Consider the following 115,343-nt stretch of genomic DNA (forward strand, 5'->3'; position numbering starts at 1 on the left):
CGACCGCCGTCGCGCCAGCGCAGGCCAACGAGACGGCGCTGCTGCTTTCGGCCGCCTTCGGCACGCACGGCTCGCTGTATCAGGCGATGGCGGGTACGGCCTCGGCATGGCACGCGATGTTTGCCGGTGCGCTGGGCACCTCCGGGGCGAGTTACGCGGCGACTGAGGCGTTCAACGCTGCAGCGGCGCTGTAGCGCGACGGAAAACCCGACTTCCTCGTGGATGCGTCTTTGGTCGGTGAACGCCGAGCTGAGCCCTCAGGGCTGATCTCTGGGCGGACGGTCATGGGCGTCCTCCATGACCTGCTCGGTCGGAGCCGTGCACGCGGCGAAAGGACCTTGTTCTTCCATGGTTGAGTACGGAGCATTGCCCCCGGAGATCAACTCCGCACGGGCCTATGCCGGGCCCCAGTCGGCTCCGCTGACCATGGCGGCAGGAGCCTGGCAGGCACTGGCGGCCAATCTGGAGAGCAACGCCGTTGCCTTGAATCAGGCGATCATGTCTCTGCTGGGCGGCGGCTGGCAAGGCCCGTCCTCGGCGATGATGGCGACCGGCGGGGCAGAGAACGTGCGCTGGCTCTTTCAGGCCGCGACTCAGGCCCAGCAGACGGCAGTGGCGGCAGAGCAAGCCGCGCTGGCGGTCGAGGCCGCGCACGCCGGAGTGGTACCGCCCCCGGTCATCGAGGCCAACCGCAACCTGCTCCAAGCACTCATCGGCTCGAACTTCATGGGCGTGAACTCCGGTGCGATCGCGGCCTGTGTCGCCGCCTACGACGAGATGTGGACCCAGGACGCGACGACGATGTACGGGTTCAGTGCCGACGCCGCCGGCATCACCGGCATGTTGGTCCCGTTCATGCCCCCGGCGCCGACGGTCAACCCCGGTGGTGTCGCCAGCCAGGCCGCCGCGGTGGCGCAGGCCGGCGGCACAGCGGCCGGGCAGGCGGGCCAGAACGCGGCGACGGCCGGGCAGTCGGTGTCCAGCATGGGTGGCGACTCGACCTCCTCGATCATGACGATGGCGCCGCAGTTCATGAGCGCCGTACCCCAAGCCCTCCAAGGCTTGGCTCAGCCACTCATGGGCGGCATGGGCATTCCGCTCCAAGGCCTCGGCGGTTTCCAGTCGCTGATGAGTCCGTTCATGAGCATGTTCAGCAACCCCGCGATGGGGGGAGTCGGCGGCACGGGCGCACTGACCTCGGCGGCGTCTTCGCTGACCGGCGCCGGGGGATTGGGCGGCGGAGGCTTCGGCGGTGGGGCAGGGGCGCTGTCGGCGGGCTTGGGCCGCGGCGGCAGCCTCGGCGGGCTGTCGGTCCCGGCCACCTGGGCGGCCAGCGCCCAATCCGGGGGCTCCGGCGCCGCCCCGATCTCCGCCACCGGCGGTGGGGGTGCCAGCGGCGCTGCGCCCGCAGCGGCCAGCGTCGGCGGCGGTGCAGCCCCCATGGCGGCCATGGGAGGCCGGGAGAACTCGTCAGGCAATGGAGCGTCCTACGGCGCGCCGGTGCGCGTGCTGCCGAGACCACGCTGACCGGGTGCGGCGGAAACCGAAGGGGGTCGGGAATTCAATTTCACGAAACTTTCTAGGCGCGTTGCTATACATCGCGCCCGCGGGACACGATTAACCAGTCCGGCAAATGGCCAGCATTTCAACCGAGAAATCAGGAGCAAACCGATGTCCTTTATGACCGACCCGGCCGCGATGCGCGATTATTCCGGCCGTTTCGCCAACCACGCCACCAATATCCACGCCGACGCCCAGAAGGCTTACGCCTCGGCCGAGAACATCTCGGGCGCCGGCTGGAAGGGCGATGCCAACATGACATCGCTGGGCACCATGGAGGAGATGATGCGGGCGTTCCGCAACATCGAGAACCAGATGACGTTCGTCAGTGACAACCTGCGCACCTCGGCGGACACCTACGAGCAGCAGGAACAGGCCAACGCCGCCGCGCTGAAGTCCTGACCGAACCCCATTCCCGAATCATCTCCAGAAAAGGAACCGCACAGCATGAGCATCAATTATCAGTACGCGGATGTCGAGGCCCACGGTGGCCTGCTCGAGGCTCAGGCCGGACAGCTTGAGGCTGAGCACCAGGCCATCCTCAAGCACCTGAACGAGGCCTCGGAGTTCTGGGGCGGCGTCGGTAGCTCCGGTTTCCAAGAGTTCGTCACTGAACTGAACCGCAACTTCGCCGTCATCTTCCAGGAGCTGCACAGCCATGGCGGCAAGGTAAAGACCGTCAGTGGCAACACCGCCCACACCGACAGCGGTGTCGGCGGCACCTGGTCGGTCTGAGCAGGACCGACGAGGGGGTGCGCTCCCGCCGCTGAACGTCGGGGCGGGCGCACTGCCCACGACACCCAGGGCGGCGCAGCTCGTCTCGATCGGCACCGCTTGAGCATTCGCGGCGGCACCCTCGGCGAGGGTGCCGCCGCTTTCAATTCCGGCCCCGACACGACCCCGGTCCCTTGACGAGAAGGACACGCGCACAATGATTCCTGCGAGAAGCAGCACTCCAGTCGCCGACGTGACAGTCAACCTCCACGGCATGTGGATGCTTCAGGCCATGCTCGACATCGCCACTGTCGCGCCGGAACTGAGCACCGTGCCCTACGGGGCGCCGCGCGACAGCACGTGGTTCTCAGGGGATCCCCGCATCGAGCAGCTGCAAAGCGCGGGTGTGGTGGGCCAGGACGGACACGTGATCCCCGAGGTCGCCGCGCGGATGCGTGTGCTGGGCGCCCCTGACGTGGAAGTCGCCATCCTCATTGCGCGCGGCGCACTTTCATGGAAGGGACGCATCGACGTCACCGACCCACAGACATGGCGGCGCGACATCCCAGAGAACCAACTCCAAGTCGTGCTGGCCCGGCGTGACGGCAAGTGGGTCTCCGCGGCGCGGGCCGGCGACGACATCACGATCGACGACGTGTCCTTCGACGGTAAGTCAGCAGCGTGGCTGTCTGAGGTCATCGTGGATCAACTCAACGCCCTGCATCCGGTCAATCCCTCACGTATCGAGGCGATGAACCTTCCCTACGAAGACATCTTGACCGCGGCCTCGCAGCGCGCGGCCGCTCCGGCGGGGCCTGAACGCGACATTCCGCTGCGCTCGCTGGGCATCCCGCCGGCTGCGTTGGCCGAGTTGGGCGCTCTCCTGGACGAACCGGTCACCGAAGCCGTGATGTATGCACGGGCGCACAGCGATGCGCGCCAGATCAATGGCGCCACCTCGATCAACATCCGCGACACCGACGCCGGCCGGGTGGCGCTGTATCAGATGCTGGCCCCGCGCGGTTCCACCCAGGACTGGATGGTCATTGCTCCTGGCTCTGCCAGTCAAATTTTGCAGGGCATTCACACCGTACTGAGCAGAGTAAATGTGCGGGACTGGGAGAGCCACCAACGGTTCCTGTGATAGCGGGAGGCGCCCGGCAACAGGTGTACCGAACTTTCTCGCTTGGGCGTAGTTAACAGGTAATTCGCGGCCCTACGATTGCATCATCACGTCTTATCGAGCCATTGGGGTGGTTGTATGAGCATGGACCCGGAGTTCGCCGCGCGGTACCTGAGCGAGCAGGATCCTGACGAGGGTCCTCCCGGTCGAAGCCTCGACCAGGAGGCCGATATCGGCGCGGAACCGCAAGCACCGGCCCTCCCGTCGATGTCCGAGCCGCAGACTCCGCCCTATCAGCCGGTGCCCGACTGGGAGACCACACCGACAACGGCGGTCGTGCAGCCTGTGCCCGGCACTGCGCCCCCGACCCCGCGGCCAGCCGAGGAACGACGGCCGCCAGTGGGCATGCCCCAGGCCGGGCCCCAGGCCACGGGCGTGGATTATCGCGATCCCAATCCGCGTGATCTGCGTGGTGGGACCGGTTCTGGCGGGGAAGCCGCCGCCACCAACTACGCCGAAGACCCGCGCCAGCAAAATCCCGCCCCGGCTCGGCCGTTCGCTGGGCCTGCTGACTTCCAGGCGCTGTCCGGGCCGATGGCAGCCGTTCCAGCCGAGGCACAGGACTTCTCTCGCGGTCCTGCGCAGGCGCACCGGCCCACGTCGCAACCCGTCGCAGCGCAGCCCTTCGCTGCACAGCAGCCTCCGTGGCCGCAGTCCGCGCAAGGCTACGCGGTGGCGCGAGGCGAACTTCAAACGACATGGGATGCCAGTGGGTCCAGCTTCGACGACTCGTCGAACGCTCCGGCGCTGCGCGTGGAGGACGTCGTTGCGGCGCGCAAGTTGCCGCCTGAGATGGGTTGGCGCAAGACCGTTTATGTCGGCTCGGGCAAGACGATCAATCTTGGGGCCGGACCCGCAGAACAGCGCCTGCGTGACCAGATCGACCTGATCACCACCAACATCCCCGGCAACTACTTGATCGGGGTGGTGTGCGTGCGCGGGGGAGTCGGCAAGACCCGCATCGCCGCAGGCGTCGGAACCGCCTTCGCCAAGTACCGCACCGAACCCGTCATCGCGATCGACGCCAATCCCACCTACGGGGCGCTGGGACGTGTCATCGACCCCACCGCCACGGCCTCCATCCGAGATTTCCTGGCGGACAACAACCTTCAGACGTACCCGATGGCGCGCCACTACACCGGCAAGAGCAAGCCCGGCCTGGAAGTGCTGGGCGCCAATCAGAACGTGGCCAATCCGTTCGACCTGACCCCTCAAGCCTTCGGCGCGTTACTCAACCGGGTGCGGCGGTTCTACCAGCTGGCCATCATCGACTGCGGCCCCGAAATCGAGCATCCGGTCATGCAGGAGGTTCTTTCCAGCGTCGACTCACTGGTGATCGTGGGCACGATGAACTACGACGGTGCCGCCGCCGCCGAGACCACCATCAAGTGGCTTGCCGCCCGCAGCGAGTACCAGTCCCTGCTGCGCCGCTCGGCGCTGGTGCTCAACGACGTATACAACTGCGCCGACAAGGATTTCATGGCCAAGGTGCGTGAAACGATCGGTCAGCGCGTAGGCGGGGTGACCGCCGTCCCGTGGGACGAGCACCTGCGTGACAGCCCGCAGCTGGATTTCGATGCGCTGCGCCGCAGCACCCAGTACGCCTATCTTGACCTGGCCGCGTGGCTGGCGCAGGGCTTCCGCAGCGGACGGACGGCGCTGCGGTGACCTCGGTTCGTGATGCCACGGCGGCGACCGGGGTGGGTGAAGAACAGGAGCAGCTGCGCCAGGTACTGGTGGCCGTCATGGTCAGTGACGTGCAGATCGGTGTGCGTCTCGACGCCGCGGCCGCGATCGGTGTGCAGACACCGGCGCTGGTCGACCTGCTCAACAGCCATCTCAACGAGATTGGCAAACCACGACTTTCGACCCGTTCCGGGGACGCTGGCTCGACCCGCGGCCGGTGGGCGCTGTGCTGGGTCGACGGGACACCGCTTAAGCCCAAACGCTCCCTGAGCGAGCAGGGAGTGCTCGACGGCGCCACGTTGTGGCTGCGCTTCATCGACGACACCGAGACCCGGATCCCGGTCATCGAGCACGTGACGAGCGCCATTCCCGCCGAGCTGCGCAAGCGCTGGCCCTCGGTGACCCCGGCGTGGGCGGCACGCGTCGGAGTGGTTCTGCTGGCGATCGCCATGGCACTGGTCGCCGCCCTGCTGCTGCGGTGGCGCTACGGCCACGATGACTGGATCGCCAGCGAGGCGGGCGGCGTGTGCGCCCTGGTGCTCATCGTCGCCGCTGCTGTCACGGGACTACGGTCGGCTCGCAGCCGGCGTGCGGCCGGTGATCCGCGCAATGCCGAGCCTGATCGCGCGGAGACCTTGCGGGCCGAGCTGTTCGTCGCCGACACCTTCCTGCTGCTGGCTGCCGCGACGACCGCACTCGCGGCGGCGCTGGCCATTCCCGGCCCCCTGGGCGCTGTTCACACCGGATTGGGAGCGGCCATCACGCTCGCCGCCGCGATACTCATCGTGCGGTTCGCGGGCCGCCATATCGCGCTGTGCACGGCGGTGGTCGTCATCAGCGCGGCCACTCTCGCGGTAGGGGTCGCCCGCATGCTGCTGGTGACTTCTGCGGTGACCCTGCTTGGCACCGTGCTGCTGGTGGCCATCATCTGCGTCAAACTCACGCCCGGGTTTGCGCGCATGCTGGCGAACCTGCGGCTGCCGGTGTTCCCGTCGGCCAGCGGACGCTGGATCTTTGAGACCCGGGCCGATCTGCCCAGTGCCGTCGTGGTGCCCAGCGGGAACGCTCCGACGCTGGAGGGTCCGGAGTCGGTGCGCAACGTCATCATCTCGGTGGACCGCGCGCACAGCTTTCTGACGGGTCTGCTTGCCGGATTCGCGATCCTGCTGGTGGTGTGCGCGACCGGGCTCTGCGATCCGCACACCGACCGGCGTTGGCTGCCCGTGGTGGTGGCGGCCGCCAGCGCCGGGGCGATGCTTCTTCACGCTCGCTCCTACACCGACCGGCGGCAGTCGACGCTGTTGGCGGTCATGTCAGTCGCCATCGGACTGACGGTCCCGATCCGCTACGCGGTGGCCGTGTGGTCACCGGCAGCCCTGCTCATCGCCTGCGCCGCGATGCTGGTGCTGACCGCCGGCGGGCTTGCCCTGGCCTCGATCATCCCTTCGCACTTCTACAGCCCGATGTTCAAGCAGATCGTGGAGTGGGTGGGCTATCTGCTGCTCAGTGCGCCGTTCCCCCTGACGTTCTGGCTGATGAACGTGTTCTCGGCTATCCGGTACCGCTCGTGAACCGCGCGGCGGCTGTTGTGGTTCGCACCACCACGGGCGCGCTGGCGGCGGTGCTCCTTGCCTTCGCGCCGGCATTGGCCACCGCCCCCACGGTGGGAGCCGTGGAACGGCCGACGATCGATCCCGGGGCCGTGCCGCCTGATGGCCCGCCCACCCCGCCTGAGTCGATGAAACAGGGTGCCTACTGCCCCCGCGTGGGCACGCTGCCCGATACCGATTACCGCGTGCAGCCGCGCTACATGGACATGCTCAATCTCGCCGATGCGTGGCAGTTTGGCCGCGGGGCCGGCATCACGGTCGCGGTCATCGACACCGGGGTCAACCCCCATCCGCGCCTGCCCAACCTTGTCGGTGGCGGCGATTACGTCGTCGACGACGGCGACGGACTCCAAGACTGCGATGCGCACGGAACGATGGTGGCGTCGATCATCGGGGCCGCTCCGGCCGACGGCAAGACACCTCTACCGCCGCCGCGAGAAACGCGCCGCCCCGACACCGTTCCGACCTCGGAAGCCCCGCCACCGCCGCCACCGCCACCACCACCGCAGACGGTGATCGTTCAGGTGCCGCCACCACCGCCACCGCCACCACCGCCGGACGCTCCGCCGGCAGCCTGGCAGCACAGCGGCGGCGGCGTGCTGCAGGTCCAACCGGTCGACTTTCCCGGGCCTCTGCCGGTTGACGATCCGCCGCCACCATCTGCGCCGGCAGCGGTGATTCCGCCACCGGACGCCTACAGCGGGATCGCACCGGACGTTCAGATCCTCTCGATCCGGCAGTCCTCTCAGGCGTTTAGCCCGGAGAACTCCTTCGGCAACCAGGATCCGGTCACTCGACGCAAAGCTGGGGACATCGAATCGATGGCCCGTGCCATCGTTCATGCCGCCAACTTGGGCGCCAAGGTCATCAACATCTCCGAGGTGTCCTGCATGAGCGCCCTGGACGTGATCGACCAGCGCGCCTTGGGTGCGGCGATCCGCTACGCAGCGGTCGACAAGGATGCGGTGATCGTCACCGCTGCAGGCAATACGAGCAACAACGACTGCAAACAGAACCCGATCTACAACCCGTTGCACCCCAACGATCCACGCGACTGGGATGGTGTGAACACGGTCGTCACCCCGGCGTGGTTCTCCGACTACGTCCTGACCGTGGGAGCCGTCGACGCGGACGGCAATCCATTGACCGACCTCAGCATGGCCGGGCCGTGGGTGTCGATCGCGGCACCGGGGACCAATATCGAGAGCCTGTCCGCGCGCGACGATGGTCTGATGAACGCGGTCGAGGGCACCGACAAACAGTTGGTTTCCCCTGCCGGAACGTCCTTTTCGGCCGCGGTCGTCTCCGGTGTCGCCGCCCTGGTACGTCAGAAGTATCCGTCGCTCACCTCACATCAGATCATCAACCGACTCATCCGCACCGCGCGGCCTCCGGCCCGCGGCGTCGACAACCAGGTGGGCTACGGGATCGTCGATCCGGTCGCCGCCCTGACCTACGACTTGCCCGACGGTGATCCGCGGCCGCCGGACCGCATCGCCGAGCCGCTAGTGCTTCCGCCGCCGCATCCGGAGCGCGACATGTCGCCGGTGTGGATCGCGCTCGGCGGAATCGGCGCGGTGGCATTGCTCGCGGTCGGCGCCATCGGGGTCGCGGCGATCGTTCGGAACAGGGGGACACAGTGAAATCGGCTTTCCCATTGGGGCTCAGGGTGACCTGGTGGCGCGTGATCGTCGCCTTCGTCGTCACAATCGCGCTGTTGTCGCTGGGCACTCACCTGTGGCACGGGCCGGTTGCGTTGGCGGTGCCGATCGCGGTGGCGGTTCTCGTCGACCTCGCGCTGCTGGTGACGTGGCGTCAAGAAACGTTGGGCGCGTTGGGACTTCTCCGAATCACCAAGCGGCGCGCCACAGCGTCGGTGGTGGCCCCGGTATCCTCGCATCGGCCGCGCTGGACCACCGAGGAGGCGGCCATCCGCGGTGACGAGTTCGAGGCGCTCGCGGTCGTCGCCGTCGACGGCCCGTCTCACACCCCGTCGGTCCTGGATCATCATCAGGTCCAGTCCGGGGTGATGCTTCCCGTGGGTGTCGTCGCTCGCGCCGTGCAGCAGTTCGACGTCGCCCTCGCCGGAATCGACATTCATAGCGTCGGTCGGCGCCGGGCCAGTGACGACCACCATCACTACGCCGCCACCTACTCGGGAATCGTCGCCGACTACGGAGCGGTAGGTGAGCGCAGCACCTGGTGCGTGCTGCGGATCCGCAGCCGCGATAACGCCGGCGCGATCGCTGCCCGCGACTCGGTGGCGGCGACACTGCTGGCGTGTGCGCGGCGGCTAGCTGTCGAGCTGGGTGCCCACGGCTGCCCCTCCCGACTGGTCGAACCCGCCGAACTGGCCGAACTCGATGCAGCCATAGCGGGACCGCTCGCCCATGGGGCTGTCGCGCAGTGGTCAACCCTCGTTCATCCCGCCGGCGCGGTGACCAGTTACTGGATTTCGCCGCCGGACATCACGACCGCCACCCTGGACCGACTGTGGGCACCGGACACCGATGCCACGATGACGACGATCCAGCTGCGTCCGGGCGAGGACGGATCGGTGTCGGTGGGAGCGCTGGTGCGCTACTCGACGGCGGGCAAGCTCACCGAGCCACCGTTGCGGGGGCTCAACCCGCTGTCCGGTCAGCAGGAGCTGGCACTGCGGGCGACACTGCTGGAGCCGGCCGTGCCGGCCCTGCAGCTGTCCCACCGTGAGCTTGGCGACGGCGAGAAGCTGCGCGCCCCCATCGGTGCAACCGGGATCCTGATCGGCACCACGGCCAAGCACCACCCAATGCTGGTTCCCCTCGGAGACGCTCGACCGGGCAAGCGCGCGTCGGTGACCGTCGCCGGGGAGCTGGCTCTGCTGGTGCAGATCGCTCAGCGTGCGGCGGCGACCGGTTATCGGGTCGCCGTCGTCACGGGCCGCCCGGAGCGGTGGCGCAGCGCTCTGGCCCCTGGCCTCCGGGTGGTCAGGGAAGTGCCCGCCGAGCTGCCCGACAATGGGCGCGCGATGATGGTGGTCTATGACCACGTCGGCACTCCAGGCAACCACCCCAGCGCCGCGGTTACCGTGCGGGCCGTCGAGAGGGGAACAGCGAGCGTGGCCGATGTGCACCTAGAGCAGGACTCCAACAGCACCGCCGTCATTCGGACGGCCGAGTTCCGCTACCGGCTTCACATCAACGTCCAAAGTGAGCGCAATGACATCGCCGCCGCTGCCCGGCGCGTGGCCTGATCGCGAGCTGACACCACAACCTTCGGAAGGGACACCGCGGCGATGACGAGCATTCAAGCCACCGATGCGGCTCGCACGGCGATGACTAGAGGTCTGTTGGCCTCGGGGATCAATGTCGACGGCGTGATGGCCGGCCACAACCCGGCCGTGGCGGCTGAGCAGTTCAAGAAGGCCACCGCCATGGACCCCGGTTTCTGCGACGCGTGGTTGGCACGGATCGTGGCCGGCGACGACAGTGTCGGGGTCGTCCAGGCAGCATGGGATGCGCGCGAATCGTACGGGTGGGAGATTCACCGGCTCAACCTGCGCGGAACGGCCTTTCGTCCGATGGTCTCCGATGGGCTGTTCCTGCGACTGGAGGTCACCTCACGCGATGCGCTGCGGGCGGCACTGGCGGTTGCACTCATCCGCGAGAAGCGCTTCCCGGAGGCAGATGCGGTGCTGTCCGAGCCCGCCCCCACCGATCCGTTCGATGCCGACTCGTACGCCTACGCCCGCGGGCTGCTGCACTTCCAGGCCAAGCGCTGGCCCGACGTGCTGGCAGCCTTCTCCGACGACCGGGTGTGGCGGCTGCCGATCTATGGTGTGGCGGCTGCGGCGATGGCATCCACCGCTCTGGCCTCCCTCGGGGTCTTCGAAGACGCCTACCGCCGCGCCCAAGAAGCCGCCAACAGCGACCTGGCGCCAGCCGCCACCACCGTGGCGCTGTACACCCAGGCCATGTGCCTGCGCCACCTCGACAAGGCCGATGACGCCAATCAGCTTCTCCGGCGCGCCTATTCACGCGACCCGCAATTCGCGCCGGCCCGCGAAGCCCTCGACGATCAGACCATCCGTCTCGTTCTGACGAGCCCCGAGGCCATCGAGACGCGCACCAACCCCTGGGATCCCGACAGCGCGCCCTCAAAAGAAGCAGCGGAGGCGGCCAAACACTCCGCCGAAGCAAGCAAGCTGCTCGCCGAAGGTGACGCCGAGCTCGACGCGATGCTCGGGATGGAGGCCGCCAAACGCGAGGTCAAGCGGATCCGCTCCACCACGAAGGTCAACCAGCTGCGCGTCAAGGCCGGCTTACCGGTGCCGGTCAGCTCCCGCCACACGCTACTTCTGGGCCCCCCTGGAACCGGCAAGACCACGGTGGCGCGCTCACTGACCAAACAGCTCTGCGGACTGGGCGTCCTTCGCCGGCCAACCGTCGTCGAGACCCGACGCTCCAAGCTGCTCGGCCGGCACATGGGTGACGCGGAAAAGAACACCGAGGCCACCGTCGAAGGGGCGATGGGCGGGGCGCTGTTCATCGACGAGATGCACAACCTCTACGAGACCGGTTACTCCGGCGGCGACGCCTACGGCACAGCGATTTTGGAGACACTGCTGCCGTACCTCGAGAACGATCGCGCCGAGCTGGTGGTCTTCGGCGCAGGCTACCCCAACGCGATGGACCGCATGCTCACCGCCAACCAGGGCCTACGGCGTCGGTTCCCGACCGTGATCCGCTTCGAGTCCTACACACCCGAGGAGCTGTGGCAGCTCACCCAGCTGATGGCCGCCGAATACCAGGATGTCCTCGCCGGAGACGTCGAGGCGACGCTGCGGCCGCTGTATGAACGGTATTACCTGCAGGAGAACAGATCTCCCGACGGAGACGTGATCCGTGGAACGGACTGGCTCGGCAATGCGGGGTTCGTCCGCAACATCGTCGAGAAGGCGCGCGACCACCGCAACAACCGCGTCGACAACGCCGACCTTGACGCCCTCCTGGCTCAGGACGACCTGCTGACCGAAGCGCAGCTACTGCCCTTCCAAGAGCTCATCGCCGAAGACGTCGCCGAAGGCGTCGCTGCGGCAGTGTCGGACGCCCAATCCGACCAGACACCCCCCTCATAAGGGATCAGTTCAACGCATGAACGTCGTCGTCGTGTCGAGTGTCGAGGCGAACCGGAACGACTCAACGCCGGAAACTAGCCACGCCAGTGCCATCTGATATAGCACCGCAACGCCGCGATCACCATGAGGAACCATGAACTTTAGACGACGCAACTGCCTCGACCTGGGCGACCTGGTCTGCGGCAACCTCGGCTCCGACACCCCCGGGCCCGACCAACAACCCAGATACTTCCCCTACCGCTCCAGCTACTACCTGACCGAATTCTTCGAAGAGCTCGGCACCGACTGGACTCACGACGGAACCACCCGCAACTGGTGGGTCGCCGACATCATCGAAAAGATGCTCGCCCAACCCCACGAAGGCCCCGCCCACCCACCAGAGTTGTTCTGCCGGTTCATCGACCAACTAATGGACCCCGGCGACGCCCTCAACGAAAGCGCCGACCGCACGAACGCCCTCGGCCAACTCAACGACGTACTGCGCAAGGAAGGTTTCGAGGCCTTCCGCGGCGAAGACGGCCACTGTTACCTGCGCCACGTCGGCTCGGACACCGTGACCGTGTTGCAGGTGAACCCGCATCGGCCTCTCACAGCCGTAGAAAACCAGCGCCGCACAGCTCTGATCGCCTACCTCGACACCTGTAGCGAGGACCAACTCATCGAGGACGTCCTGCTGCCATTGTTCCGCCAGTTAGGATTTCATCGCATCACCGCCGCCGGCCATAAGGACAAGGCACTCGAATACGGCAAAGACATCTGGATGCGCTACACCTTGCCGACCCAGCACCGGCTCTACTTAGGCATTCAGGTCAAGAAGGGCAAACTCGACGCCTCCGGGGTCACCAAGGCAGGCAACGCCAACATCGCCGAGATCCACAACCAAGCCCTCATGATGCTGGCACACGAAATCTTTGACCCCGAACACAACAAACGCGTCCTCGTCGACCACGCTTTCATCGTCGCCGGAGGCGAAATCACCAAAGCCGCCCGCAATTGGCTCGGCAACGCACTGGATGCCTCCAAACGCAGCCAAATCATGTTCATCGACCGCGACGACATCCTCAACCTCTACGTCGTTACCAACCTGCCGCTCCCAGACGACGCAATGACCAAGACCGACCACCCCTGGACCACAGGCTCCGACGAACCACCCTTCTAATCTGAGAGACGCTTCACTACAACATCTTCGGCGATAGACGCCGTCGACCGCCTCACCTTCGGGGGCACCATCATCGAAACCGGCACCAACTCCTACCGCCTCGCTCACACCCGCAACCAGAACGCCGGCTGATCGCGTGGATCAGGCCACGTCCGTCATGGCACCGTTTACCTAATACGGTCATCGCCGAATCATGCGCGAATCTGCCCAGAAACAAACGACGCCGACTACTGCAACTGGCTCATCTAGGATGCAGCTTGAGATCTGATCAACGACCATTTTCGAACAATGGCGTGCGCTTGAGCGAAGTAGAACCCCGCGTAGTCGCGTTCGAGCGGCGAGCAGGCAGGCTCGAGTAAGACGCTGGCTGCGCCGTCACGAGCGGATAGGGCGTATTGAGTGCGGTGGTGGGCGTCGGTGGCCGCCACTGCGTGGTGAAGATCGGCCCGGGCTTTGGCCAGCTCGACGTTGGTAGACATCGCTGCAGCGTGCACCACGGATCTGGCGTCTGATGCCAATGTGTTGTCGGTCATGAGCGGTTCCTTCCGGGCACGGGATCGGGGGCGGGGTGAGACCGCATCGGTGAACGCGCAGGCCGGTCCTGAGGTCGGTGACCGCCCTGCGCAGGTGCTGCGGGAAGTTGCGGCCGTGGACTGACACCCCCTGATTGGAGCGGCAACGGCCGTGCCGGGCTCGGTGGTGAGCCGGGCGCGCCACGGTGGGCGTTTGAGTCGACGCTCGGAGGCTGGTGAGGATCCTTCGCGTTGTTGCTGTGCCCCTTGACTTTCGAGGCGACTCCGGCCGCGGCGATGGCCGGGAGGACCACCTCGGGGGCCAGGACGGCCGCGCCGGCTTCTGCGGCACCGGCCGCGGCACCCCCGGACGCTCCGCCTGCGGCGCTGGCGCGTCCCGCCGATGCCGCGGCTGATCCCGTGGGAGTGGTGGAGGGTGGGGTGAGTTTCGTGGTGGCCCGGCCGGGTTGTCCGGCGGCTGGGCGTCCGGTGACGGGCGCGCGCGTGAACGAGTCGCCGCTGGCGGTGTCACCGGAGTTTGACGAACGCGAGAACCGTTCGCGGGCTTTGTCGGCCAGGTCGCGTCCCTGCGCCACTTTGGCTTCGCCACGCTGATATCCGGTGTTGCCCAGGTGGATCGCCTGTCGGACGGAGTGGACGAGGTCCTGGCGGGCGCGGTCGTGCAGGATCTCGCGCTTGAGGTACCAGAAGACGCCGGTGGCCACCGCCGACCACAGGGCCACCAGGACGAGCATGGCGACGGGGCTGGTCATGCCGACCTGTGACGCCAGGCCGCCGGGGGCAACGGTTTTGAGGATCAACAGGGCTGCGATGCAGGTGTAGAGCACGTAGACGAACACCAAGAAGGCGTGGCGGAAGAACTGTTCGAGACGGCGGCGTGCGCGCCGGCGCGGCGCGCCGTGAATCATGGCCGGCCCCACGGCGAAGACGGCCATGACGGCGTTGAGCAGCGCGGCCCCGCAGACCATGATGTAGCTGTAGGTGATGTAGAGGACGAAGACGGCGAAAAACAGCCCCAGCAAGCAGAATCCGACGCCGAGCGCGAAGACGCTGCCGTCGATGCTTTGCGCGTAGTGCAGGGCCTGGGGTGCGCCGCAGGACTGCATGGCGTGCGCGGGGGCGTCGCGCACGCCGCTCATGATCGCGGCCGACCAGTCGTGGCCACAGTTGCCGATGGAATCGACCGTGGTACCGAAGTTCCAGAGTTGTAGCGGGGCGCGCAGCAGCGCGTCGGCCAGGACGCTGGTCAGGTGGCTGAGCTGCCCGGTGGCGCCGCCGGTGGCGATCGGGCCGTTGTTGGTGGCTGCCTGGGCGACGCTGAAACCGAGTGTCCTGGCTTGGTTGAGCACGCCGTCGTCGCCGGTCAGTTCACCGAGCGGGTCGCGGGTGAGCCAGAGCCCAAGCATGCCGATCGCGAAGGCACTCAGGATGATCGCGGCTCCGTGGCCGCGCCGACCGTGCCACAGGATGTGGAAGGCACCGACGCCGATTCCGAGGATGAGGCAGATCGGGAACACGTGGAGGTCGACGAGCAGCTGGCGCAGTGCCTCGAGGATGGGTTTGAACCAGGTGGCCAGCCAGTACAGCCAGGTGCTCGACATGGCGAACTTGAGCAGCCACAGCACGCCGGCGAGCAGGAAGATGTACACCGACGCTTGGGCTTGGACCCAGCTGGCGACGGTCTCGTGGGTGAGACCGGTGGTGATCGCGTGCGCGCCCCAGCGCATCCAGGAGCCGGGGTCGACCACGCTGACGTCCGGGCCGCCTTCGGTGAGGGCTTCCATGGTGTCGACGGTGGACAGGAAGTAGGCCCCCACCGGAACGCCGTAGCTGTCGGTGATGCCGGTCCAGTTCAGCGCGGCGGCCATGGTGGCGGCCGTTGCCCGCGGCGCGGTGATCAGCGCCCACACCGCCAATGAGTGGGTGGCCAGCCAGACGACGAAGACGCGGCGCTGCTGGGGGTGAACGGCCAGTTCGTAGCCGATCCGCTCGGCCACCACGTCCCGCAGTGGCGGGCGTATCGGCACTACCGCGGTGGTCATCACGCTGCTCCTTGGTCTGGTGTGGTGTCGAAGAGCCGGTGCAGGGCTTCGTCGGGTTCACGCGCGACGCGGATCGAGCCGAGCCGGCGGAATTCGTCGATGAAGAACGCGCGGCCCTCCAGGTCGCCGCGGCCCCGGGCGGTGGTTCCCGCCTCGTCGACGGCGTCCTCGTCGAAGGCGGTGGGGTCGCGCATTTGGTCGGCGGCCGGTTTGGCGAGGAAGAAGTCTTGGAACTCCGGGTACTCGTCCAACGGCAGTCCCACGGTCGCGGCGACGGACCGGGCGATGGTCTCCTTCTCGAAGGGCACGATGATCTGCTGGGTGATGAATTCGTCGCCCATGAGCGCGAGGTCCTTCAGCGGGTTCTGGGTGATGATGATCATCCCGGTGTAGTGCTTGCGAGCGCGCCGGCTGATCAGGTGGGCATCGCGGGCCCCGGTGCGCGAGTTGAGCAGCGGGCCTGCCTCTTCCAGCACGATCAGACCGAACCGGTTGGTGTTGTTGAAGAAGCTCACCCGCGCCAGGCGGACCAGCATGCCGTAGACGGCGATGGAGGCACGCTGGCGGTCACTGAGTGCTTGGTAGAGGTGCGGGTTGGCCATTTCTTCGGCGTCGGGCAGGTCGAGGCTGCCGGTCTGCCAAATGGTCACATCAAGCGTTTTGAGGTCGGGGATGGGCAGGGTGTCGTCGAAGATCGCTTGGGTGAATTCGTAAGTGGCCCAGGAGGCGAGCGCCAGCAGCACCGGACGCAGGTCGTCGGCGAGCTGCACGACCTGCGTCGGCCGGGTGTCGGCTTCGCCGACTGGGGTCTGGATTCCTCGGATATAGCTCATGAGTGTTGCGGTGCTGGTGATTCCGAGAGTTCGACGTGCTTGCGGCGTCAGGAGGGTGCGCAGTCGGCCAACGGCGACGCTGCGCACATCGAGGCCCAGCATGGGAATCATGTAGTCGAGCCAATAGGAGCCTGCGACGCGATCGGGGAAGATCCGCAGGGCGTCGCAACCGAATTCACCGCCGGCCATGTCGATGACGGCCTTGTTGGGTACGTCGGCCAATGCGGTGGCCCACTCGCCGTATTCGTCGGGTTCGACGATGAAGGCTTGCGCTCCGCGCTGCAGTTCAGCTTTGACAATCCTTTTGGCGGTGTAAGACTTTCCGTAACCGGGGGCACCCGCACAGATGAGGCAGGGGTTGTGATTGCGGCGGGCGGTGCCGGGCAGGTCCAACAGCACGGCGCTGTTGTTGGCGTTGCTCTTGTTGAAGCCGAGCAGCATGCCGGTGGAGCTGCCCAGCTGCGCGGAGATCAGCGGGACAAACCGTGACCACTTGGTGGCGGTGGTGGCGTGGCTGAATTGATTTGCACCGCTCTTGTGTTGGGCGACACCGGGGTTGAAGATGACCACAGGTGGGTGTGTACTCCGCGGTAATGGCGCACGACGATATGCCCGGATTGGGTCAGGTCCTCACGCAGGCGCTTGATGCTGTGGTCGAGGGTGCGAGCGTCGGGGGCGCCGACGTGGACGAAGAACGAGGCCGTCATGGGCTGTTCGTCGATGTTGGCCGACAGCAGCCGGTTGTATTCCGCGATCTTGCGTTCGGTGGACTGCAGCTCGGCGTACCCGTTGCGGACGTCGCCGCGGTGGTCGTACTGGTCGTCGATGTTGCCACGTGCGCGGTCGTTGCGGCGGAACTCCATTTCCCGCGGCAGGGCGGTGAGGTTGATGGCGAAGTCGAACACCGCACCGGTGTCGAGATCGTCCAGGGCAGAGAGGAATTCCGAGCCCGGGAACACGATGCCACCTTCGGGCGCGTCGACGACCGGCAAAATTGCCTGATAGCTGTCAGGGCTCGACGGGCCGGGTTCTGCGGCCGAGACGCGCATGTACTTCTTCCAGGACGGCAGGGCGTTGAAGATGCCGGGCCGGCGCGGCCGGTTCATCTGGTCGCCTTCGTCGAACGCGGCGGCGGGCAGCTGGTCGGCGTGGATGTTCGCGGTGCCGACATGGCGGCGGCGTGGCAGCGGATCGAAGTAGGTGCCCAGCCAGGCGTTGTGCCGCCAGAACCACCCCGACATGGCCGGCGTGACCGGTACGGGCGAGAATTCGGGCGGCAGCGAGTTGGCGATGTCATAGGCCAGGTCGGTGTAGGCGCGCAGGGACGAGTCGGAGTCCTTGTCCCTGCCCGCTACCCAGTCTTTGAGCTTGGTGGCCTGCCCGACGACGTTGTGACCGGCACGGCCGGCGTCCACGGGCACCATCAGCCAGTACAGGCGCGTCTTGGGCGCCTCCTCGGCCAGATGGTCGGCCACCTGGGCGCAGCTGAGGACCCAGTCGGTGCGGTCGCGGTAGCCGTGCACCATGGCGCGTAGCAGCTGATGCTGGTCCTGCGCGACACCGAGGCCGTAAAGCCAGCTGTCGGCGGGTAGTTCACGCCCGAGCAGCATGTGCAGGTCGGCCACGCCCGTCTTGCGCCGGATGGATTGCAGGTGGTACGGCAGTCCCGCGAGCAGAAAGCCCGCATACACCGATCCATCGACGCCGAACCAGAGGTTGTCGACCAGGTGGGGGCGCGCCAGGATTCCGGTGTCCGCGCTGGTGTGCACGACCGGGCGCGCGACCGCTTTCAGCGCTCGCAGGCGGAACGCCATGCTGGGACGTGCGCGCGGCACCATCGCCCCGAGCCCGGTGAGGACCGCGGTGAGGACCGCGCCGGCGAGCAGGATGCCTAGCGCATGACCCGAGCCGAGGTTGAGGACGGACAGCAGCAGCGTGGTGACCGTGCCCACGATGGCGGGCACGGCCACCCACACGCGCAGCGGCTTGTCGAACAGGACGTTGGTGTAGACCGGGGTGTCGTGGACGCCGGTGAACAGCTGTGCGGTGTCGCCCATGATCAGCCGAACTGCCCGGAGGTGACGCCGGTGCGGTTGTCGACGGTCTGCTTCGTGGAGGTGTAGATGGCGTAGGCGCTGCCGGTGATGACGGCGCAGATGATGCCGGCGGCGACCCACCCGATCGCCGACCCGATGCGTCCGCCGCCGAAGGCCGCCAAGCCGCGGGCTCCTCCGGCGAGCAGGAACAGGAGGGCGAGGATGACGACGCCGAAGGTGTAGAGCCCTTGGGTGCCTTGAACGAGGTCGGCCACCGCCAGGATGCGGGTGTCGGAGAGCTGAGTCATGTCGTGTTCCTTTTCGTGAGTGGTGGTGGGTTATCGGGCGGGTTGCCCGAGGCTGGGTGCCACGGGGGTGAGCTGTGCGGTCCCGTTGAGCAGGGGCCCTGGATCAATGCGGGTGACGCTCCAACTTCCGGACTGAAGGGTCAGGGTCAGCGGGTACTGCTCGGTTTGTGGTGCATACCGATTGGTGAGTTCGGTGACGGTGGCCAGCACCTCGACGGTGCTGCCGTCCGGGGGTGCCTGCTGGCCGGTGTCGACCATGCGGGTGGCGATCAATCCGGTCATCAGGACGCGTTGGCAGGTGCTGACGGCGCTCATGCCTGATCCGGCGGCGACGTAGCGTTCCAGTCCACCCACCGGAGTCAGGTAGCTGTTGAGGAAGCCGGCCACGGTGTCGGAGACGGGATTTCCGGTGGCACGGTTGCGGCCCTTGTCGTCGGGTGCGCCGACGGGTAGCGAGGCCGAGTAGTTAAGGGGAAGGGTGGCGCCGCCGCCGCCCTCGTTGACGGTGGCCAGCAGCCCGGACGTGCGCAGGCCGTACTTGCTGAACAAGACATTCACTTGGCGCAGCGTGGTTTCCGGTGTGGCGCTGTCGTAGGCGCGCTGGTTGACCCGCACGACAACTTGCCACTGTTCGACGTCGCTGTAGGTCGCGGTGAGTGCGATCTTGGCGATGACGGTGGAATCGACCACCACCGGCGGTGTCGTCGGCAGTGACCGCAGTTCATCCGGTGCCCAGCAGGTGTTGAGCGCCGACCGTTGCGCCTCGGTGACGGTGAGCAGGAGCCGCACGCAGTTCATGGCGTAGCCGCCGACGTAGTCCGTGCGGTTGACCGCAGCGCGGGCGGGGGCGTCGACGTCGAGGGGTTCGTCGGTGATCCAGCCCCATATGGTGCTCAGAGCGACGATGGTGCACGCGGCAAACGCGATGGCGGCCAGAGTCTTTCGGATCGTGGAGCCGCCGGTGTCGAGGCGCCTGCGCCAGGTGTTGGTCAGCATGCTTGGTGGCGTGGACATGATGAGTAAGGCCTTTCTCACAGTGGGGGGTGGCCGAGGATCTTGATGGAGGACACCGCCACGGTGTTGTCGACGGGATCGGAGTTGCTGGTGTCGGTTGTCCCGAAGGTGGGGTCTTGGCTGGGCGCGGTGCTGGGCTCCGGGCCGGCCACGGGGGCACCGAGGACACCGTCGAGTAGGCCACCGCCAGGCGAAGGATCCGTTGTGAGCCCCGCTGTGGGGGCCGGGCTGTCAGCCGGCGGGCGTGAGGTCTGCAGCACGATCATCTGGATCTGCGAAGCCAGGACGCCCTGGTCGGGGCCGTTGGACGGCATGGGTTGCACGACCGGGCCGTGGGCATTCTTGGTGTCCTGGGTGACAACCGTGCGGTCAGCGCCGTTGATCAGGATCCACTGGACGCGCGTGACGACACGGTGAGCCATCCATTGGTCGGCGCCGCTGGCGTCGGTGCCGACCCATCCAGGCGTGATCGAGATGGCGGTGACCTTCATCGGTTTGCCGAGGTCCATGGTTAGGACCTGTCCGTCGGAGTCGCGCATGCACACCCACGCCCGTGTGGGGTCGTCACTGGCGACGTCCTGCGCCGAGGCGGACCCGGCCTGGGGGCAGGGCGAGGACGCCTGGAAGGGGATCGGCACGTCCTGGGTGGGGTCGTTGACCGGCAGCGCAGCGGGAGCGGGCGGTGGCGCGACCGCGACCGTGGCCGACGGTTCAGTCGGCGAGGTGGCCACCGCGGGGCTGGACTGCATGCCGACCATGGCCGCAGCCACTCCGATCGTGACTACGGCGACCGCGCCGGCGAAGCCGATGACGAGGGGCTTGCTGAATCGCGGTGGTGGCGCGCCCATTTCAGCGTCGCGGTTCGGTTCGTCGTCTACGCCACCGTCGGGGTCGACGGGTAGTGCAGGGCCGTCATCATGGCGGCCGCCGTCGAGGTCGACAGCGTAGTCGTCGCCGTAGTCCATGCCGGCCTCGTCGCCATCGCCGGACTTGCGGTCGAACCCGGCGTCGGGGTCGTACCCCGCGTCAGGATCGTCGGTTCTGATCGGTTGCGTGCCGAAGACCGGCGCCTCGACCTCCTGACCCATATGGGGCGCCTCAACGTCGGGCGCCCCGGTATCGCTCCATGCAGCAGACCCGTCGCCGGTCCCCTCCGCGTACCACGGATCAGCGGCGGGCCCGTCGTCCAGGTCGAGGGATCGGAAGTCCTCCTCCTCACCGGCGATCGGGGCGACCTCTTCTTCGTCGATGTTGGCCAGAAAGCGCTCCGTGCTGCCGTAGCGGCCGGATCCGGTGCTCGTCACCGCGTCACCTCCACGGGTATGTAGCAAATGCAACGGATAGCCGAATGGGAGTGGCGTGGCGGCGTCCTCCTATGGAGGACGCGTCCGCTGTGCCGGCCTGAGGTCGCGATAGTCATGAAAGCTCCTTCGATGTACTCGAGATGAGCGTAAAGGCGGCCAATACTCGCTTTCTACGTCCATAGCTAAAAGGTTTCGGTGATTGTTAGCGTCTGTTTTGTGAGCGCGATACCGAGGGACGGGACAGGTCGTCTTCTGTATTTCCTGGAGCAGCGTCTGGCGCAACTGCGCTGGACGCGGGAGGATTTGGCCACCCAAGGCGGCCCATCGCCGTCAACGGTGTACAAAGCCATCGCCGGGGGTCGGCAGCCAACGGAGCGCACGTTGGCCCGACTCGAGTTGGCGTTGGGCTGGAAAGCCGGCTCGGCGCACCAGATCATGGCGGGCGGCGCGCCCGCGATCTCGATAACACAGGAGGTCGCGACCGTCGCGGCCCGAATCGACCAAGAGTTGGCGCGCGGGGAATCCTCGGGTGTCGGCCGGACCGCCAAAGAGCTGCGTGAGTTTCTTTTGGGCGTCGCTCAAGGCCTGGAGCGCTTCTACTCTGGAACTGAGCACGCGGCCAGGGAGATGCGCGATGTCAGCGCCAGCTGACCGGTTCGACGAAATTCGCCGTAAGTGGATCGCCCGACATCAACACACCTTCATATTTCAAAAACGGCGGGCCGAAAGTTTGGCCCGACAAATTCGCGACCGCGCGCAAGAATTGAGCGGAGCGCGAGTCGACGCTGCCGACGACGACATTATTCATCCCCTTTTAATGCGCCCCGTGAAAACGCCGTACGCCGGGCTGGATGCCGTGATCGTTGTAGTCGCCGCGGTCCTGGCACCCCTGGGCTGGATTGCCGGGCGCGCGGCCTACAACATCGTCATCCAGCTAATCCCGGATGCGCTGCGCTCGTACCCGGTCGCGGCCTTCATGTGGGCTTCTGTCATCACCGGGCTTCCGCTGGTCTTGCTCTATGACCCGGACGCCACGCTGAACCAGACCGTGCTCGTCCCGTGGCTGTTGGGCCAGCTGCCGGCTGCGGCACTGGCGGCCGGCATCTACGGCATCCTCGAAGGCTGGTTGGCCGTAGATGGTGCCCGAGACTGGTGGCCGATGCGGCCACCGCCTGCGGTCGAGAGCGTCGACTTTGGCTTCGAGGTCGACGGCTTTGCGATGCCGGAGATCTTCAACACCCATCCCGCGCCGCCGGTCGGCGAGCGCACCCCCTTCACGCGCGAGCGCATCACACGGGAGGACCGATGACCTACAAGCCCCCGCCCACACCGTTCTGCGGCTTCGTCCGTGACAAGGACACCAACGCCCGCACGGTCGCCGAATCCGGGCCGATGGTCCTGGTTTCGGCACCGACCGGGGCCGGCAAGACGCGAAGCGTTCTGGCGCCGGCGGCGGTGTTGTGGACCGGCCCAGTGGTCGTCGTGAGCTCGAAAGACGACTTGTTTCAGCTTGTGGCACAACGCCGTTTTGGTCCCCAGGCACTCATCGACCTGCGCCCTGACTATGACGCGACCTATCCCGGGATCACGGCCATGTCGTTCGATCCCACGAAGATGATCACCACTCCGGATCAGGCCGTGACGGCAGCCAACACGATGATGCAGATGTCGGCCGTCGGCATGGGGTCAGGCGTGGACTCGGTCTCTGACGCCGGAATTTGGGAATCCAACACCGAAGGCCCCTTGGCCGCGATGCTGTTCGCCGCTTCCCGCAACGGCGAAGGGATGGACTGGGTACTGCTGGCCGTCGACAACATGGAGTGGGATGAGGACAAGCTACCCACCGAGCCGGGCTGGCAGATGGCGGCGATGGCGGTACAGAAGTATCCGCTGTTCTACAACGCGCTGCGCCGAACCCTCGACATGGATCCCAAACAGCGCGACAGCATCGCGTTGACGATGCGCAAGGCCGTGATGCCCTGGATGCGACTGTCCCTGCGCGGGAATCAACCCGAGGCGTTCACCGCCGACTTTCTCGATGATCCGAGCGCCACGCTCTACGTACTGTCCTCGCCTGAGGGTGCGATCGCCGGCGCCGCGGTCACCCTGCTGGAGAATCTGGTGAAGTTGTGGCGGGCCAAGACGGCGCGCAAGGAGATGACGCACCGGCTGCTCATCGTGATCGACGAGGCCGCCAACGTCGCGCCGATGCCCGCGCTCCGCCGCCATGTAGGTGAGGGCCGCGGTCTCGGGGTGAATCTTCTCCTGGCGGTGCAGGCGTCCAGCCAGTTCGACACCGTGTACGGCAGTGCGTACGCCAACGAGCTGCGCGACATCTTTCCGGCCGTGCTGATCCTGTTCGGAGCCCCGGAGATGGAGATCCTGCGACGCGCCGAAGAGTGGAGCCTGCTCTCCACGCGCAGGCAGGAATCGTTCGATCAGGCCAGCGGATCGAAGACGTTGTCCTCCAACACCGACAGCACGCTGGACTACCGACGTCTGCTTCCCACCAACAGGAACCGGGCCAGGTTAATCCTGCGCGGCACACCCGGAATCGAAACGGAGCTGGAGGACTGGGGGGCCTTCACGGCGCTGCTCGACGATCAGGTCCGACGGCTTGCTCAGCACCGACAACGCAAGAATGGCTTTTCCCCCGACCCGGCTAATCGAATCTCGTTGTGGGGGCGAGTTACTGAACGCCGCCATCAGGCTGCCGAGGCAAGCAGGGGACCGCGATGACCGCGGCACCAAGGGCACAGTCATGGCCATCGGTGTCGCCCGAGGCCCAGCGTCCTGCTGAAAGGGCGGCGCTGCAGGCTCGCGTCCTGGAGGTTCTCGCCTGCAACGACGCATCATCGACGGCCGCGGTGCGCTACGCACTCAACCACCCCGATGCCGAACAGCACGTCGTCATCGAACAGGTCTACGCGTCCTTGGTGGCGTTGGAGCACAAAGGGTTGGTGTGCCGCAGCACCAATGCCGCCGGGACCCGTCCGCTCTGGGAGCTGCGGTCTTCAGATTTCCCGCCCGAAACGGCGAGGTCACACATCATGGCCCGCACTGCCCCCGCTCCCGTGTCCGCATCATCCCCCGCGCCGACGCCGACGACGATCGCGGACCATATCGCCCGGATCGACTCTGTGGCACAAGCACACTGCCTTGCAGAGGTCATCCTCGAGAAGTGGGACACCGGTGTTTGGCAACGGTGGAGATCGTTGGCCGTAGCACCGCTGGCCGGGTGGCGCTACACCGCGAGCCGCCACGATGTCAGCGGACGGATCGACTGGATTCTGCGCGGGCTGGCCCACCGGGCGCAATGGGTGCGCGCGGCGCAACACGTGCGCCATGATCAACAGCTCCACGAGTGCCTGCGGTCGGTCGCCAGACTCGACGGCCGCCGGTTCGGCGACGTGGGCTGGATGCTGGTGCTGGCGCTGCTCCCGTGGTCGTCCTGCGCTGGGGCGCACGCCGTAGCACCGATCACGGCGGCACGGTGAAGCAGCGGCGGGGCCCGTGGCTCACCGGGCTGATCGTGGCCCTGGGCGTCACGATCTGGATGGTGGGTCAGGTCATGGGCGGCGTGCTCGCCATGACCGGCTACGTCTTGTCCCCGTTCCCGGCTGGTCCCACTCCCGACAGTGGCGTGGTCGGGTTCAACGCACCGCCGAGCCAGTGAGGCACCCGTGATGAAGATCGGCATGCCATCCGCAGCACCTGCTGCAGCACAACGCCTTTTCCCGCACCTGCAGCGTGAGAACGCGCACCACCCCTGGACATCGACGGCCCCCTGCGCTGCCCGGACGACACGATGAGGACAATATGGCCCGCGGACGTAAAGACGCTGAGCAGCCGGATTTGTTCAGCCTCTTCGACGAGGAGGGTGGCGGTGACCAGTCCAGAGATCGCCCAGATCGTGGCCGAGGTCTACCGCCAGCATTTGACACTGCCAGCGGAGTGGACGACGGCGCAACGGCAGTCCTTCCTGGACAAGACGGCGGCCACGCTGAGCCGCCAGGTCGCGGAGTTGGCGGCGGAGCTGGGGGAACAGACCGTGCAGGAGTGGATGGCCGAGCACGGCGACCATCCGGATTACCTCACGAAGGTCGGACTGCTCAACACCGCGACGGCATCGGCGAAGGAAATCGTGTTGTCCCAGCAGCTCTACGAGTTGATCCCGCCGGAGCCGGAGTCGCCGGACGAGGACCGCGACCCGCCGAGTCCCACCGAGACGCCGCCGTGGACGCAGCGCTGGACACACACGCGGTACCGCACCGAGCCGAACGAGGAACTGGAAGACCTGGTGGCCAGTCTGTGGCCGGCCCCGGAGTTCTCGGCGGTGTTCCGGATCAAGGCGGGCTACCTGCTGGCCGCGCGCGCCGAGGACCAGCTGCCGCTGCCCCGGCAGGCTCACGACCCGCTGACGGCCGAACTGGCACAGATGGTGTTGCAGGATTTGCGCGACGACGGGCTGCCCGCCCGCTAGAGGCCCAGGGCTCGTTGTTCGATGAGCCCGACCAGCCCACCAATCCCCGCACGATCGATCCCGGCGGCGCGGACTTGCCCGCCCCGGTCCCAACGGCCCTCACCGCGCCGGCCGCCAGCGACGTGGAGACGGACCTGGGCAGTGCGGCGGATTTCCCGGCCAGCACCGAGGTCCTGGTGCCCTCGGGGTCCAAGTCGCGCGCGAGGGCCAATCTTGCCGCTCTGGAGCTGGTGCAGCGCCTTCGGGCGGCCGAACGACCCGCCACACGTGCCGAGCAGCGCGTGCTGGCGGCATGGTCAGGCTGGGGTGCCGTCCCGGAGGTCTTCGACGTCCGCAACGAGGGCTACGCACCCGAACGTGAACGCCTACGCGAGCTGCTAACCCGCGACCAGTACCGGCAGGCCGAGGCGTCGATCCTCAACGCCCACTACACCGACCCTGCTGTGGTGGCGGCGATCTGGGAAGCGTTGGGTCGCGCCGGTTTCACCGGAGGGCGGGTTCTTGAGCCGGGCTGCGGAAGTGGACACTTCATCGGGCATGCGCCAGCAGGGGCGGTCATGGTCGGCGTCGAGAACGATCCGATCACGGCCGCGATCACCGCGGCGCTCTACCCGTCGGCGCAGATCCGCAATGAAGGCTTCGAGACCACGCGCGTGCCGGAAAACAGCTTCGCCGCCACCGTTGGCAATGTGCCGTTCGGCCGGTTCGTGGTCCACGACCCCGCGCACAACGCGGCCCGACATAGCATTCACAACCACTTCATCAACAAGTCGCTCGCGTTGACCGCACCGGGGGGCTACGTCGCGGTCCTCACCAGCCGCTACACGATGGATTCTGCCTCCGATGCGGCACGGCGCGCCATCGCCGAGCGCGGTGAGCTGATTGGCGCCCTGCGGCTGCCGTCGCGCGCGTTCAGCCGCGTGGCCGGCACCGAGGTGGTGACCGACCTGCTGGTGTTGCGCCGGCGCACCGAACCGGTCGACCTGCGCGCCGAGCGCCCGATCTGGCTAGACACCGCGCCCATCTTCCTCGACGCGGACACCGCCGGCGCCGCGGCGACCCCGATCGCCATCAACGCGTACTTACACGAACACCCTCACCACGTCCTGGGCACGATGGAGGTGGGTCACGGCCTGCACGGCAGCCCAAACCTCGCCGTGGCGGGCAGCACCGGCCTCGCGCTCGCCGCCCAGGTGTCCGCCCGCCTCGGCGAGATGGTCGACACGGCGCTCTCACGCGGCGCGGGCCTGACCGCCACGGCCGCGGACTTGACCGTGGTGTCACTGCGGAGCTTCGATCCCGGCTTGCTTACCGCCGCAGACCTTGGCGAGCAGACCGGACTGTTCACGCTGCGCTACAGCGCCGAAAGCCGCCGCATCGAATACTGGTCGGGCCACGCATGGGAGACCCATGACACGGCGAAGACGCTGATCGCCGAGACGCGGGAGCTGATCGCGCTGCGCGATGCCGCCAACAGTCTCATCGTGTCCCAGCGCGACGGGCGCCCCGCCGCTGAACGCGATCAGCTGCGCGCACACCTGAACCATCGCTACGACTCCTACGTGCGCCGCCACGGCCCGATCAACCGTTTCAGTTGGGTTCGCCCCAAGGACGTCACTCAGGGGCGTCACGATCAGAAGGTCGCTGCGGCAGAGGCGAAGTGGCGTGCGAAGGAAGGCGAGCCCGGACTGCCCTACAACGGGTCGGTTCCGGCCGAGCTGCTCGACAAGTGGGACACCGAGGCCTGGCGCGCTCCCGCGCCGTACAAGAAGCGCCGCCATCTCGACGGCGGGATGCGCCACGACCCCGGCTGGGCGGTGGTGTCCTCGCTGGAGATCTTCGACGAGGCCACCGGACAGGCCCGCAAGGCCGAGATCTTCTCCACGGATCTGGTGTCCAAGCGCACCGAAGTGCTCAGCGCTGCAGGGCCGGAAGAGGCGTTGGCGGTGAGCCTGGACCGGACCCGGCGCGTCGACCTGGACCTGATTGCCGGCTTGCTCGACGTCGACAGCGCCACGGCGCGTCATCTGCTGCAGGGTCTGGTCTATCCCGACCTCGACGACCCCGACGAGCTGGTGCCGGCCACCACGGCGCTGTCGGGCAATGTCCGACAGAAGTTGGCCGCGGCGAGCGCCGCGGCACACGCCAACCCGGTCTATCAGGGCTACGTGGCGGCTTTGCGCGAGGTCATGCCCGTCGACCGCACGGCCGAGGAGATCCGGGTCCGCCCGGGCGCGCCCTGGATCCCCGCTGAGGTCGTCGCGCAGTTCGCGAAGGAGACGTTCCAGCTGACGTCGGTGACCGTGGAGCACATCGCCGGGCGATGGGTGGTCGACGTGCCTTCTCATCACCGCTTCGGTCGACTGATGACCGAGACGTGGGGAATGCCCCGCAAGGGCTCTGACGCCGTGAGTCTGTTTGAGGCGCTGTGCAACTCGCGCAGCGTCGTCATCAACGACGATAAGGGTGTCCTCGACGTGGAGGCCACCTTCGCTGCGCAGGCGAAGGCCACCAAGATCAGCGAGGAATTCAGCCGGTGGGTCTTCGCCGAAGAGGCTCGCCGCGAACCCCTGGTGGGGGAATACAACCGCCGCTTCAACTCGCTGCGGGCGCCGCGCTATGACGGGTCGCGACTCTCGATGCCCGGCTTGTCCGACCGGTTCGTGCCGCACTTCTATCAGCGCAATGCTGTAGCGCGGATCATCGCAGAGCCCACAGTTCTCCTGGATCACGTTGTGGGCGCTGGGAAATCTGGCACCATCTTCATGAGCGCGATGGAACTCAAGCGCCTGGGTCTTGTGCGCCAGCCGTGGATCGTGGTGCCGAATTCGATCATCGACCAGATTGGGCGTGAGGCCAAGCAGTGGTACCCGGCGGCCAACGTTCTTCTGGGCTCGGCGGCGACCACCGCGGAGGGACGGCGGCGGCTGATCGCCCAGTCGGCGGCCAGCGACTGGGACATGGTGATCATCCCGGAATCCGCCTTCACCGCAATCGGCGTCTCGGATCGAATCCGCGCCGACTACATCGACGAGCAACTCGACACCCTGCGTATCCAGCTGGAGCAGGCCGGAAGTGACCGGTCGAAGAAGGCCATCGAGCGCTCACTGAAATCCACCAAGGAACGCCTGGAGCGACTGACCGCTCAGGACACCAAAGACACCGGTCTGAATTTCGAAAACAGCGGTGCCGATTACCTTTTCGTGGACGAGGCGCACTATTACAAGAATTTGCAAAGGGTCTGCAACATCACCGAGTTGAACTGTACCAACTCCTCTGAGCGGGCCGAGGACCTGGCACTGAAGCTGCGCGTGTTGCGCGACCGCCGGCGGGAGGAGGCCAAGGCAGCCGGCATTCCGGCGCACCGCGTCGTCGAACGGGTGGCCACCTTCGCGACCGGAACCCCGATCGCGAACTCGCTAGGCGAATTGTGGGTGATGCAAACGTACTTGCGCCCTGACTTGCTGGAGGCCGCCGGCGTGGCAGACCTTGGCGACTGGGGGGCGGCGTTCACCGCCACGCATACGACTGTGGAGGTCAACGCGACCGGCACGAAGCTGCGTCCGGTCACCCGGGTCGGAAAGTTCACCAACCTGCCCGAGCTGTTGGCATTGTCGTCGGTCTACTCCGACGTCGTGACCCGCGATCAAGTTCCGGTCGAGCTGCCACCGCTGATCGGCGGGCAACGCCAGGCCATCGTGCTCCAACCCGACATCGAGGTCGTCGACTTCATCGCCGATCTCGGCTATCGCGCCGATCATCTCGATACCAAAGCGCCGCACCGCGACAACATCCTCAAGATTGCCAATGACGGCCGTAACGCTTCGCTGGATCCGCGGCTGGCCCATCTGGACGCGCCCACCGCCAGTAGGGCGGCTGCGGTCGCCGACGCCATGATGCGGACCTACCGGGCTACCCAGGACCGGGAATACCGGCACCCGCAGACCGGTGAGCTGATGCCGCTGCGGGGGAGTCTGCAGGTGGCGTTCTGCGACCGGGGGACGCCGTCGAAAGACCTGGAGCAGTTCACCATCTATGCCGCGATCAAAGACGAGCTGGTCGCGCGCGGTATGCCGGCGGAGAAGATCCGGTTCGTCCACGAGGCGCGCAAGCCCCATGAGGTGGGCCTGCTACGTGAGCAGTGCATCAACGGCGAGGTGGCGGTGCTCATCGGAAGCACCGAGAAGATGGGTACGGGGTGGAATATTCAGGTCCGCTTGGCAGCCCTCGATCACGTCGATGTTCCTTGGCGCCCAGCCGATCTGGAGCAGCGCGAGGGCCGCATTTTGCGCCAGGGCAACCAGAATCTCGACGGAGTCGAGATACGCACCTACGTCACCGAGGGCACCTACGACACGGTGATGTGGCAGAAGGTGCAAGCCAAGTCGTTGTTCATCGAACAGGTGCGCCGCAACGAGGTCGCCGACACCGAAATCGAGGACCTCTCCGGCGGCGACATCGGTGCCGCCGCGGCCGAGACGAAGGCGTTGGCCACCGGCGACCCCCGATATCTGAGGCAGGTCGAGCTCGACGAACAGGTCCGACGACTCCTGGCCCTGGAGCGTGCGCACCAGGAATCGATGCGCCGCCGCGATTGGCGCGTCGCCGCCCATGAGCGGACCATCCCACACAAGGAAACTCAGCTCGCCGAGTTGGCGCCGGTGGCTGGTCGGGCGGCGACGCATGTGTCCGGCAAGACGCCGCCGGCGATCGTCGTCGGCGGCGTGGCCGCCGGGGACAAGGCGGTCACCGCGGAGCGGTTGGCCGGGGCCTGCCGCCGGGCGTTCCTCGACGGCCGTGACCGGGGGGCTTCGCAGTACAGCCATGTCGGGGTGACGGTGGACGGGGTGGATCTGCTGGCGGCGCGCGATCTGACCCATGACTCCCTGCTGCTGAGGTTGGCGACGCCCTCGCGCATAGTGGAGGTGAAGAAGGACGATCTGCTGACCCTCGGTGCCGACGGCTCCGGAGCCAAGACGCGCGGGTTGTTGACCCGGGTGGAGAATTTGTACCTGGACTTGCCGCGTCTGCAGGCCACGATGATCAGCGAGCTAGATCAGGACCGCGCGGAGCTAGCCGACCTGCTCGATCACCCGCCGGGCCCGTTTGAGTTCACTGGTGAACTCACCGACCGGCAAGCCGAGCTGGCGACCCTGACGCTGGAACTGCGGCTGGCTGCCGAGAGCCGGGAAGCGATGGCCAAAGCCGAAGCGGCTCAGGCACGAATGGCTCAGCGGGGACGCGAGCCAGGGTGGTCACTGCTCCACAATCCGACGCCCTATGTGGTAGAGCAGTCAGGTTTTCGCACTGCACGCGAGCTGCGGGAGGCTCTGCGCGAAAGCGACCTTCGCGCGGTGCTGGCCGATGCCGAACTGCCAGAACCACGGTCGTCAACCAGCAAGGAGGATCTTATGGTGTTGCGTGCTGAGGTGGATTTCGTGGAGGCGGCCGGGGCGATCAGCCCGGCCACGGTGTACCCGCCCCCGCCGCAGGGCTGGCAGGACCTCGACGACCCGGCCCGCGCCGCGGTGTCGACGATCACCGCGAGCATGCAGGCCGTCCAGGTGCTCACCGTGGCCCCCGACGCCGACAAGCACGCCACCCTGACCGCGATCACCGACGCGGTGCACGGTAAGGGCAAGCACGTCCTGGCGATGCCAGCCACCGACACCGCGACCGCATTCGCCGACACCCACCGCTACGCCGAACGACTCACCGACCCGGCCACCACCCGCCGCCGCCTCGACAACGGCGAATGGACCATCCCACCAGGCAACCTGCTCGTCATCGATGACGCCGATCACCTCGACGCTAATCAGTTGCGCTACTTCACCGAACACGCCGCCCGTAGCAACACCAAACTGCTGCTGGTGCACACCCCGACCGAAGGACGAGACCCCGCGCACAGCCTCGTCGACGCCCTGGCCGACAACCTGCCCTGGGCCCAACACGTCGGCACCCCCACCCGGCGTGACACCGCCCTCGACCGCGCCGCCACCCATCTCGCCGAACGCGAGCCGGTCACCGCCGAGGACCGCGACGCCGCCGAACTACTCGCCCGCCGCGACACCATGCAGAGCACCTACCAAACCCGACGCCACCCCAACCGCACCCCACGTACCCGCGACCACGGCATCGACCTCTGACAACGAGCACCTGGACTTTGACCGCTAATCCGGGAGTCGTCTGATCGCGAATTAGGAGTCCGTGATGCCGCGGCGAAGTCGTCGACTGTGGATTTGGGAGTCACTTATGGTCCCGTCACGCGGGTTAGATATCGGCGTGTGCCGAGCGCTACCTAAACCCGCCAGGCCCAGCGGTCCCGACCGTCTAGAAGAGAAGGTCTTTCGGACTGCCGGCGGCGTGGTGAACGACCCGAATGCTGTTAATCGGCTGTACGCGTTGTGTATGTGTATGTGTATGGATTTACGGATTAAAGTCCGACGGTCTGGAGCAGGCTCTCCAGCTTTGGGTCCCGGCTTTGATCCGTTGGCCGCGGAGATCTTGAGCCGACGGGGATCGACAGCAGCTCGTCACCCGTCGAGCTTCCAATCACAGTTGATCACCTTCACGACCTGCCCCTCTGACAGGGTCATATAACTCGGGCCGAACGAAGTGTCGCCTCCCGTGGCCTCGGTGAGGGAGGCGTCCTTACGTGGAAGGAACGTAACGTGTAGTTGCACGCTGTGACCGAGGATCGTGGCCCAGTCGTCAAATAGCTGCCAACAGCCACGTCGGTCCCGCCGACGAACGTCCCATCACCGAACGATCGCGCTGGGCCAGGCGGAGGTGGTGGGGGTGGCACAACAGCCGGGGCAGCCGTCACCGTGCTCGTCTGTGCCGGGGCCGTGACGGTCGTCGTGATGGTGTGTGCAAGTGGAGTTGGGCCGCCCCCGCACGCTGTCAAAATAGCTGCTAGGTAGAGCAACTGGGAGACTGGGGTGTGCGAGCTGCATCCGGCGACAGTGATCGACGACCCAGCCGACGAGTGCGTCGCTCCCATCGCGGCGACGGTTGTTGTCCTAGTGCGAATGCGAACCAAACTCGAAGATCACCACGTCGCCGACTACGCCACAGCTTCAAAACCTCACGCAGCCGGCACTGTCGAGGCTGATCCTTGTTCCGATAACGAAGGTTTTTGGGACAGCCCGGTCTTATGCAACTCGGCGGGAGCGGACGTCGACCCGGCGGGTATGGCTGACGGCGCTGATTGCCATGAGGGCACGGGTGTCCACATGCGACATCGCAGGTGTGCTCTGTGCGCGACGATTGATCCGCTCGGCGAGATCGAGCCCATCGTCGACAACACCCGCCAGATGTTGCCAGCGCCAGACGGGGCGCTCGATACGAGCGACCTCATCGAGGTTCCTGGCCCGCTGAACGATCGCGTGCGCTCGAGCATCACCTAGTAGTGCCGCACCCCCTGGAGGGCAGCATTCGGCGTCGACGCAGATGATTCGCATCCACAGGTCGCGGTGTTCGCGGATCGTCTCCAAGGAGCGCTTGGGGATGCTGCGGAACAGCTGTGGGATGTACACCGGGCGGGCAGATCTCGGCCCCGACGATTGAGGCTTTCGATGAGCGTTGGCCCTAGTACCCAGATCACAGCTCTCACGCCATCCGATGCCACATTCGTAGCCAGCCGCACCTGCTGCGACGCAAACCTCGCCGAGATGCCCTTGCTGCCAGGCGATTACGGGGTAGTCACGGCGTAGTCGCTCAACCATCAAAACCACGTCCATCACGCGGTCGTGTGTCCGTACGCCTTGATCGGTCTTCGATGCTGCGAGTGCGACCTCGCTGGGCGCCAATGCAGAGAGGGCTCCCAAGACGGGGGCCAGTGCGGCGGGTCCATGGACGGGATGCAGTGCACGCCACCCGAGGGCGAGCAGCGCGGTCGTGGACAGGGCGATGTTCTTTCGGTCCAGGTATCGGCGAGTGCGATACCACAGTCCCGCTTGCACATCGATCCACCCGTCGTCGAGTCGGTCGAGGTGGACATAGGGCGGAATGATCGCGGTGGCACCGTGTGAAACCTGGTATTCAACGACCTCGGCGACCAGTTCTTCTTGAGCGAAGACGTCGACGTCGCTGGGAGCAAGCTTGGCTGAACGGCCAAAGGGCAGCAGCGCCCATGGGTCATCTGCGTGTTGTACGCCTTGGAGGTAGAAGGTCTGGGGATCTATCAGGAAGGGCACGCCGGCTCGGCGCGCGGCTGTGAGAACGCCATCCCCACGGCTCGAGGCGGGGACATGCGCGTCGACCACGATCCTGGTTGGCCGGGCGGAGGCTTCGCGACCCCCGTCGAGTCCATAAATGCGTCTGAGCAGGGCAGCATCCATCGTGGACGCCCTGACCAATAGTTCCGCCATGTCCGTCACTCCCTCCACTTAAAGGATAGCACGCCAACACGCAACTAAATACGCAACTTGAAAAGCAACAAAATTGCAGCATAATAAGCATGTGACACTGAGAGCGGACACATGAGAGACACTCCAACGCCCATGAGGAAGAAGCGGGACGCCGCCGCTGGACAGGTTCACGAACCCGCAGAACCTGCGTCAGTCACTTACATGCGCGTCGTCGAAGAGGTGACCAAGGCCGGCTTTACACAAGCAGAGCTTGCCAAAGCAGTAGGTTCCGGACCCCGCGCGGTTCAGAACTGGGCCAGCGGCCAGAACACACCACGCGGCGAGGCGGTCAAACGGCTCCTGGACGTCCGCACGGTGGTGGAGCTACTTGGCGACTCCTATACCGACGAAGGTATCGATATTTGGCTGCATGCTCGCAACCGCAACCTCGACATGCGTCGACCCATGGACCTCATCGTCGAGGGTCAGATAGAGAAGGTCATCGACGAAGCCAAATGGGTGGCAGGTGGAATGTAGGCGATGGACTCTCTTCCTGCGCGCCTGTCTCAAGCCACCCCAGCAGAGGTGGATGGCACCTGGCAACGTCATGTTGCGGCGCGGTTCGCCGACACTGCGCTCATGGGACGATCGGCAAACGGACGATGGGGAGCAGAGGGAGGCTTCCCGGTTCTCTATCTGGGCAGACCGACCGACTCAGTTACCGTGGAGGCGTATCGACATTTGATCGATCCATTGATTGCAGACGACGACGTACCCCTGCCGCCGATTCGACCGCGCGCCTTGATCACATGCGAGGTGTCGGTCAAGGAAATTCTCGACCTCAGATCATCGACGAACCGCGCACTAGCCGGAATCACACCCGCTCAATTGGAATCCGAGACATCGGACAGGGCCGCTTACGCGGCCTGCCAGAATGTCTCCGCAGCGGCTCACCAACTCGGCTTCCACGGCATCGTTACCCCCGCCGCGACCAAGCTGGGCCAAACTCTTGTGCTGTTCACCGACCTGTTGCCGACCGAAGAACAACCCGTCCGAACGGCAATGGAGATGTGGGTTCAACTACCGCCTGATCCGCGAAAGACTAAGCAGCGCAGTACATTACGAGTGGTCAAGTAATAGCGAGATAACGATCGGCGGTAGCCCCCCGTCGGCGAACGGCATGGCCGAAGCTTGCCCATCAAGGCTTTGGGCACGATCCCTCGAACCACGCCCCGCGACTCCTAATTCGCGATCAGACGACTCCCGGATTAGCGGTCAAAGTCCAGGTGCTCGTTGTCAGAGGTCGATGCCGTGGTCGCGGGTACGTGGGGTGCGGTTGGGGTGGCGTCGGGTTTGGTAGGTGCTCTGCATGGTGTCGCGGCGGGCGAGTAGTTCGGCGGCGTCGCGGTCCTCGGCGGTGACCGGCTCGCGTTCGGCGAGATGGGTGGCGGCGCGGTCGAGGGCGGTGTCACGCCGGGTGGGGGTGCCGACGTGTTGGGCCCAGGGCAGGTTGTCGGCCAGGGCGTCGACGAGGCTGTGCGCGGGGTCTCGTCCTTCGGTCGGGGTGTGCACCAGCAGCAGTTTGGTGTTGCTACGGGCGGCGTGTTCGGTGAAGTAGCGCAACTGATTAGCGTCGAGGTGATCGGCGTCATCGATGACGAGCAGGTTGCCTGGTGGGATGGTCCATTCGCCGTTGTCGAGGCGGCGGCGGGTGGTGGCCGGGTCGGTGAGTCGTTCGGCGTAGCGGTGGGTGTCGGCGAATGCGGTCGCGGTGTCGGTGGCCGGCATCGCCAGGACGTGCTTGCCCTTACCGTGCACCGCGTCGGTGATCGCGGTCAGGGTGGCGTGCTTGTCGGCGTCGGGGGCCACGGTGAGCACCTGGACGGCCTGCATGCTCGCGGTGATCGTCGACACCGCGGCGCGGGCCGGCTCGTCGAGGTCCTGCCAGCCCTGCGGCGGGGGCGGGTACACCGTGGCCGGGCTGATCGCCCCGGCCGCCTCCACGAAATCCACCTCAGCACGCAACACCATCAGATCGCGTTCGGTGGTGACAGAAGCCAGTCGGGCCTGTTCGGTTTCGCGGGCGGGATGGTCGGCGAAGGTGCGGGCGGTGCGGGCCTCGGCGCGGCTGAGCTGGTTGTCCAACGCGCGCGCGTGCTCGCGGGCGGCGTTGAGTGCGGCGATGTCGGCGTGCACCGCGATCGTGCGGCGCGCTTCGATGTCGTCGGCGGTCACCACCCGCTGGGGTCCGCCGGCGACGGTGTAGAGCTGTTCGCGCGCGGCGTGGCGTTCGGTGCGGGTCCGCACGACCGCCGCGGCGAGGTCGGCGGCGTCGGCGGTGAGGTCCCCGCGGCGCTCGCGGTAGGCCTGGGCCAGGGCCCGGTCTCCTTCGTGTACGGCGCGGGCCATGAGTTGCTCCAACTGGCTCATCCGGTACTGCTGGGCCTCGTAGGCGTTCTCGGCGCTGATCCAGTCGGCGTGGGCGTGGGCCAGCTCGTGCTGGTACGGGCGCTGCTCCACATGGCGGCGGTGCAGCGCGACCAGCTCGGCGCCAGCGGCCTGCTCGGCGGGCCCGCCGCGGGCGGAGAGCACCGCCTCGGCCAGGGTGCGGGCGCGAATTTTGGCGGCGTCGCACCGCGCCCGCAGTTCGGTGATGTCGATGTCCAGGTCGGGAGTGTTGGACGGGCGCTCGGTGAGCAGCGAGTAGAAGTCCAGATCACCGAGGCTGTCTTCAAATTCGGGGACGTAACCGAAGTGGTCGTCGTCGCCGGGTTCGGCGTGGTCCCCGAGTCCGACGGGGTGGTGCGGAGCTTCGTGCAGGGATTGGCCGAGTCCTTCGGCGGGGTGCGGGATGTCGCGGTCGATGTCGGCGGCGTAGTGGGTGAGCAGTTCGACGCGGTAGGTCAGCACGCGGGCGTATTCGTCGAGGCGGATCGCGTCGTCGTCGAGCGCATCGAGGAGGTATTCGGCGGCGGCGGAGAGCAGGTCTGCCGGCGGCCAATCCGAGGCGTTGACCGCGGCCACCAGGGCGGGCCAGGCCGGGTCGGCGGTGATGGTTTCCGCCGCGGTACTGCCCAGGATGCGGTGCAATCCGGTGGTCCAGGCCGGGCGCAGGTGCGCGTTGGAGGCGTCCAGGGTGGCCGGGGCCAGCGTGCCGGCCAGCCGCCACCACAGGGCTGCTGCGGGCAGTTCGTCGGGCAGCGCGCCGTGGCGTGCCATGGCGTCTTCGACCAGGGCGGTGACGTCGGCTCCAGCCCTGGCGGCTTGGTCGAGGTGGGTGGCCAAGCGCGGCCAGAACGGGTCGGCGGTGATGTGCGAATCGATGCCCTCGGCCAGCGTGCGCCAGCGTTGCGCGCCGCGGCCGCCGCTGACGAGCGCGGCGTCCAGGCGCTGGTGCAGCAGGGCCTGGAAGTTGGCGGCACGGTTGGCGTGCTGCTGGGGTCCGGTGATGCGGGTATCGGCCGGGTCGACGTCGTGGGCGGCACGGAACACCGCGATCTCGGCGAGCAAGTTGCGGCGCTGCCCTGCCAGCGGTCGGGCCCAGACCGGGGCCGTGGCCGGGGTCCAGGACCGGGCGTGTTCGCGGATCTGTTCGGCGAGCTCTTCGACCAGTGCGGCGCGGGCACCCAGGTAACGCGCCCATGCGGAGTCGTCGTGCAGCGCGGTGGGGATCGAGGGCAGCCAACGCAGCGGCCCGACGATGTCCAGGGCGGTGTTCTCGGGGGTGGGAAGGCGCCAGTCCAGCACGGCGGCGGGGTCGTTGGCGTTGCCGAGAGGACGCTGCGCGGCGTGGGCCAGGGCCTGCTGGGGGTCGTGGCCGTCGAGGGCGAGCAGGGCGAGGTTGCGCCGCAGCACCGGCCACGCTTCGGCGATGGTGAGGTCGGCGCGCAACGCCGCCGCGGCGGCGTCGATGCGGGCCATGGTGTCGGTGCCGGCGAGCTGTTCGGCGGCACTGGACAGGGCGTCGGTGTACATGTCGGCGGCGCGCGCCAACCGGGTGAAGGGATCGCGGTCGGCGCGTTGGGCGCTGTGGGCGGACACTTGCGCGCCGTCGCGGCGCAGGATGCCCGACAGGATGTCCACCGCCGTCGGCGGGTGGGTGGCCTTGGGGGTCAGGATGGCGTGCGGGTCGGCTTCGCTGGTGGAGAAGTAGATGTGGTTTTCGGCCTTGCCGCGGGTGAGGGCGACGTAGAGCTGTTCACGGGTCAAGGTGTCGGATCCGACGACGTGGCATTCGTGGCGGACGGTCGATCCTTGGGCGCCGTTGATGGTGCGCGCATACCCCAGGGTGGTGTTCGTTTCGACGTAGCGTGCGGGCAGGCGTACCACCGATTCGGTGTCGGATCCGGTCAGCCGGGACACCGTGATGGTGCCGCGTTCGTCGATGTCATTGATGACCCAGCGATGCCCGTTTTTGACCCAGCCGCCGCCGGGGATGCGCAGCCAGCGGGCGTTGCTTCGGGTCAGGATCCAGTCCCCGACACTGGCGGTCAACCCATCCGAGAGGATGACGGTGCGGGTGTTGTCCGGGTGCGGGGCGCGGTGCAACCGATCCAGTCGGGCGCGTTCGTTGAGTTCGGCCACCAGCTCGTTGGTGGGGGCGATCAGCAGCGCGTCGCGGCCGGCGCCAATGGCATCCGACCATGCCTGGTACGCCATGTCGGCGGCGACGTGTTCGGCACCGACATGGACGCGGCCGTGGTCGAGATAGAACGCGATACCGGTGGGGTCACCGTCGCGCAGGGCCAGGCTGGCCGCGCCTTCGGCGGCACCGATGACGGGGTCGCTGAACCGCACCACATCCGACAAGGTGAGGGCCCCGTGCTCGGCCACGATGTCACGCAACACACCCCCGGCGGCCACCGAGGCGAGCTGCTTGTCATCACCGATCAGGCGCACGCTGGCGCCGTGGGCCAAGGCGTGCGCGATGACCGCATCCAGGCCCGCCGTGGAGGCCATGCCGGCCTCGTCGACCACGATCAACGTATCCGGCCCGATGCGGTCGAACCATGCTCCAGCGGGATCGTCCGCGGCCGGTGGGAGGCCGCCGCCGCGCCCGGAAAGCTGCACCAGTTTGTCGATGGTGTCCGTCGGTGCGCCCAGATCGGCGGCGAGCACTTCGGCGGCCGCGGCAGTGGGAGCGAGGCCGATGACGTTGCCTCCGCTGTTGGCCCACGCGGCGGCCAACGGGGCCATGGCGGTGGTCTTGCCAGTGCCGGCGGGGGCGAGCGCGAGCTGTACGCGCGCGCCTGAGGTGGCCATGTCGCGCAGCAGTGTTTGTTGCCCGTCGTTGAGCTCCACGCCGTGCTGGGCGTGGGCTTCCAGCAGGGCCAAGCCAATGCTGTCGTCATCGACGACATGTCCGCCGGAAAGCCCTGCGGCGGAGAGGATTCGACGCTCCGCGGCGAGGATGTCGGCGCTGGTGTAGACGGCGGTGTCGTGGCGGGTGTAGACGCTGGCGCCGTCGCGTCGGCGCAACACCTGGGGCTCTTCGAGTTCCGTGTCGGCAGTGCTCGTCAACGCGATGCTGTGCTGGCCCAACGCGGAGTCGATGATGCGCTCCGCCAGCTGTGGCGTGTCGTGGCAGTCGGTGTAGCGCAGCACCCGCGACACCTCGGCGCGGACGTGGTTGATCTGCCATGTGGACCGCGACGCGGAGACGGTGGTGATGACCTTTGCGGCCTGCTCGGCGATCCACTCGTCGGTGACGGTGACGCGCTCGCGCGAGGGGGTCCTGGCGGTGATAGCGGCGACCATCGCGTCGAGGTCGCGGCGGCTTCCCAAGGCACCGACGGCCTCGGTCCGCCACACGTGGCGCTGCTCTGCCAACGACCGGGGTTCGTGCTTGGCCTGGCGTGTTTCCAGGGTCGCCTGCTGTGACAGCGCGAGCATCTCGACTGCGGTCGGCTCGCGGCCCTGCACGCTTTGAAAGTCCTTGGCGAGCTGGCCGACACGGTGCTCGATCGCGGCCCGGCGTGAGGACCACATGTCGAGCAGTTCGGGTGACATGCCGACGATTTCGCGGACCGGGCGCTTGCCCGGTGCGGGGGTGTCGTTGGCGAACCTGACGCCCAGTGCGGCGATGAGATTGGCCTCGCACAGGGTGTTGTACAACTCCGATGCCGAGACCTTGGCTTTGTAGAGCGGTTGGCCGTCCAGGGCCAGCCAGCGGGGGATGCCGTCGGGGCCGATCGCGCACACTTTGTTGCTCACCGCGACGTGGGTGTGCAGGTTCGGGTCTCCAGCGCGGGAGTCTCGGTGATCGAACGCGGCGGCGATGAACCCGGTGGCGTCGACTTGGGCGACACCGTTGGTGCCCATGCGCGAGAAGCAGGCTTGGGATTCGAGGAAGGCCAGGGTGTCGGTGACGGCCTGCTGGTGGCAGTCCTCGATGGTCTTGGCGATGTCCAGCGGCGCCAACGCCCACAGTGCCGACACTGATTTGACGGGGGTGAACGTCAAGTCATAACCCGCGACCGCGGTGGTGTCCAGGCGGGACAGGCGGGCGATGAAGCCGGTCAGTTCACGGTCGTCGGCGGGGCGTCGGCCGTAGCGTTCGGCGAACATGTCCGCGGCAACGGTGGTGCGGATCTCGGCGCGAACTTCCGGGTCTAGGGGGGCGTTCGTGGCGCGGCCGAGGGTGTCGTTGTACTGGCTGTAGGCGCCGCGCAGACGGCGGGTGAATTCGTTCTCGTTGGCGCCCAACCGGAACGGGCGGCCGAGCTTGGCGGCCGCGTGCGCGCCGTCGACCCACACACCGATCCCGGTGAGGTGTTCGGTGATCTTGGTGGCGTTGGGGTGCAGTCCTTCCCCGAACAGTGCCTTCATCTGTTCTTCGGTGACCTCGGAACCTTCGGGCACCCCCCAGAGCTGCTCGACGAGGGGGTTGTCGGGGTCGCGGCTGACCGGTCGACCGAGAGCGCTCAGGCCGCTGCCGATCCAGCGACCGGGGGTCTCGCCCTTGGACGAGTAGTAGTCGGTGAGGCTGGCCCGGCCCAGGTCGGTGCCATCGGCGACGGCCACCTGCCGGAGCAGGTAGGTGTACCCGTCTCCGGCGGTCAGTTTGTGCAAGCCCATCACTGCGCGATCACCACGCAAAACGCTATGAGCGCCCCGCTCCTACAGCACTGCCCCAAGGATTCCGATCGCGCCGCCGTTACCGTTTCGTGACCTGAATGCACTAGGTGTGATGGGCTCAAGAGGGCGACCGGAGGTCGGTGGTGAGGGCTGTAGGAATCCGCATAAGTTGTCGGATTTTCATTTAACTGTCGGAAGCGTGTCGGAAGTCACCAACGTGTCGGCGTCGGGCACAGTCAGGTTGTGACATCCGCCAAGGGTGCAGCAACCGAAGTCAGCTACATCGCCGTCGACGGTGAGCCGGTCACGGTGGACTTCGACCGCGTTGATGCCGGCCGGGTGGTGCGCGGTCGGCCAGTCCGCATTCCGGTGTCGCGGGCGGGACAGCGGAACTACTCGGGCCTGTACTGGTCTTCGACGACTCAGGAGCATCTGGTCTACGAGAGTCTGCTGGAACGCGACCGGCTTCTGCTCGCCGATTTCTGCCCGGCCGTCGAATGGATGGCCGCTCAGCCCTTCTGGATGCGCGGGTACGACGGATCAACGTTCCGCCGTCACGTGCCCGACCTCTTGCTGCAGCATCGGAACGGCGCCTTCACCGTGGTCGACGTGAAGCCCGAACGAATGCTGAAGAAGGCCAAGGTGATCGACGTCCTGAAGTGGACCGACAGCGTGTGCCGGGAGCGTGGTTGGCACTACGAGGTGTGGTCGGGCACCAACCCCACAGAGCTGAGCAACGTGCACTTTCTGAGCCTGGCGAAGCGATCCCGATTCGTCGACCGTGCCGCATCCGAGCGTGTGTCTGCGGTCGCGGCGGACGGAATGACCATCGATCAGATCCTCACGACGTCGCAGGACGGAAGCGTCGTCACTCGTTCGGCGGCGATGACGGCGTTGTTGGAACAGCTTTGGCTGTCTCGATGGGCGACGGACTTGCGTACCCCGCTGTCTGGAACGTCGACGATCACGGTCGGTAGTGCGGCCGCATGAGTTCTGGACGGTTCGATCTAGCGGTCGGAACCGATCTGTGGTTCGAGGGTGCGCTGTGGCGTGTCCATCGGATCGATAGCCGCGGGGTTGAGCTCGTCTCAGATCGGACCGCGACCCGCGTTCCCTTCGATCGTCTCCTCGCCGAAGGACGACCGGTGAACGAGGCGGAGCCTCGGAACACCGACGAGGAGCTCGTGCCGGTCATCCTCGGGTCGCTCACCCGTAAGCAACGTGATGCGCTGGAGGTGCGGGCAGGCCATATCCGTGACGTCATCGCCGTCATCTCCGTCGGCGGGAAGTCTGCTGGTGATGCGTACCGCGAGAAGGCCGCCGAACTTGGGGTATCCGATCGCACCGTCGAACGCTGGGTTGCCGGCTATCGGACGTCGGGTCTGGCCGGGATTGCCGATAGCCGACTGCTGCAGAAGCGCCGCTCCACCGTCGACCCCCGATGGGACGCGATGTGCGTCCGCGTCCTCGACGAACTGGTCCCGGCCTCGACACCGACGAGGAACGTCGTGATCGACACCGTCAATCGCAGGGTGGACGCGGAGTACGGACCCGGCGAGGTGTGCATCCCGTCGCCGTCGACGGCACGGCGGCGCTTGGGCGCGATGTCGAAGGGGCGGTCCGCATTCGGCAGCGCCAAGAACCGCCGATCCGTTGCCAACCTCCCATCGGGGGTTTACGGCCGCCTGCGTGCGACCAGACCCGGCGAGTTCGCGATGCTGGACACGACGCCGCTGGACGTGTTCGCGATGGAGCCGGTAACACTGCGGTGGGTGCCAGTGGAGTTGACCATCGCCATGGACGTCTTCACACGCTGCGTCCTCGGTGCGCAGCTCACCCCGTTGTCGACTAAGGCGCGCGACGTGGCGAACGTGCTCTACCAGGCGGTCACACCGCCTCGGACACCGACGACCGACGACGCGACGGCGTGGCCGTTTCACGGTGTTCCCCGCAACGTGGTCATGGAGTCCGAGTCCGCGGCGGAGGACGCACCCGACCGCGACGGCACCGTCGCGGCCTGTTTACCGGAGACCATCGTGGTGGATCACGGCAAGCAGTACCTGTCGGAACACGTGATCGGCGCGTGTGCTCGATTGGGGATTTCGGTGCAGCCGGCGATCGCCCGCAAGCCCACCGACAAGCCAATGGTCGAGCGGTTCTTTCGCACGTTGCGAGAGTCATTGCTTCAACACCTGCCGGCCTACAAGGGACCCGACGTGTACTCCCGCGGCGCGGACGTTGAGTGCAAGGCCTTCTACTACGTCGCCGAACTCGAACAGATCATCCGCGAGTGGATCGGCTCGGTCTATCACCACACCAAGCACGACGGCCTGTGCGTCCCGAGCCTGCCGCGAGAACGCTTCTCCCCGATCGAGATGTACGAGATCGGGCTCGCACGCAGCGGATCGTTGACCCTCCCTGCGCGAGCCGAACTCGTCTATGAGTTCCTCGACGTCGAGTGGAGAACCATCCAGAACTACGGCGTCGAAGCCAACGGGCAGCGCTACGACGGCGAAGCGCTCAACGGGTTTCGGCTTCAAAAGTCGCCATACCAAGGCGCACACGCCGGGCTGTGGCCCATCTCGATCGACTCCGACGACGTCCGCTTCGCCTACTTCCGCAACCCCGACACCGATGAATGGTCGCGTCTGGAGTGGGAGCACGCACACGCCCTAACATCGCCGTTCAGTCAGGAAGCCGCCGACTACGCCAAGCGCGTCAGCGTCCGCGCGAATCGGCACGTGAATCCATCGAGCGCGGTCCACGACCTACTCGGCAGTTGGGGCCGCGACGAAGTCCTCAGTCGGCGAGACAAAGCGCTTGCTCGCCGCTTGTCAAGCCAGCGACTGATCGACCTGGCCGGCAAGACAGCAGAGCCACTCTCGCCAGAAGAGGATCGGGACGAGGCGTCGCTTCCAGCGGTCATCGACCTGGTCTCGCGGATGCCGAAAGCAACCGGATTGGGCGAGGTGGTCGACGACCTCGATGCCTTCGACCGGTACTACGACGAGCATCCCGACGAGGATGCCTTCGAGGTCTTTCAGGAATGACGAACCGGTGGGCCAGATGGTTGGCGACGAACGGTAGCGCCCGGTATCAGCTTTCCCGAAAACAGGGCTGGGATGCCTTCGCCTGCGCAGGCCCGCGCGACGACTTCGAGGTCTTGAGTCGCCGCGAAATGGATGCCCTCCCCGACGATCATCGGGAGGACTACGACGAGGCGCGGATGGTGTGGAACGCCAACCTTCCGACGGTGAAGACCCCACAGCTCAAGGCCGCGTACGGAATCATCGATCAGGTCATGGCGTCGAATCGGCGCGACGGCGACCGTTTGCGAGGCTCGGTCGTGATCGATGCCGAGCCTGGCCTCGGCAAGACGACCATTGCCACCCGCTACGCGCGAGACTTTCACCAGAAGGTGTATCGACGCGAAGGACCAACAACGCCCGACGGCCATCAGCGCCTTCCGGTCGCGTTCGTTCCGCTCAGCGCTGGGATCACCTTGAAGGGCCTCAATCAGCAGATTCTGCGGTTCTACGGTCATCCCGCCGTGGATCGAGCGTCCACGTCTCGGCTCGGTGCGTTGGCGGTCGACTGCGTGACCAGTTGTGAGACCAGGTTGATCGTCATCGACGATCTCCACTTCATCGACTTCCGGCATCGCCACGGCGCGGAGGTGTCGAATCACCTCAAGGGCCTCGCCAACGAGATGGCGGCGACGTTCGTCTACGTCGGGGTCAAGTTGCGCGAGAAGCGGTTCTTCGACGAGGGTCTCATCGGCGAGCAGGCCGCGTATGCGCAAACGAGCCGCCGCGCCACTCGGTGTCCGGTCGCGCCGTTCGCAATCAAGACCGACGCTGGCTTTCGCAGTTGGGTCAGTTTGCTTCGCGTCATGGAAGGCCACCTCAAACTCGCGGACGCGACGTCCGGCATGTTGGTCGATCAGGCCAAGGAGCTCCACCGCCGGACACAAGGAAGAATCGCCTCGCTGACCAACCTCCTTGATCGCGTCAGCTACCTGGCAATCACCACCGGTGTCGAAACCATCACCGATGATCTGATCTCGAACACCACCATCGACAATGCCGCTCAGGTCAGCAGCCAAACCGCCTGAGCCAACCGGCCCGGGGCGTTCGCTGCGGGCGATTCCCGGCGGCTACGACATTGATCGCTGGCCCATCGCATGCGCTATCCGCTCGGACGAAACTATCGAGTCCTGGTTGGCCCGAGCGGCCGCCCGGTACGGGATCACGCCACGGGAGTTGTTCGCCGAGGCCAGCGTCGCCGACCGTATTGAGCGGCCCGGCCGGTTGGCGCGGCTGGTGCGCCAACACGCCGCCCAGATCGCCGGCACGTTGGGCTGTCCCCAAGCCGACGTAAATTCAGCCGCCGCGGAAATGCTGCCCAACAGTGCGGTCGTGGAATACCTGTCCCGCTACCACGCGGTCACCCGGCCCACACCAGCGGGCAGTGCGTTCTGCCCTGAATGTCTGTCGGAGTCCGACCCGCACTGGAAGCGCGAATGGTCAAGTGTTTTCGCCATCGCCTGCGGCATTCATGGGTGCTTGCTGGTCCGCATCTGCCCGCGCTGCGGTGAACAACCCTGGTCGACATCGTCGTGGCTGTCGCAGGAACCCGACACTCCGATCTATCAGTGCCCCAACCGGCCGAGGCGCCCGAGTGGTCGGATGAGGCGAGCTCGGCGCTGCAACTTCGATCTGCGCTCCATCGAACCCTTCGAGATGGACGCTGACGCCGTCAGTGCTCACCGGCTGGCGTTCCAGCTGTGGCGGCAGTACGTGCACGGCCCGGGCAGCCGGTTACGCGTTACCGACATCGAAGTCACGGCGACGATCGCCTTCGATGCTTTGTGCCAACTCGTAGACGAATCGGTCAGGATCTTCACCCTCTTTGAGGACGACTATGATCGCACAGCGTTGGTGCGTGCGTTGCGCAACGCAGGCGAGGTCCTGTCCTCGGAATCAGCGTTGGTCGCTGCGGAGAAGGCCAACGCTGTTGGGCTTCTAAATCCCGCGGGACCCACCACACCCATCGGTCCCGACAACGTGCTGCTGCGCAGGAAACGCAATCCCCTGCTCGCTGCGATACGCCTTGGCTCGGTCCGCGCCACGCTGAGCCCGGCCGCCCAGCTCACGTTCGACTGCGGTAACCGCCATTCCCGCTACCCAATTCGCGAAAACGCTGACCGCACTTGGCAACGACTCCCCGAACACTGTCGCGTGCTCCCCGAACTCGACCCGGCGCGGATCCCACAGGTGCTGTGGCCGGGCACCGTGTGGGCTGGCGCCGAAGACACCACCACACTCGCTGCGGCAGCCCAAGCGATGGCCCTGACCAAGATCGGCGACACCCGCCCGTGGACGATCATCGCCCTGGACCTGGGCCTACCGAAGGGTATGGCCACACCGGTCACGCAATACTGGCGCCAAATCGTGCGCGACGGGCAATGGCCCGAAGCGCTTGCCGCACTGACCAATCTGAAGGAACAACTCCGCCACCACCAACCCTCCATTGACTACCAGCAGCGCCGCATCATCGCCGATGATCCACGACGGCTCGTACTGGCCTTGACACGCGCGGGTGCCAGCAGTCGCACCATGAGCCGGGCGGAGTTCGGCGACGTTGTTCGCCGCTACTGGGAACATTTCACGGGAGGCGACATCCGCTACGCGGCGTTCCCGTACGCACTGCGGGCAGAGGAGCCAGCGGACTGGCAACAGAAGCGCTCGCGCATCGATGGCGAGCACGATGAGATCTTCAGAACTGCGTATGAACTGATGACCACATCGGATTCGTTGCGGCCTGGCGGTCCATTGACGTGGCAGCCCCCTTGAAGAAGCAACAGGCACGGCCCACGGGAAGCCCGCCACAACGGCGGCAACAGTCCCTCCGTTTACCGTCGCGCCGGGCTGAAAGACCTTGTGACGCTAACCCTGCTGAAACTCCCACCGCTAGAATCATATTCGCGGTCGTTGGCGGCGTTATTCGGCGATATTGAAGCTGAAATCGGCTGCTGGAACACGTCAAAGCTCATCCTCGCCGCGCGACGGCTACGCAAAGACGGCACCCGAGGGATGAGGCTGGGCGACATCGTCGACATCCACAACCACCTCGCCGATGGCACCCACAGAACGTTGTCTCCCGATCTATCCCGAGACGGGCGAATCACGGCCCGCGCAAATCACAGTCTTGGATGGGATCACGCGCTATGGAGCGACACGCTATCGCACCTCGGGTGAGTTCTTGGCGTTTTAAGTCCCACCGAGCCCTTAGTGTGGCCTCCAAGGCACCTGTGCGGCGTCTGTTGATTCCTTCGGGGGAGGGGAACCGCGTCATGTGGCCCGACAACGAGACAGATCGCGACTTCCTCAACTTCGAGGGCGTAGCAGACACCATCGCCGAGTTGATCGTCAGCGCCGCCGGCAAACCGGTTTCGATCGGCGTCTCCGGAGCCTGGGGAGTCGGCAAATCCTCCATGATCAAGCTCACGCGAGTATCCCTAGCCAAACATCAGCCCGATGATCCTCCTGCCAAATACCTGTTCGTCGACTTCAACGCATGGCTGTACCAGGGTTACGACGACGCTCGCGCAGCGCTGCTCGAAGTGATCGCGAACAAGTTGGAGTCCGAGGCTTTGCTGCGACAGACGGGTGTCGAGAAAGCTCAAGAGTTCCTCGGCAGAGTCAGGTGGTTTCGACTGGCGAAGCTCCTCGCGCTGCCAGCGGCATCCATGGCCCTTGGACTGCCTCCGATCGGCTTGGCTGGCGAGATCGCCGACGTGGTGAAGGACGGACTTTCTGGCAGCGTCGACAGCGGCGATTTGGAAAGAGCTGGCGCAGTCGCATCAACGACCGCAGCGGCGGGCCGAGCTTTGCTCAATCCGAAGCGCGAATCGTCACCACCCAGGGAGATCCAAGCTCTCCGTGACTCCTTCGAAGAAGCTCTGAAGGAAATCGGGGTTACCCTCGTGGTTCTCATTGATGACCTCGACCGGTGCCTACCTGGGACGACGATTTCGACCCTGGAAGCTATTCGACTCTTCCTGTTCCTGAAGAACACGGCCTTCGTAATCGCCGCAGACGACGCCATGATCAAACACGCCGTCAAGCTGCACTTCGGTGGTCTGGACGACGACACGCTCGTCACGAACTACTTCGACAAGCTCGTCCAGATCCCGATCCGCGTCCCCGCACTCGGCACGCAGGAAGTTCGGGCTTACATGATGATGCTGTTCATTGAGAACAGCGAGCTCGATCCCACTCAGATAGACACGCTTCGCTCAGCAATCGCAAGCCAGCTCCGCGAGTCTTGGAAGGGAAAGCGGGTCGATCGCGCTTTCATCGGTTCACGCGGGATCGATTTGCCGCCGGCGTTACTGTCCCGGCTTGAGACCGCGGAACGCCTAGCGCCGCTGATGACTACGTCGGGCAAGGTCTCCGGTAACCCGCGTCTGATCAAACGATTCCTCAATGCTCTGTCGATCCGGATGACCATCTCGCGGGCCCAGGGAGTGGGTGTCGATGAGGCGGTCCTTGCGAAACTCCTCCTCTTTGAACGTCTCGCCCCACCTGCCGCCTACGCGGCTCTGACGTCTGCCGTTAACGCCGATGCCGAAGGTAAGCCGCGGCTTCTCGCGCCTTGGGAGACGGCCGCAACCAAGGGGGAGCCTTTTGAGGCCGACAACGCATGGGACGACCCATTCGTGCGCGAGTGGCTTGCGCTTCCGCCGGCACTAGCCGACGACGATCTCCGAGGCGCGCTGTACGTCGGCCGTGAGCAGGCGCCGCTGATCACCGCAGCCGACCGGTTGTCATCGGATGCCGCAGCGTTGCTCACCGCTCTCTTGGAAAGTCCCGAAATGGCCAATGCCGTAAAAGAATCGCTCGGAGGCATCCAACGAACCGAGCTATCGATAATCATGGACCGCCTGCTGGCACGTGCGCGCCAAGAACAGACGTGGGGCGTTCCGGACATTTTGGAGGCCTGCATCGTCGTTGCGGAAGTTGACCCGACTCAAGGCAGCGTCCTCGCCGGATTTCTGATCGACCGGCCGCCTCAACAGATTCAAGCCAGCATCGTGCCGAGAATTGCAGAGCTTCCGTGGGCGCCTCCGGTGATCAAACACTGGTCAACGGCGAAAGGAATCGAAGGACCGGTGAAGAGAGCTATAGAGAATCAGGCCAAGAATGGGAACCTCGCAAAGCAGTAGCGGGCCGGGGGGCGGTGTTCCGCTCGTTCCGCCCTGGGCTGATGACGTCGATGTGCCAGTGCCCGACGATGGTGACGAGGGGCAGGAATCCACCGAGCCAGACCGTCAAGAGCCGATACCTCTGGCGCCACGCGCACGTTTCCGGGACACAAGGCGCGCATTGGGCGAGTTCGCCCGGTCCGGCAATGAGCGCGGGCTGCGGCGAGCCGTTTCTCACTACGTCCGAACCGGGTACAGCGGCAATAGCTCAATGGGACGCCGTATGGGCGGGACCGCCAGGACAGCGGGCCGCCTCAATGAGGTTCTCCAATCTGGCCGCGCTCCGGACGGCACCGAGCTCCGCGACGCTATCTTGGCAAGTGGCAGCGATGTCAACGTCGTACTCGATGCCATCGTCGACGCCGCTAGTCCTGCCGACGGAACGCAAGATGCAGAATGCTCCAGACGCGCCATGCGGGAAGCGCTTTCGGATCTACTCGCGTGGTCGCCGGACGTAGACCTGCTTGGTCTCAGCGATGCTCAACGTTACTTCGTGATCGAGCGGTACACGGCACTGGACGTATACGGCCGCTTCTGCCTCGACCTGCAAAGAACGATCATGGACAAATCGCCCGACCCTGCAACAGGCCTCCGGCGGCTGAAGCAGGTTCGGGAGTTCATCGCGGAACACGTAGCTGCGGCTTTCCGCGCAATCCGCGAACGCGGCACCCCTACAACCACTTCGAACGTCACGCAGTTGACGCGTAGCGCCCTGCGGGCGACGTTCAGCGTGTTCGAGGAGTACACGTGACGAAGTATTCGAGCGGGCCCAAGTCAGCTGTACAAAGCCGCGACGACTCCGTGACACCGATTGTTCTTTACGAACATGCCAACTCAGACCGAACCGCGGCGGCGGGCGGGGCCGCGGCCGCGACTGTCCGACGCTGTTCTCTGCAGCCGGACCCCGCGGCATGGGACCTCCTGTCGATCGCATTGTCGGTTGTAGTCGCCGACGGTGAGACCAAGCGGTCTGCTAGCTCGGACGGTTGGACCCGGGAGTTTGAGCTTGACGTAGCGCTCCATGACCCCAGCCGATGGGGAGCTCTAGCAGATCCCCTCTCGTCGGCACTCGCATTTCTCACCACCGACCGATGGCGCATCGCCTTTAACGCAGGAGGCGTCGTCCCTGCGACACCAAAGAAGCCCCGCTTTCCGCAAACTAACGCGGTGGCCCTCCTTTCCGGCGGCCTCGACTCACTCGTCGGCGCAATCGATCTGTCGTTCCAAGGAAACAAGCTGTTTGCTGTGAGCCAGATCGTTCGCGGCGATAAGGACAAGCAGACACGCTTCGCAAAGCTCATCGGAGGCGGCCTGGAACACCTGCAGATCAACCACAATGCCAGCACCCGCAGGGGGCAGAAGGAAACGTCCCAGCGGTCGCGGTCATTAGTCTTTCTCGCCTTTGGAATCTTGGCCGCGACCGCAACGCAGCGCTATGCCGACGGTGAGACCGTCCCGCTATACGTGTGCGAGAACGGATTCATCGCCATCAATCCTCCGCTCACGCAAGCCCGGATCGGAAGCCTGAGCACCCGCACTGCACATCCGGAATTCCTTGGCCGGATGCAAAACCTCCTCGACCAGGTGGGGCTCCGCATTCACATCGAAAATCCCTATGCCGAGAAAACAAAGGGGGAGATGATGCGCGAATGCCTCGACCAGACGCTGCTCGCGAGTGAAGCATCCGTCTCGACCAGTTGTGGACGGTTCCAGAGGTTCAACTACACACACTGTGGTCGCTGCGTTCCTTGCCAGATTCGAAGAGCCGCCTTTCTTGCATGGGCGCACGCCGACAACACCCAGTACTTCTACGACGATCTCGGCAAGCCGGACAATGACCACGCAGCATTCGATGATGTGCGATCACTTGCAGTTGCACGCCTTTCGGTGCAGGAAGACGGGCTTGACCGATGGCTCGGTCCGGCGCTGAGTTCGCCGCTAATCAACAACCGGCTCGCACTTCGCGAGATGATTCAGCGGGGCCTCGACGAGCTTGGCCTACTCCATACCCAGTACGGTCTGGCGTGATCGATTTCCATTGCCATCTAGATCTTTACCGGCACCCGCATGAGGTTGCCGAAGAAGCCGAGCGCCTTGGGATTGGCGTTCTCTCGGTAACAACAACTCCATCGGCGTGGCCAGGTACCTCCCGCCTAGCCGTTGGCCGATCAACCATCAAAACCGCACTTGGTCTCCACCCGCAGCTCGCCTCGGAGCGGAGACAGGAGCTTCGACTGTTCGATCAGTACCTGTCCGACACGATCTTCGTCGGAGAGGTCGGTCTCGATGGATCACCCGAACACCGATCTTCCTGGTCGGACCAGGAGGTTGTTTTCGACCACGTGCTTCGCTCCTGCGAAGAGGCCGGAGACAAGATCGTCTCGATCCACAGCAGACGAGCTGCTGGCCAGGTCCTCGATTCGCTCGATAGGTTCAGCGGGATTCGAGCACCAATCCTGCACTGGTTCTCGGGAACAAGGGCAGAACTCCGCCGCGCCGAGGAAAGAGGGTGTTGGTTCAGCGTCGGCCCAGCCATGCTCTCTGGAGCGAAGGGGCGAGCACTTGTCCTTGAAATGCCACACGACCGAGTGCTACTGGAAACCGACGGACCGTTTGCGCAGGTTCTGGGGGCTGCGCTTAGTCCGTGGGATGTCACCATCGCGTGCCACAGGTTGTCGGACCTGTGGAGCATTGACAACAAAGACGCAGAAGTCAGAATTCGCAGCAATGAGAGTGCGCTTCTTGGCGTGAACAGCGGGTAGCCACATCGTTGAGGTGTTTCGAGACACTATTGAGAATCAGCGCAGGCCTCATACATCTAGCGCGTTCGATCGTCGATCTGTTGGTCAATCGGCTTGGGTGGATCTGCAGCTATCGCGAATTGAACGCGGGCACGTAGATACTGTGTCAAAGCTAGGCAGTAGGTGGTAGCGACTTCGTGTTGCTCGTAGCGGGGATCGACCAGCTCTTCGACGCTGCCGTCGGGCTTGAGCTTGACCGCCGAGCTAAACCAGGCGACGTCGTCGAGTTCGTCGTTGTCGTTCGGGTGCGTCAACGGGTTGCGGATCGCCCGCAGGCTAGGGACGCCCACGTCGAACTTCGCCTGTGCATCGAGCAGCTCCTGGGGCTGACCGAATACCTTGATCATCGACTTTCCAATGTCTTGCAGCCGAGCGAGCTCGTAGATGTAGTAATCCAGATCGTTCCCGAGGTCGCCGGTGAGGTTTATGACTGGGAACTGACTGTCCGGAAGCAGGCGCGGTGCCGTGGCGGCGCGATCGACGATCCGCTGTCGCTGCTGCTCCAAGCCGGCCGACGTGCGCCGGAGCGCGTTTAGGAATCGACTGGATGACTTGTCGAGGTCCCGCTTGGCCATGACGGCACGGTACTTCAACGAAACGTGGACCCGCGACTGCGGACAGTCGACGCCCGCGCCCGGCACGGCGTCGAGCAGCAGCGCACGATAATGAATGTTGTGGTTCCAGCGGGCGGCGGGACTATCCGTCATGTCGCGCCATATTTTCCAGGCGACGGTTGACAACTCCGCAGCACTCATTGGGCAGTGCGTTCTGGTACGTAGCACCAGGGGCCATGACAATCTGTGTCCCAGGGAATCAACCCGCTGAGGATTTCGACACCCTAATGCCAATCCCTGCACGACACGATGTTGGAAACTCCCAGGTCGAACTGAACTGATTCCGACACGTCCGACGACTTCCTACAAGGGCGGTGGAGGGTGGTGAGTGGGGGCGGGCAGGTGGTGGCGGCGAAGACGGGAGGGTGGGATGAGAGCGGAGGTTAAGGGGATGACGATTGTGGTTGGGGCGGTGCTCAAGAGCGGTGTGGCGTTTTAGGTTGACGGCATGGCGAACAAAGTGTCGAAATCGAAGTCAGCGGTGAAAGCGGCCCGCGAAGCGGTGCGCGCCTCGCAACGGGAGGTGCTGGAGCGCGCGGCGCGCAATGCCGACGACCTGGCGGTGTTCTACTCCAGTCAGGAACGTCTTGACGCCGTCGATGAGTGGCTGGAATCGAAGACGGTGGCGCTGCGCGAACAGGCGGAGGCCAAGCGCGCCGAGCACCGGCGCGCGGCCGGCGCGGCACTGCGGGCGCTGCGCGATCGGGGCGAGACGGTGCGCGACATCGGACGCCTGGCTGGGATCACGGAGAAGTCCGCGCGGGAACTGATCCGGCGAGCCGAGGAAGCACCTGGAGCAGAAGTTCGGGAGGCCTACGCGGCCGCCGAGGCTCATGAGGCGGCGGCTGAAGCATCGATTCAACCGGCCGGCTGGGGCGGCGTCGATGACTCCACCCAGGACGCGCCGGCTGGGCTGAGTCAGCCTGTGCCGGTGGGAAGTTAACGTACGAGGACTGTGGGTATGACGTCGAGCCGGTCGCAACCACTACAGCTGGCCGTAGATCCGGTGGCACATGCCGCCGAGATCGCGCGGTTTGAGGCGGCCGTGGTGCGCGGGCCGGCGGCGACGGACTGCTGGCTATTCACCAAAGCGATCGGTGGAGACGGGTACGGCCGGTTGTGGGTCCGCCGCGATGGGCAGCGGATCATGTTGCGGGCCAACCGGTACGCGCTGGCGGTGTCACTCAAGGGCGAGGTTCTACCGGCCTGGGAGCGCGCGCTGCACGGCTGCGATGTGCCGTTGTGTGTACGGGTGAGCGCGCCCGGCGAGCTGGGGTTGCGGCACGTGTTCGCCGGATCTCAGCGCGACAACATGGAGCAAATGGGGCGCTCGGGCCGCGGCGGTGGACGGTTGGCGATCCGGCGCGGTGATGCCGGAGTGAAGGCGCGCCGCGACCGCTCGATCGCGCTGCGCGCCGCGGTGCGTGACGGCTGGAACGTCGAGGCGGTCGCCGATGCGTTGGCCGGGATCACTGAGCCGACGCTGTGGTGAGTGTCGCGGGCCGTCGCACAGCGGTAGCACTGGCAGGCTCGCACCCAGACGCGGCCGGCACCGTTGGGTGAGGGGCACCGGCCGCGGTGGTGCGCCGGTCTTACCCGGCGGCGTAGGCGTTCTCGTAGGTGCGGGCGATGAGGATCAGTACGTCGTCGAGTGCGACCTCGGCGGGGGCTGCTGGGTGGTGGTCGACGGTGAGCTGCCAGGTGTCAGTTCCGACGGTGGCGGCGAGGGTGTAGGTGTGTCGCCCGGTGGCGGCGAAGGTGTAGTTCTCGCGGGCGGCGAACATCAGGTCTGCGGCGCGGAAGGCGATGATCCGGGTGTGCGGGCGTGCGGCGCCGTGGTGGGCGGTCGCTTCGACGGCTGCCAGGATGCGGTCGCGGTCGGCCAGCCAGAGGACGAGGGTGTCGTGTCCGTCGTCGGTGGCGGTGTGGGTGGCGACGAGTTGGAGGGCGCCGTAGGCGTGGTCGTCGATGGTGCTGGTTGCCTGGGGTGCGTGGCCGATGAGGTCGGCTGCGTCGGACAGCAGGGCGGCGGCGAGTTCGAAGTGGTTCTCGGACATGGTTGTTCTCCGTTCGGAAGGTGTTTTGTGCGCCAGTTAGCGCTGGGGTGCGGTCAATCGGTTGAGGGTGGGCGGTCAACCCCGAAGAGTCCGGTGGTGGTGCCGGCGGATTTGCGGCCCGCGCGAGCGGCAGCGAGCAGGGTTGGGCCGCAAATGTCCTCCGCCGCCGGCACCAGCTCCGGGCGTGGGTTGACCGGTCGGGCCCCCGGCCGATTACGCTGCGACCCCTGCTAGCGGCAAGAAGGTGAGGGGCTACGGACGAGGCCGCCGCAGGCGGCCCTCCGTCGGTCGCACCTAGTGCGCCGACGCCTCACACACGCGATGTGGCAACGACACTGGTGGCGATGCCGTGGATGCGCTGCCGGGCCGGACCCGCGTGCTCGGTCCGGCCCGGCAGCGTCCGGGGCGCTTGGAGGTCGGTTCCGGGGATGGGGTGTCCGGTCGCGGCTGGGGATGATCATGCGCAGTTTCGCTGGGTCCATTGCGGCGCGCAGGGCGGCGCTGAGTAGCTCGGCCAGGGTGGTCATGGGCAGGTGCGCGGTGGCGGCGGCATCGGCGATGTGGTCGATGGCGATGCCTGCGCGGATTCCGTCTCCGGCGAGGTAGTAGTTGAAGGCTGCGACGGTGAGGATTTCGGCGCGGGCTTGCCCGCGCAGCTGGGCGGCCAGCGCGGTAAACATCTGCGCGGCGGCGAATACGTTGCCGAGTCCGATGCGCAGCAACCCGTCTCGGATGTGGACGTTCTCGGTGACGATGATCGCGGCGCGGGTGGCGAGGTCGTCGGCCGGCCCGCTGGCCCTGCCGGTGGCCAGTGCGTGTAGCTCGATGGCGGTGCGGCGCACGAGTTCGTCGAACTCTTCCTCGACCGCGACGTAGGGAGCGGCGTCGGTGACGGTGAACTCGGTCTCGATGACCTCGCGGGAGGTGTCGATGGCTGATCCCTCGAAGACCACCTGGGCGGTGATCTCCGCGTCGGTGTAGGGAACGGTGGGTCCTTGTGCGCCGGTGTCGGGATCGGACCAGCGGCCGGCCTGGGTGAGGCTGTGGGTGGTCAGCATCTGCAGGACCTGGATGCTTTGGTGGTGCAGGGCGTCCCGGGCTGCGTTGAGGATGTCGAGCACGTGCTCGTCGTGTTCGGGATCGCAGATCGCGACGAGGATCGCGGCGGCGGTGTTGCGGGAGTGCAGGTTGCAGGTGTGCGGGAAGCGTTGGGCCTGGTCGAGGTCGAGGTCGAACCGGATCGTGCAGTGGATCGCGTCGCGCGGTGCGCCGCTGGGTCCGAACATGATCGCGACGATGCTGTTGGTCGGAACGAAGCGCAGCAGTGCGGGGATCGCGCTGATGATGGCCTGCTCGGTATCGAGGTTGATGAAGGACTTGCTCATGGTGTTTCTCCGTTCGGGGAGGTGATGAGTGCGCCGGTTGGCGTGCCCCCTTGCGGACCGGCGGGGTGGCGTCGTCAACCTCGGAGAGCCGCAGCGTCGGAGGGCGAATTTCAGCGAGGGAGCGCAGCGAGTGAGTGCGTGTTGAAAATCGTCCGCAGGCGCGTGGCGCAGCGCAGCGGAGACACGCGGAAGCGGCCGCGGCGTGGGTTGACGATGACGGGTCCCGGTCGGTCAGGCTTGGGGGGCTGCTGACGGCTTAAAGGTGAGGGGCTACGGAGATGTCCGCCGGAGGCGGGCAAGTGGGTGGTCGCCCCTAGCGCGCCATCCCTTTCCGGGACGGGTCGGACGCCTCGTAGCCGTCTCCGATTTGGAGCTAGGCTCGTGCCATGGAGAGTGCGCTGCTGCAGATGCTGATCGCGCGGGGTGGCCCGTTGTCGTTGGCGTGTCTGCGGTGGGTGGTCGACGGTGACGGGTCGGCGTTGCGCTCACCTGGTCTGGTCGACGTGCGTACGTCCGCCCCGGGCGACCCGACGCCTTTCTGAAGTCGTGCCGCGGCCGCGATGCGGTCCAGCCGAACCTTGATGGTGGGCCCTGTCGTTCGGCCTGGCTGCTAGATGGTCAGATCGTCCTGGGTGGTGTTGGCGATGCGGTCGAGAAGGTCGACGATTCCGCGGTGATCGGGAAGGCCTGCCTCATCGATGCCGGTCTGGATGATGGCGAGGAGTTCTCCGTCGACTGCGGCTTCGTAGCGGTGGTGTTGAAAGCCGGCGGTGGCGTTGGCGGCGCCGATCGCGCGCAGCGCGGCGGCCCGGCTGGCGACGGCGTTGTCGGCGGTGCCGATGATGGTGCGGCGGCTCTCGCCGGTGATGTCCAGTGTCCAGGTGCTCATGGGGGTCATCGTCGCCCCTCGCGGTGACCCATCTGGGGGACCAGACCCACCGCCTGTGGATTGATCCGGTCCCCTGATGCGGGCTGTGGATTACTGCATCGGCTGCTGGGTCGGCACGTAATCGTCGGCGGTGGGATCTGCGCGGTGCTTGCTTCCATCGAGACAGACGACAATGGCAGTCCGATGGACGTCTCGAAGGATGCTGGTGAGTGCGTGGAAGGCGGCGCGGTCGAGGATCTGCCAAGTGAGCGGGCCCATGTGAACATCTGTCCAGCGCAAGGTGCGGCGCTGGTCGTCGGTGACGCGGCTTTGCGGGATCGCCGCGTAGTTGGGCCGGCTGGTCCAGTCGACGGCGATGGTGGGCTGTCCGTAGGGGCCGGCACTGACCGCCATTTCCGGCGGCATGTGCATCAGCGTCGCTCGGGCGGCGGAGACCCCCTCGAGTACGCCCTGGGCGGCCGATGCTGACCAGAAGGTCATCAGCACCGTTCCGAGGGTCATGGTGACTCGGGCGTGTGGGGTGCGGGCGTTGTACACGTCGATCTTGCCGATCTGGTCGCCGCGGACGCGGACGTAGGTGTGGGCGATCAGGCCGGAGGCGTTGGCGCTGAGAGTCGACGGGGTGGTGAAGTTGGGGGAGGTGGTTTTGGACATGGTGTTCTCCGTTCGGGTTGGTGATTGGTGCGCCGGTTAGCGCTGGGTGTGCGGGGACCGGTGGGGTGGCGCGGTCAACCCCGTAGAGGCCGCGACGGGCGGAGCAGGGTTTTCGGCCCCCGGCGAGCCGGCGCGAAGCGCTTCGGCGAGACTGGGGTTGGGCCGAAAAGGTCACTCGGCCTGTGCAGTTCGGCGCGGGTGTGGGTTGAACGGGTCGGGGCCTTGCCGGTCATGCTGGGCCACCCAGCTAACGGTTAAAAAGGTGAGGGGCTACGGAAGGTGGCCGCCGTCAGGCGGCCAGTCGCGCCGTGAGGGGCGGTCGTTGGGGTACCGGTAGAAAAAAGGGGGTCCGCCCGACCTGGTGGCCGGGCGGACCCCGTTGGTGTGGCGTCGTGTTATCCGCTGGTGTGGTGTGGGTTTGGCGGGTGGTCGATGCCGAGGCCGGCGTCGTTGATCTGCTTGCGGATGGCGGGCAGGCTGATCCAGCGGTCGATGCCGTGGTTCTCGGCGTGCAACAGGGCCCAGTCCTCCCATCCTTCGAGAGCGGTGTCGATGGCGGCTTCCTCGACGTCTGGGCGGCTGATGGCGATCTCGTCGAGGTTGTCGGGGCGGTGGCCGTCGAACCTGCGGGGATCGCCGGCGGGGGCGAAGTTCATGCGGCATCTGAGTTGCCGGGGTCGGCCGTCGTCATCGACGAAGGTCCAGGACAGTGCGTTGTCCTTGTCAACCATGGTGGGTCCTTTCTGTTCGGTGGTGGGACTAGGCCTGGTCGGTGTTGGCGATGATGCCTTGGGCATCGGCCAGGTAGTACTCGGCGTACTCACGTTCTCTGCGGGTGCTGCTGGGGTCCAGGAGGACGGTCACGGCGTTGTCGCGGGCGGAGAGCGCGTATTGGCGGCGGCGTTGGTCGTCGTCGGCTCCGACGGCGTTGTGGATGTCTTGGCGGGCCGTGGCCAGGATGTCTGCGGTGTTGGTGGACGGGTTGGTGGTGAGGGTGGTGGTCATGGTTGTTCTCCGTTCGGGTTGGTGATCTGGGCGCCGGTTAGCGCTGGGGTGCAGGGGGAGTGCTGGGGTGGCGGGGTCAACCCCGCAGAGTCCGGTCATGGGGCCGGCGGATTTGTGGCCCCGTGAGCGGCCGCGAGCAGGGTGGGGCCGCAAATGTCCTCCGCCGCCGGGCCGGGGCCGGGCGTGGGTTGAGCGCGACGGGGCCTCGGCGCTCATACTGGGGCACCCGCTGACGGAATTAGGTGAGGGGCTACGGATTTCGGCGCGTTACCCGCGACGGATGAGCCGGCCAGGGCTCACGGGCGGCGCCTCAGGCCAGGGTGTCGAGTGCGGTGGTGAGGCGGGCGAATCGCCCGTAGCGGTGACCGCTGGCGGGTGCTGCTTTGTCGCCGAGCCAGATGCCAACGATGTGGGCTTGCCCGTTGTCGTCGACGATCCATACTGGTCCGCCGGAGTCACCGGGAACGCTCGCCGGCATATCGGTGGTCATGAGTTGCTCGTCGCCGTAGCGGTGGGCAACAGTGCCGCAGTGCTCTCCGCTGGATACGCCCAGACGGCAGACGGTCTGGCCGGGTTCAACGGCGGGCGGTTCGGCGGCCGCGACGGCGATGTCATCACCGATCACCGACCGGGAGGTGACGTCGGGGCCGAAGTCGATCAGCCCGTAGTCGGGTCCGCCTGAGCGCGGCGGCGCGACCAAGATGTCTACGAACCGTCCTGTGACGGTGGCACTTCCGTCCACGACATGTCCGGGATCATCGGTTTGGCAATGGCCGGCGGTGATGGCGTATGCGTGTCCATCTGAGCCCGTGTAAACGTACCCCACGGTGCAAAACGACGCCGACCCTTCATCGGTGATGTAGTCGATCCGGTCGCCGGGACTGATCGATGGTAACGCTGCCTGCGCCGGCGCTGCGGCGATCGCGAGAGCGGCTGCACTGGCCACGGCGACCGTGATGCACTTCCACGCCGCGGTCATTGTCGGCTCCGGGCGTGACGTTCAGCGCTGCGTTCAGCTCGACTGTGCAGCGTCTCGATCCAGGCGGTGGCAACGATCGCTGAATGCCCGTCCTGGTGTGTGCATCCTGCCGCTGCGACGCCGCCGCGTTGGTCCACCAGCCCGACGGCGCAACGCATCTGGTGACGGGCGATCATTATGGCGCTCCGCTCGCGGAGAGCTTGGCCGCGGCGTCGGCCCGACGCCACAGGTCGGCGAGTTCTTCGCGGATGAGTCCGAACTGCTCGGTCAGCTCTTTGCGGTCGCTGTCGGTGTCGGCCAACTGCTGCATCCGTTCACCGAGGCTGCCGAATGCACGCCGGTATGCATCGTCGAGGACCTGGCGGGCCAGGCTGCTGGCCAGCGCCGAGCTGATGTTCTGGGTGTAGGCGTCGACCAGGTACAGGGCGAGGTCCTTGTGACGCTTGGGTGTGGGTGGCTGATCAGGCCGCAATGCATGGCGGGCGGAGTGGCGCTTGCCGGCGGCCAAGACGCTTACCGGATCGGGCTTTTTCCCGTCGTCGACCAGGCGCCGGATGAGTTCGTATGCCCACCGTGCGACCGGCTTGGCGATCGCGTTGTCGGGCACCAGATCCAGCAGGGATCGCGCTTCGTCTGCGGACAGGTACAGCAGCGCCCCGATGAACTGGTGTTCTGGCTGCCACTGCTGCACGACGCTTTCAGCCAGGAAGGCGTCGGCTTCGGCGGCCGTGTCGACGAGGGTGTCGTCGGCGCCGGGGTGACTGGGTACCAGATGCAGGGACTGGCGGATGGCAGAGGTCACGATGCGTGGGCTCCCCACATGGTTCGAGTGCACTGCGGGACAACGGCTTCGGACCGGTGCTGTGTTGCTTCGGCGAGGTCCTGCCGCGCGACAGCGACTCCGGTGGCCGGCGCCGCGATGGTTGCGGTGCCCACACGGTGTGGCTGGCGGCCCGATGGGCTCAGTGCGAGCAGGTCAAACTCGATCGCGAAGGGTGCTCGGTGCGCTGCTTCGCCGAACAGCTGATCGCCGCAGAGGTAGAGATCAGCATCGACGACGTGCTCGATGAGGGCCCGGCGGGCGTGGTCGAAATCATCGTGGTCGGTCGTGCTCGTCGTCGCGTCGCTGGCGATGATCAGCTGATACATGGTGGGCTCCCGGGAGGCGGTCTGCGCGGACCAGCGGTCAGGCCGCGGCGGCGAGTTGCTTAATCCGGTCAGGCCGGAATCCGCTGAAGTGGTTGTTCGGGCCGGCGTAGACGACGGGGGCCTGGAGGTAGCCCAGCGACATCACGTAATCGTGCGCTTCTGCGTCGACGGAAACGTCGACTTTCTCGTAGGGAATTCCCGCTTTATCGAGTGCCGGGAAAACCGCGTTGCATTGCACGCATGCGGGCTTGGTGTAAACGGTGACATGTGCCATGACTGCTCCTTTATCGCCGGTGCTTATGTACTCAATTTTATAGTCGGACAATGGCCTTAGCAATGCACCTACAAAAATTAATCGACTAATTTCGGTGCGTCGTTTATCAAAATATCCCACCGCGCGGTAATGCGTCGTCCGTCCATGTGGAAGCTCTCCTTGCCCCCGAAGAAACGGCACCAGTCACCACCCTCAGCCTCATTTTTGTGGCTGTTGTCCTGTGCTCATCTTTTTGGGCTTCTCGACACGTTCTGCAGGGCGAGAATGGTCCGTAGTGCAAGGTCCGGGCGAAACATTTACCTCCTCGATTGGCGACACTTTTAACGAAAAGGAAAAATGTTTCGAGCCGGTACAGTGTTCCGTGGCCTTGCGCGGAGTGTCCTTCTCGACCAATGCTCGAATGTGCGAGAAACCAGGAATTGGTGTCTTCATATCAGGGCCGGTAATCCGCCGGTCGCGGCTGCGTACATCGCTTCGAAGCCGGACCGCTGTTTGTCCTGAACCTCGACGCTGGGTGCCACGACATGAAAAAGCTCGACCCAGGGGCTCGACCTCGCCGCGATGGTGCCGCCAGACGCGAGTGATGCCATCGGCACCGGTGACCAGCTCGCCGGGCAACTCCTCGAGTGCGCAGGCGAATCGGCTGAGTGGTGTCGCTGAAGATGCTGATGCCTTCGCCTGCGGCAGTGGTGTTGCGTCGGGTGCGGCCGGCTTGCACCAGGCGCACGCCGTGGCGGGCCAGCAGCGGAAGGAGGACTTCCTCGGCATCGCGAATCGTGGAGGGGTACTCGTCGCCGACATGAGCAACCACGATGACCAGCTGGTCGAGGTCGAAATCGCGGCTCGCGGGCTCATGGAGCCAACGCAGCAGGATGGCGGTGCTGTCGGCGCCGAGCCCCCATGACAGCGCATGCGTCGGCGTGGTCGTGGTGGTCTCTGGACCGAACAGCGCGTCCTGGACGGCGGTCATCGTTCTCCAATGGGGTCAGAAAGGCGAGGGGATCGGGCACTGCGGAATAGACGGGATGGCGGGCGATGGTGGGCCTGGAGGTCAGGCCCCACCACCTGTGCTCTCAGTCCTGTTCGACTGTCTCGTCGTAGACGGCATCGGCGGTCCGCTCACCGACGATGACCTTCTCCACTTCGCTTGGCTCGTAGCCGCTTTCGATCAGGAAGCGCACATAATCATCGGAGCCGATGGTCAATGGGACGAAGCTGGCGTTGCCCGTCAGGCCTGAGCGCGCGTTGCGCCAGGCGCTCTTGTCGGTGCGCGCCTCCAGCGATCCGAGGACGATCGCCAGGGTGATGACCTGAGCCCGTGCGTCGATGTTGGTGCCGAGGTCGTTCACCAGTGCGCGGACATCGCGGTCGTTGTCGAGCCCGAGCAACTCGGCCGTGATCTCGGATCCGTGATTCTGGTTCAGGATGAAGTGGTCTCGCGTCAGGCAGTGGGCCACGAAGGTGGCCGCTCCCTTGGGTGCGGTCTTTCGGGCCAGGAGCTTGGTGACGTATTCGCGTCGCACCGATTCAGCGGCTTGTCCCAGCCGGTTGAGGACCAACACCTTGCGGCGTTCCCGACGCTCGGCCTCCTCCTGCTGGGCCTGGCGCTCGGCGATGGCTTCGGGGCTGTCGTCGCCGGTCGGGGCTGAGCTGGAGCGCTCGTTGCGCTGGTAACGGTCGCGCAGTGACGGCGCGAGCTGCAGGCCAGCGGCCTGGTGGTCGAGGCAGAACCACTCCGGCACGATGACGGTCTTCTCGGTCACGGTGGAGTAGTGCCGCAGCCCTTCATCGGCCTCGCGGTCGGTGTTGTACCGGGTCTGGTCATCGACGTCGTCGTCATCGACGGGTTCGCCGGTCTCGGCGTCGACGTAGGCGTACTCCTCGGTGAGGTAGACCGCCCAGTGCTCGGGCTTCTTGTCCACATCGTCTGACACATTCTCGTCGTCGGCGGTGCGCAGGTAGCTCAGTTCGACGGCCGAGGTGTCGTTCCAGCGCGGGCGGTCCTCCAGGACGGTGAAACCTTGCTCCACGTAGACCTTCTCGGCCTCGGCGTACAGCGCGTCGGTCTCGCGCCGGGACCGCAGGCTCGACACCGCGTGCTCGAAGTGCTGGGATCCGTGGCCCGCCGCACGAAGGAGACCCTCGACAGCATCCGGGTCGTCTTCGAACTCGGTGAGGACTTCGGCCTGACGGAAGTCGAGCTGGCCGTCGTTCAACGCGTTGAGGGCGGTGGCCGACTTGGCGGCGGCTCCGGCGGCGTTGACCACATCGCGGGACATAGCCAGCTTCTTGGCGACCTTGGTCGCCGACATCCCCGTATCGAGCATCTGCTGAATGGCGCGCGCTCGCTGACCGTTCGTCAGGTCCTTGCGCCGGTCGTTGGCGACCATCTGCTGGACGATCCGCTGGACCGTCGCGGTGTCGGCGTCGGCGGCGTCAGCCGGGACGACATAAACCGGGACGCTGGTCAACCCGACCTCGCGCGCTCCCAGCGTTCGGCACTGGCCCTCGCGAACCAGGGTGCGGCCCTCGGCGTCGCGGATCGCGATGATCGGAATGATGACGCCGTGCTCGCGCAGGCTCGCCAGGAAGTCCTTGTCCAGCTGCACCTCGTCGCGGACGTTGTCTTCGAACTCCAGCGTCTGCGGGTCGATGTGCTCGACGGTCGCAAGGGTCTGCTCGCTGCGGTTGTCAGTGGTGATTGACATGGATGGTGACCTTCCTCGTTAACGCGGGCACCCCTCGGACGGGCCGCCCGTTCTTTTGCCGTTCTGGCAATAACGAATGAATGGCCAACGGCGCAGGTAAGCGAGAAGGTCTCGGGCGCAGAAGTTTTCCCGTGAGCGCAGCGAACGTTTTTGGGGAAAAGTTCTGCGAGCCCAGCGGGCCCGGAGCGCAGCGGAGGCCGACGGCCTTCCGCGTCCCAGCCGTGGACATAACATGAGTGAGCCAGAAGGCAATGAACTTGAAATCAGTCACGCCGCAGGCGTGTCCGCCGCCGCCAAGGTGTGTGGCACCAGGCCGCGCGGCCCCGCCGGGCTAGGGGTTCACGACAGTCGCCGAAAAGCGCTCAGGCGGTGGGGTTTATCTCCGAGGTGCCGCGTAGGTGTGCCCGAAGCAAGGCGGGCCCCACAGCCCTCGGCCGGCAGCCTTGGCTTCTTGTTCGGCCGCGGCGATCTCCGCTGCGCGGCTCACAGGGGAGTTGCCGTAGACGTAGGCGTGGGCGGCGCCGTTGCGGGCGGCTTCGATCGAGTAGTCCCAGCCGTTGGCCTTTTCGAGATCGAGATATGAGAGCGTGCGTCCATAGCGGTCGTGCTGGTCCTGGGTGGGATCGGTGATGATGGCGACGCGGGCGCCCAGGAGGGCGGACTTGGCAAATTCCGTTGCCTGTGGGCCCCAGCAACCGACCTTCTTCGTCGCTTCTGGTGCGTCGATGCCGAGCACGCGGATTCTGAGCCGCCCCCGGCGGTCGTCGATGACGTCGATGGTGTCACCGTCGACTACCCGCAGAACGGTGGCGGTGGTCTCCGTGTCGGCATGCGCCAGGGTGGCGGTCCAATCTGCACTGCAGGAACTGGCAAGCATCGACAGCGCCAGTGCTGCGCCGAGGACAAGGCGCGAGCGCCACATCTGGTGGCCGACGGAGGGACCGCGGGACGCTGTCACGATCGGCTGGCGTAGTAAGCTTCGGCAAGCTGGGCGAGCTTCCACGTGGACAGCGCGGGGTCAGTCGCGGCAACGTCGAGCGGTAGGTAGCCGTGCAGCCACCCGTCGAGGATGTACTCGCGCAGGATGAAGTCCTGTGGGTCTTCACCGCCCCGCTGCAAGATGCGGAGAATCTCGATGGCGCGGTTGAGGGCGTCGACGGCAACGCCGTTGGAAACGGCGGTCTTTCGGACATTCTCCAAAGTCTGTTCGGCCAGCGCCAGCGCTGCCAGCTCGAACATGTACGGCCGGTTCTCAGTCATCGCACCTATCCATCCTGCCTCCTCAATCGCGCGAAATCAGCGTAAATGTCGGACTGTCGCGTTAGCTACGCTCCAAGCGCGGGGGTAGAGAAATGAGCTACAGGCACACGTTGTCGATGTGACGTGGGCAGCTCTTCATCCCTTGCCGCTGACCTCGGGACCGTGATAAATCGCCGCCAGGTGGAATGCCAGTTACCGGAGTCCTTCGCCGCGCAGGCGTGCCCGCACTCTGCATTGCGGGATACGCCGACTGTGCAGGGGGTCAAGACACGCCGACCCGGCCCCACGGGCACAAGCCGCGGTTCTGTCGGTGGCCGCGGCGATAATGGCACGATGAGCGACGATGGCGCCGGCCTGCATGTTCGACAGGCCCCCCGCAGGGGGCCGGGGGAGCTGTCCGTCGCAGATCTTACGATGTTGGTCCGCGTACCCGGTCAGCCCACCGCGGTGCGGGTGTACAGCGACGACGAACGAGTCGAGGCCGCCCGCTACGCAGCGGAGGTCGGGGGAGTTGTTGTACCACTGCCCCTTTCGCCGCCGACCGGCTACAGGCCTGGCCCTGACGGGACCTTGATCCCAGCCGTGGTGGCAACAACAGAAGACCGCCGCTGAGTTGGTTACCGCCGCCACACGTGAACGCGGTCCTTCATCAGCGGGGTGCCCTCGGGGCCTTTGACGTACGGCGCGATCCACTTTGGTCGTCTGTCGGCGTGATTGGGGCCGCACGCCTGCTGGCGCCAATGCCCGCCCACCCACCAGCGGTGGTGATACTGGCGTTCCGACGACGATCCATCCTGCTGGCGCGGCGGACTGATCGGACGGCGTAGCTCGATGATGCTGACGCTATCGGGATCAGGGCCGGTGGTCGTGCTTGCGCCTTCCGTGCGGGCCTGCGACGACGCTTCCAGTGCGCGGGTCGCGGCGACGGTGGGCTGGCCCATCAGCAGCCAGGCCGCGCCGACGACGCTGACCAACGGTGAGGCGTCGGCGGCACCGGCCACCTCGGCTGTGCGCGGAACCAACGGCTGCACCATCAGCGTGGGATTGGTCTGCCACAGCGGCGAGGACACCTGATACGGCGCCAACAGCTCGGGGTTCTTCGCGAGTCTGGATAGCGGTTGCAGCTGAAGTACTCCATCTGGCCGCGACCACCACCATAGGCCGTCCCAGTCGACCTCGGCAGGGTCGCTGGAACTCAACGCGTTCCACGGAACCACTCCAGCGGGCTTGGCCCAGCACAACAACCCTGCCGGGCATGGAGCTGCGATTGCAGGCGTCCATTCCGGCAAGGAATCGGCAGCATCGAGAGCGACGTCGACCATGTCGCGGGACACCCAGTACAGCTCGGCGCCGCGGATCGCCTCGGCCTCAGTCCTCATCTGGGCCAGGGACTCGGCCAGTTTTGCCTGCAGTCGCTGCAGTCGGCGAGCACCGCCGGCGGTGGCCTCGGCGGGCTCATCCTGCAGCGCCGTGGACTGGCGCGCCACTAGGGTGTCCAGAGCGTTGCACCACTGACGCCGCATATCCGGAACGCAGTTGGGAGCCCAGGGAAGGCCCTTGCGCTTCACCATGGCGTTGTCATCGCGGCCACAGGCGCCTCATGGGGCGAGGGTAACGCGGTTGGGTCGACGACGCCCCCGATTCGGTAGGTATGGCGCGACTGCCGGGAATATCGATAACTGTTGTGTCACGCCAGACAGCGTTTGAAGCCCCTGCACGGCAACGTATCCCGCCGTTAGATCGGTCTGTGGCCGCGACAGTAGAGAATGATTCGCCGGGGCCGCCATGTCCGCGCATACTGCTGAGGATGGTTGACGTTGAGCTCTTCATTCGCGACGGATTCGTCAAGCTTGAACAACCGGCGCTGCGCGATGCCGCCTGTGCCGCACACACGCTGTTGTGGCGACAGATCGCACCGTCACCCGACGACGCGTCGACATGGACCCATTCGGTGGTGTGGACCGCCGACCTGACTGGGCTAAGTCGCAGCACTGATTGCCCCTGGCTACCCGAGCTTGCTGGTGATCGGTCGGTCTGGCGCCGGAGGGCGTCCGCTGACTTGTAGCGTTGTCTGCCATGCCAGCACTCGGCGGACAGCGTGCCACTCTGTGTGACAGACTGCGCGGTGCTGGCGCCGCGGTGCCGCCTCGGTGACTTCTCTGGCCGCATCCGTCACCTCTGACAGTGGGTCGGCAGAGACCTGGGATGCTAGGACTGACCGCTGATGCGCCTGGGCTGGGGGAGTCGTTTGTGACTGGACCTGATGTGACCAAGCTGTTTTCGCCTGCGGTCAAGGTGGCGCGGGAGTTGACCAAACGCACCACTCAGGACAAGTTGATGGCGTCACTCAAGAAGCATTACGACATCACTCCCAAGCTGACCTGGTGGCAGCGGCACCAGCTGACCAAAATGATCGGCCGGGAGGAGGCTGCAAACGCGCTGATGGATCAGGACGCAGCGGCGTTGTCGGCGGTGGTGGCCGAGACCCTCAGCGAACCCGAGGCAGAACGTTCGCGGAAAATCGCTGATGCCCTGGTCAGCGAGTACCCCGGGTGTGTCGACGGAGCAGAGCAGGCCATCGCCTTGGCCTACCAGTTGCGGCGGATTCGCCAAGCGGTCGATGAGCAGGGTGAGCACATCGCCGGGATCGACCGGACGGTCAATGCCCTGCATCGGTTAAACGCGTCGGATCCTGGCCGGATCGACCCCGAGGTGTTGCTGAACGGGCCGCTCGACGGACTCGATCTTCACGCCGACTACCGGCGCGTTGTCGATCTTGCGGGATCGGATCCTACCGGGGCGGCAACGCAGCTTTCGGCGATCATCGATCGGATCGAGGCCGCTGGGTATCCGCTCCTGACGAGGCGGTTCCGCCGCCAGCTTGCTGACCTGCTGGCCCAGGCGGGCCAGTTTGAGCATGCCGCCGACGAGTGGCTGCCGATGGTGGAGGATTCGCTGACCGGTGGGTTTGGCTTCGGTCAGACCGACGCCTGCAATTCGTGGGCGGAGATGGCCACTCATGAGGGCGCACCTCCGTGGCTCACGTGGCGGCGCGCGGTGGTGCTTATGCTCGACCGCAGCATCATGGGGGACCAACCCCCCTCCGACGTGCTGCAGGTGGCGATCGACACGGCTGATGCGGGTGATCCCGCAGGATCGGTGTGGTTGATGCACGCCGCGGAGGCCTGCCTTGCCGACGGAGAGTTGGCGGTCGTCGTAGAGCATCGGCAGCGCCTGGTCGCCGCAGCCGCGGCCGCGGTCGAGCCGATGGTCGCTGCGCGCCTGCGTTTGGCGGTGGCCGACGCGACGGGCGACGAAGAGCTGTGGGATCAGCTGCTGGCGGGGACGGTTCCGGGAAGTAGGGGTACGCCGTCAGAGGCGGCAGCGCTGATCCTCGCTCGTCGTGGCCGAAAGTTCTTCCAGGAAGGGCAACTTAGCTCTGCGGTGACGTCCTATCGGCAGGCTGGCGGCCGGGGTAGTTATGTGAAGAATTGGCAGGACGCCGCGAACTGGGCGCGCTCAGCTTTGGTCGCCCTCGGGCAGACCGAATCCGTTGATATGGACGTGTTGTCGTCACTGAGTGATCAGAAATCGGCGTTGGATGACGCCGGGCCCGGAACGCTGATAATCGCGGGCTATGACATGCGGGGCGCGGCGACGGAAAAGCTGTTGGAGATCACGGTCGCCCAAAAGCACCGCCCACGCTCTGCTCGTATCGACCTGCGCCGCTATCTGAAGCGGGCGATAATTCTCGGGGAGGTCAACAACGAGCTCGACGCGCACAAGTTGCTGGCACAGATGTACCTGTTGGTCGATGACGCCGGCGCGGCCCTGGACCATGCGTTGGCCGCCGGCGACGTCGAGCGAGCCGGTGAGGCTGCCGCAAGACTGACCTCATATCACGACTGTTTGGCCGCGGCGCAGTCGTTGGTGCCCAACGTTCGGGCGGCGGGCCTGCAGGCCGGGTTCGGTCAAGCGGACCTCATTCCCGATGACCTGGTCGCGCAGTGGGTGCGGGTGGCGCTCGACGAGGCGAAGGCGCTGACCACCACCGCAATGGCGGCGGATCCGTATATCCGGGCGTACAACGTGTTGCGTGGGCTGGCCAGCCGTATTCCTGACGATCTGGTGGGTGAGTTGCTTGATGCGATCACCGATCGATTGGCGAACGGCTATGGCCTGCTTGGTGATCAGATCGCTGACATCCTGATCGGGCTTGGTCGCCACACCACCATCATCTGACCCGGATCGCCGAGCTGATCGCAATGACATTTGAAGACGCTGATGACATCGCCTATCGCATCAGCGACACCGCCCGTTCCCTGGCAGCGCCCTTGCGTGTCGTCGCCGACCGGTTGCGTGCGCTTCTGGAGCCGGGCGAGTACCGGCTCGGTCGGCGCAGCGCCGCACTGACATTGGCTGTCATTGGTGACCGGTCACCGGAGTTCGTGGACTACGCGCAGGCCGCGGTCACCGAGCAGCTCCCCGACCCGCACACCGGCAAGGTCGCCGGCAGCCCGGGTAATTGCGAGGATGCTGCGATCATGTCGGCGGTCCTGCCAGTGCAGCGGCGTGCCGAATTAGCGCGGTACTGCGCTGGCCGGGTCGCTGACCCTGGCGCCGATGAGAACACCAGAATGATCTACGCGAACGCATGTCGGCTTGCCGCCGAAGGGTTGCCGGCTGAGATCCGGGCACAATTGTTCGATCGGATGTTCCCGCAGCACAATCCCCCCGAAAGCCAGCATCCTCACGACGTGATGCGGCGCCGGTTCGACAACCCGTTCACCTTCGTCCGAATGACGTTTCACAGCGCCGAGCGATTCCGGCGCCACATTGCCAAGGCCCTGGCGGTGCTGGCCACCGACCATGACCGTCAGGACCGTCTGTGGAAGGCAACGCAGCCGTTGGCGGTGTCAGGCAGCCGGATTGATGCCAACACTGTCGGCGATGTCGCATTCGCTCTGGCCAAGGCTGGGTACGCGGCGCAGCTGCCGTGGTCGGCGATGGCATACGGGTCGGATTCGGAAATGAGGGGTCTTGCCGCAGCGCTGATTCCGTACATGCCCGACGTTGGGTCTGAAGTGGTGACCAATCTGGCCGGTGATTCCGAGCGTGGGGTGCGTCGCGAGCTCGCGCAAGCCATTGTCAACATCGCTAACAACGTCTCGGGCCACGGGCTACCCCGACAGCAAGATTGGATCAATCCGGTGGCCGAGATCCTGCGCGGTGATTCGAGTAGCCGCGTACGCCAGATCGCGGCGCGGCTGTCCCGATAAGGGCCGATGTGGAACATTCGGCCAAGCAGTCGCTTCCACGTGTAGCCCCCACCCGGTACCCGCCATACTCGCCAGCCTTTGGTCCCCGGCGGGGGAGAGGTAGCTGGCCTCACCGGCCGCTCCGGGCTGCCTCTCAGCCGTCACATTCCGTGCGGCACTGATTTCATTCATCGGATCCAACAACGGCGGCAGGTTGAGATGTGCGGACATCGACGCCAGAAATCACTGGGCGGGCGGACCTGACGTACAACGGAAGTTGTCGGCAGGACGTCTGATCATGACTGACGTGCATGAGCAGAATTGTCCAGCTAGAGCGTGGCGGGACGCGTTAACGTACTTTCCCTCAGCAGCGTCAAAGGCGCACGCGTTGGGGGACGAAAGCTCTACTCATAGGAGGTCTGTTGTGGCGCGCAGAAGATCGGGCCCGCCCCCGTCAACACCACCGCGACACAGCCCAAAAGGGATACCTCGACACCGGCCGTCTGAATTAATGGGTGCGGTTTCGCTGATCCGTGCGGGTGCAGCGGACACCGGTGGCGTGACGGGCGATCGCGGCGCCAGCCCAAATGCGCCGTGTTGCTGAGGTTCACAAGTCCTCGTCGTCCCGAGCGGGTTGGTTCTTCCTGTCGACGAGGTACTGCCACACGCCTGCCAGAGCGGGGTACGGTCCCGGCCTGGCACGGCGGGCGCCGGAGACCAGGGAGATCGGCGGGTACATGTCGAACGAGTCCTCGCGGCCGAGCCATACGCGGCTGTTGGCGTCGTACTCGGACGAAATCTCCGCGGTGAGTTCCATTTCTGGGCTGTTGAATTCGAGGGTCCATTCGCCGGCGATGGAGCCTCCTGAAACCTCCGCGTCGACGCGTTGGCCTTCGGGGCCGCGGAGTTCGAATGACGTGGGCAGGCCGCCTTTCGCTGGCGTGGCCGGGGTGACGGTGATGCCGTCCCATCCTGTGATCGTGTCCAACACATCCTGGTACGCGTCCCATTCGTCGACGAACCGTGGTCGGCCGGCATGGACGGTGGCAGAGTCAGACTGGCGCGGCTGAAGGAGCTTGCCGTCGACGATGTCCGCGTCGAAGGGCAAGGTCACGATACTTTCGTACAGAGTCATCCATTCGTGAACGGCGTTGCCGTCGTTGTTGATCACATAGCCCTCGGCGCGGACGTCAGCGAGGAGCACGACGGTGTAGGAGACTAGGTCAGTGTTCTCGTCGATGACCTCCAGTGAGACGTTGGCGACATAGACGAGTTCGGCGGCCGGCTCAAGTTCGAACGCGGGGTCGATGAGCTCATCGAACTCTCGCCGGTCATCGGAGTCGACCTTGTCAACAGTGATGTCCTCGACGTCGATCCAGGCTGGCGGCGGGCCGTGGCGGTCATCTGCGGCTGCGGCTTCGGCGATGCTTTCGAGAAGCTCATCAATGATCAGTCGGTGAGCGGTGTCGGCGGAGTGCTTTGGGTGCACCGGAGGCGAGAGCTTGCCGAACAGCTGGTGGGTGGTATTCGCGGAAGCAAAGTCACTATGGCCTAACGCATTTACCGCTGGGCGGAAATCTTTGTAGTTTTTGGTGAGAAAGACGATCTGGTCGGGATCGTTGTCAACGCGGCGCAGTGCATCGCGGACGATCGAAGAGTCGACAACGCCGGTGCGAGTGCCATCCTTGCTGCGTCCGCCGGCGCCTTCGCCGAGCACCTGGTCGCGGATAGCGTCGACAGCGCACTGCCCGTCGAGGTCCAAGACCTCAACGTTGGGCATCGCTCGGCACAGCTGGTCGATGTGTGCCGCGACATCACGGGCAGCCAGGGGCGGAGGTGGATCCCCGGCAATGGTCAGATCGCCCAGTTTCGTGTAGGCGGCCTGCAGATCCTTGAACGCTTCGAAGGCATGGATAGCCCATTCGTCGATGACCTGCCCGGGAATCCACAGCTTCACGTCCCGTCGTGCGAGCCGGCCAGCGAGTTTCTCGACGTTATCGGGCTTGAAGTTGCCGGCGCCAAAAAAGCATGTGTCGATCACCGCGGCAACGGGATGGATGGGGTCAGTTGCCGGTTCGGGTTTTGAGCCGTCCTGGTCGCTCACGTAGTCATCATCGCACTGCACGTGTCAGGCCTGGCGCCGCGCTGGGGCCGGTGGCTGTGTCCGATAGAAACGTCCGAGAACCGCAAGGTCCCGGAAGGCGTGGCCCGGCCTTGCAGTCCCCATGAGGCCGAAAAACGACCGTGACAGTCGGGACGACGTTAGATAGCCGCATTAGTTATCATCCGCCCAGCAATGCCGTAAGCTGGCACCAGCAAACTGGGGGATGGTATGCCGACAATCGTTCTGCCTTCCGCGCCTGACTCGATCACCAACACTTTTGGCGCCATGTTGGCGCACACCGGTGCACTGAACCCGGTGGTCTTCGGGTCTAGGCGACCCAAAGACATGTTGAATGACTTGGTCAGTAGTGAAGTTTACGGCGTGAGAGGGAGTGAATACCAACCGAGCGGGTTTATGAAGATTGATCATGGCTCGCTTCAACTGATATGGACGGTACTGACGGACGGAACGACGTGCTGCGCGCCCTTTCTCGTGAGTGGAATTGATTCCGACCGTGGTGGCGCACGTCAGATGATGTTGTTCGTCGATTCGTTGAAAGAGTATGCAGCCCAGTCCAACCGCCACCAGTGGAACTTCCTCGCTCTCGCTGCACTGCTGATGATCCGTCACTGTGACGAATTGTTTCGGGGCGGCGCCTATTAGAGCAGCGCCGCGCGTCGCCGCTCTCTCACGCGTCCCTGGATCGGACACGTACCCCCGTCGCTTCAGTACCAGCAGCAGGGCTGCCGCCAGATTGGCCGAGAACTACTCGATACACCGGAAACCGCCAACTCTATTGCAAAACCGCCAGTTGGATTGAGATCGCACAACAATTATCAAAATGGCTAATTGTTTGTGGGACAGGGCATCTCGCGCTAGGTTGACGTAACGTCAATTATCGGCTTAAACCCATTGCGGTACAACATATTTCATCTTAAGGAGGTGCCACCGTCGTGCCATAATACTGATGCGAACCAACGAACTGTGTGTCGGACTGACGCTTTCTAGTGCGACGTCGAATTGACACTGGCCCCTGGTGCTGACTGCCCTCGGATTCGCCGCCTCGGTCTGACACCGCAAGCAGGTTCCAGAAAGGTCACGCCCGACTAAGGTGATGGGTTCTGCGCCGCTTGATTGGCTCGACCTAGCCCGCAGCGCGAGTCCGGGCATTCCGACTGCCCGACCTCCCGTGAGACGTCTCTCGGCCAACGTCCCTAGTGCCCATATATTTTGTCACTGTGACGATTCGCGTGCGAACCATCAATTGCTGGAACCCATTTGGACAAGCTGGCATTTGCAAAGTATGCACTGTTCACCAGCGGCCCGCCGCAGCCCGCAGACCGTCGATGAGGCCCGCTGCATAGCTGCTGCCGCCAGCGTGGTCGACCAGCGCCGCCGCCAGGATGAGCGCCTCGGCATCTTACCTGGCTGCGTCGAAGTCCCTGAGTTTGTCGGTAATCGCGGAACGCTGAGTCTCCAGATCCCGCTCTGTCATTGGGGTGGACCATCGGCATCCATCTATTGGAATGCTGCCTGCAGTTTGCCGGCCGATTCCGTCGCGGTCGATCAGGACGATACGAACTGACCAGACGCATCATCGCCAGGCCGGCGGCGTGCTCGGTCCGTTTCGCAGAAGTGCTGCAGCGACTCCTCGGTGTGCACGGAAAAACTCCACCGGCCAGCCATCGTCCACTTCAGACCGAGGGTGACATCTCAGACCGAACGCCTGGGTTTGCGGCTTGGTGTTCTCGGGTCATCGCTAGCATGCCTGCATGCAGCTGGCTCCGGGGGACGTCTTCGCTGGTTACACGGTCGTCGAGGCATTGGGCGCCGGTGGGATGGGTGAGGTGTACCTGGCCCGCCATCCGCGGTTGCCGCGGCGGGATGCTTTGAAGGTCTTGCCGGCGGCCGTCTCGCAGGACTCGACGTTCCGTGAACGGTTCACCCGCGAGGCTGATCTAGCGTCCGGCTTGTGGCATCCCAACGTCTTCAGCGTCTATGACCGAGGTGAGCACGGCGGCCAGCTGTGGATCGCGATGGAGTTCGTCGACGGGACCGACGCCGGACGACAACTGGTCGCGTCGCCGGCTGGGTTGCCGGTCGGGGACATGATGGCGATCGCCACCGCCGTCGCGGCGGCCCTGGACCACGCCCACTCTCGCGGGCTCTTGCACCGCGACGTCAAGCCCGCCAACATCATGCTGGCCCGCAATGACGCCTCCGGGGCCGAGGGTCGGCGAATACTGCTTGCCGACTTCGGAATTGCGCGTCCGCTGGACGAGGTAAGCGGATTGACGACGACCAACATGACCGTTGGCACGGTCGCTTACGCGGCGCCCGAGCAGTTGATGGGTGAGCAGATCGACGGGCGCGCTGATCAATACAGTTTGGCGGCAACGGCGTACCACCTACTCTCGGGTGAGCAACTGTTCCCACAGTCGAATCCAGCGGTGGTGATTAGCCGCCATTTGAATGCGGATCCGCCATCGTTGGCAGACCGGCGGCCTGAACTGGCGGGGTTGGATCCGGTGCTGGCCCGGGCGCTGTCGAAGGAGCCAGCGGATCGCTACACGCGGTGCGCCGAATTGGCTAGGGCGCTCAGCGCCGCGGTGTCGACGGATGCGCGTGCCGGGGCGTCGCCCACAGCGGCAGCTCCCATCGGGCCGAAACGTGATGCTGGGCATCTCTCGGCACACGTGGCCGCCGCGGGCACTGGTTCGCTGCGGCGCTGGCCACAGGTCGGATTCCTCGCGGCGACCGTGGTTGTCCTTATCCTCGGGCTGGCGGTTTGGCGTCTGTGGGCTTCGTCGCAGACCGCGGCTCCCAGCGTGCCGTCAACATCGACCTCCATGGCGTCGCCTCCGGCGGTGACATCGTCGTCGTCTCCTTCAGTGGCGACCGCTCCCCTGCCACCACCGGCGTCCACTACGACCACGCCGCCTGCCCCGGATACGTCATATGCGTTGCCGGCATGCTACGACGCGCAAAACTTGATCACCGTGGAGCCCGAAACGCCGAACCTGTTCTGCCGCCAGCACTTCTATGAGGACCTGAAATGGACGAAGTGGACGTCCTCTAGTGCTGACGGTTCCGGTATCCAGCAGCTACAGAACTGCGATCCCAACTGTGCGTCGGGCGAGGTGTTCCGCAATCCCGTCGAAGTGCACTTCACAGGAGCGGCCGCTCCCCCGGCCAACAGCAACTGCCCCACCGGCCTGAGGTATTACACGCAGTTGATTGCGGCGTATCCGTCGGGGCCAGCACCCGATGTCGGGGCTTCGGTAAACGTGACGCCCACTCGGTACAACGGGATGCCTGCTCTTCGGTGGAACAATCTGCAGCCATACTGCCTGACTTACTGAACGCGGCTCGGCGGCCGGCTGGCCTCGCTGGGGCTGTCACATGTCGACCATGAACCGTAACGCGCGACGTGCCGCACCATGCGAACTGTGGCGCGCCGGACGGATCCAGGTACCACCCCGCCGGTTTCTTCATCCGTCCCCCATCAATGCGTGGTCCAGTGCGACGTCACCGGGCCTGGCCGAGAGCCGTCAGCAACTCGCGAGAATCTGGAATGTTGTAGCCGACGGTCTGCCATTGCTGCCGGGTCATCGAGAACGTCAACATGGTGTCGGCGCGGTCGCGACCTTCGCGGTGCGGATCCGCTGTCGCGTCTCGTTGCACCACACTGGCCCCTTCCCGCCCCGTCGACATCATTGGCGGCGCTGATGACGCAACGTGTCGAAAGCGGGGCGGGCCAGCGGCGCCCCGCCACTCAGGTGATCACGGATGCGTGCCGAACACTCCTCGACCGAGGACGTACCCGTGTCTACCTCGACGTCATACACACCGTGAACATGAACGTTCTCGGCTTGACTGGCCGCGGTCCCTGGCACCCGGTCGGCACGGACCGCCTCCCGGCGGACGAGTTCGGCAGTCGCGCAGTGCACCCGATGAGCACGACGTCGATCTCAGCCATGACCTCAAGTAGATCGGCGAGCCGCCATGGCTCGCTCAAGACATGGCCCATCACCACGTCGTTGCCCGCCATGGCCATCCCGGCCACGGCACGGTGAAATCTGGCGTGAGTCTTATACAGCACATCAGCTAGTGCAATCCCTTTCAGGGAACAGGCCTGACGATGCGCGCGCATCGCCCCGAAGTCGTCAACGGCCATGTGGAACCACGGCCTTTCGAAGTCGGCGAGCAGACGCTCCGCAATCGACGACTTGCCAGCGCTCGACGCGCCGTTTAACAACACCACCTGACCGGTCCCCGCGATGACAGCCATGCGGGTCCTCGTGCCGGCGATGCGGCCCAGACAATGCACCTAGCAATGGGTGCTCCGCGGCTGCCGCCGTGTCGCGCTTCCGGCTTATGGGAGGCTTCGTGGACATGACTTCGTGGCTGTTTGGCAGGCGAGCGCACCTCATCGGGATCGGTGGTGCGGGGATGAACGGCGTCGCACGACTGCTGCTGAGCCACGGTGTCGCGGTGTCGGGCTCCGACACCGTTGAGTCGGCGAGCGTCCGACTGCTGCGCGACCTCGGTGCACACGTGTCCATCGGCCACGACCCCACCAACCTGCCCGACGGCGAGGTCACGGTCGTCATGACCACGGCTCTCAGACCGGACAACCCGGAACTCGGGGCCGCGCGGCAGCGCGGACTACCGATCTTGGTTCGGGCGGAGGCGCTGGCCGCGCTGATGGCTGACCATCGCTCCGTCTGCATCGCGGGATCGGCCGGCAAGACGTCCACTACGTCGATGCTCACGGTGGCTCTCCAGCACGCCGGCTTCGATCCGAGCTATGCCATCGGCGGCGAGCTCATCGCGTCGGGAACCAGCGCTCATCTCGGGACGGGAATGTCTTCGTCGCCGAAGCCGACGAAAGTGACGGGACGTTCGTCGCGTTCTCCCCCGAGATCGCCGTGGTCACCAACGTGGGCGCCGATCACCTCGATTTCTACGGGACCCAGCAGGCGTACACGGCGACCTTCGACACGTTCGCGGCCCGCATACGGCCGGGCGGTGTTCTGGTCGTCTGTGCCGACGATCCCGGCGCGTCCGCACTGGGACAGCGCGTCGCGTCTACCGGGACAGCGGTGCACCGCTACGGCCGCGAGGCCACCGCTCCAGGCGATGCCACCCTCACCGCGTTCCATCCGGACCGAGGTCAAGCCCGGGTAAAGATGACCTACCGGGATCAAGCGTTCGAGCTGAATCTTCGAGTCCCGGGCGAGCACATGGCCCGCAATGCGCTCGGCGCGTTCCTGGCCGGTGTGGCCGTCGGAGCCTCGCTCGATGACATCCTTGCTGGGCTGGCTGCCTACGACGGAGTTCGGCGACGATTCGAGCTCAAGGGACGGGCCGGCGGCGTGTCGGTGTACGACGACTACGCGCACAACCCAGCCAAGGTGGCCGCGCAGCTGCGGGCGGCACGCCAGCTGACCGAGGCTCACGGCCGACTCATCGTCGCCTTCCAGCCCCACCTCTACTCACGGACGCTGGAATTCGCCAGCGAGTTCGGCACCGCATTGGCCCTGGCCGATGACGTGGTGGTGCTCGACGTGTACGGCGCCAGAGAAGACCCGATCCCCGGGATCGACGGTGGTCTCATCGCCACAGCGGTGCCGTTACCAGCAGAGCGGGTGCAATACGTTCCCGAGCGAAGCGACGTGTCGTCCGTGCTGGCGGGCCTCGCCCGTGCCGGCGACGTCATCATCACCATGGGGGCCGGGGACATCACCGCGCTGGGACCGGAGTTGCTCGAACACCTCGCACGCAAGGGGCGGTCGTCTTGAGCCCTGCCGCCGTGATGTGGAGCCTGTGTGGAGTCTGGGTTGCCGCTCCCCGAAGGTCAGGGAGTGTGCGCGCTGTCAAGGTCAGCCTTGGTCAGGACGGCGAGGACGGCGAGGCACACGTCGTCGAAGGCACTGCCGGTCTCACGGCGTCGGTCGATGGCGCAGATGACAGTGGAGACGTCTGCGCCGTAACGCCGAAGTGCCAATGCGGCATTGCGGACAGCGCCGCCAGTGGTGATCACGTCTTCGATCAGCGTGACCGTTCGACCAGCGACATCGGCGCCCTCGGCGAGTCGGCACGTCCCGTACTGCTTGGCTTGCTTGCGGACGAATACCGTTGGTAATCCGCTTATTTGACTGACTACGGTGGCCAATGGGACACCGCCCAATTCGAGGCCGCCGAGTAGGTCCGTGTCGGAGGGAATCAGCGGAACCATTGCCTGGGACATGCGTTTGAGTAGCTCTGGGTTGGCCTCAAATAGGTACTTGTCGAAATACTCGTTGGATCGCTGGCCTGATCGCAGCTCAAACTGCCCAGACAGGCGACAGGCGGCATCGATGTCAGCGGCCAGGCGTAGGTCCATCGGGTGATCTTCTCATCGCATCGCTGGACGGTGAGGCTGAGCCGTCAGTGGCTCTGGTTGTCGTCGACCATACGCGGCGTCGGCGATGACCTTCTCGACGGTAACGGTCACGGCAGGCGGGTGGTCCCATCGTGACCGTCAGGCGGCGGATATAACCGGCGCGCATCACCCTGGTCTCTCGGCGGAATGAGCGGAGCGTCGCCAATGATGCTGCGGGAGTTCGAACCTCATCGTGGCGGTCTGCGGAACGCGGAAGTGAGGTCCGGCGGCACCGGCGTCGACGTTTGCTCGTGCTGGATGTGCCACTAGCCCCCGTCGTCGTCAGCCTCGTCGCGCGGCTGCGCGCGCCGGGCTTCGCGGCCAGGCCCGCGAGTGGAATGCGCAGGCTTGAACTCACGGGCAATCGGTGCGGCGCCGAGGTAGCCTGCGCGGATGCAGGATTCAGCTACGCCACCTCCGAGCCGATCGCGACGCGACCTCGTCAAGGAGTTGTCACTCGGGATGGTCACATTCGGCGCGGACGCCCGGAATCTCACCGCCCAGGGCAACCTCACAGCCGCTCAGACACGCCGGCTTCTCCCCGCCGGTTTGGTCGCGGCAATCGGTGGTGAACTCCTGGCGAGCACCGCGTACCTCGCGATGGGCCGCTGGGCTTACGCCAGTGCTGCCCTGGTCCGCCAACTCGTCGAGGTCGAGTACCTGGCGTGGGCGGTGACCAACGACCCGGATGATGCCTGGGAATGGCTCAAGTCCGACAGGCAGACGCGCCTGCAACGTTGGCAGCCGGGCAAGATCCGTCAGCGCTCGGACGGCCGTTTTCCGAACACCGACTACCACGCACACTGTGAGGCTGGCGGCCATCCCGTCCCGGAACCTGCGATGTGCATCCTCGACCACCGGGACCAGTGGGTCGAGCTCAGCCTGCACGAAGCCGCTGTGCACGGGACGGCCACGTGGCACTACCTCCTGCAGGCCGTTGGCGACGCGCCGGTTACGGCAGCCGAGAGTCACCACCGTGTGATCGACGAGGCGTACGACGTTTGGCGCCGAACCGAAACCCTGGACCACGGACTCCAGGGTCAAACTGATGGGCAGTGACGCGTGACCTTCGAACTCGTCGACCTCCGACCCGCCGCATCCGATGATCGCTGGTGGACACCGCCGTTCGACTCCGCGGTCGTCTACGAGCATCCGCACTGGTGGAACCGACAGCTTGGGGACGAGCCCTGGTTCGTGCAGGTGCTCGAACACGGCATCGAGGTGGCGCGGGTCGAGTTCGACGATCCAGGCGGCATCAACCCGAACTACGAGGGCGTGCCGGAGCTCGGGGACGAGCGCCTGGAGATCCAGTTCATCGAGGTGTCCGCCTCGGCTCGGGGGCGTGGCATTGGGACCAGGGTGGTGCGCGGCCTAGCTGACCGGCACCCTGACCGGCTGCTCTTCGCGTACAGCGAGGCGGCCGACGGGTTCTGGGACTTCCTCGGCTGGGAACCGTTCTACGACTCGAGACCTGGCCCCGTTGGCCGCACCCTGTTCATCCAGCCGGCCCGGTTGAGTCGGCCTGGGGCGCGGTGCCGGGATTACTCGCGGTCCGTTTCCCCAGGCCGCTCGCCGAACCCGGCGTGCGACTTTCATCGCACCGGGCTCTCCACGGTTCCTGCCGTGTGGGCATGGTTGTGCAGGGTCCAGGGGGTGGGGATGGTGTTACCCCGGTAGCGGTAGCGGGTAACCGGCACCGCCGCCAAGTTGAACAACTCGATCCCGTCCACCGTGATCGGCCTCCACTGCCCAGTGGGTGTGGTGAACCGACGACGGACGTCCTTCCACCTCCAGCGATGCAGCCTGCGCAGCCACCCGATCACCCGCCACCACACGAAGTGCGACAGGCGACTGAGCGTGCGTTTGCAGGCCGCATGTTTGAAGTAGTTGACCCAACCCCGCATGATCTGATTGAGCCGGATCAACACGGTCGCGGGATCCTGCTGCGACGTCCTGCGGGTAAGGGCACGGATCTTGGCCTTCACCGACCGGATCGGCCGGTCGGCGATGAAGGTGTAGACGTGCCACTTGTTGGTGCCCCTCTTGCGTTTCCACCGGATGTGGAAGCCGAGGAAATCGAACCCGTCGCTCATGTGCACCACCTGGGTCTTGGACTCGGAGAATCGAAGTCCCAGGGGTTCGAGCACAATGGCGATGTCTTCGCGTAGGGTTTCGACGTGCGCCCGCTCGCCGTGCACGAGGATGACGAAATCGTCTGCGTAGCGGACGATTCGCCACCTTGGCAGGCCATGGACGCGACGCCGGCTGCGCAGATAGGCCGTCGACATCTCCCCGCCCGACTCCCAGGGCCTGTGCAGGTGCTCATCGAGCACCGACAGGGCGATGTTGGCCAGCAGCGGGGACAAGATGCCGCCCTGCGGCGTCCCGGTGTGGGTGTCCTCGCGGTCGCCGGCCTCGGTGAGGACGCCAGCCTTGAGGAACGCCTTCACCAGGCCCAGCACACGCTTGTCCTTGACCCGGCGACGCACCCGGTCCATCAAGGCCACGTGGTCGATCGAATCAAAGCACGCCTCGATATCGGCATCCAGCACCCATCGATACCCCTGGGTGCCGTACTGATGGATCTCGGCGATCGCGTCCTGGGCTCGCCGCATCGGCCGGAACCCGTAGGAGACCGGCACGAAGTCGGCCTCAAAGATGGGTTCCAGCACCAGCTTCAGCGCGGCCTGAACCACCCGATCAGCTACGGTGGGGATGCCGAGTTTCCTCAGCTTCCCCGACCCGCCCGGTTTGGGAATCTTACGTTCCCGCACCGGTTGCGGCCGAAATGCGCCCGCCTTGAGCTGAGCGCGTAGATCATCCAGGAACCCGGGCATCCCGACCCGCTCCTCGACGTCGGCGACCGTAAGGCCATCCACGCCCGGTGTCCGGGACCCGGTATTACCCGCAACCCGGTCGAACGCCACGAACAGCGTTGCCGGGTCGCACACGAAGTTGAACAGGTCATCGAACCGACGGCCAGGATCGGCCGCCGCCCAACGGTGAAGTTTGGCCTGCATCTCCGATACCCGCTGGCGCGGCCCCGCGGGCAACTCCAGCGCGGCGCCGGTATTCACCGGCGCACCTTTCGACATTACAGCCTCCGTCCCTTCTCGAAACTGCTGCCGCCCTTCCCCATGTGCACGGGCTCTCCCCGGCTCGAAGTACTACGGCGGCTCCGTCCCGTCTCGGCCCGATCGGTCGACGATGAACCCAGCCCGACCACCGTGCTGGAGGCACGACACCGGGCAAGGACCCGAGACGGTTCCCACGTTCACTGTGATTCGCTCGACGAAGGAGGAGCCCAACTCTGTCCCTGCGGCATCGCCACGGCTACCCCGCAGCACGTCACCGTGGCCTCCCGAACCGACATCCACAAGCCAGTCCAGAAGTTCCCTGTCCCAACGCAATTGAACAGGTGCGCACCGCGCCCGGCCCATATCCGCCAGATTTGAGCCGGTTTACCTTTCGAAGGACGTACTCACGCTGGTTCCTCGCGTACTCCACTTCGTCACGCTCGCCGAACCCACACCACCTGGCAGTATTGGCGCGTCCCGGCTTCGTCGGGGCTGCTCCCGCCCATCCCGGCACCTCCCGGGACCGGCTGCCCCCAGCTTCACCGTTCCTGCTGCGACAGGCCCGGCGGCGAAGGTCTCTCACCTCCACTCGAAACATCAGCGCCTCGTGGCGCACGTAGGTCTTGGTAGACGGCGGTTCTACCACCGCGATCTGTCGGGGCGCCTGCGTACCGTTACGTCCCGTGAACCCGGACGACTTCTTCGAGGAGATCGAGTCCATCAGTCCGTGGACCAACAGCGCCACGACCACCACCAAGCTGCGCCGAGATCTTCTCAACGAGTTGCGGGCCGGACCTGTCGCCGGTGTCGACGACCTGGACGCGGCGATCGCGTTGACGCACCTGGTGTGGGACGACCTGATCGCGTTCGGCACGTCCGGAGGCAATACCCTCGACGACAAGGAGATCGCACTCGCGCAGCGCGCCCTCACCGCGATCCTCGCGCGCATCGGCATCACGCTGAGCTTCCCGTGGCGGGACTTCAGCACATTCAAGGCGCACTGGGTACGCAACGGCTGCTACAACTCGTGGCAGGCACGCCGCGACCTCCTCAACGAGTTGTTCACTCCGGTTCAAGCGGAGTTGGATCGGCAGGAGGACGCTGCGTTCCGCGTCGTGAACGCCGAGGCGGTGTCGCCGCACACAAAGACGGGCTGGCCGAAGGTGGACGAAGAGCTCACCGAGTTGCGGCGCCGCTTCCGGACCGCCGCCACCACGCAGGACTACCGGGACACCGGTAACCGAGCTGTGGCGGCCTGGAGGCCATCAGCCGCACGGTGTACGACCCCGCGGTGCACGTGCGCGACGGGGAGACCGAACTGTCGCCCGACAAGACGAAACTGCGCATCAGCCGTTACGTCGAGGACTCCCTGGCGGGCAAGGACAATGAGGCGATCCGAGGCGTCGTGGTGAAGACGATCGAGCTGACCCACAGCGTGAAGCACTCGACAGCGCCAACGCGGCGGGAGGCAGGGATCGCCGCGGACGCGGTGATCATGCTCGCGAACATCCTGCGCCGGGTGGACCAGGACTTCTGAGCCGGTAGGCGTGAGAGGTGCCGATACCACGGTCACGATTCCGACGCGCACCTGCGGGGTTACCGCACACCGCTGCGAGTGGTGCTGCACCATAGGGACCATGGGGACCTCTGATACCTCCGCCGCGCGCATCGCCGCTACGGGGACCGTGGTAAGCATCGGCTACGAGGGGAAGACTGTCGGCGACCTCGTCGCGCAGCTACTCGAACAAGATGTGCAGGTCCTCGTCGACGTGCGTCTGACCCCGCTGAGCCGCAAACCGGGCCTGTCGAAGACGAAGCTATCCGAGGCACTCGCCGCGGTGGGCATCGGTTACGTACACCACCGCGCCCTGGGCAACCCGAAGGACAACCGCGCCGGGTTCCGCGCCGGTGAGCCGGAGTCCCGCGCCCGGTATCGCGACGTCCTCGACAGCGCCGCCGCGACCGACGCGCTGGCCCACGTGTGCGAGCTGCTGGACGGTGGCGTGGTGGCGCTCCTGTGCTTCGAGCACGACCACGCCGAGTGCCACCGCGACATCGTGGTGCGCCGACTCATGAAAGCGCGTCCGGACGCCGCAGTGGTGCACGTCTAGAAGAGGGCGTTTTCGAGCTTCGGTCGCCAGACGCCGAGGACCGAGAAGGACCGGCGGTGCGCGTTCTGGTTCCCGACGTAGAAGTGCACGTCGTTGTCCGTCGACAGCATCTCGTCACGCCACTTCTTGAGCATCGCCTCGCGGGCGCCGGGGTCGCCGTACTCGCGCAGCCACTTTCTACCGGCCTGGCCCGCCTCCCAGTCGAGCACCTTCTGGTGGTGGCCGCCGCATCCCGCCGACTCGCAGTGGTAACGGTACTTGACCGCGAACGGTGCCGGTTGCAGCGGCTTGAGCGAGGTGCCGAACAGGTCGGGGGCGGATGCCTTGTCGATCTTCGCCTGCGCGGCCGCATCCCACGGATCACCGTCACCCACGGTGACGGTGACCTTCCTCGGTTTGATCAGGCCAAGTGACGGTGACGGTATCGCCATGCCGCCCTTCGGATTCCGGTCAATAAGTTCGCACATCGTGGTGGCGCCGACGAGCCCGTCGAGGTTCATCCTCCGCCGCTGCCAGTTGCTGCCGGTGTCGAGTTGCTCCACGTGCTCGAGCTCGTCCTGGCGCGGCCGGAAGGACTCGGGCCGGTTGTCGTTCACGTGCTGGTACGCCCCGTTAATGCGGATGATCTCGTACTTCTTAAATTGGCTGTCGAAGTCGGCGTTACGGAACTTCACCGGGTACAGGCGGATCCACTCGGGCTGGCCGCGGTCGAGTCGGACGCCTGCCACACAGACGGTCTCGCCGTACGTCTCGCTCGGATTCGGGTAAGTCTTGACGGTGATCATGACGTCCGCGGTTTCCTCGCCCGGCCGCGGCGGCTTCAACCCTGCTGCACCGGCGGCGTCTCCCAGGTCGCTGTCTCCCATCGAGGCAGATTAACGGCTGCGTCAGCTACCGACCGGGACGTTGGCGCGTGACACCGCTACGTGGTCGATCGTGACGCCAGCAGTCGCGTTCACCCCTACTCGTCGGCGGTGCTGATTAGGGTCATGCCGTGCCCCTGGAACTCGCCAACCACCGCGCCGATGCTTAGCTGGCCCTTGGCGTAGCTCTGCCGCTGCGTTGCGACCCATGAGCCGAGTCTGAATCCGCTGTCGGTGGCGTAAACCTGGGGGCGGACGCGCAACTTGACGCGGCAAAACTGTTTGTGCCGCAGACCCAACAGGACGTGTTGTTTGGGTTCGCTGCATGGATATTCGCGCCCGAGGAAGTGTGGTCAGACCTCGTCGCCGAAACCTGAGAGGAATCCGTCGCCACGGACGATCTCGATGCGGATCACGGACGATCCCCGCGGCTGACAGAATCCACACTCACGTAGAAGGGTTTAGGATCTCACGCACGACAACTCGCACCTCTCGAGCACGCACCATTAACGGTAAACCGTTGTGGCACAACCATTTTCGCCCTAGCGAATTGCCGGGGTTGCTGTCCGATTCGGAACTAGTTGAGAGTAATCCGGGAAAGCCTGAGTGCTGTCCGCCTTCTGGCCTGCTTTCCACAACTATCTGACAGTGCCGCCCATCCCGGCCTGCTCGCATCAACCTGGACCAATCCAGCCGGTATGGCGATGCCACGGTCCGCCACGACCCGATTCCACGACTGCCCGAGAGCTCCGGACCGAGGACGGCCGGACGATCCAGAACCATCTGACAGCGCCGGACAAAGTGCCACCCCGAGTCCGGCTACACAGTGCGGTCAATTCGTCACTGTGACATTACTACCGTGGTGTGGCGGTCCTCGTTTGCCAGCCCATGAGCGCGAGTGCCAATAATGTGGATAACGTTGCTTATCCATCGTTAAGTACTCCGTTTTCATCCGATGACACAGCTTGCTTCGCAACCTGTTCAGAAGGACCGCGGGCGGTTTGATCCAAACTAGTTGCCAAGGGCAGGGTTTCAGCTCCCAATGCAGCGTAGCCAGCGGGCCGCACGGGTGTCGCGATTGGAGCTGCTCACACAGACCCCTACGACCTGCCCTATTGTCAGTATGATGCACTGCTGATTCGGGTTGGAGGATGCTATGCCGGTCGATAAGAGCGGCCGCGTCTTCGTCGTGGGCCCCCTAACGGTCGGTCAGCTTAGGGCGAACGCGGTACTAAAGTGCCAAATCCCTGGCTAACGTGATCACATGGTCGTCACTCGCGAAGTCACCTACGACGTCGACGGACTGACGATGGTCGCGCACTTGGCTCGGCCTGACGGCAAGGGTCCTTGGCCGTCAGTGCTCATCGGCCATGACGGAATCGGTCTCGATGACTATCAACGCGGCCGCGCCGACAACCTCGCCAAGCTCGGCTACATCACCCTCGCGATGGATTACCACGCTGGCCGGACGTTCTTCGGTGACCCGCAAGCGATGCTGGCTCGGGTCATGCCACTGATGGCTGACCCCGTCCGCATGCAAGCCATTGGCCGTGCTGCGCTTGACGTTCTACTCGCTGTGCCCGGCGCCGACCACAACCGGCTCGCAGCGCTCGGATACGGTGCCGGCGGCCGAATCGTGCTGGAACTTGCCAGCGCGCGAGTACCATTCAAGGCACTCGCCGCGATCCATCCGGGCTTGCCAGCCGCCCGCACCGAGGATTGGATGAACGTGGGCGGAGCCTTCTTGCTATGCACAGGCTCCGAAGACCCGCTCTGCACCCCAGGCCAACTGTTCACGTTCACCAGCGCGCTTCAGGACGCCGGAGTTGACTGGCGCGTAATCGTTTACGGCGGAGCCAAGCACGCTTTCTGGGCCGCTCCGATACAACCTGACGGCTCATTAGCCGGTGACACCACCCACGCCATTGCCACCGTGCCCGGCGTGGGCCATCACGCTTTGCACGCGGGACGGGCGTGGCAGGCGGTGCTAGATCTGCTCGACGAGACAATTGGATCTTCGTCTGCTTCGGTAGAGCAGCCGTGACGATGAGCTTACTTCTCCCCGCGGGATGTTCGGCATCGGCGGGGGCGTGAAGTCGCCGTGCTCGTTCCGGCCGAGCGTTCCGTGATCCATGAAATGCCACCGGTCGCCTAGACATTCACGTCATAGCGTTTCTGCCGGGCTTCGACTCCGTTTCCAACCCAGTCGCGTAGCCGGCGTCACCGACGGCCACCGGAGGCCATCCGACCGGATAGCGGCCGGCAAGGTCGACCTACTCGAGCTTGTACAAGCTCCCCCGCTTGTTGGCCATGGTCGACTCGATCGATGCTGCAAGGCCGCTTTCGCGAATGAGAAGACCGAACTCGATGTTCCGATTCTCGGCGTTGTAGGAGAAGTTCGCGCTTGTCAGCAGGACGATCTCATGGTCGACGACGATGAACTTCGTGTGACTGACTATCGCCTGTCCGTTAGGCAAGTTGGCTGAGCGGTATACAGTTGCCCGCGGGAGCCGTGCCTTGACGTCGGCGGGGTCGCCCTTGCCGGCGTCAACGTAGACGCACACCACGACATCGGGCTCTTCGGACGCAGTCTTGAGGGCGTCCCACATGTTCGATGTCGGTGAGAAGTTGTAGGTCGCGCAGGTAACCGAGGTGCGGGCGGCGGCGACTACATCGTGAAACTGGTTCGTCAGATGTCCAGTTGTGGCCTCGTGCCCGGGCATCGTCCAGACCGGTGTGAGGTCGCGATGCGCCGACTTTGCGCCAGCGATTCCGCGGAGCACCGCCACTGACAGTGCTGGTTCAGAGTGTCCGATTCCAGCCGTCTTCAACAGGTTTGCAACTTGGTCGCGCCGGGCGTGGCTTACTGATGCCAGGGCGTGTGTGGTGTGTTCACCGGCATCGATGAGCGCTGCCAGGCTTTCGGCCTCGGTCGCGGTTAGGTACTCCCCCAGTAGTTTCAGCGGGTCATTGGACATCAGGGCTCCCAAAGAACCCGGGCACCGGTTTGCCGTGCGCGCTGGGCAATGTGAGCAGAAAGCGGCGGTCGAGGAACCGATTAGCCCTCTCACACGATGTCTCCGACGCGAAGGTGCAGCAGTGGCATGCCGCTCCATGCAGGAAGTCCTCGGGGTCACTCGGAGTTCGCATGGCGCACAGAGGGTCCGACGAGCATCGGGCAGCGCGGCGAAGCGCCGAGATCGCCAGTCCCTGCAGTCGAGACGGCTCTGAAAGCGCGACGAGACCACCCAGGGTGCCTTCGCTATCTGAGGCGGTAGTGCAGATCAATAGCCCGGCAGCGCCCTCGCGGTGTGCGGAGGCTGGCCAGCCGTAGATCCGCTCGGTCAGGCTGGCTGCGCCGTAGCCACATGACATTGCCATTTCGCGGATTAGCACGTGAGACAGGGTGTGCAGCAACCAGTATCGAGGGGCGGGCAACCGAGTGTCGGGATTGACAGCCTTGGCAGTCTCGGAGAAGCGCCGGGCGAAGTTACGCCGGTTAGCTGCCTGGTGTGCCGCCCACAGCGGTGTCGTGTAGACGATGTTCTCCCAGGCTTCGACGGCATCGAGGCTGAGCTGCAGGAAGATTCCCTCGCCGCGGTCCTCGGTTGCGGGCACCCACGTTGGCTTGCCGGTGCGGGTGAGCTTGACCAGGCGCCCGGGTACGTCGTTGACGCGATCCATCTCGTCGAGCCGGGTGAATCCTATGAAGGCGTTGACCTTTTTCATCTGGTTGACGGCCACGATGCGGCTGATCTGCGGGGGAAGCTCTGGGCCGCGGGTCATGTCGGTCACCATTAGCCCCGTGGTGTTCTTCTGGGAGGGGAACAGCGCCGGCTTCTGGAGATACTGCCATTCGGGGACCAAGAGTTCTACTGGATCCCAGTCGTCGCGCTTCCTCTTGCGCTCCTCGTCGGACTCCGGCGGCGTAAGCGCGTCGGCAATTGCGGTCGAAAGACTCTCGTCCGAGATGTCTTTCAGGTCAATACCTTTCATGCCTGCCATCGCACGGATAACGTCGAGTTGTCCAGCGAACTGCTTAACGGTGTCGACCCCGAGCTCCAGCCGCAGGAGGTCACCTAACGCTTCGGCTTTCTCGGCGTCGGTGCGCGGCATGACGATGATCGATTGCGTCGAGGCGAACCACAGGTTGGAGGCACCCATCATGATCAACGTCGGTCGCGCATCGCACTCCTTGTCGAAGGCGTTCAAGTGTGGGTGACGTCCCCGGCAGGTCTGCGGCAGCTTGTCGCGGCCCACGGAACCCTGCGCCTCTGCCATGCCGCGGGTGGCCCCGCACTGCGTGCACGCGATCATTGAGCCGACGCTCTTGCCGACATTCGGGTCACGCATCTTCAGGTCGGGCCGCTCGGCCTTGGCGCACCGCCGGCCGCGATGCACCCACAGTTCGTAGGGAAACTCGTCGACGTGGCCGTTGGTGCACGTCAGCAGATGCTGCGCGGGTACCGCAGGGCATTCCCGCCGCCCAGCCTTCGCACCACCGCGCTGCGCGCCGCGGCCCGGACAACTCTTGTGAGTGAATTGCGCCAAGTCAGGCCGGAAGGGATGGGTGTTGACGTAGCTGAATCTAGGTAACGGGCCGAGGTAATCACAGCCCGTGCACCGCAGCCACTGCGGGAATACCCTTGCGGGGATGCCCAAGTCGGCGCCCTCTTTGGCGAACGAGTTCTGCTTCGGCTGCCAAGGATAGGGCCGCAGCGCCTCTACCTGCGGACCGAGATGCATGCGAATCACATTGAGTAGCCGGGGCTCGATGACCGCCGGAATCTTCTCGCGCCGTTTCCAGATGGGCTCCCAATCGTCCAGACCCGCGGGCATCACCGAAAAACCGGGCAGATCCATGATCGCCCCTGGCCCGTAGGTGTACAGCAGCGACGACGGCCGTGACGAGCCCACCTTGGCGCGGTTCTTGACCACCGCGTCTTCGGCGTCGGCCAGGGGATCGAGCGTCTCACCCGGATCGTGCAGCATGACCGCTTCGGGCGTGGTGTCGGCCATCAGTCCTCGTCCCCCACTGGCAGGGTCCACCGTGGTGCGCCGTCTGGAACATGCGCGAACAGGCGTTCCGGGATCGGGCTGACGAGGATGTTGATCTCCGGCTGCACTTCCCGCATCGAGTTCGCGACGACGAACGGCGCCTGATTCGATGACCCGACACCGGCTTTGGCGTTCTCGGGGCTCATCAGCAATGGCAGATACTTGTCCCCTTCCCCAGTGCGCTCGTACACCAGCGTCCTGTGCATATCGCTGGCGCGGGTGGCGCGATCTACCCACCGATCGATTCGATTAACGAACCGGTCGCTGGCGTACTTCACCGCCGCCTCATCCAAGGCTGCTGCCGAGATCCGGGCTTTGAGTCGCTCGGCCACCTGCTCGACCACTTCCCGATTTTCTTTGATCCGCCACGCACCGCGCTCCTGGGAGAGCCCGTCATCGAGGGGCGCCTGCATTACGCGGGCCACGCTGACCAACAACCCGTCCAACCCTCGATCCAGCGACGTCGGCGAGTACGGCGTCACGGACAATGCTTCCACCTGAGAGTAGAACGTCTCATGATAGTGGCGGAACTGCTCGTAATGCGCCAGATCGCGGGGACGAGCCCAATTGCCCAGCGTCACAACTAAACCGGGCCGTGAGGCGTCGCGGCCGACACGAGAAGATGCCTGAATGTACTCGGCGGTGTTCTTCGGCTGACCGACGACGAGCATCAGCCCGAGCCGCTGCACGTCGACACCGACCTGCAGCATCGAGGTTGCCAGCACCACGTCAAACGGCGCTTCCTTGCGCATGGGCACCTTCTTGCCGTCGCGCTGTGCCGCCATTCGAGCCTGGAAGGCTTCGGTGGTGTCATAGTCAGGGTCGAACTCCAACCCCAACCGGTCCAGTGTCCGGCCGATCTCCGACGACGCGATCCGGGCGGTGAGTTCGCCGGTGTTCAGCAGGCCAAACGCGGCGCCGTGGCGGGGTGGAAACCCGGAGTCTTTGCGGGGCCGCTTGATTCGATTCTGAACATCGTCACCCATGTAGCGGGTCATGCCCGCCAGCTCGCGGGTGGCGTTGAAGTACCCGACCAGCGTCAAGTAGGGGTCGGCAGCGATGCCGCTGCGGTCCAACAGCAGCTGCCCGGCCGAGAGCAGGACCTCCGAGACGCGGATCTCGGCGCTGGCCAGACGCACTCCCTGCGCGCTCACCCCGATATATCGGCGGCCTGGAGTTGTGTTGGTGATGGGGATTTCGCGGGAGAAGTAGGTGTCGGCGACATCGAGCACCTGCGGCGGAAAGATCTCTAGGCGCCGACCATACAGGCCGCGCACCTGCTCCTGAGCATTACGAACCGTAGCAGTGGACGCGACAATGAGCGGCCGGACTGGCTTGCCGTCGGGCTGTTCCCAGGAGGCCAGGGTCTCCACTGCGACCTCGAACAGGCCAACGGAGGTGCCCAGCGCGCCGGTAATCAAGTGCAGCTCGTCCTGGATAATGAGGTCCGGCGGTCGCAGCCGGTTCACCGGATAGACGGTGGCCGCGGGATATCCGGCCACGGCGGGATGCGCGGTGGAAATGTTGCACGCGGCATAGTCGGGATGGACATAGCCGTGGCGACCACAGCGCCGCCCGACGTAGCCAATCAATGCCGCGGCTTCCCCTTCGCGCGCCAGGCGGGCGAACTTGTCGACGGTGGCGATGACGAATGCCGGTGTCAGCCGGTAGATCTCCTCATCCACGGTCAGAATCGGCAGGCCCTCACTGACCTGCCCACCTTTGGCGAATGGGCAACGCGCAAGGTCGTCACCGCAGTAGACGAACACCCGCCGCGCCGTAGCGTCGGCCTTGACCTGTGCCGCGGTGATCGGGGTGCCACACCACGGGCAGCGCTGGACCTGGAGCACCGTAAGCCGATGCGACCCGTATTCGTTGGCCTTGGTCAGCTGCTCGTCGGCCTCCTCGAAGCGTTTCGGGCTCACGTCGGTACCCACCCACAGCCCGATCCGGAACGGTTCACTGCCCCAGGTGGTTTGGTCAGCTTGGCGCACCCGCTCGGCGGCGCACACCAGTGCGGTGGCCCGCTGAAATTGCTGGGCGGTGAGCAGCCGCAGCGTGTAGCGCATCAGCACCGCCACGCCGTCGCGACCATCCAGCGGGGCGCCGGAGGAATCGACGACACCCTGGCGGCGCCGGATCGCGAACGTGTACGCGGCCAGCCCGAGGTAAGCCTCGGTCTTTCCACCACCGGTCGGGAAGAACAACAATTCGACTTGCGCCAAGTGTTCTGCACTGCGTAGCGGCGCCGCCGGGTCCGTTAAGGCGCCCAGTTGCATCAGGATGAACGCCAGCTGGAATGGCCGCCAGGATGCGGCTTTGGTACCGGCTTCAGCGACCTTGCTGTGTGCACCGGTGATCGACAGGGTTGGGTCCGATGCCCGTAGCGCGGCCACCTGGGAGGCGATGCGCTGATCGCGTATCACGGCGTTCATGAACTGAAAGCAACGCAGCGCTTCAGCGTCGGCCGCGACGTGTTCGAGCCCGTCTTGCAGTCGCTTGTGAGCTCGGCGGGCTTCCACCAGCGCCAGGTCGGCGGTTTCGCGAAGATGAGGCGGCAACTGCGTGGTCACGTTTTCTTGGCTATCGAGCCAGTCCCCGTAGCCGGCGATCAGGGGCTGAAGTGCGGCGCGGACCTCTTCCGCGGTCGCGGTCGCTAGAGCATCCATGGATAGCAGCGCGTTCTCGACGTCGCGCGCCTGCGTCTGCGGGGTCTCGGCGACCGGCAGCCATGTGGTCCACACCGCCGTCGCACGTCGCGAGTCTTTCTTTACCGTCCAGTCCACCGAGCAGGTCCGACCGATCGCGTACTCAAGCCGGTTGCGATACTGCAGATTTAGGCGTTGCACCTCGGGGTCGTGTTCCGGCAAGTCTTGCTCGAGCACATCGCACACCGGGAGAAATACCTCCGCTCCCCCGGCATCAATGTGGAGCTTGGTTTGGAACATCCACATACCGATCGGGATCGGCATCGGTGTCTCCCGGTCGTTGCACAACGCGATTTCGATGAGCACCCGGCCGTAAGTCGCATCGTCGTAGCGGTCCACCCGAAGGCAGATGGTGTCGCGCAGCGGGATCGTCGTCGTCTGGCCGGCATCGAGATCGGCAAGGCGGATGGCGCGGGGTTCTTCGACCGGAATGCGCTGGAAATGGCGAATCACACGGCCAGCCTTGGTGACCTTATCGGTCTGCACCGACTCGTAAATGCCCCACGACGCCGTGACCCGGAACGCCTCCAAATCCGGCGGCACCTGGAAACGCAGACCCATCGACGAAGGAATCATCAACCCCTGCTTAGGCGCTCGGTCCTCAGCGTCATCGTCGCCAGCATCGGCCTCGTCCTCGTCAGCGGCAAACGCAGGAATACCCCGCCCCTCGGCCGCAGCGCTTTCGTCGGCCCGCGCTTCGGCCAATTCGCCGCGCTCGGTGGCTTCACCTGCATCTGCGCTACCGGCGGTTGCTCCGGTCAAGCGGACTGGCGCGATGTGTCCAACCAGATACTGCGACCGCGGGCTGAAGGGCAGCAGCTCCTCAGGTCCATGGATCGGGCCTAGGAGTTCGCGCTCCATAATGTCGACCAGATTCTCCCGGACGGTAAACGACGTCCCGTCCAGCTCGTACATCAGCTGATACAAAGCATCGGCCGGCTTTAGCTGGCTGGCTTCCCTCATGAGAAGAGCGTCTCCTCGCCCTGTGCCGCATTGTTGGTGCGGGCGGCCTTTCTCTTCCTTCTGCCAGTGGACGCCTCGAGCCCGGCACGACGGTGATTTTCCGTGAGCAGCCGATCCAAGATCTCCACCCTGGCGGCCGGGCAGACTGTCCAACGTTCCATCTGCCGATAGGTGTGGAAGCCGTGGTCGAGTGAGACGTCAGACCACCCGTAAGCGGCCATCACTGCCTCGTCGAGCGCGACGTGGATCTCGCGCATCCGCGCGACATCTGGATCGGAGGCACCAGCAATCTGTGGGTCGTTAACGAGATTGTAGAGCTTGGTCAGACCAAGGCTACGACGCACCATAATTTCCCCCCTTTCGCGGTCTAGTCCCTCCCCGTTCTGCGCCAGTAAAAGGCTCTCCTGCGGCCTAGGAAAGGTTTCGAAGGCATCCCTTGGCGTATAGTTGATGTCCGTTTTCATGGTCGTTGAGTATTTGACTGCCCATAACCAATGAACAGAACTCGATAGAACCGCTTGCAAAGCGTACGAATCTGTCGCAAACACGGCAAGTTTGTTGCTGATTACTTGAGCCGTTGAAACGCGTACAGGCATAGCAATCTTGCTAGTAAGAGTAATCGCGGGTACCGCACTCAGAGCGGATAGCGCACGGCGCATGGCCGGGCGGTTCTCCGCGTATCGCCACCAGTAGTTGCTGTACGACTTCCGCTTATTCTTTAGTCGCTCATGATAGACGGTTTCTTTGATTCGTTCGAATGGTAACCTGTATATTGCCGCGTCCGACTCACTACGATCGTTGAAATCAATGGCCCATCGAGATGCGGATACATCAGGTCTGGAATTGGCATCCTCACCTGTCAGGTACGGGAAGAGGACGTCACGATATGCTGGTTCTTCGTCGATCCATCGCATCGCCTCGGATTCCGGTAGCACGAAGCCCATACCCAGTAAGATGCAGCCCTGGTATGCAATACCTGCATTCTCTACGAGCTGCTCAGGCACCCCGATCGTCCGGCCTTCAGGTTCCAGTAGAGAAGATATTTTGGCCGTGACAACATTGTCGCATACGCGGGTTAAAGATTCGCTGACCGTCCCTTTTACTCCCCAAACTGCTGCATATTCTAGATTTGCCATGCTCGACGGCCACTTGGCGCTTCTGACAGCACGAAGAATGGTCAGTCCGCTTTCAACCATTCGGTCCAGACCTATTTCCCGCGTATCGCCCTGAGCTATCGAATTAGTTGCGATAAGACCCATTGATCCCGAGTTTTTAAGGAGGTCGAACGTCCTGCGAAAGAAAAAGGCTACAAGATCGGCTCGACCTTTCTGTCCGTTTGAAAGTACATTGCCAAGCCAGTCATGCATGTTCGTGCCAATAGCAGCTGGAACCTTTTTCCCCCCGAGGAACGGCGGATTACCAATGAGCGCATCGAACCCGCCGCGCTCGACAACGACGTCAGGTGCTTCGATGGCCCAATGCAGTGGCTGCCATCGCTCGTAATCTGTTGCGACTGTTGGTGTCAGCCCGGCATCCACGATCGAGTTCAAATGCGACGCGTCCGGTTCGCCGGTGTTAGGGTACGCAGCCTTCGCTGCGATTCGGAGGTTCTCAAAAGCCTCGTCGAGTCCACGCCCCGGCTTTCCGCCAAGCACCAAGCCCGTTGCGACGACCCCGTCGGCGAGGTTGCGCAGGTCTGCGGTGATGCGACGTAATTCGGCGAGTTGCCGCCGCTTGGCGGCGCTGTTGCGGGCGGGATTGTTCTCGTCGACCTCGCTGGCAAGTTTGCGACGCAGGTCGATTGCCTTGCGAATGATGGCGTCGATGTCAATGTCATAGAAGTCGATCATCGCCGTCGTCGGCACCCGCGGCGGGTCGATATGAAGCCCGCGTAGTTGGCTGAGACTGGTGAGTCCAAGCAGCGAATTGCCGACGAAGACTTTGTCGTCGACGAACGAGAACGGCAGGTCACGATCCAGCGACACCAGCCAAAGCGAGAGCTTGCACATCTCGACGGCCATGTCGTTGATGTCGGCGCCGTAGAGACAACTAGCGACCACCTCGCGAAGGGCGCGCCGGTGCAGATCGCCGCGCTGGGTGTTGGCCGGATCCTCGGAGGTCCACGCTTCGACCACCCGATCGGCCAGATAGCTTGCTGCGGAAACCAGGAACGCCCCTGAGCCGCATGCGATATCGGCTACCTTGAGGCTGAGCAGGTCATCGGAGGACCTGAGCCTCCACCGCGATTCGTCAGCGGTCTGATAAGGGCCAGGCAAATAGCACAGCGGCTGCAAGGCGTGCAGCACAACTTCCCTGGCCAGCGATTTGGGTGTGTAGTGCGCCCCCGCATTCTTGCGGGACGGGGTTTCCCTAACCATCAGCCCACCTCTGAGCACGACGAAGGGGCGTCCTCGGAGGTCTTGGCGCATGATTCCCAAGCAGGGCAGCACGCGTTCCCGCAATGCAGAATCATCTCCCACGACTTGCGCCAGGGCGCTGACCACACTCGGCTCGATCTGGGCGCCAATGCCTTTGGCCATTGCAGCGGCCGACTGGGGTTTGGCCGAGGGTTGACCGTTCTCGACGTATGCCCGGATGGCGTCGGCCAACTTTTTTGGGGTGGTGTTGTCCGCAGCAAGTCGTTCCAGTACGGACAGGGCGATCTCGGGTTCCTCGCCGCGAGCTCCCTGCAGGCCTAGGTGGATTTCGTCGACTGTGCCGGCGGTGTAGCCGAGTAGGCCTTCGTATATGTATCCGATCTGTTCTACATCGATGTCGCGGAAAGAGATTCGGCGTGCCTCACCACCTTTGAGGAAAGCTTGCTGCACCGAGCGCAGCGCATGCAACATCACTCGGTCGGACACGGCGATGGCCAGCGTTCCATGAGCGGTGAGTGCGGTCAGGAACGGGAAGCGGGCTGGGTCGAACAGGGAGCCGCCGTAGGCGGGCACCCTCATGTTCTCGAAGGATGCGCCGGCGTAGAGCGCCTGGCTGGTCGCGAGCAGCCGATGCCAGGTCAGCGAGGTGGCATCGAGTGCTTCCTCGCTGTCCTCGGCTTCCCGTGCTTGTAGTCGGTCGAGTTCGCGAGAGATGCCGTAGCCCTGCTCGAAGAGCTCCCCCGACGGCAGCAGCCCACGTTCCTCGGCGAATAGCAGGAACACGATCCGCATCATGATCGTCACCGCCGCCTCATAGCTTTGGTGGGTGTCGTCGGGCAGCGGATCGGGTTCACCGCGTTGTTGGGCGTCGCGAGCCGATTCGGAGAACGACTGGATCAGCAGTTCGACCGCGCGACGCACCTGCGCGCCAAGAGCTTCAGTGATCTCCTCGGCAGCAGCCACGGATTCCTCAAACAGGATGGGCAGCCGCTCGTCGACGTTGCCGCCGATGATGTGCTGACGCGAGATCAGCGTCAGGAAAGCGTCGCGGGTGCGGGATTCCTCTACCCAGGTCAGCGCGTCGATGACTCCGGAGGCGGTCATGGCGCCAGCGCGTGCGCACACCAGTGCCCACCAGCGTCCGTCGGTGACGATGCCTATCGGAATGTCGTTGTCGCGCAGAAGCGCTTCCATTCGGTCCACCGGAGTGGCCGCCCACAGGTCGCTAGGGACCTGGCGCAACGAATCGACCGGGTCGATCACCGACACCAGGGCACCGATAGCGCCGTCGGGGTCCAGCAGGGCTGCCTCGGCGCCTACGGTGACCGCACGATTGGGTGACTGAGCCGTGATGCTGGCGACGGGACCCCAGGACAGGGATTCGGCCCAGCCGACGACGTCGCGCAATACGGTTTCGACCCATTTGTCGCGGGCGATGCGGTACGCGTCATCGGTCGCGCCGTCGTCGCCGGTGGTGCGGTCTGCCGCTTCCCATACGACTTCGAAGTCCTTGCGGGCGTAGAGCAGTGCTTCTTTGCGTTCGCCGTCCAGGGCTGGCATGCCCTGGGGCCATACCCGCTTGAGTGGTGCGATCGCCAGGAACGGGCCGTCTGTGTCGACGAGTTCGAGCCACGCGCGGTGTAGCTCGGAGACATTGGGTGTCGAACGCTGCCGGGGTGTGCGAGGCGCCATCAGCGCAGCCCTCCCTTCGCGTCCTCGGGAGTGAGGGCGAAGACCACTGCGGCGGCGGTGGTGTGGGGTTTGACGTCGGCGTAGCGGTCGATGATTGCCGCGATCTCGCGGGTCTCCTCGTCGTCGAGTTCGTCGAGGCGGCGCTGCATCGAGTCGATGTCGCGGCGCCACTGCTTTTGCTGGTCGTCGGCCCAGAGCATGGCTTGGGCTTCGGCTTCCTTGCTGCGCAACAGATCCAGTGATTCGCCCAGGTTCGTCCGGAACGCGGCGAAGATGTCGCGGGCCCGCTGGATATCGGAGGCCTGACGTTTGTCTAGTTGCTCCAGTACGCGGGTGTGTCGGCGGCCGGCGCGGGCGTGCATAGACTCCTCCAGTCGTGCCCGCAGCGGTGCATCCGGGGCGTTCCAGATGTCGCACAGGTCGTCGCGGATCCGGCGGCTGGCCAGTGTCAGCCGGTCGCCGTCGAGGGCGTGATCGAGGGCGTGATCGAGGGCGTGTTCGGCTTTCTCCTCGGCCATCGCGCGCCGGCCCTTCAGCCGCACGCCGACTAGGAACACCTCCTCGTGCAACCGCACCCCGCCTCTACCGACGAGCACCATACGGGTCACGGCAGCTACGAACGATTCCGCCGTATCGTCGATCACCACCGCGGTGACTCGGTTCAGGGTGGAATCCACACTCCACAGCGAGCGGCGCAGCAGCCGTTGCGCTTTCTGGACGATCGGATGTCCGAGGTGGACGTACACCAGATCGGCGCGTCCTTCAGCAACGGCCGGGTCGAACGTAATCGGGCGCAGCACTTCAGGTTTCAGTCGGGTGGCCAAGCCTTTGAGGGTGTCCTGCCATGCAGGGCTCAACGGAGGCATCGCGAACACCTCGGCGTCGGTGTCGGCATCGCCGACCGGCTCCAGCGGAAGCTGATGGTTGATCCGCAGTGCCGTGTCGACCACGCGACGCAGGTTCTGCGGTTCCAGATGCAGATCGGCCCGGGATGCGCCGTAGCCGCGTTCCAACTCCGTAAGCCGCGTATTGAGTTCGATGCCGCCAGCCAAGGCTTCCTGAATCACCTTGTTGCCATCAAGCCCCGTGGCTTTGCGTTTGGCCGGCGCGCGGTGGGCGAAGTGTTCTTGGATCTCGTCACCGATCACCTGATTGGCCGATCCCAGATCCACCTCGACCTGGGCGATCTTCTTGGCGATGCGGGCCATGAAGTTCGCGTCGGCGGCGTAGGTGGAGGACTTGTCGTCGGGCACGAAGTGAAACACCTCAGGTGTCTCGGTCTGCCCATAGCGGTCGATGCGGCCGATACGCTGTTCAAGCCGGGACGGATTGAACGGGATGTCGAAGTTCACCAGCCGGTAGCAGTGATTTTGCAGATCGATGCCCTCGCCGGCGGCATCGGTGGCCAGCAGCACCCGCACCGGTTCCTCGGTCGGGTCAGCGGTGAACTGCGACCGGATGTACTCCCGGTCCTCAGGGGGTGTCGCACCTTCGATGACAGCTAGCCGGTCGGCGTAGCCGCGCTGCACCAGCACCCGCTGCAGCCAGCCAAGGGTGTGCGCGTATTCGGTGAACACCACGACCCGCTGTTTGGACCACTGGCTGCCGTCGGGCCGGCACACCGCATCCAGGAAGGTGAGCAGCCGCTCCAGTCGTGAATCGGGTCGGCCTTCGTAGCTCAAGCCCCAGTCGGCAAGCGTCTGCAGCTGCCCGGGCTCGGCGGCGCTGAGCGGATCGGAGGCCTTGGACTCCCGTAGCCGCTCGGCCTCGTCGTGCTCCCACAAACCTTCTTCCTCGTCGGCCTGGCCTTCGCCGAAGATGTCGTCGTACTCGTCGTCGCGCAGCCCGCGCCCAGCTCGCGCGTCGCGGTAGTGACTGATCGTCATCCCGAAGGCGAACGGGCTGGACAGAAACCGCTTCTTAAGCAGCATGGTCACGATGTCGCCGCCCGGTTTGGTGCCGTTCTGCTTGGCGCTGCGGGTGACGATCTCATCGAGCAGGGAGAACATCTCCTGCTCGCTGTCCTCGGGCGTGAAGTCGAGGATGTTCACCTGACGGTCTTTGAAACCTTTACCTTTGAGATCGCGCTTGAGCCGGCGCACCGTCACGTCCTTGAGTGCGGTGGCGTCAAGCAACGCGCCGCGAGAGAACCGGCGGGGGTCGATCATCTCCATCAGCGCGGTGAACGACTCCGGGTAGCCGTTGTGCGGGGTGGCGCTCAGGAACAAGCGGTGCTCGCACGTGTCGGCGAGCTGGCGTACTGCCAGGGTGCGCTGTGTGTCCACCGAATAGCCGCGCCCGCCGGCGATGGTCGAGGGGCTCGACGGCGCGACGTGGTGGGCTTCATCGACGATGAGCATGTCGAAGGCGAACCGCTTGCCCAGCTTGGGGTTCTTAGCCTGGGCGTAGACGTCGCGCAGCAAGCGCTGGCAGCGCACCTGCGGCAACCACGCCATGGACACAATCACCCGCGGATACAGCTGGAACGGATTGGCGTGCAGGCCATGGGTGCGGCGCACTTCGGCCATCAGTTCGCTGTTGACGATGACGAACTGCAGACCGAACTTGTCCCGCATCTCGTCTTGCCATTTCAGCGCCAAGCTCGGCGGGCACACGATCACTGCACTGCGGGCACGATGCCGCAGAAACAGTTCCTGCGCGACCAGGCCGGCCTCGATGGTCTTGCCCAATCCGACGTCATCGGCCAGCAGCAGATTGGTCCGCGGACTCATCAGCGCACGTCGCAGAGGCTCGAGTTGGTAGGCCTCCACCGTGACGCCCGACCAGAACGGCGCCTGGTAGCGGTTCGGGTCTGCCGAGGTGACCGCGCCCCAGCGCATCGCGTCGATGAAGCCTGCCAACGTGACGGGATCGTCAAAGCCCTCTGGGTTGATGTGCTCGGGCAATCCTTGCGGTGGGGTGACGGTCTTGCCGACCTCAAGCTCCCAGATCACCGACAGCTGCTCGCCAAGGCGGTCCTCGTCGAGTGACTGCAGGTCGACGACGTGATTGAGCTTCGCGGCTGCATCGTCAGCCGGGCTGAGCGGCAGACCCTGGGCCTGAACATTGGCGACCGCCCACGTCGAGCCGCGCACCTCGACGACCTGACCGGGCTCGGGCAGCGACGGGGCAGCTACAGGCACAGGTGATCCTCCGAGTGGTGGCGTTGGCCGAACAGTATCGCCGTCGACACCGACAACGGCGCGGATGGTGTCTTCGGACACTCCGAAGTGCTCGGCGGACCGCTTGACCACCTCGGAAACAGCGCCACGTCTGCGACTCCGATCGATCTCGGAGGTCGCGGCGCTGAAGTCCCGTCGGATCTTGTTGCGCTGCCCCGACGTCAGCAGTTCCTCGGGTAGTGCGGCCGGCAACTCGTCATGTACCAGGTACTCGATGGTGTCGTAGGAGATGCCGTACTTTGCTTCGAGCTGTGCACAGGTATTGCGCATTGCCCATTCGATCCCGTGTTCGTCGATCGCATGTTGCACGGCTCGACGGATTGTCGAACGTTGACCGGGCGACAGATGGTCAGCCTGTGCCTGCGGTGTCTCCCCCACGCAGCACCATGTTAGCTGGGGTTCTCGGACATTGTTCGGATTTCAATTACCGTGGGCTGGTGCGGCACCTTAGATTTGCGCTGCCAGATCACTGCTTGGACACCGTGGTCCGCTTGTGCACCCCACTATTTGACCAGTCGCGTTTAAGGCGTTGGCGCCTAAGCTGCCGCACCGAATTGTCGCACCGCCGAATTACCAATCGCTGAGGCCCGCACGCGTCGAAACTCATACACGGTGTGGCAATGACGTTTGCGCTCAGAGCGGGCTCTAGAAGCACAGCGTTCGGGCACACTGGATGGGTGACCACAGTGGTTCCGTTCCCCCCGTCGCCGATGCTGGCAACGGCGGCGACGCTGCCCAAGGACTCAAGCGCGTATGTGTTCGAGGCGAAGTGGGATGGCGTCCGCGCGCTTGCGCGGGTTGACGGCACCGCCGAGCTGTTCAGCCGGCACGCCACCAACCTCACGGGATGCTTTCCGGAGATCACCGGCGGCTTGGTTGAGGCACTCGCGGGCCGCACAGCGATCCTCGATGGCGAGGTTGTCGCCCTCGACCGAAGGGCTCGGCCGTCGTTCGAGCTCATCCAGCGACGCATGCGCAGCACCCGGCCACAGGCGCGGCTGGTGGCGGGAGTTCCCTCGATTTTTTTCGTCTTCGACGTGTTGTACCTCGACGGTAACGGCGTTTGCTGACTCATCACATATTCCCTTGTTGTGGACGAAGTCATTCCGGATCAGTCTGATGTCACCGAAGTAGTCGACCAGTATGTCGCTACGGCGAATCTTACTGTCCCACTGGTCATCCCAGAACTCCGCCAACCTGCCGCGGAACTGCTCTTCCCAAATTGCGAAGATGTACGCGAACCACTGCGCATACGAGACGGCGAGTATCTCCGGATGGTGGTCGACACTGGCAACGCCGGCGGCACCGGCAGCGAAAGTGGTCATCCCGGCGTCAGACGCTGACACAAGGTGTTGCATGTGGACGCGGCCGGGGGCCGATTCGTCGACGAAGCGAAGCGTGGCGACCTCGAGGTAATGGCCGAGGTCGTCACGGTGGCCGTTCAGAAAGCGCTGATGCTGGCTCGTCCACTCGCCTTCCTTCGGAAGGATTGTTCCGTGCGCGGTTAGCGTGACCACCAGGGACACGAGCAGCGCGCGTTCGAGGTCAGCGACGATCTCGTCGACGGACGAGTCGGGTTCCGTCTCTTGTGCCTCGAGCGCCGGTATGGCCTGTTCGATAGCGGATAGCAACGCCGTGACGCTATCGATGAAGCCATCGCCATACGTGATGTCAGTGGCCGCGGCAATCACTCCGCTTAGGGTTTCAGCGAGCCAAGTACCTGGCGTGAGTGGCTGGCTCTCATGAGTCAGCGCGATTTGGTCGAGCGGCAAGACGACTGTGATTCTCTTGTCTCGCTCGCTAATCTGCCTGACGCCTGGCCTGTGTGCGTTGGCGAGGAACATCTCGATCGATTCCCGCCCCTGCGCTAGTTCCACCTGTGTGGTGCGCAATACCTGTAACCACCGCTTGGTCCGACTCTGCAGATACATGTCAGCGAGGTTATGACCAGGGGGCGACATTGCCCCGTACGAAGCGCAAGTGCTCGGCCATCGGCCTACCTACTGGTCTAAACGGCGCCATTCTCCGAATCGTGGAGCTTCACGATTCCTCACGCGGATCGGGCTGTCGCCGTCGTCGTAGTTAATGAGCTGATCGACTGGGTGCGTCGGGTCGCTCTCGCCCACTTCTGCGACCAGCCATGCTCAGCGGAGCCAGGCCGGCGGTTTCTTATCCGACACACCGAGTCGTTCTTAGCGGCACCAGTCCCCCGCCGGGGGAGTGGCACTTGGTGTATTCGATCTTGAACCTCCGGTGGCCGCACCACCGCATCGGCCGAACATTATGGGGGACAGCAAATTAGAGCCACAAGCTGACATAAGGTATGTTATCGGCGCGCGAATGTTGTTGTGCAGCAGCGTAATTTGTCGGCTACATACGTCTCGGCCCGGGACATTGCGACGAGCCGTTGATCCACCACCGGCCGCTGACTGCGTACACCAATTCAGCCACTGCGCCTATGCTATCCGCCCAAACGCGCTCGCCACGTTGTGACTTCGCGAAATTGGGTAAGGAGTTGCACGGCGGCATTTCGTCACGGTGACGAAATAGATCCGCTAACCCCCGGCCTTGCACGCCTAGCGTACTCACCGCAAGCAGTGATCCTGCGCTCGGCGCCGGGACTTGCCCCGGTCCTCGCCGCCCACATGCTCGCCGAATCGGAGACTATCCAACGCGGTTCGATGACGCGGGCGGCCTTCGCGCATTCGCGGCACCGCACCGGTCACTATCGGTTCCGGGCTTTCGGACTACGTCAAGGCCCGCAAAATCCGCAACAAACGCCTCGGCGACGCCTGCCACTGGTGGGCATTCGCGACACTCACCAAGTCAGCCGGGGCCCGCGCCTGCTACGACAAACGCCGCGCCGCCGGCGATGGCCACAACGCCGCCCTGCGCAACCTCGCGAACAAGCTCCTGGGACGCCTGTGGTAGTGCCTGGCCAACAACCAGCCCTGGGACGAACAAGGCGCCTGGCCCGACCTCACCAACACGTCCAAACTGTCGGCGGCAACTGAATACTAATGGTGCTGCAAGACCGTCGACGCCCAACTGAATACAGGCGCTGGACGTCTTTGGTCAGACCGGCGCGGCGGTCTTGCGTCAGACGGATGGCGTGCGTGTCGGCGTGTCGGCGCTGGCGCTGGGTGTCTGGGTCGGACGATTCCTGAGTCGAGCCAGCCGCAGGGACCATCTCTTCTCATGACGCGCGGCCATTCTTGGACCGCTGAGGTGGAAGGCCGAGGCCCCTGCGGTGCGCTGGGGTCATGAACGGCTGATCGGGTGTCGGACCGACGAGTCCTTCCATTAGTGAGGCGCATGCCCCAACTCGGTTCGATGACCGAAAACGACAGAGAAAGGGGCATTCGATGAAGGTGTTCTGCGGGATCGATTGGGCCGAAAACCACCACGATGTCGCACTGATCAACGAGCGCGGCAAGCTGGTGGCCAAATGCCACATTGGTGATGACGCTGCCGGTTTGGCGACCTTGTTGACGCTGCTGGCCGAACACGGTGACAACGCCACCAACCCAATCCCGGTAGCATCGAAACCAGTCGTGGGTTGTTAGTAGCGTCTGTGCGGGCGACGGGCCGACCGATGTATGCAATCAATCCGCTGGCGGTGTCACGCTATCGAGAGCGTCACACCGTGGCGAGCGAAATCGGATCACGCCGATGCCGTCGTGCTGGCCAACATCTTGCGCACCGATGCCGACGTTCATCGGCTGTTGCCGTCAGATAGCGAGCTGGTCCAGTCGATCGCAGTGCTCGCTCGTGGCGGCCAGGACGCCGTGTGGAACCGGCAGCAGATCGCCAACCAGTTCAGATCCGTTCTGAGAGAATACTTTCCAGCGGCAATCGAAGCCTTCAAGGACTCGAGATCAGGACTTGCCTCTGCCGAGGCGCGCACCATCCTGGCCGCCGCACCCACCCCGGCATTGGCCGCCAAACTCACCAAAGCACGATTGCGCCGACTGCTCATCGCCGCTGGCCGCCAGCGCAACATCGAAGCACGGGTCGATCAACTGCACACCGCTTTCGCCGCCGAGCAGATGCGCCAGCTGCCCCGCGTGGAAGCCGCCTTCGGCGAACAGGCCCGAGCATTGGTCCTGCAACTCGACGCCGCCTGCCGAGCCGCCGAGCATCTCGCCGCGGCAACCGAAGAGATCTTCACCGAACACCCCGACGCAGCGATCCTCATCAGCTTCCCCGGCGTGGGAACACTGACCGGTGCCAGGATCCTGGCCGAGATCGGTGATGACCGGTCCCGATTCGCCGAGGCTCGAAATCTTCGTGCCTACGCCGGCTCGGCTCCAGTCACCCGAGCCTCCGGAAAGAGCATCGTGGTCATGCAACGCAGGATCAAGAATCAGCGTCTGGCCGCCGCCGGATACGTCTGGGCCTTCGCCGCGCTCACCGCCTCCCCTGAGGCCCGGTCCCACTACGACCGCCGCCGCGCTGCCGGTGATGGCCATCCCGCGGCGCTACGCAACCTGTTCAACCGATTCCTCAGTCAGCTACACCACTGCCTTGCGACTGGTCAAAATTACGACCCATACAAGGCATTCGCTGTCCCGAGCACCTCAGCCGCTGCGTAAGACGTCACCAGCGCGGTGACGCCTGAGGTTGCGCCCTTACTACCATCGGGTGTCTGACCACTGCGCGGCAAGGTGGGTTCTAGTCAACGTCGCAACAGTTGATGGTCTGGTGAGGTTAGCAGCGCGGTGAAAAGTTCAGTGGGAGTGCGGTCTCCGAGGACGCGGCGGGGCCTGTTGTTGATCTCGTATTCGACAGCGCGTAGGTGGTCGGGTGTGTAGGTGTTCAGGCTGGTGCCTTTCGGGAAGTACTGTCGCAGCAAACCGTTAGCGTTCTCGTTGCTGCCACGCTGCCAGGGTGAGCGGGAGTCGCAGAAGTCGACCGCTACGCCCAGGTCTGCGGTGATGTCGGTGTGGCTTGCCATTTCGATGCCCTGATCCCAGGTGATCGATCGGATCAATGTGGTGGGCAACCCGCTCATGGTCGTGGAAATCGCGATGCGCAAGGTATCGGCGTCGCGAGTGGGAAGGTGCATCAGCCGGATCATGCGGGTCTGCCGCTCGACGAGGGTGCCGATCACCGAGCGTTGATTCTTGCCGACGATGAGGTCACCCTCCCAGTGGCCTGGCTGGCCGCGGTCGGCCGGATCGAATGGCCACTGATGGATCGACAACATCGGATGGGCGAACCGCGGACGACGCCGGCCAGGGCGCTGGTGAGCGCGGCGATGACTTCGGCCCGTGCGCAACGGGCCGCGGTGTGGTGACCTGACCTGCGGCGAGCGAATCAAGCGTGATTGGGGCTGGTAGACCGCTTGATAGATACTTTCGTGGCACAACCACATCGACTGATCCTCGGCGTACTTGCGCCGCAGATGCCGAGCGATCTGTTGCGGGCTCCAACGTTGGGCGAGCAGCTCGGCGATCCGTTCGCATAGGACGGGGTTGTTGTCGATCCGCCGCCGATGACGACGCGCTCTGCGGTGGACTGCCCAGCCGTGAGCTTCAAACGGCCGGTAGGTGCCGTCGCGGCGGCTGTTGCGGCGCAACTCCCTCGATATGGTCGATGGAGCCCGGCCAAGCTCGGCGGCGATCCCCCGGATACTGAGCCCCGAGCGGCGTAAGTCGGCTATGTCGATCCGCTCTTGTTCGGACAAATACCGATCGCTGATTTGGCGCACAGTCAAACGATCAAGCGCGGGCACGAATCCGACGGCTTCGCCACGCCGATACGTTTTGTAACCTCGCGCCCAGTTGTTTGCTGAGGTACGGGACACCTCGACTTGCCGCCCCGCCGCCGAGATAGACCAGCCCCGGGCACGTAGCTCCATAAACCGCTGACGCTTGGCCGATTGGGGCCGGCGGCCCGGGCCTTTCTTCACGCGACGCGACGATGACAACACAACCTCCAGAATCTAGAGAAGTGTTGCGACCGCCCCTAGAAACCACCTTGCCGAAAAATGGTCAGATTTCAGTTGCCGTTGACACAAACCAGCCGCTGCTTGACAACTGACTCGCGTGGCGTGTCTATCTGCTCTCCGACCAGGCCAGCTGGGTCACCGGCGCCATTCTCAACGTCGACGGCGGCTCATGGCCAGCCGCAACTAACCCCATGCAGGTCCCCGGCCCCCAGCGGAATCGGCCCGAAACACCGCGGCGCGCATGACAATCACCCCTCACACAACCAAAACCATCCATGCCAAACCAACACCACAAAACCCCCACCCCGACCCACCCAACGAACCCCGACGATCCGGCGAATCCGTTGGTCGCCGTCGTGCCGCATCGGCGGGATTTCCTGAGATCGAACGCGCCGTCGGATTGCCGACGAAACGTAGAGGCTGGCCTGGGACATTCCAGGCTCCGGACAATTGCATCGCGCGACAGGTCGTCCATTTGGGTCAGCTCGCGCCGTGTGACGGAGCAGCACTCCCGTGACGACGGTCCCGGCGATCACAGCGTCGGAGAGGGGCCTTACCGAGCAGCGATGATCGCCCAAACTGCACGTCCCCGCCATATGGGGGTCATCTCGTTCACCGGGGCACCGTGGAAGACGCCTACACTAACTGCCAGCGCTAGCGGCAGCGAGAACTGTGGACGACATAAATCGGGGATCTTCCACCCGCCTACTTCATGTCGGTGGGCGGCGGTTCGCGTGAGCACCGCTAGGGCCTCGGGGCGGGTGCGTATACCGCCGATTCGCGGCCGGGCGGGCGAGCTGCAGGTGATCGGCGCGCTGATCGGGGCGGTCGCTCAGGGGCGCGGGGGTGTACTGGTCATCGAGGGCCCGCCGGGCATCGGCAAGAGTCGGTTGCTCACCGAGGTGTTGACGCTGGCCGACAAGTGCGGGGTGCGCACCTTGCTCGGGGAGGCGTTCGAGTATCAGCAGACGGTGCCGTTTTTCTCGCTGTTCATGGCCACGCTGCGCGCCGATCCCCCGGTCGGTGATGTTGAGGCGCTGCGCAGGCTGGGCGGTTCGGCGGATCTGCGCTACTGGGTGGTGCACGATCTGGCGGACGCGATTTATGCGGCGGCCGCGCAGACCCCGCTGGTGATCCTGTTGGAGGACATTCACTGGGCCGATAACGCCACGTTGTTGGCGCTGCGGTCGCTGGCCGTGCGTCCGGATGTGGCGGTGCTGTGGGTGGTGACCGCGCGCACCGGGGCCGGCGGGCCGGCGGTGCAGGAGACCTTGTCGGTGTTGCAACGGGCCAACGCGACTTTTGTGCGGTTGGGGGCTATCGCGGCGGATGCGGTCGCTGACATGGTGCAAGACGCAGTGCGGGCGGAAGCTGATGTGTCGCTGCTGAATTTGGCCGCTAAGGCGCACGGGAATCCGTTTTTGGTCAGCGAGCTTGTTGGGGGGTTGTGTGAGGAGGACCGGCTAAACGTTGCCGATGGGCGTGCGGTGGTGACTGGGGAGGGGTTGCCGCGGCGTTTGGGTGCCACGATGCATCAGCGGTTGGACCTGCTTTCTGGCGAGGCCTCGGAGGTGGTGCGGGTGGCCGCGGTACTGCCGGACCGGTTCTCGGCCGGACTGTTGGCCGCGATGCTGGACCGTCAGCCGGTGTCATTGCTGTCGGCGTTGGAGGAGGCGGTGCGTGCGGATCTGCTCGTCGACGATGGTGAGCAGTTGAGGTTTCGGCATGACTTGCTGCGCGAGGCCACCCGGCAGTCCCTGCCGCAGTCATTGCGGCGGGCGATGGAGCGCCAGTCGGCGTCGGTCATGCTGCGGTTGGGTGCGGCGCCCGAGGAGGTCGCAACTCAGCTCGCTCGCAGCGCCGAGCCCGGAGACATGGAAGCAGTCGATGCGCTGCGCCGGGCCGCTCAATCGGTGGGCCACAGCGATGCCAGCGCGGCCGCGGACCTGAGCAAGCGCGCACTGGAACTACTGCCCGCCGTGCACCATGACTACGGATCATTGGTCGCCGAAACGGTGGAGTGGCACAACCGGGCCAGCCGCTATGGCGAGGCCGAAGAGTTGGCCGTCGTGGCGCTCGCGGGGGCGGCCTCGCCCGAAGTCGAGGCTGAGATCCGCCTCCGGCTTCCGACGCATACCAAGCACAGCACCCCCTGGCGGGTAGAGGAGAACCGCCGAGCGCTGCAGTTGAGCGGTATCGGCGAGGTCACCCGGACACGGCATCTGGCGTGGCTGGCCTACAACCTTGTGTTGCAGGACAAAAGCGGGCAATGGCGCACCGTGGCCGACGAAGCTGCCGCCGCCGCGGCAGCCACCGGTGATCTCGAGGCCACCATCATGGCCGAAGTCACCCACGCTTTGCTCGATTCTGGTGAGGGGTACCCGGCCCGCGCACTAGGCCGCCTCGAACAGCTTCGCCGACTCGCCTACACGAATGACACGGCGTTGGCACATGCCTATGCCGGGATGTACCACGCAAACATGCTGGCAGTGATCGGGCGATTGGACGACGCGACCGCCCGGGTCGCCGACGGCATAGGGCAAGCCGGCCGGGAAGGCAACTCGCTGGCACTCGCTACCTGGGCAGTCTACAGTGGGTGGGTCCATCTCGCGGCGGGGCGGCTATCGGCCGCTCGCGATGCGGCTGATTCCCTGCCGCCCCCACAGCCGACAAGCGCAACCGAGCACGACGTACATCGTATGCTGATCCTCGCCGAGGTGGCCGCGCACACCGATGACCGGAACGTGCTGCAGCAGACGGCCAATGATGCACGCGATGCCCACCCGATCGGTTCACCCGGCCAACGTCGAGCATCAGCGTATGTGCTGGCGCGGGCGGCGTGGTATCGCGACGACGTTCATGAAGCAGCCCGCTGGCTTGGCGACATCAGCCTACTGGGGACACCCCTTTTTCCCCATGCATTGGTTCGGCTGATCTTGGGTGCGCGGGTGGCCTCGGCCGCCGGTGATGCCGGTTTGCGCGCGCGGGTCTTGCAGGCTAGCGAGGTGCTGGAGCGTGAACGGCCTGTGGTGCCGCTGTTGGCGGCGGTGGCCGGATATGCCCGCGGGATACTGGAATGTGACGCGCAGGCGCTTGTGGCTGCCGCGGGGTTGCTTGAATCGTCTGAGCGGCCGCTTCTTTACGCCGGCGCCGCCGAGGACGCGGGCGCCGAACTCGCGCGCATCGGCCGCACTGACCAGGCGGTCGAACAACTCAATGCCGCATTCGACACCTACACCCGGCATGAAGCGATCGCCGATGCCCGCCGCGTCGGCCGCGCACTGCGCCGATTAGGCGTGGAACGGCGCATCGTCACGCACCCGCGGGCAAAAACGGGCTGGGACAGCCTCACCGACTCCGAACTCGGGGTCATCAACCTCATCGCCCAGGGCGCGACCAACCGCTCCGTCGCGCAGCAACTACACATCTCCCCCCACACGGTGAAAACGCATCTACACAATGCCTTCGCCAAGCTCCGCATCACCTCTCGGGCCCAGCTGACGCAAGTCATGCGCCGCTCGGATTGACGAGTCCGGCAAATATCACGGCCACCGGATATACGGCGACTCCGCCCACGGTCCACGCACGCCTCATCAGCGAATTTCGCGCCAGAGACCCCCAGTGCTCTGCCGAGGGGCAACTAGAGTAGTTGCGATCAGCGCCGCGGCAGCGAGCCACGCCCCTTTCGCGAATCTCCGCTGAGTCGATGAGGGGCTGTCAGATAAACGGTGGATTCTGATCTTGGCATTGGTTAGTTGCCAGTCGGAGTGATCCGGCCGTTGAAGGTGATCGCGAACGCATTTAGTGCGGGCTTCCACCTCATTGCCCATCGTGCCTTACCGCGGCCGGTGGGGTCTAGGGATCGGGTCACCAGGTAGAGACACTTCATCGCGGCCTGTTCGGTCGGGAAGTGCCCGCGGGCCCGAATCGCCCGCCGATAGCGAGCATTCAGTGATTCGATCGCATTGGTGCTGCAGATGACACGGCGGATCTCGACGTCGTAGTCCAGGAACGGCACGAACTCGCTCCAGGCGTTCTCCCATAGTTGGGTGATCGCCGGATACTGAGCACCCCATTTCTCGGTGAACTCGATGAAGCGTTCCTTGGCCGCCGCCTCAGTAGCTGCGGTGTACACCGGGCGGATGTCCCTGGCGATTTGGTCCCAATACTTGCGCGACGCATAACGAAACGTATTGCGCAGCAGATGAATCACGCACGTCTGGACCACCGCCCGCGGCCACACCGTATTGATCGCGTCGGGCAGCCCTTTGAGGCCGTCACAGACCACGATGCACACATCGACAGTGCCGCGGTTCTTGATCTCAGTGAGCACTGAGAGCCAGAACTTCGCACCCTCGCCACCGTCGCCGGCCCACAGCCCGAGGATGTCGCGCTGCCCGGCGCATGTCACCCCGATCGCGACGTAGATGGGCCGGTTGGTGACCTGGCCATCGCGGACCTTGACGAAGATTGCGTCGATGAACACCACCGGATACACCGGGCGGATTTTAGTGGTCGATGCGAATCGGTTTGGTGTGTTCTTGGCGGTGTGATCGTCTCATCAGTTGATGAGGAGTGTGGTCGGCGAGCGTCTTTCTGGGTCGGTCGTTTAGTTCTGCGGCCACGTCGTGGAGCTGTTGACTGGTCCAGTGATGCAAGTCTGATCCTTTCGGGAAGTATTGCCGTAGTAGTCCATTGGTGTTCTCGTTGGTGCCTCGCTGCCAGGGTGAGTGTGGGTCGGCGAAGTAGATCCGCAGCCCGGTCGCTTCCTCGATACGGGCATGTTGGAACATCTCGTTGCCCTGGTCCCAGGTCAGTGTTCGACGTAAAGATGCTGGGAGTCGCGAGTATTCGGCAATTAATGCATCGGCGACGGGACTGCGCTGAATGGCTGTCGGGAAGCCGGACTAGCTTGTTAACTCGGGTCTTGCGTTCGACCAGCGTCGCGATCGCCGAGCGCGTGCCCTGCGCCGATGATCAAGTCTCCCTCCCAATGGCCGTCACATGCTGACCGAGCTGGTCACCGACGCGTTGGCCCAGGCGGTCGCGGTGCGCGGCGGCCATGTCGGTGGCACGATCATGCATTCCGACCGCGGAACCCAAGGCGGATTCAACTGGTCGTCGCAACACCGTGTTGTGAGCCTGAGTGTAGGTGGTTTGCAAGCACTTCCGCCGGTGTTCTCCACCCGAGTGTTTGGCGCGGCCGGTTGTTGAGTGCATCGGCAACGGCCTGAACTTCTCTTCGATCGTACCGAGCGAGGTCCGTTCCCTTCGGAAAGTATTGCCGCAGCAGTCCATCGGTGTTCTCGTTGGTCCCTCGTTGCCACGGACTGTAGGGATCGCAGAAGTACACTTTGATTCCGGCTGCCGTAGTCAATTCGGCATGACGCGCCAGTTCCTTACCCCGGTCCCACGTCACTGACCTGCGCAGATGCTTCGGTAACGGTGTCAACGCAACCGCGAGCGCATCGCGAACGGATTCTGATCCGTACCCCGAGAGCGCCGGTCCGTTCTTGACCGCCAGAGCGGTACCGTAGCCGTCCTTGCGCGGCCGATGTAGCAGCGTCGTGAAGCGACTGGTCCGCTCGACGAGGGTGCCCACCGCAGAGCGGTTGAGGCCGATGATCAGATCACCCTCCCAGTGCCCGGCGATGGCCCGGTCATCGACTTCATCAGGTCGGGCACCAATCGTTACCTCCTCGGTGATGAATCCGGTGCGCAGCTTCTTCGCCCTGGCCCCGCGGCTTGCGCAGTGCCCTGCCGGTGCGCAAGCATGCCACCAGCGCCCGTTCCAGCGCCCCGCGTCCCTCGATGTAGAGGGATTGGTAGATCGCTTCGTGCGAGATCCGCATCGACTCATCGTCGGGGAACTCGATGGGTAGCCGGTTGGAGATCTGCTGCGGGGTCCACGCGGTCGCCCACCGGCGATCGGCTCACCGCGGCTTGTTGCGGCCCTTCCACGACGCGAACGGGCCCACCGCGTCTCCGTTATCGTCTCGCAGAACACCGGACAGCTTGTCCTGCACGTACTCACGAAGATGTGGATGCAAAACGAGTTTCGCCGCTTTGGGTCGTCGCGCGGCGAGGTCTGCCTTCCATTGCGCCGTCGATGCCCGGTACTCGAGCTTCCCGCCCCGGGTGGCGGCGTTGCGGCGGAGTTCCCGAGATATCGTCGACGGTGACCGTCGAATCCGTATCGCGATCTGTCGCATGCTGACTCCCTGTGCTCGCAGGACAGCGATGTCCTCCCGTTCGGAGAAGGACAGATATCTCCCCGACACCGGGGCCAGCTGGATCGGCGGCATTCCGCCAGCGTGTCGGAACCAACGCGTTCCCACCGGACCCGACACGCCGCACTCGACCGCCGCGTCCTCGCTCGTGAGCCCACACGCAATCTGCATCCAAAATACGCGTTCGAGATCCCGACGTGCCGGGGGCCGACCCGGTGACAGCATCACCGCCCGCCGCGTCAATGCTGCCGCCCAGCCTGGTGGTCGTGCCATCGAAAGCACCTCCATCGTTGAGGTGTTGCGTCCACCGGTTGAACCTGGTCAATACACGGCGCGGGCAATGGCCCGGGCCTGCGCAGATGCCGGGCTGCGTCGCTCGATGGGTGCCACCGGGATCTGCTGGGACAACAGCGGTGCCGAATCGCTGTGGTCGACGTTCAAACATGAGTACTACTACCGCCACCCCTTCGCAACTAAGGCGGAACTCGTTGCAGCGGTTGACAAGTGGATGCACTTCTATAACACTCAGAGGCGTCATTCGGTGATCGGAATGCTCAGTCCCATCGCCTACGAACAATCACTGCACGCGGCCACCCAAGCCGCATAAACCCCTGTCCACTTTTCGGGGGGAACCTCACACCTACCAGTTCCACACCTTGTTCTTTGGCCTGCGCGAGCAACTGCTCGGCGAGCTGCTTGTGATCCACATCGATCGCCACGGATTTCAGTGTTTCGGACATCATCAGTCCTTCCCGCCAAGCTCACGCCCGGCGTGTCAGACCAAGACCAGATCAACCGTTATTCAGACAGTCCCCAACCGCTGACCAAGATCGCTTGTTTGTAGGACGGTGTTACGTGCGCCTTAGAGGTTGATGCCGAGCGCCCGCAGTCGCTTCATGATGGCTTGCAGCGAAGGCGGAGTTGTCGATGTGGGTTGCGGACTTGGGCACGTGACCGCCCGCCACGGTGTGCAACACCAACCTGCCCCCGGCATCGCCGGGCGACGTGGCCGGCCGCGGGCCGGCGGGGGCCAATCAGCAGAACGGCGCCTACGGACCGTCGGGAGATGCTCCCCCGTCGGTGGTGGGGCAGGCGGAGGCGCAGGCGGATAGCCAGCCGAAGCGCAGGGTGCGGGGACGCTGTAGACCGACGGCGTCCCCGCAACCGGCTCAAAAGCCATGAGGGGCAGTCGAACCCATGAATTCGCCAAAGGCCAGAGCCGAGCCTTGAGCTGGTTGCGCGGGTCACCGGGTCGAGTGGTTCTGGGGAAAGGTACCTTCGGGCGTGGCTGACAACGAATTGGCTGACGTCCTCGGCCAGACGCAGGCAGGAGGTTATCGATGCTTCTCACGCACAGGTCCTCGGAGGCAGCTACTCCCACACGACTTCGTCGGGTTCCTTGTCCGGGCGCAAGCCTCGCCAACTCGGATGGCGAAGGTGGTCATCGGGGGTCCGTTCGCTGTAGCGGACCTCACCAACCAGTTTCGGACGGACGAAGGAGACCCCCTTTGCGTCCTGAGTGGAAAGTGGCGCGTCAAAGGGTGATTCGTCGGTTTCGAGCGGCTTCAGCATGTTCTTAAGCCTCGTCAACTCCTTGTCCGTGAAGCCCGTGCCCACGCGTCCCACGAACTGCAGACGGTCTCCGGCCGGGATGCCCAGCACCAGCGCGCCGATCCCGCTGGAGCGGCCGCCCTCGCCGTGCCGCCAGCCGCCGATCACCACTTCCTGGGTGTTCCAAATTTTGTCCTTGATCCACGACGTCGACCGACGCCCCGGCTGGTAGGTGGAGTCGCGCTTCTTCGCCACGACGCCCTCCCACCGCTGCAAACGGGCGTACTGCCGAGGATTACATAGGACGCAACGTCGTTGAACGAAACTTCAATGGTCAAGCAATGGCGCGGCTGGCAACCCGCTACAACAAACTCGCTATCGTCTACCGCGGCGCAGCAGTCCTACGCGCCATCACCCTGTGGCTGCCCCATTTATTAGACACGCCGCAAGCGGCACCGAGTCACTATCTTGCACGCTGCCGCCGGCGCTCAAGTAGCCCTTCACCCCAGTGACGATCACGACAGAAATTGATACCGACGATATCCAATGGGCACGAGAAGCGCCGCGTGAGGCGGCGTGGAACTGCTCGCTGTAGCACTTCGGCAGTAACGGGCCCGTGGTGAGAGGCGGGGATCGTTGGGTCTCATCGCCGGCTGCGGTGTTCTCCGCTGCCTGCGAGCGTGGCCTTCAGCTGCCTTCTCGAGGCGCGGGTAGCACCGGCTCCCCCAAGGG

General features: G+C 65.1%; 84 protein-coding genes and 10 pseudogenes (1 of these 94 running past the window's edge). 53 read left to right on the plus strand and 41 right to left on the minus strand.

Annotated elements, in window-relative coordinates; translation table 11 throughout:
• The 11 genes from ACVWWN_RS00005 to ACVWWN_RS00055 all read left to right on the plus strand — a co-directional run.
• On the plus strand, positions 1 to 194 hold a 194-nt coding region (locus tag ACVWWN_RS00005; RefSeq protein WP_457142073.1), incomplete at its 5' end, for a PE family protein.
• 154 nt (positions 195 to 348) lie between these two features.
• A complete protein-coding gene (locus tag ACVWWN_RS00010) occupies positions 349 to 1,527 on the plus strand; it encodes a PPE family protein (protein WP_457142074.1) in 1,179 nt (392 codons plus the stop codon).
• A gap of 144 nt (positions 1,528 to 1,671) precedes the next feature.
• A complete protein-coding gene (locus ACVWWN_RS00015) occupies positions 1,672 to 1,962 on the plus strand; it encodes a WXG100 family type VII secretion target (protein ID WP_457142075.1) in 291 nt (96 codons plus the stop codon).
• 45 nt (positions 1,963 to 2,007) lie between these two features.
• Positions 2,008 to 2,295: a WXG100 family type VII secretion target gene (locus tag ACVWWN_RS00020; RefSeq protein WP_457142076.1), complete on the plus strand. Its 288-nt coding sequence runs from the start codon at positions 2,008 to 2,010 to the stop codon at positions 2,293 to 2,295.
• Positions 2,296 to 2,527: 232 nt separating this feature from the next.
• Positions 2,528 to 3,418 carry an ESX secretion-associated protein EspG gene (locus tag ACVWWN_RS00025; RefSeq protein ID WP_457142077.1) on the plus strand — a complete coding sequence of 297 codons (891 nt, stop codon included), beginning with the start codon at positions 2,528 to 2,530 and terminating at the stop codon, positions 3,416 to 3,418.
• A gap of 117 nt (positions 3,419 to 3,535) precedes the next feature.
• A complete protein-coding gene (locus ACVWWN_RS00030) occupies positions 3,536 to 5,125 on the plus strand; it encodes a nucleotide-binding protein (RefSeq protein WP_457142078.1) in 1,590 nt (529 codons plus the stop codon).
• Positions 5,122 to 6,714 carry a type VII secretion integral membrane protein EccD gene (eccD, locus tag ACVWWN_RS00035; RefSeq protein ID WP_457142079.1) on the plus strand — a complete coding sequence of 531 codons (1,593 nt, stop codon included), beginning with the start codon at positions 5,122 to 5,124 and terminating at the stop codon, positions 6,712 to 6,714. The genes ACVWWN_RS00030 and eccD overlap by 4 nt, the downstream gene beginning before the upstream one ends.
• Positions 6,711 to 8,396, plus strand: a complete 1,686-nt coding sequence (gene mycP, locus ACVWWN_RS00040; protein ID WP_457142080.1) for a type VII secretion-associated serine protease mycosin — start codon at positions 6,711 to 6,713, stop codon at positions 8,394 to 8,396. Before eccD ends, mycP begins: the two co-directional genes overlap by 4 nt.
• Before the next feature lie 26 nt (positions 8,397 to 8,422).
• Positions 8,423 to 9,988 carry a type VII secretion protein EccE gene (gene eccE / locus ACVWWN_RS00045; RefSeq protein ID WP_457142081.1) on the plus strand — a complete coding sequence of 522 codons (1,566 nt, stop codon included), beginning with the start codon at positions 8,423 to 8,425 and terminating at the stop codon, positions 9,986 to 9,988.
• 42 nt (positions 9,989 to 10,030) lie between these two features.
• Positions 10,031 to 11,872, plus strand: coding sequence for a type VII secretion AAA-ATPase EccA (eccA, locus tag ACVWWN_RS00050; protein ID WP_457142082.1), 1,842 nt, complete (start codon positions 10,031 to 10,033; stop codon positions 11,870 to 11,872).
• A 133-nt stretch (positions 11,873 to 12,005) separates the two neighbouring features.
• Positions 12,006 to 13,031, plus strand: a complete 1,026-nt coding sequence (locus ACVWWN_RS00055) for a hypothetical protein (protein WP_457142083.1) — start codon at positions 12,006 to 12,008, stop codon at positions 13,029 to 13,031.
• A gap of 245 nt (positions 13,032 to 13,276) precedes the next feature.
• Here ACVWWN_RS00055 and ACVWWN_RS00060 read toward each other — a convergent pair whose 3' ends face one another.
• Genes ACVWWN_RS00060 through ACVWWN_RS00090 form a run of 7 tightly spaced genes read right to left on the minus strand, consistent with a single transcriptional unit; the run spans position 13,277 to position 21,101 of the window.
• Positions 13,277 to 13,564, minus strand: a complete 288-nt coding sequence (locus tag ACVWWN_RS00060; protein WP_457142084.1) for a hypothetical protein — start codon at positions 13,562 to 13,564, stop codon at positions 13,277 to 13,279.
• Complete coding sequence (locus ACVWWN_RS00065; protein ID WP_457142085.1) at positions 13,561 to 15,606, minus strand: hypothetical protein; 2,046 nt, start codon at positions 15,604 to 15,606, stop codon at positions 13,561 to 13,563. The genes ACVWWN_RS00060 and ACVWWN_RS00065 overlap by 4 nt, the downstream gene beginning before the upstream one ends.
• Positions 15,606 to 17,009, minus strand: coding sequence for an ATP-binding protein (locus tag ACVWWN_RS00070; RefSeq protein WP_457142086.1), 1,404 nt, complete (start codon positions 17,007 to 17,009; stop codon positions 15,606 to 15,608). Before ACVWWN_RS00070 ends, ACVWWN_RS00065 begins: the two co-directional genes overlap by 1 nt.
• Complete coding sequence (locus ACVWWN_RS00075) at positions 16,910 to 18,496, minus strand: hypothetical protein (RefSeq protein ID WP_457142087.1); 1,587 nt, start codon at positions 18,494 to 18,496, stop codon at positions 16,910 to 16,912. The genes ACVWWN_RS00070 and ACVWWN_RS00075 overlap by 100 nt, the downstream gene beginning before the upstream one ends.
• Before the next feature lie 2 nt (positions 18,497 to 18,498).
• On the minus strand, positions 18,499 to 18,783 hold the full coding sequence (locus tag ACVWWN_RS00080; protein WP_457142088.1) for a glycosyl transferase family 39: 285 nt from the start codon (positions 18,781 to 18,783) through the stop codon (positions 18,499 to 18,501).
• A gap of 30 nt (positions 18,784 to 18,813) precedes the next feature.
• On the minus strand, positions 18,814 to 19,797 hold the full coding sequence (locus ACVWWN_RS00085) for a conjugal transfer protein (protein WP_457142089.1): 984 nt from the start codon (positions 19,795 to 19,797) through the stop codon (positions 18,814 to 18,816).
• 17 nt (positions 19,798 to 19,814) lie between these two features.
• Positions 19,815 to 21,101 carry a hypothetical protein gene (locus ACVWWN_RS00090; protein WP_457142090.1) on the minus strand — a complete coding sequence of 429 codons (1,287 nt, stop codon included), beginning with the start codon at positions 21,099 to 21,101 and terminating at the stop codon, positions 19,815 to 19,817.
• Positions 21,102 to 21,317: 216 nt separating this feature from the next.
• Between ACVWWN_RS00090 and ACVWWN_RS00095 the strand changes: the two genes are divergently transcribed.
• The 7 genes from ACVWWN_RS00095 (at position 21,318) to ACVWWN_RS00125 (ending at position 31,730) form a co-directional block, all read left to right on the plus strand.
• Positions 21,318 to 21,752, plus strand: a complete 435-nt coding sequence (locus ACVWWN_RS00095) for a helix-turn-helix domain-containing protein (RefSeq protein WP_457142091.1) — start codon at positions 21,318 to 21,320, stop codon at positions 21,750 to 21,752.
• A 175-nt stretch (positions 21,753 to 21,927) separates the two neighbouring features.
• Entirely contained in the window at positions 21,928 to 22,410 is a 483-nt protein-coding gene (locus ACVWWN_RS00100) for a hypothetical protein (RefSeq protein ID WP_457142092.1), read from the plus strand.
• Positions 22,407 to 23,840, plus strand: coding sequence for a type IV secretory system conjugative DNA transfer family protein (locus ACVWWN_RS00105; protein WP_457142093.1), 1,434 nt, complete (start codon positions 22,407 to 22,409; stop codon positions 23,838 to 23,840). Before ACVWWN_RS00100 ends, ACVWWN_RS00105 begins: the two co-directional genes overlap by 4 nt.
• On the plus strand, positions 23,837 to 24,598 hold the full coding sequence (locus tag ACVWWN_RS00110) for a hypothetical protein (RefSeq protein ID WP_457142094.1): 762 nt from the start codon (positions 23,837 to 23,839) through the stop codon (positions 24,596 to 24,598). Before ACVWWN_RS00105 ends, ACVWWN_RS00110 begins: the two co-directional genes overlap by 4 nt.
• Entirely contained in the window at positions 24,595 to 24,777 is a 183-nt protein-coding gene (locus ACVWWN_RS00115) for a hypothetical protein (protein WP_457142095.1), read from the plus strand. Before ACVWWN_RS00110 ends, ACVWWN_RS00115 begins: the two co-directional genes overlap by 4 nt.
• A gap of 210 nt (positions 24,778 to 24,987) precedes the next feature.
• Entirely contained in the window at positions 24,988 to 25,584 is a 597-nt protein-coding gene (locus ACVWWN_RS00120; RefSeq protein ID WP_457142096.1) for a hypothetical protein, read from the plus strand.
• Positions 25,585 to 25,658: 74 nt separating this feature from the next.
• The gene (locus tag ACVWWN_RS00125) at positions 25,659 to 31,730 is read left to right on the plus strand and encodes an AAA family ATPase (RefSeq protein WP_457142380.1); all 6,072 of its coding nucleotides are present in this window, start codon (positions 25,659 to 25,661) and stop codon (positions 31,728 to 31,730) included.
• 1,008 nt (positions 31,731 to 32,738) lie between these two features.
• Here ACVWWN_RS00125 and ACVWWN_RS00130 read toward each other — a convergent pair.
• Positions 32,739 to 33,956 (minus strand): hypothetical protein, encoded by a 1,218-nt coding sequence (locus ACVWWN_RS00130; RefSeq protein WP_457142097.1) that lies wholly within the window; start codon positions 33,954 to 33,956, stop codon positions 32,739 to 32,741.
• Positions 33,957 to 34,157: 201 nt separating this feature from the next.
• Here ACVWWN_RS00130 and ACVWWN_RS00135 point away from each other — a divergent pair, with 201 nt between their 5' ends.
• Positions 34,158 to 34,472: a helix-turn-helix domain-containing protein gene (locus ACVWWN_RS00135; RefSeq protein WP_457142098.1), complete on the plus strand. Its 315-nt coding sequence runs from the start codon at positions 34,158 to 34,160 to the stop codon at positions 34,470 to 34,472.
• 3 nt (positions 34,473 to 34,475) lie between these two features.
• Entirely contained in the window at positions 34,476 to 35,072 is a 597-nt protein-coding gene (locus ACVWWN_RS00140) for an RES family NAD+ phosphorylase (protein ID WP_457142099.1), read from the plus strand.
• Between the two features lie 159 nt (positions 35,073 to 35,231).
• Here the strand turns inward: ACVWWN_RS00140 and mobF are convergent, their stop codons facing one another.
• Positions 35,232 to 41,012, minus strand: a complete 5,781-nt coding sequence (gene mobF / locus ACVWWN_RS00145; protein WP_457142100.1) for a MobF family relaxase — start codon at positions 41,010 to 41,012, stop codon at positions 35,232 to 35,234.
• Between the two features lie 243 nt (positions 41,013 to 41,255).
• Here mobF and ACVWWN_RS00150 point away from each other — a divergent pair, with 243 nt between their 5' ends.
• From ACVWWN_RS00150 to qatD, 8 genes are all read left to right on the plus strand, one after another.
• The gene (locus tag ACVWWN_RS00150; RefSeq protein WP_457142101.1) at positions 41,256 to 42,002 is read left to right on the plus strand and encodes a TnsA-like heteromeric transposase endonuclease subunit; all 747 of its coding nucleotides are present in this window, start codon (positions 41,256 to 41,258) and stop codon (positions 42,000 to 42,002) included.
• 155 nt (positions 42,003 to 42,157) lie between these two features.
• Complete coding sequence (locus ACVWWN_RS00155; RefSeq protein ID WP_457142102.1) at positions 42,158 to 44,062, plus strand: helix-turn-helix domain-containing protein; 1,905 nt, start codon at positions 42,158 to 42,160, stop codon at positions 44,060 to 44,062.
• Positions 44,059 to 45,126: an ATP-binding protein gene (locus tag ACVWWN_RS00160; protein WP_457142103.1), complete on the plus strand. Its 1,068-nt coding sequence runs from the start codon at positions 44,059 to 44,061 to the stop codon at positions 45,124 to 45,126. The genes ACVWWN_RS00155 and ACVWWN_RS00160 overlap by 4 nt, the downstream gene beginning before the upstream one ends.
• A complete protein-coding gene (locus ACVWWN_RS00165) occupies positions 45,095 to 46,867 on the plus strand; it encodes a TniQ family protein (RefSeq protein ID WP_457142104.1) in 1,773 nt (590 codons plus the stop codon). The genes ACVWWN_RS00160 and ACVWWN_RS00165 overlap by 32 nt, the downstream gene beginning before the upstream one ends.
• Positions 46,868 to 47,367: 500 nt before the next feature.
• Positions 47,368 to 49,242: a KAP family P-loop NTPase fold protein gene (locus tag ACVWWN_RS00170; protein WP_457142105.1), complete on the plus strand. Its 1,875-nt coding sequence runs from the start codon at positions 47,368 to 47,370 to the stop codon at positions 49,240 to 49,242.
• Between the two features lie 250 nt (positions 49,243 to 49,492).
• Positions 49,493 to 50,032 (plus strand): Qat anti-phage system associated protein QatB, encoded by a 540-nt coding sequence (gene qatB / locus ACVWWN_RS00175; protein WP_457142381.1) that lies wholly within the window; start codon positions 49,493 to 49,495, stop codon positions 50,030 to 50,032.
• Positions 50,029 to 51,309, plus strand: a complete 1,281-nt coding sequence (gene qatC, locus ACVWWN_RS00180) for a Qat anti-phage system QueC-like protein QatC (RefSeq protein WP_457142106.1) — start codon at positions 50,029 to 50,031, stop codon at positions 51,307 to 51,309. The genes qatB and qatC overlap by 4 nt, the downstream gene beginning before the upstream one ends.
• Positions 51,306 to 52,043, plus strand: a complete 738-nt coding sequence (gene qatD, locus ACVWWN_RS00185; RefSeq protein ID WP_457142107.1) for a Qat anti-phage system TatD family nuclease QatD — start codon at positions 51,306 to 51,308, stop codon at positions 52,041 to 52,043. Before qatC ends, qatD begins: the two co-directional genes overlap by 4 nt.
• 56 nt (positions 52,044 to 52,099) lie before the next feature.
• Here the strand turns inward: qatD and ACVWWN_RS00190 are convergent, their stop codons facing one another.
• Positions 52,100 to 52,939, minus strand: coding sequence for a hypothetical protein (locus tag ACVWWN_RS00190; RefSeq protein ID WP_457142108.1), 840 nt, complete (start codon positions 52,937 to 52,939; stop codon positions 52,100 to 52,102).
• A 205-nt stretch (positions 52,940 to 53,144) separates the two neighbouring features.
• Here ACVWWN_RS00190 and ACVWWN_RS00195 point away from each other — a divergent pair, with 205 nt between their 5' ends.
• Both ACVWWN_RS00195 and ACVWWN_RS00200 read left to right on the plus strand, forming a co-directional pair.
• Positions 53,145 to 53,639 (plus strand): hypothetical protein, encoded by a 495-nt coding sequence (locus ACVWWN_RS00195; RefSeq protein WP_457142109.1) that lies wholly within the window; start codon positions 53,145 to 53,147, stop codon positions 53,637 to 53,639.
• An 18-nt stretch (positions 53,640 to 53,657) separates the two neighbouring features.
• Positions 53,658 to 54,188: a hypothetical protein gene (locus tag ACVWWN_RS00200; RefSeq protein WP_457142110.1), complete on the plus strand. Its 531-nt coding sequence runs from the start codon at positions 53,658 to 53,660 to the stop codon at positions 54,186 to 54,188.
• A gap of 100 nt (positions 54,189 to 54,288) precedes the next feature.
• Here the strand turns inward: ACVWWN_RS00200 and ACVWWN_RS00205 are convergent, their stop codons facing one another.
• The gene (locus ACVWWN_RS00205) at positions 54,289 to 54,753 is read right to left on the minus strand and encodes a hypothetical protein (protein ID WP_457142111.1); all 465 of its coding nucleotides are present in this window, start codon (positions 54,751 to 54,753) and stop codon (positions 54,289 to 54,291) included.
• 230 nt (positions 54,754 to 54,983) lie between these two features.
• Positions 54,984 to 56,138, minus strand: coding sequence for a DUF4192 domain-containing protein (locus tag ACVWWN_RS00210; RefSeq protein WP_457142112.1), 1,155 nt, complete (start codon positions 56,136 to 56,138; stop codon positions 54,984 to 54,986).
• 386 nt (positions 56,139 to 56,524) lie between these two features.
• Between ACVWWN_RS00210 and ACVWWN_RS00215 the strand changes: the two genes are divergently transcribed.
• Positions 56,525 to 56,680, plus strand: a complete 156-nt coding sequence (locus ACVWWN_RS00215) for a hypothetical protein (RefSeq protein WP_457142113.1) — start codon at positions 56,525 to 56,527, stop codon at positions 56,678 to 56,680.
• Positions 56,681 to 56,748: 68 nt separating this feature from the next.
• Here ACVWWN_RS00215 and ACVWWN_RS00220 read toward each other — a convergent pair whose 3' ends face one another.
• The 8 genes from ACVWWN_RS00220 to nrdH form a co-directional block, all read right to left on the minus strand.
• Positions 56,749 to 57,027, minus strand: coding sequence for a hypothetical protein (locus ACVWWN_RS00220; RefSeq protein WP_457142114.1), 279 nt, complete (start codon positions 57,025 to 57,027; stop codon positions 56,749 to 56,751).
• Positions 57,028 to 57,117: 90 nt separating this feature from the next.
• Positions 57,118 to 57,681, minus strand: coding sequence for a hypothetical protein (locus ACVWWN_RS00225; RefSeq protein ID WP_457142115.1), 564 nt, complete (start codon positions 57,679 to 57,681; stop codon positions 57,118 to 57,120).
• Positions 57,682 to 58,076: 395 nt separating this feature from the next.
• Complete coding sequence (locus ACVWWN_RS00230) at positions 58,077 to 58,412, minus strand: hypothetical protein (RefSeq protein WP_457142116.1); 336 nt, start codon at positions 58,410 to 58,412, stop codon at positions 58,077 to 58,079.
• 28 nt (positions 58,413 to 58,440) lie between these two features.
• Positions 58,441 to 58,686: a hypothetical protein gene (locus tag ACVWWN_RS00235; protein ID WP_457142117.1), complete on the minus strand. Its 246-nt coding sequence runs from the start codon at positions 58,684 to 58,686 to the stop codon at positions 58,441 to 58,443.
• Between the two features lie 310 nt (positions 58,687 to 58,996).
• Positions 58,997 to 59,665, minus strand: a complete 669-nt coding sequence (locus tag ACVWWN_RS00240) for a serine protease (protein ID WP_457142118.1) — start codon at positions 59,663 to 59,665, stop codon at positions 58,997 to 58,999.
• A gap of 175 nt (positions 59,666 to 59,840) precedes the next feature.
• A complete protein-coding gene (locus ACVWWN_RS00245) occupies positions 59,841 to 60,467 on the minus strand; it encodes a hypothetical protein (RefSeq protein WP_457142119.1) in 627 nt (208 codons plus the stop codon).
• Positions 60,464 to 60,814 (minus strand): hypothetical protein, encoded by a 351-nt coding sequence (locus ACVWWN_RS00250; protein ID WP_457142120.1) that lies wholly within the window; start codon positions 60,812 to 60,814, stop codon positions 60,464 to 60,466. Before ACVWWN_RS00250 ends, ACVWWN_RS00245 begins: the two co-directional genes overlap by 4 nt.
• 37 nt (positions 60,815 to 60,851) lie before the next feature.
• Positions 60,852 to 61,088, minus strand: a complete 237-nt coding sequence (gene nrdH / locus ACVWWN_RS00255; RefSeq protein ID WP_457142121.1) for a glutaredoxin-like protein NrdH — start codon at positions 61,086 to 61,088, stop codon at positions 60,852 to 60,854.
• 598 nt (positions 61,089 to 61,686) lie between these two features.
• On the opposite strand from nrdH, the gene ACVWWN_RS00260 reads away from it, so the two are divergent.
• Entirely contained in the window at positions 61,687 to 61,992 is a 306-nt protein-coding gene (locus ACVWWN_RS00260) for a hypothetical protein (protein WP_457142122.1), read from the plus strand.
• 169 nt (positions 61,993 to 62,161) lie between these two features.
• Here the strand turns inward: ACVWWN_RS00260 and ACVWWN_RS00265 are convergent, their stop codons facing one another.
• The 4 genes from ACVWWN_RS00265 to ACVWWN_RS00280 all read right to left on the minus strand — a co-directional run bounded on the left by ACVWWN_RS00265 (position 62,162) and on the right by ACVWWN_RS00280 (position 66,627).
• Positions 62,162 to 63,796 carry a ParB/RepB/Spo0J family partition protein gene (locus tag ACVWWN_RS00265; RefSeq protein ID WP_457142123.1) on the minus strand — a complete coding sequence of 545 codons (1,635 nt, stop codon included), beginning with the start codon at positions 63,794 to 63,796 and terminating at the stop codon, positions 62,162 to 62,164.
• Between the two features lie 376 nt (positions 63,797 to 64,172).
• Positions 64,173 to 64,754, minus strand: coding sequence for a thermonuclease family protein (locus tag ACVWWN_RS00270; protein WP_457142124.1), 582 nt, complete (start codon positions 64,752 to 64,754; stop codon positions 64,173 to 64,175).
• The gene (locus ACVWWN_RS00275; protein ID WP_457142125.1) at positions 64,751 to 65,056 is read right to left on the minus strand and encodes a hypothetical protein; all 306 of its coding nucleotides are present in this window, start codon (positions 65,054 to 65,056) and stop codon (positions 64,751 to 64,753) included. Before ACVWWN_RS00275 ends, ACVWWN_RS00270 begins: the two co-directional genes overlap by 4 nt.
• A gap of 617 nt (positions 65,057 to 65,673) precedes the next feature.
• Positions 65,674 to 66,627 (minus strand): hypothetical protein, encoded by a 954-nt coding sequence (locus tag ACVWWN_RS00280; RefSeq protein ID WP_457142126.1) that lies wholly within the window; start codon positions 66,625 to 66,627, stop codon positions 65,674 to 65,676.
• A gap of 679 nt (positions 66,628 to 67,306) precedes the next feature.
• Between ACVWWN_RS00280 and ACVWWN_RS00285 the strand changes: the two genes are divergently transcribed.
• On the plus strand, positions 67,307 to 69,298 hold the full coding sequence (locus tag ACVWWN_RS00285) for a hypothetical protein (protein WP_457142127.1): 1,992 nt from the start codon (positions 67,307 to 67,309) through the stop codon (positions 69,296 to 69,298).
• 23 nt (positions 69,299 to 69,321) lie between these two features.
• On the plus strand, positions 69,322 to 70,335 hold the full coding sequence (locus ACVWWN_RS00290; protein ID WP_457142128.1) for a hypothetical protein: 1,014 nt from the start codon (positions 69,322 to 69,324) through the stop codon (positions 70,333 to 70,335).
• 586 nt (positions 70,336 to 70,921) lie between these two features.
• On the opposite strand, the gene ACVWWN_RS00295 is transcribed toward ACVWWN_RS00290, so the two are convergent.
• Positions 70,922 to 72,418 (minus strand): hypothetical protein, encoded by a 1,497-nt coding sequence (locus ACVWWN_RS00295; protein WP_457142129.1) that lies wholly within the window; start codon positions 72,416 to 72,418, stop codon positions 70,922 to 70,924.
• 228 nt (positions 72,419 to 72,646) lie between these two features.
• Between ACVWWN_RS00295 and ACVWWN_RS00300 the strand changes: the two genes are divergently transcribed.
• Entirely contained in the window at positions 72,647 to 73,081 is a 435-nt protein-coding gene (locus tag ACVWWN_RS00300; protein ID WP_457142130.1) for a hypothetical protein, read from the plus strand.
• A gap of 1,109 nt (positions 73,082 to 74,190) precedes the next feature.
• A complete protein-coding gene (locus ACVWWN_RS00305; RefSeq protein ID WP_457142131.1) occupies positions 74,191 to 75,780 on the plus strand; it encodes a serine/threonine-protein kinase in 1,590 nt (529 codons plus the stop codon).
• 166 nt (positions 75,781 to 75,946) lie between these two features.
• Here ACVWWN_RS00305 and ACVWWN_RS00310 read toward each other — a convergent pair whose 3' ends face one another.
• Together ACVWWN_RS00310 and ACVWWN_RS00315 are read right to left on the minus strand one after the other, a co-directional pair.
• A complete protein-coding gene (locus ACVWWN_RS00310) occupies positions 75,947 to 76,105 on the minus strand; it encodes a hypothetical protein (RefSeq protein ID WP_457142132.1) in 159 nt (52 codons plus the stop codon).
• Between the two features lie 26 nt (positions 76,106 to 76,131).
• Positions 76,132 to 76,709: pseudogene (locus ACVWWN_RS00315) on the minus strand (chloramphenicol phosphotransferase CPT family protein).
• A gap of 104 nt (positions 76,710 to 76,813) precedes the next feature.
• On the opposite strand from ACVWWN_RS00315, the pseudogene murC reads away from it, so the two are divergent.
• A pseudogene (murC, locus tag ACVWWN_RS00320) lies at positions 76,814 to 78,222 on the plus strand (UDP-N-acetylmuramate--L-alanine ligase).
• Between the two features lie 56 nt (positions 78,223 to 78,278).
• On the opposite strand, the gene pyrE reads toward murC, so the two are convergent.
• Positions 78,279 to 78,806, minus strand: a complete 528-nt coding sequence (pyrE, locus tag ACVWWN_RS00325; RefSeq protein WP_457142133.1) for an orotate phosphoribosyltransferase — start codon at positions 78,804 to 78,806, stop codon at positions 78,279 to 78,281.
• A gap of 432 nt (positions 78,807 to 79,238) precedes the next feature.
• On the opposite strand from pyrE, the gene ACVWWN_RS00330 reads away from it, so the two are divergent.
• Both ACVWWN_RS00330 and ACVWWN_RS00335 read left to right on the plus strand, forming a co-directional pair.
• Positions 79,239 to 79,904: a hypothetical protein gene (locus ACVWWN_RS00330; RefSeq protein ID WP_457142134.1), complete on the plus strand. Its 666-nt coding sequence runs from the start codon at positions 79,239 to 79,241 to the stop codon at positions 79,902 to 79,904.
• A gap of 3 nt (positions 79,905 to 79,907) precedes the next feature.
• Positions 79,908 to 80,522 (plus strand): GNAT family N-acetyltransferase, encoded by a 615-nt coding sequence (locus tag ACVWWN_RS00335; RefSeq protein ID WP_457142135.1) that lies wholly within the window; start codon positions 79,908 to 79,910, stop codon positions 80,520 to 80,522.
• Here the strand turns inward: ACVWWN_RS00335 and ltrA are convergent.
• Positions 80,438 to 81,940 (minus strand): group II intron reverse transcriptase/maturase, encoded by a 1,503-nt coding sequence (ltrA, locus tag ACVWWN_RS00340; protein ID WP_457142136.1) that lies wholly within the window; start codon positions 81,938 to 81,940, stop codon positions 80,438 to 80,440. The two genes, ACVWWN_RS00335 and ltrA, sit on opposite strands and share 85 nt — an antisense overlap.
• Positions 81,941 to 82,605: 665 nt before the next feature.
• Between ltrA and ACVWWN_RS00345 the strand changes: the two genes are divergently transcribed.
• From ACVWWN_RS00345 to ACVWWN_RS00355, 3 genes are all read left to right on the plus strand, one after another.
• Complete coding sequence (locus ACVWWN_RS00345) at positions 82,606 to 83,334, plus strand: hypothetical protein (RefSeq protein WP_457142137.1); 729 nt, start codon at positions 82,606 to 82,608, stop codon at positions 83,332 to 83,334.
• Positions 83,331 to 83,459, plus strand: a complete 129-nt coding sequence (locus ACVWWN_RS00350; protein WP_457142138.1) for a hypothetical protein — start codon at positions 83,331 to 83,333, stop codon at positions 83,457 to 83,459. Before ACVWWN_RS00345 ends, ACVWWN_RS00350 begins: the two co-directional genes overlap by 4 nt.
• A 100-nt stretch (positions 83,460 to 83,559) precedes the next feature.
• The gene (locus ACVWWN_RS00355; RefSeq protein ID WP_457142139.1) at positions 83,560 to 84,033 is read left to right on the plus strand and encodes a DUF488 domain-containing protein; all 474 of its coding nucleotides are present in this window, start codon (positions 83,560 to 83,562) and stop codon (positions 84,031 to 84,033) included.
• Here ACVWWN_RS00355 and ACVWWN_RS00360 read toward each other — a convergent pair.
• Positions 84,030 to 84,818 carry a hypothetical protein gene (locus tag ACVWWN_RS00360; RefSeq protein WP_457142382.1) on the minus strand — a complete coding sequence of 263 codons (789 nt, stop codon included), beginning with the start codon at positions 84,816 to 84,818 and terminating at the stop codon, positions 84,030 to 84,032. The two genes, ACVWWN_RS00355 and ACVWWN_RS00360, sit on opposite strands and share 4 nt — an antisense overlap.
• Before the next feature lie 176 nt (positions 84,819 to 84,994).
• Positions 84,995 to 85,195 carry a helicase associated domain-containing protein gene (locus ACVWWN_RS00365; protein WP_457142140.1) on the minus strand — a complete coding sequence of 67 codons (201 nt, stop codon included), beginning with the start codon at positions 85,193 to 85,195 and terminating at the stop codon, positions 84,995 to 84,997.
• 965 nt (positions 85,196 to 86,160) lie between these two features.
• On the opposite strand from ACVWWN_RS00365, the gene ACVWWN_RS00370 reads away from it, so the two are divergent.
• Positions 86,161 to 86,940 (plus strand): dienelactone hydrolase family protein, encoded by a 780-nt coding sequence (locus tag ACVWWN_RS00370; RefSeq protein WP_457142141.1) that lies wholly within the window; start codon positions 86,161 to 86,163, stop codon positions 86,938 to 86,940.
• Between the two features lie 229 nt (positions 86,941 to 87,169).
• Here ACVWWN_RS00370 and drmC read toward each other — a convergent pair whose 3' ends face one another.
• The 5 genes from drmC to drmD are packed head-to-tail and all read right to left on the minus strand — an operon-like array spanning position 87,170 to position 101,255.
• On the minus strand, positions 87,170 to 87,874 hold the full coding sequence (gene drmC / locus ACVWWN_RS00375) for a DISARM system phospholipase D-like protein DrmC (RefSeq protein WP_457142142.1): 705 nt from the start codon (positions 87,872 to 87,874) through the stop codon (positions 87,170 to 87,172).
• Positions 87,864 to 89,915, minus strand: coding sequence for a DrmB family protein (gene drmB, locus ACVWWN_RS00380; protein WP_457142143.1), 2,052 nt, complete (start codon positions 89,913 to 89,915; stop codon positions 87,864 to 87,866). Before drmB ends, drmC begins: the two co-directional genes overlap by 11 nt.
• Positions 89,915 to 93,625 carry a DISARM system helicase DrmA gene (drmA, locus tag ACVWWN_RS00385; RefSeq protein ID WP_457142144.1) on the minus strand — a complete coding sequence of 1,237 codons (3,711 nt, stop codon included), beginning with the start codon at positions 93,623 to 93,625 and terminating at the stop codon, positions 89,915 to 89,917. The genes drmB and drmA overlap by 1 nt, the downstream gene beginning before the upstream one ends.
• The gene (locus ACVWWN_RS00390) at positions 93,622 to 97,695 is read right to left on the minus strand and encodes a DNA methyltransferase (protein WP_457142145.1); all 4,074 of its coding nucleotides are present in this window, start codon (positions 97,693 to 97,695) and stop codon (positions 93,622 to 93,624) included. The genes drmA and ACVWWN_RS00390 overlap by 4 nt, the downstream gene beginning before the upstream one ends.
• Positions 97,695 to 101,255: a DISARM system SNF2-like helicase DrmD gene (drmD, locus tag ACVWWN_RS00395; protein WP_457142146.1), complete on the minus strand. Its 3,561-nt coding sequence runs from the start codon at positions 101,253 to 101,255 to the stop codon at positions 97,695 to 97,697. The genes ACVWWN_RS00390 and drmD overlap by 1 nt, the downstream gene beginning before the upstream one ends.
• A gap of 332 nt (positions 101,256 to 101,587) precedes the next feature.
• Here drmD and ACVWWN_RS00400 point away from each other — a divergent pair, with 332 nt between their 5' ends.
• The 5 genes and pseudogenes from ACVWWN_RS00400 (at position 101,588) to ACVWWN_RS00420 (ending at position 105,472) form a co-directional block, all read left to right on the plus strand.
• Positions 101,588 to 101,947, plus strand: a complete 360-nt coding sequence (locus tag ACVWWN_RS00400) for an ATP-dependent DNA ligase (protein WP_457142383.1) — start codon at positions 101,588 to 101,590, stop codon at positions 101,945 to 101,947.
• A 21-nt stretch (positions 101,948 to 101,968) separates the two neighbouring features.
• Positions 101,969 to 102,220 (plus strand): hypothetical protein, encoded by a 252-nt coding sequence (locus ACVWWN_RS00405; RefSeq protein ID WP_457142147.1) that lies wholly within the window; start codon positions 101,969 to 101,971, stop codon positions 102,218 to 102,220.
• Between the two features lie 15 nt (positions 102,221 to 102,235).
• A complete protein-coding gene (locus ACVWWN_RS00410) occupies positions 102,236 to 102,385 on the plus strand; it encodes a hypothetical protein (protein ID WP_457142148.1) in 150 nt (49 codons plus the stop codon).
• A gap of 1,857 nt (positions 102,386 to 104,242) precedes the next feature.
• Positions 104,243 to 104,713, plus strand: a pseudogene (locus tag ACVWWN_RS00415) (IS110 family transposase); the annotation flags it as partial.
• 213 nt (positions 104,714 to 104,926) lie between these two features.
• Positions 104,927 to 105,472, plus strand: coding sequence for a transposase (locus ACVWWN_RS00420; protein WP_457142384.1), 546 nt, complete (start codon positions 104,927 to 104,929; stop codon positions 105,470 to 105,472).
• 83 nt (positions 105,473 to 105,555) lie between these two features.
• Here ACVWWN_RS00420 and ACVWWN_RS00425 read toward each other — a convergent pair whose 3' ends face one another.
• A complete protein-coding gene (locus tag ACVWWN_RS00425) occupies positions 105,556 to 106,812 on the minus strand; it encodes an IS30 family transposase (protein ID WP_457142149.1) in 1,257 nt (418 codons plus the stop codon).
• Positions 106,813 to 106,937: 125 nt separating this feature from the next.
• Here ACVWWN_RS00425 and ACVWWN_RS00430 point away from each other — a divergent pair.
• A pseudogene (locus ACVWWN_RS00430) lies at positions 106,938 to 107,017 on the plus strand (sugar dehydrogenase); the annotation flags it as partial.
• 547 nt (positions 107,018 to 107,564) lie between these two features.
• The gene (locus ACVWWN_RS00435; RefSeq protein WP_457142150.1) at positions 107,565 to 110,357 is read left to right on the plus strand and encodes a helix-turn-helix transcriptional regulator; all 2,793 of its coding nucleotides are present in this window, start codon (positions 107,565 to 107,567) and stop codon (positions 110,355 to 110,357) included.
• A 224-nt stretch (positions 110,358 to 110,581) separates the two neighbouring features.
• Here the strand turns inward: ACVWWN_RS00435 and ACVWWN_RS00440 are convergent.
• From ACVWWN_RS00440 to ACVWWN_RS00450, 3 pseudogenes are all read right to left on the minus strand, one after another.
• A pseudogene (locus ACVWWN_RS00440) lies at positions 110,582 to 111,328 on the minus strand (IS256 family transposase); the annotation flags it as partial.
• Between the two features lie 10 nt (positions 111,329 to 111,338).
• A pseudogene (locus ACVWWN_RS00445) lies at positions 111,339 to 111,847 on the minus strand (IS30 family transposase); the annotation flags it as partial.
• A gap of 93 nt (positions 111,848 to 111,940) precedes the next feature.
• Positions 111,941 to 113,333 (minus strand): annotated as a pseudogene (locus tag ACVWWN_RS00450) (IS30 family transposase).
• A gap of 67 nt (positions 113,334 to 113,400) precedes the next feature.
• Between ACVWWN_RS00450 and ACVWWN_RS00455 the strand changes: the two are divergent.
• Positions 113,401 to 113,667, plus strand: a complete 267-nt coding sequence (locus ACVWWN_RS00455; protein ID WP_457142151.1) for a transposase — start codon at positions 113,401 to 113,403, stop codon at positions 113,665 to 113,667.
• A 623-nt stretch (positions 113,668 to 114,290) separates the two neighbouring features.
• A pseudogene (locus ACVWWN_RS00460) lies at positions 114,291 to 114,374 on the plus strand (ribonuclease HI); the annotation flags it as partial.
• A 57-nt stretch (positions 114,375 to 114,431) separates the two neighbouring features.
• On the opposite strand, the pseudogene ACVWWN_RS00465 reads toward ACVWWN_RS00460, so the two are convergent.
• Positions 114,432 to 114,893 (minus strand): annotated as a pseudogene (locus ACVWWN_RS00465) (ATP dependent DNA ligase); the annotation flags it as partial.
• A gap of 349 nt (positions 114,894 to 115,242) precedes the next feature.
• Between ACVWWN_RS00465 and car the strand changes: the two are divergent.
• A pseudogene (car, locus tag ACVWWN_RS00470) lies at positions 115,243 to 115,343 on the plus strand (carboxylic acid reductase) (its annotated part continues 2,659 nt past the right edge of the window); the annotation flags it as partial.

The organism is Mycobacterium sp. URHB0021 (genome assembly GCF_054057895.1).

What these genes read in the sequence shown, in the direction of transcription:
- drmC (WP_457142142.1), bottom strand. Translation starts at nt 87,874, where the DNA reads ATGTCCAATGACCCGCTGAAACTACTGGGGGAGTACCTAACCGCGACC.
- ACVWWN_RS00170 (WP_457142105.1), top strand. Translation starts at nt 47,368, where the DNA reads ATGTGGCCCGACAACGAGACAGATCGCGACTTCCTCAACTTCGAGGGC.
- ACVWWN_RS00360 (WP_457142382.1), bottom strand. Translation starts at nt 84,818, where the DNA reads ATGATCACCGTCAAGACTTACCCGAATCCGAGCGAGACGTACGGCGAG.
- ACVWWN_RS00105 (WP_457142093.1), top strand. Translation starts at nt 22,407, where the DNA reads ATGACCTACAAGCCCCCGCCCACACCGTTCTGCGGCTTCGTCCGTGAC.
- ACVWWN_RS00400 (WP_457142383.1), top strand. Translation starts at nt 101,588, where the DNA reads ATGCTGGCAACGGCGGCGACGCTGCCCAAGGACTCAAGCGCGTATGTG.
- ACVWWN_RS00390 (WP_457142145.1), bottom strand. Translation starts at nt 97,695, where the DNA reads ATGGCGCCTCGCACACCCCGGCAGCGTTCGACACCCAATGTCTCCGAG.
- ACVWWN_RS00195 (WP_457142109.1), top strand. Translation starts at nt 53,145, where the DNA reads ATGGCGAACAAAGTGTCGAAATCGAAGTCAGCGGTGAAAGCGGCCCGC.
- pyrE (WP_457142133.1), bottom strand. Translation starts at nt 78,806, where the DNA reads ATGGACCTACGCCTGGCCGCTGACATCGATGCCGCCTGTCGCCTGTCT.
- ACVWWN_RS00135 (WP_457142098.1), top strand. Translation starts at nt 34,158, where the DNA reads ATGCGCGTCGTCGAAGAGGTGACCAAGGCCGGCTTTACACAAGCAGAG.
- ACVWWN_RS00225 (WP_457142115.1), bottom strand. Translation starts at nt 57,681, where the DNA reads ATGTCCAAAACCACCTCCCCCAACTTCACCACCCCGTCGACTCTCAGC.
- ACVWWN_RS00275 (WP_457142125.1), bottom strand. Translation starts at nt 65,056, where the DNA reads ATGACTGAGAACCGGCCGTACATGTTCGAGCTGGCAGCGCTGGCGCTG.
- eccA (WP_457142082.1), top strand. Translation starts at nt 10,031, where the DNA reads ATGACGAGCATTCAAGCCACCGATGCGGCTCGCACGGCGATGACTAGA.
- ACVWWN_RS00085 (WP_457142089.1), bottom strand. Translation starts at nt 19,797, where the DNA reads ATGTCCACGCCACCAAGCATGCTGACCAACACCTGGCGCAGGCGCCTC.
- ACVWWN_RS00080 (WP_457142088.1), bottom strand. Translation starts at nt 18,783, where the DNA reads ATGACTCAGCTCTCCGACACCCGCATCCTGGCGGTGGCCGACCTCGTT.
- drmA (WP_457142144.1), bottom strand. Translation starts at nt 93,625, where the DNA reads ATGAGGGAAGCCAGCCAGCTAAAGCCGGCCGATGCTTTGTATCAGCTG.
- nrdH (WP_457142121.1), bottom strand. Translation starts at nt 61,088, where the DNA reads ATGGCACATGTCACCGTTTACACCAAGCCCGCATGCGTGCAATGCAAC.
- ltrA (WP_457142136.1), bottom strand. Translation starts at nt 81,940, where the DNA reads ATGTCGAAAGGTGCGCCGGTGAATACCGGCGCCGCGCTGGAGTTGCCC.
- ACVWWN_RS00235 (WP_457142117.1), bottom strand. Translation starts at nt 58,686, where the DNA reads ATGACCACCACCCTCACCACCAACCCGTCCACCAACACCGCAGACATC.
- ACVWWN_RS00355 (WP_457142139.1), top strand. Translation starts at nt 83,560, where the DNA reads ATGGGGACCTCTGATACCTCCGCCGCGCGCATCGCCGCTACGGGGACC.
- ACVWWN_RS00065 (WP_457142085.1), bottom strand. Translation starts at nt 15,606, where the DNA reads ATGACCACCGCGGTAGTGCCGATACGCCCGCCACTGCGGGACGTGGTG.
- ACVWWN_RS00330 (WP_457142134.1), top strand. Translation starts at nt 79,239, where the DNA reads ATGCAGGATTCAGCTACGCCACCTCCGAGCCGATCGCGACGCGACCTC.
- ACVWWN_RS00230 (WP_457142116.1), bottom strand. Translation starts at nt 58,412, where the DNA reads ATGGTTGACAAGGACAACGCACTGTCCTGGACCTTCGTCGATGACGAC.
- ACVWWN_RS00030 (WP_457142078.1), top strand. Translation starts at nt 3,536, where the DNA reads ATGAGCATGGACCCGGAGTTCGCCGCGCGGTACCTGAGCGAGCAGGAT.
- ACVWWN_RS00280 (WP_457142126.1), bottom strand. Translation starts at nt 66,627, where the DNA reads ATGGTGAAGCGCAAGGGCCTTCCCTGGGCTCCCAACTGCGTTCCGGAT.
- drmB (WP_457142143.1), bottom strand. Translation starts at nt 89,915, where the DNA reads ATGGCCGACACCACGCCCGAAGCGGTCATGCTGCACGATCCGGGTGAG.
- ACVWWN_RS00020 (WP_457142076.1), top strand. Translation starts at nt 2,008, where the DNA reads ATGAGCATCAATTATCAGTACGCGGATGTCGAGGCCCACGGTGGCCTG.
- ACVWWN_RS00220 (WP_457142114.1), bottom strand. Translation starts at nt 57,027, where the DNA reads ATGAGCACCTGGACACTGGACATCACCGGCGAGAGCCGCCGCACCATC.
- ACVWWN_RS00160 (WP_457142103.1), top strand. Translation starts at nt 44,059, where the DNA reads ATGACGAACCGGTGGGCCAGATGGTTGGCGACGAACGGTAGCGCCCGG.
- ACVWWN_RS00300 (WP_457142130.1), top strand. Translation starts at nt 72,647, where the DNA reads ATGCCGACAATCGTTCTGCCTTCCGCGCCTGACTCGATCACCAACACT.
- ACVWWN_RS00140 (WP_457142099.1), top strand. Translation starts at nt 34,476, where the DNA reads ATGGACTCTCTTCCTGCGCGCCTGTCTCAAGCCACCCCAGCAGAGGTG.
- ACVWWN_RS00265 (WP_457142123.1), bottom strand. Translation starts at nt 63,796, where the DNA reads ATGTCAATCACCACTGACAACCGCAGCGAGCAGACCCTTGCGACCGTC.
- ACVWWN_RS00060 (WP_457142084.1), bottom strand. Translation starts at nt 13,564, where the DNA reads ATGACCGACAACACATTGGCATCAGACGCCAGATCCGTGGTGCACGCT.
- ACVWWN_RS00205 (WP_457142111.1), bottom strand. Translation starts at nt 54,753, where the DNA reads ATGTCCGAGAACCACTTCGAACTCGCCGCCGCCCTGCTGTCCGACGCA.
- ACVWWN_RS00240 (WP_457142118.1), bottom strand. Translation starts at nt 59,665, where the DNA reads ATGACCGCGGCGTGGAAGTGCATCACGGTCGCCGTGGCCAGTGCAGCC.
- ACVWWN_RS00420 (WP_457142384.1), top strand. Translation starts at nt 104,927, where the DNA reads ATGCGCCAGCTGCCCCGCGTGGAAGCCGCCTTCGGCGAACAGGCCCGA.
- ACVWWN_RS00250 (WP_457142120.1), bottom strand. Translation starts at nt 60,814, where the DNA reads ATGTATCAGCTGATCATCGCCAGCGACGCGACGACGAGCACGACCGAC.
- ACVWWN_RS00290 (WP_457142128.1), top strand. Translation starts at nt 69,322, where the DNA reads ATGACATTTGAAGACGCTGATGACATCGCCTATCGCATCAGCGACACC.
- ACVWWN_RS00305 (WP_457142131.1), top strand. Translation starts at nt 74,191, where the DNA reads ATGCAGCTGGCTCCGGGGGACGTCTTCGCTGGTTACACGGTCGTCGAG.
- ACVWWN_RS00210 (WP_457142112.1), bottom strand. Translation starts at nt 56,138, where the DNA reads ATGAGCAAGTCCTTCATCAACCTCGATACCGAGCAGGCCATCATCAGC.
- ACVWWN_RS00370 (WP_457142141.1), top strand. Translation starts at nt 86,161, where the DNA reads ATGGTCGTCACTCGCGAAGTCACCTACGACGTCGACGGACTGACGATG.
- ACVWWN_RS00055 (WP_457142083.1), top strand. Translation starts at nt 12,006, where the DNA reads ATGAACTTTAGACGACGCAACTGCCTCGACCTGGGCGACCTGGTCTGC.
- ACVWWN_RS00165 (WP_457142104.1), top strand. Translation starts at nt 45,095, where the DNA reads ATGCCGCTCAGGTCAGCAGCCAAACCGCCTGAGCCAACCGGCCCGGGG.
- mobF (WP_457142100.1), bottom strand. Translation starts at nt 41,012, where the DNA reads ATGGGCTTGCACAAACTGACCGCCGGAGACGGGTACACCTACCTGCTC.
- ACVWWN_RS00010 (WP_457142074.1), top strand. Translation starts at nt 349, where the DNA reads ATGGTTGAGTACGGAGCATTGCCCCCGGAGATCAACTCCGCACGGGCC.
- ACVWWN_RS00110 (WP_457142094.1), top strand. Translation starts at nt 23,837, where the DNA reads ATGACCGCGGCACCAAGGGCACAGTCATGGCCATCGGTGTCGCCCGAG.
- ACVWWN_RS00130 (WP_457142097.1), bottom strand. Translation starts at nt 33,956, where the DNA reads ATGGCGGAACTATTGGTCAGGGCGTCCACGATGGATGCTGCCCTGCTC.
- ACVWWN_RS00215 (WP_457142113.1), top strand. Translation starts at nt 56,525, where the DNA reads ATGGAGAGTGCGCTGCTGCAGATGCTGATCGCGCGGGGTGGCCCGTTG.
- ACVWWN_RS00455 (WP_457142151.1), top strand. Translation starts at nt 113,401, where the DNA reads ATGGCCCGGGCCTGCGCAGATGCCGGGCTGCGTCGCTCGATGGGTGCC.
- ACVWWN_RS00200 (WP_457142110.1), top strand. Translation starts at nt 53,658, where the DNA reads ATGACGTCGAGCCGGTCGCAACCACTACAGCTGGCCGTAGATCCGGTG.
- ACVWWN_RS00075 (WP_457142087.1), bottom strand. Translation starts at nt 18,496, where the DNA reads ATGGGCGACACCGCACAGCTGTTCACCGGCGTCCACGACACCCCGGTC.
- ACVWWN_RS00015 (WP_457142075.1), top strand. Translation starts at nt 1,672, where the DNA reads ATGTCCTTTATGACCGACCCGGCCGCGATGCGCGATTATTCCGGCCGT.
- qatB (WP_457142381.1), top strand. Translation starts at nt 49,493, where the DNA reads ATGGGACGCCGTATGGGCGGGACCGCCAGGACAGCGGGCCGCCTCAAT.